The organism is Rivihabitans pingtungensis (assembly GCF_003201855.1).
Classification (GTDB): Bacteria; Pseudomonadota; Gammaproteobacteria; order Burkholderiales; family Aquaspirillaceae; genus Rivihabitans; species Rivihabitans pingtungensis.
Genome location: NZ_QJKI01000001.1, coordinates 112,449 through 227,791 on the forward strand (window position 1 = coordinate 112,449; position 115,343 = coordinate 227,791).

General features: G+C 62.9%; 97 protein-coding genes, 3 tRNA genes and 1 CRISPR repeat array (2 of these 101 cut by a window edge). Of the genes, 68 read left to right on the top strand and 32 right to left on the bottom strand.

The window, feature by feature from the left end; translation table 11 throughout:
• The 8 genes from cas3 to cas2e form a co-directional block, all read left to right on the top strand.
• Window positions 1-1,483, top strand: partial view of a CRISPR-associated helicase Cas3' gene (cas3, locus tag DFR34_RS17290; RefSeq protein WP_211309246.1) — the 3' portion only. It extends 5 nt beyond the left edge of the window; the window shows 1,483 of its 1,488 coding nt (coding positions 6-1,488); its start codon lies off the left edge, out of view; the stop codon is at window positions 1,481-1,483.
• A 251-nt stretch (window positions 1,484-1,734) separates the two neighbouring features.
• Window positions 1,735-3,279, top strand: coding sequence for a type I-E CRISPR-associated protein Cse1/CasA (gene casA / locus DFR34_RS00520; protein ID WP_110389201.1), 1,545 nt, complete (start codon window positions 1,735-1,737; stop codon window positions 3,277-3,279).
• Window positions 3,272-3,784, top strand: a complete 513-nt coding sequence (gene casB, locus DFR34_RS00525; protein ID WP_110389202.1) for a type I-E CRISPR-associated protein Cse2/CasB — start codon at window positions 3,272-3,274, stop codon at window positions 3,782-3,784. Before casA ends, casB begins: the two co-directional genes overlap by 8 nt.
• 34 nt (window positions 3,785-3,818) lie before the next feature.
• On the top strand, window positions 3,819-4,955 hold the full coding sequence (gene cas7e / locus DFR34_RS00530) for a type I-E CRISPR-associated protein Cas7/Cse4/CasC (protein WP_110389203.1): 1,137 nt from the start codon (window positions 3,819-3,821) through the stop codon (window positions 4,953-4,955).
• A gap of 1 nt (window position 4,956) precedes the next feature.
• Window positions 4,957-5,625 (top strand): type I-E CRISPR-associated protein Cas5/CasD, encoded by a 669-nt coding sequence (gene cas5e / locus DFR34_RS00535; RefSeq protein ID WP_110389204.1) that lies wholly within the window; start codon window positions 4,957-4,959, stop codon window positions 5,623-5,625.
• The gene (gene cas6e, locus DFR34_RS00540) at window positions 5,600-6,217 is read left to right on the top strand and encodes a type I-E CRISPR-associated protein Cas6/Cse3/CasE (RefSeq protein WP_110389205.1); all 618 of its coding nucleotides are present in this window, start codon (window positions 5,600-5,602) and stop codon (window positions 6,215-6,217) included. The genes cas5e and cas6e overlap by 26 nt, the downstream gene beginning before the upstream one ends.
• The gene (gene cas1e / locus DFR34_RS00545; protein WP_110389206.1) at window positions 6,217-7,140 is read left to right on the top strand and encodes a type I-E CRISPR-associated endonuclease Cas1e; all 924 of its coding nucleotides are present in this window, start codon (window positions 6,217-6,219) and stop codon (window positions 7,138-7,140) included. Before cas6e ends, cas1e begins: the two co-directional genes overlap by 1 nt.
• Window positions 7,121-7,417, top strand: a complete 297-nt coding sequence (gene cas2e, locus DFR34_RS00550) for a type I-E CRISPR-associated endoribonuclease Cas2e (RefSeq protein WP_110389207.1) — start codon at window positions 7,121-7,123, stop codon at window positions 7,415-7,417. Before cas1e ends, cas2e begins: the two co-directional genes overlap by 20 nt.
• A gap of 118 nt (window positions 7,418-7,535) precedes the next feature.
• Window positions 7,536-14,769: direct repeats of the CRISPR family, unit length 29 nt; unit sequence CTGTTCCCCGCGCCAGCGGGGATGAACCG.
• Window positions 14,770-14,960: 191 nt separating this feature from the next.
• Here the strand turns inward: cas2e and DFR34_RS00555 are convergent.
• Window positions 14,961-16,136, bottom strand: coding sequence for an O-succinylhomoserine sulfhydrylase (locus tag DFR34_RS00555; protein WP_110389455.1), 1,176 nt, complete (start codon window positions 16,134-16,136; stop codon window positions 14,961-14,963).
• Window positions 16,137-16,214: 78 nt separating this feature from the next.
• On the bottom strand, window positions 16,215-16,688 hold the full coding sequence (locus DFR34_RS00560) for a DUF4442 domain-containing protein (protein WP_110389456.1): 474 nt from the start codon (window positions 16,686-16,688) through the stop codon (window positions 16,215-16,217).
• Between the two features lie 337 nt (window positions 16,689-17,025).
• Between DFR34_RS00560 and yajC the strand changes: the two genes are divergently transcribed.
• The 11 genes from yajC (at window position 17,026) to DFR34_RS00620 (ending at window position 32,759) form a co-directional block, all read left to right on the top strand.
• Entirely contained in the window at window positions 17,026-17,292 is a 267-nt protein-coding gene (gene yajC / locus DFR34_RS00565; RefSeq protein ID WP_245906771.1) for a preprotein translocase subunit YajC, read from the top strand.
• 58 nt (window positions 17,293-17,350) lie between these two features.
• Window positions 17,351-19,171 (top strand): protein translocase subunit SecD, encoded by a 1,821-nt coding sequence (gene secD / locus DFR34_RS00570; protein WP_110389209.1) that lies wholly within the window; start codon window positions 17,351-17,353, stop codon window positions 19,169-19,171.
• Between the two features lie 16 nt (window positions 19,172-19,187).
• Complete coding sequence (gene secF / locus DFR34_RS00575) at window positions 19,188-20,123, top strand: protein translocase subunit SecF (protein WP_110389210.1); 936 nt, start codon at window positions 19,188-19,190, stop codon at window positions 20,121-20,123.
• A gap of 528 nt (window positions 20,124-20,651) precedes the next feature.
• Window positions 20,652-21,293 carry a DedA family protein gene (locus DFR34_RS00580; RefSeq protein WP_110389211.1) on the top strand — a complete coding sequence of 214 codons (642 nt, stop codon included), beginning with the start codon at window positions 20,652-20,654 and terminating at the stop codon, window positions 21,291-21,293.
• Entirely contained in the window at window positions 21,290-23,200 is a 1,911-nt protein-coding gene (gene mutL / locus DFR34_RS00585; protein ID WP_110389212.1) for a DNA mismatch repair endonuclease MutL, read from the top strand. Before DFR34_RS00580 ends, mutL begins: the two co-directional genes overlap by 4 nt.
• Before the next feature lie 13 nt (window positions 23,201-23,213).
• Entirely contained in the window at window positions 23,214-24,179 is a 966-nt protein-coding gene (gene miaA / locus DFR34_RS00590) for a tRNA (adenosine(37)-N6)-dimethylallyltransferase MiaA (RefSeq protein ID WP_110389213.1), read from the top strand.
• Between the two features lie 206 nt (window positions 24,180-24,385).
• A complete protein-coding gene (locus tag DFR34_RS00595) occupies window positions 24,386-27,889 on the top strand; it encodes a DEAD/DEAH box helicase family protein (RefSeq protein WP_211309247.1) in 3,504 nt (1,167 codons plus the stop codon).
• A gap of 8 nt (window positions 27,890-27,897) precedes the next feature.
• Entirely contained in the window at window positions 27,898-29,448 is a 1,551-nt protein-coding gene (locus DFR34_RS00600) for a type I restriction-modification system subunit M (RefSeq protein WP_110389214.1), read from the top strand.
• Complete coding sequence (locus DFR34_RS00605; RefSeq protein WP_110389215.1) at window positions 29,445-30,605, top strand: restriction endonuclease subunit S; 1,161 nt, start codon at window positions 29,445-29,447, stop codon at window positions 30,603-30,605. Before DFR34_RS00600 ends, DFR34_RS00605 begins: the two co-directional genes overlap by 4 nt.
• Before the next feature lie 482 nt (window positions 30,606-31,087).
• Window positions 31,088-32,149, top strand: a complete 1,062-nt coding sequence (locus DFR34_RS00615; RefSeq protein ID WP_245906772.1) for an NAD(P)H-quinone oxidoreductase — start codon at window positions 31,088-31,090, stop codon at window positions 32,147-32,149.
• Between the two features lie 193 nt (window positions 32,150-32,342).
• A complete protein-coding gene (locus tag DFR34_RS00620; protein ID WP_110389216.1) occupies window positions 32,343-32,759 on the top strand; it encodes a VOC family protein in 417 nt (138 codons plus the stop codon).
• Between the two features lie 63 nt (window positions 32,760-32,822).
• Here DFR34_RS00620 and DFR34_RS00625 read toward each other — a convergent pair whose 3' ends face one another.
• Window positions 32,823-34,043 (bottom strand): vWA domain-containing protein, encoded by a 1,221-nt coding sequence (locus DFR34_RS00625; RefSeq protein ID WP_110389217.1) that lies wholly within the window; start codon window positions 34,041-34,043, stop codon window positions 32,823-32,825.
• Window positions 34,044-34,160: 117 nt separating this feature from the next.
• Here DFR34_RS00625 and DFR34_RS00630 point away from each other — a divergent pair, with 117 nt between their 5' ends.
• The 4 genes from DFR34_RS00630 to DFR34_RS00645 all read left to right on the top strand — a co-directional run bounded on the left by DFR34_RS00630 (window position 34,161) and on the right by DFR34_RS00645 (window position 38,817).
• Window positions 34,161-35,591, top strand: coding sequence for a coniferyl aldehyde dehydrogenase (locus tag DFR34_RS00630; protein WP_110389218.1), 1,431 nt, complete (start codon window positions 34,161-34,163; stop codon window positions 35,589-35,591).
• A 33-nt stretch (window positions 35,592-35,624) separates the two neighbouring features.
• Complete coding sequence (locus tag DFR34_RS00635) at window positions 35,625-36,215, top strand: hypothetical protein (protein WP_146215015.1); 591 nt, start codon at window positions 35,625-35,627, stop codon at window positions 36,213-36,215.
• Window positions 36,212-37,807: a GMC family oxidoreductase gene (locus DFR34_RS00640; protein WP_110389220.1), complete on the top strand. Its 1,596-nt coding sequence runs from the start codon at window positions 36,212-36,214 to the stop codon at window positions 37,805-37,807. Before DFR34_RS00635 ends, DFR34_RS00640 begins: the two co-directional genes overlap by 4 nt.
• An 80-nt stretch (window positions 37,808-37,887) precedes the next feature.
• Window positions 37,888-38,817, top strand: a complete 930-nt coding sequence (locus DFR34_RS00645) for a DUF808 domain-containing protein (RefSeq protein WP_110389221.1) — start codon at window positions 37,888-37,890, stop codon at window positions 38,815-38,817.
• A gap of 203 nt (window positions 38,818-39,020) precedes the next feature.
• On the opposite strand, the gene DFR34_RS00650 is transcribed toward DFR34_RS00645, so the two are convergent.
• The 7 genes from DFR34_RS00650 to DFR34_RS00680 all read right to left on the bottom strand — a co-directional run bounded on the left by DFR34_RS00650 (window position 39,021) and on the right by DFR34_RS00680 (window position 46,389).
• Window positions 39,021-39,590 carry a HupE/UreJ family protein gene (locus DFR34_RS00650; protein WP_110389222.1) on the bottom strand — a complete coding sequence of 190 codons (570 nt, stop codon included), beginning with the start codon at window positions 39,588-39,590 and terminating at the stop codon, window positions 39,021-39,023.
• A gap of 261 nt (window positions 39,591-39,851) precedes the next feature.
• A complete protein-coding gene (locus DFR34_RS00655; RefSeq protein ID WP_110389223.1) occupies window positions 39,852-40,784 on the bottom strand; it encodes an SPFH domain-containing protein in 933 nt (310 codons plus the stop codon).
• A gap of 3 nt (window positions 40,785-40,787) precedes the next feature.
• Window positions 40,788-41,237 (bottom strand): NfeD family protein, encoded by a 450-nt coding sequence (locus DFR34_RS00660; RefSeq protein ID WP_146215016.1) that lies wholly within the window; start codon window positions 41,235-41,237, stop codon window positions 40,788-40,790.
• Window positions 41,238-41,292: 55 nt separating this feature from the next.
• Complete coding sequence (locus tag DFR34_RS00665; protein WP_146215017.1) at window positions 41,293-43,224, bottom strand: SIR2 family protein; 1,932 nt, start codon at window positions 43,222-43,224, stop codon at window positions 41,293-41,295.
• 241 nt (window positions 43,225-43,465) lie between these two features.
• On the bottom strand, window positions 43,466-43,780 hold the full coding sequence (locus tag DFR34_RS00670) for a metal-sensitive transcriptional regulator (protein ID WP_110389226.1): 315 nt from the start codon (window positions 43,778-43,780) through the stop codon (window positions 43,466-43,468).
• Window positions 43,773-43,982, bottom strand: a complete 210-nt coding sequence (locus DFR34_RS00675; protein ID WP_110389227.1) for a heavy-metal-associated domain-containing protein — start codon at window positions 43,980-43,982, stop codon at window positions 43,773-43,775. The genes DFR34_RS00670 and DFR34_RS00675 overlap by 8 nt, the downstream gene beginning before the upstream one ends.
• 49 nt (window positions 43,983-44,031) lie before the next feature.
• Complete coding sequence (locus DFR34_RS00680) at window positions 44,032-46,389, bottom strand: heavy metal translocating P-type ATPase (RefSeq protein WP_110389228.1); 2,358 nt, start codon at window positions 46,387-46,389, stop codon at window positions 44,032-44,034.
• A 372-nt stretch (window positions 46,390-46,761) separates the two neighbouring features.
• Between DFR34_RS00680 and DFR34_RS00685 the strand changes: the two genes are divergently transcribed.
• Window positions 46,762-49,092, top strand: coding sequence for a calcium-binding protein (locus DFR34_RS00685; protein WP_110389229.1), 2,331 nt, complete (start codon window positions 46,762-46,764; stop codon window positions 49,090-49,092).
• A 138-nt stretch (window positions 49,093-49,230) separates the two neighbouring features.
• On the top strand, window positions 49,231-50,334 hold the full coding sequence (locus DFR34_RS00690; RefSeq protein ID WP_110389230.1) for an alpha-hydroxy acid oxidase: 1,104 nt from the start codon (window positions 49,231-49,233) through the stop codon (window positions 50,332-50,334).
• Between the two features lie 181 nt (window positions 50,335-50,515).
• On the opposite strand, the gene dxs is transcribed toward DFR34_RS00690, so the two are convergent.
• Genes dxs through DFR34_RS00705 form a run of 3 tightly spaced genes read right to left on the bottom strand, consistent with a single transcriptional unit; the run spans window position 50,516 to window position 53,529 of the window.
• Entirely contained in the window at window positions 50,516-52,390 is a 1,875-nt protein-coding gene (gene dxs, locus DFR34_RS00695) for a 1-deoxy-D-xylulose-5-phosphate synthase (RefSeq protein ID WP_110389231.1), read from the bottom strand.
• Between the two features lie 13 nt (window positions 52,391-52,403).
• Entirely contained in the window at window positions 52,404-53,300 is an 897-nt protein-coding gene (locus DFR34_RS00700; RefSeq protein ID WP_110389232.1) for a polyprenyl synthetase family protein, read from the bottom strand.
• Entirely contained in the window at window positions 53,293-53,529 is a 237-nt protein-coding gene (locus tag DFR34_RS00705) for an exodeoxyribonuclease VII small subunit (protein ID WP_110389233.1), read from the bottom strand. Before DFR34_RS00705 ends, DFR34_RS00700 begins: the two co-directional genes overlap by 8 nt.
• A gap of 225 nt (window positions 53,530-53,754) precedes the next feature.
• On the opposite strand from DFR34_RS00705, the gene dnaX reads away from it, so the two are divergent.
• The 3 genes from dnaX to recR all read left to right on the top strand — a co-directional run bounded on the left by dnaX (window position 53,755) and on the right by recR (window position 56,913).
• Window positions 53,755-55,890 (top strand): DNA polymerase III subunit gamma/tau, encoded by a 2,136-nt coding sequence (gene dnaX / locus DFR34_RS00710; RefSeq protein WP_110389459.1) that lies wholly within the window; start codon window positions 53,755-53,757, stop codon window positions 55,888-55,890.
• A gap of 6 nt (window positions 55,891-55,896) precedes the next feature.
• Window positions 55,897-56,223, top strand: coding sequence for a YbaB/EbfC family nucleoid-associated protein (locus DFR34_RS00715; RefSeq protein ID WP_110389234.1), 327 nt, complete (start codon window positions 55,897-55,899; stop codon window positions 56,221-56,223).
• A gap of 84 nt (window positions 56,224-56,307) precedes the next feature.
• Window positions 56,308-56,913, top strand: coding sequence for a recombination mediator RecR (gene recR, locus DFR34_RS00720; RefSeq protein WP_110389235.1), 606 nt, complete (start codon window positions 56,308-56,310; stop codon window positions 56,911-56,913).
• A gap of 63 nt (window positions 56,914-56,976) precedes the next feature.
• On the opposite strand, the gene DFR34_RS00725 is transcribed toward recR, so the two are convergent.
• The 8 genes from DFR34_RS00725 to grpE all read right to left on the bottom strand — a co-directional run bounded on the left by DFR34_RS00725 (window position 56,977) and on the right by grpE (window position 67,446).
• A complete protein-coding gene (locus DFR34_RS00725; protein ID WP_110389236.1) occupies window positions 56,977-57,681 on the bottom strand; it encodes a TIGR01621 family pseudouridine synthase in 705 nt (234 codons plus the stop codon).
• The gene (locus DFR34_RS00730; protein ID WP_110389460.1) at window positions 57,674-58,051 is read right to left on the bottom strand and encodes a cupin domain-containing protein; all 378 of its coding nucleotides are present in this window, start codon (window positions 58,049-58,051) and stop codon (window positions 57,674-57,676) included. Before DFR34_RS00730 ends, DFR34_RS00725 begins: the two co-directional genes overlap by 8 nt.
• Entirely contained in the window at window positions 58,051-60,036 is a 1,986-nt protein-coding gene (gene mnmC / locus DFR34_RS00735) for a bifunctional tRNA (5-methylaminomethyl-2-thiouridine)(34)-methyltransferase MnmC2/FAD-dependent 5-carboxymethylaminomethyl-2-thiouridine(34) oxidoreductase MnmC1 (RefSeq protein WP_110389237.1), read from the bottom strand. Before mnmC ends, DFR34_RS00730 begins: the two co-directional genes overlap by 1 nt.
• Window positions 60,037-60,213: 177 nt before the next feature.
• On the bottom strand, window positions 60,214-60,540 hold the full coding sequence (locus DFR34_RS00740) for a DUF2834 domain-containing protein (RefSeq protein WP_245906787.1): 327 nt from the start codon (window positions 60,538-60,540) through the stop codon (window positions 60,214-60,216).
• Between the two features lie 14 nt (window positions 60,541-60,554).
• Window positions 60,555-63,389: a COR domain-containing protein gene (locus DFR34_RS00745; protein ID WP_158281705.1), complete on the bottom strand. Its 2,835-nt coding sequence runs from the start codon at window positions 63,387-63,389 to the stop codon at window positions 60,555-60,557.
• Between the two features lie 136 nt (window positions 63,390-63,525).
• Window positions 63,526-64,674 (bottom strand): molecular chaperone DnaJ, encoded by a 1,149-nt coding sequence (gene dnaJ / locus DFR34_RS00750; RefSeq protein WP_110389240.1) that lies wholly within the window; start codon window positions 64,672-64,674, stop codon window positions 63,526-63,528.
• A 122-nt stretch (window positions 64,675-64,796) separates the two neighbouring features.
• The gene (gene dnaK / locus DFR34_RS00755) at window positions 64,797-66,734 is read right to left on the bottom strand and encodes a molecular chaperone DnaK (protein ID WP_110389241.1); all 1,938 of its coding nucleotides are present in this window, start codon (window positions 66,732-66,734) and stop codon (window positions 64,797-64,799) included.
• Window positions 66,735-66,921: 187 nt separating this feature from the next.
• A complete protein-coding gene (gene grpE / locus DFR34_RS00760; protein ID WP_110389242.1) occupies window positions 66,922-67,446 on the bottom strand; it encodes a nucleotide exchange factor GrpE in 525 nt (174 codons plus the stop codon).
• A gap of 158 nt (window positions 67,447-67,604) precedes the next feature.
• Between grpE and DFR34_RS00765 the strand changes: the two genes are divergently transcribed.
• The 4 genes from DFR34_RS00765 to DFR34_RS00780 all read left to right on the top strand — a co-directional run bounded on the left by DFR34_RS00765 (window position 67,605) and on the right by DFR34_RS00780 (window position 70,887).
• Entirely contained in the window at window positions 67,605-67,928 is a 324-nt protein-coding gene (locus DFR34_RS00765; RefSeq protein ID WP_146215019.1) for a hypothetical protein, read from the top strand.
• Window positions 67,929-67,935: 7 nt separating this feature from the next.
• Entirely contained in the window at window positions 67,936-69,234 is a 1,299-nt protein-coding gene (gene aceA / locus DFR34_RS00770) for an isocitrate lyase (RefSeq protein WP_110389244.1), read from the top strand.
• Between the two features lie 441 nt (window positions 69,235-69,675).
• Window positions 69,676-70,242: a GGDEF domain-containing protein gene (locus DFR34_RS00775; protein WP_110389245.1), complete on the top strand. Its 567-nt coding sequence runs from the start codon at window positions 69,676-69,678 to the stop codon at window positions 70,240-70,242.
• A 135-nt stretch (window positions 70,243-70,377) separates the two neighbouring features.
• The gene (locus DFR34_RS00780) at window positions 70,378-70,887 is read left to right on the top strand and encodes a GNAT family N-acetyltransferase (protein WP_146215020.1); all 510 of its coding nucleotides are present in this window, start codon (window positions 70,378-70,380) and stop codon (window positions 70,885-70,887) included.
• A gap of 124 nt (window positions 70,888-71,011) precedes the next feature.
• On the opposite strand, the gene DFR34_RS00785 is transcribed toward DFR34_RS00780, so the two are convergent.
• Window positions 71,012-71,353 (bottom strand): YkgJ family cysteine cluster protein, encoded by a 342-nt coding sequence (locus DFR34_RS00785; protein ID WP_245906773.1) that lies wholly within the window; start codon window positions 71,351-71,353, stop codon window positions 71,012-71,014.
• A 120-nt stretch (window positions 71,354-71,473) separates the two neighbouring features.
• On the opposite strand from DFR34_RS00785, the gene DFR34_RS17465 reads away from it, so the two are divergent.
• The 3 genes from DFR34_RS17465 to trhP all read left to right on the top strand — a co-directional run bounded on the left by DFR34_RS17465 (window position 71,474) and on the right by trhP (window position 74,542).
• The gene (locus DFR34_RS17465; protein WP_245906774.1) at window positions 71,474-72,325 is read left to right on the top strand and encodes a LexA family protein; all 852 of its coding nucleotides are present in this window, start codon (window positions 71,474-71,476) and stop codon (window positions 72,323-72,325) included.
• A gap of 95 nt (window positions 72,326-72,420) precedes the next feature.
• Complete coding sequence (locus DFR34_RS00795; protein WP_110389462.1) at window positions 72,421-73,053, top strand: LysE family translocator; 633 nt, start codon at window positions 72,421-72,423, stop codon at window positions 73,051-73,053.
• Window positions 73,054-73,186: 133 nt separating this feature from the next.
• Complete coding sequence (gene trhP, locus DFR34_RS00800) at window positions 73,187-74,542, top strand: prephenate-dependent tRNA uridine(34) hydroxylase TrhP (RefSeq protein ID WP_110389248.1); 1,356 nt, start codon at window positions 73,187-73,189, stop codon at window positions 74,540-74,542.
• A gap of 57 nt (window positions 74,543-74,599) precedes the next feature.
• Here the strand turns inward: trhP and DFR34_RS16695 are convergent, their stop codons facing one another.
• On the bottom strand, window positions 74,600-74,860 hold the full coding sequence (locus DFR34_RS16695; protein ID WP_146215021.1) for a hypothetical protein: 261 nt from the start codon (window positions 74,858-74,860) through the stop codon (window positions 74,600-74,602).
• Between the two features lie 251 nt (window positions 74,861-75,111).
• Here DFR34_RS16695 and DFR34_RS00805 point away from each other — a divergent pair, with 251 nt between their 5' ends.
• Window positions 75,112-76,920: a methyl-accepting chemotaxis protein gene (locus DFR34_RS00805; protein WP_110389249.1), complete on the top strand. Its 1,809-nt coding sequence runs from the start codon at window positions 75,112-75,114 to the stop codon at window positions 76,918-76,920.
• 100 nt (window positions 76,921-77,020) lie between these two features.
• Here the strand turns inward: DFR34_RS00805 and DFR34_RS00810 are convergent, their stop codons facing one another.
• The 9 genes from DFR34_RS00810 to DFR34_RS00850 form a co-directional block, all read right to left on the bottom strand.
• The gene (locus DFR34_RS00810; protein WP_110389250.1) at window positions 77,021-78,865 is read right to left on the bottom strand and encodes a SurA N-terminal domain-containing protein; all 1,845 of its coding nucleotides are present in this window, start codon (window positions 78,863-78,865) and stop codon (window positions 77,021-77,023) included.
• A 71-nt stretch (window positions 78,866-78,936) separates the two neighbouring features.
• Window positions 78,937-79,013, bottom strand: a tRNA-Asp gene (locus DFR34_RS00815).
• 5 nt (window positions 79,014-79,018) lie between these two features.
• Window positions 79,019-79,095: transfer RNA gene (locus DFR34_RS00820), tRNA-Val, on the bottom strand.
• Between the two features lie 41 nt (window positions 79,096-79,136).
• The gene (locus DFR34_RS00825; protein WP_273479695.1) at window positions 79,137-79,427 is read right to left on the bottom strand and encodes an HU family DNA-binding protein; all 291 of its coding nucleotides are present in this window, start codon (window positions 79,425-79,427) and stop codon (window positions 79,137-79,139) included.
• Window positions 79,428-79,614: 187 nt separating this feature from the next.
• Window positions 79,615-82,035 carry an endopeptidase La gene (gene lon / locus DFR34_RS00830; protein ID WP_110389252.1) on the bottom strand — a complete coding sequence of 807 codons (2,421 nt, stop codon included), beginning with the start codon at window positions 82,033-82,035 and terminating at the stop codon, window positions 79,615-79,617.
• A 166-nt stretch (window positions 82,036-82,201) separates the two neighbouring features.
• Window positions 82,202-83,479, bottom strand: coding sequence for an ATP-dependent Clp protease ATP-binding subunit ClpX (clpX, locus tag DFR34_RS00835; protein WP_110389253.1), 1,278 nt, complete (start codon window positions 83,477-83,479; stop codon window positions 82,202-82,204).
• An 11-nt stretch (window positions 83,480-83,490) separates the two neighbouring features.
• Window positions 83,491-84,132, bottom strand: a complete 642-nt coding sequence (clpP, locus tag DFR34_RS00840) for an ATP-dependent Clp endopeptidase proteolytic subunit ClpP (RefSeq protein WP_110389254.1) — start codon at window positions 84,130-84,132, stop codon at window positions 83,491-83,493.
• On the bottom strand, window positions 84,132-85,445 hold the full coding sequence (tig, locus tag DFR34_RS00845) for a trigger factor (protein WP_110389255.1): 1,314 nt from the start codon (window positions 85,443-85,445) through the stop codon (window positions 84,132-84,134). Before tig ends, clpP begins: the two co-directional genes overlap by 1 nt.
• An 88-nt stretch (window positions 85,446-85,533) precedes the next feature.
• Window positions 85,534-85,618 (bottom strand) — tRNA-Leu (locus tag DFR34_RS00850).
• A 326-nt stretch (window positions 85,619-85,944) separates the two neighbouring features.
• Between DFR34_RS00850 and DFR34_RS00855 the strand changes: the two genes are divergently transcribed.
• The 32 genes from DFR34_RS00855 to lpxB all read left to right on the top strand — a co-directional run.
• Window positions 85,945-86,571: a Bax inhibitor-1 family protein gene (locus DFR34_RS00855; protein WP_245906775.1), complete on the top strand. Its 627-nt coding sequence runs from the start codon at window positions 85,945-85,947 to the stop codon at window positions 86,569-86,571.
• Window positions 86,572-86,877: 306 nt separating this feature from the next.
• Window positions 86,878-87,333, top strand: coding sequence for a GlcG/HbpS family heme-binding protein (locus DFR34_RS00860; protein WP_110389257.1), 456 nt, complete (start codon window positions 86,878-86,880; stop codon window positions 87,331-87,333).
• A 360-nt stretch (window positions 87,334-87,693) separates the two neighbouring features.
• On the top strand, window positions 87,694-88,293 hold the full coding sequence (gene rpoE / locus DFR34_RS00865) for an RNA polymerase sigma factor RpoE (RefSeq protein ID WP_110389258.1): 600 nt from the start codon (window positions 87,694-87,696) through the stop codon (window positions 88,291-88,293).
• Window positions 88,294-88,296: 3 nt separating this feature from the next.
• Entirely contained in the window at window positions 88,297-88,815 is a 519-nt protein-coding gene (locus tag DFR34_RS00870; RefSeq protein WP_110389259.1) for a sigma-E factor negative regulatory protein, read from the top strand.
• Window positions 88,815-89,780, top strand: coding sequence for a MucB/RseB C-terminal domain-containing protein (locus DFR34_RS00875; protein ID WP_110389260.1), 966 nt, complete (start codon window positions 88,815-88,817; stop codon window positions 89,778-89,780). The genes DFR34_RS00870 and DFR34_RS00875 overlap by 1 nt, the downstream gene beginning before the upstream one ends.
• On the top strand, window positions 89,777-90,271 hold the full coding sequence (locus DFR34_RS00880) for a SoxR reducing system RseC family protein (RefSeq protein WP_110389261.1): 495 nt from the start codon (window positions 89,777-89,779) through the stop codon (window positions 90,269-90,271). Before DFR34_RS00875 ends, DFR34_RS00880 begins: the two co-directional genes overlap by 4 nt.
• Window positions 90,232-91,647, top strand: coding sequence for a DegQ family serine endoprotease (locus tag DFR34_RS00885; protein WP_110389262.1), 1,416 nt, complete (start codon window positions 90,232-90,234; stop codon window positions 91,645-91,647). The genes DFR34_RS00880 and DFR34_RS00885 overlap by 40 nt, the downstream gene beginning before the upstream one ends.
• Window positions 91,648-91,714: 67 nt before the next feature.
• Window positions 91,715-91,954, top strand: a complete 240-nt coding sequence (locus DFR34_RS00890; protein ID WP_110389263.1) for a glutaredoxin family protein — start codon at window positions 91,715-91,717, stop codon at window positions 91,952-91,954.
• 90 nt (window positions 91,955-92,044) lie between these two features.
• Window positions 92,045-93,838 carry a translation elongation factor 4 gene (gene lepA / locus DFR34_RS00895; RefSeq protein ID WP_110389264.1) on the top strand — a complete coding sequence of 598 codons (1,794 nt, stop codon included), beginning with the start codon at window positions 92,045-92,047 and terminating at the stop codon, window positions 93,836-93,838.
• Between the two features lie 45 nt (window positions 93,839-93,883).
• Complete coding sequence (lepB, locus tag DFR34_RS00900; RefSeq protein ID WP_110389265.1) at window positions 93,884-94,855, top strand: signal peptidase I; 972 nt, start codon at window positions 93,884-93,886, stop codon at window positions 94,853-94,855.
• 263 nt (window positions 94,856-95,118) lie between these two features.
• The gene (gene rnc, locus DFR34_RS00905) at window positions 95,119-95,829 is read left to right on the top strand and encodes a ribonuclease III (RefSeq protein WP_110389266.1); all 711 of its coding nucleotides are present in this window, start codon (window positions 95,119-95,121) and stop codon (window positions 95,827-95,829) included.
• 4 nt (window positions 95,830-95,833) lie between these two features.
• Complete coding sequence (gene era, locus DFR34_RS00910; protein ID WP_110389267.1) at window positions 95,834-96,811, top strand: GTPase Era; 978 nt, start codon at window positions 95,834-95,836, stop codon at window positions 96,809-96,811.
• 13 nt (window positions 96,812-96,824) lie between these two features.
• Window positions 96,825-97,583 carry a DNA repair protein RecO gene (recO, locus tag DFR34_RS00915; protein WP_110389268.1) on the top strand — a complete coding sequence of 253 codons (759 nt, stop codon included), beginning with the start codon at window positions 96,825-96,827 and terminating at the stop codon, window positions 97,581-97,583.
• A 55-nt stretch (window positions 97,584-97,638) separates the two neighbouring features.
• The gene (gene pdxJ / locus DFR34_RS00920) at window positions 97,639-98,370 is read left to right on the top strand and encodes a pyridoxine 5'-phosphate synthase (protein WP_110389463.1); all 732 of its coding nucleotides are present in this window, start codon (window positions 97,639-97,641) and stop codon (window positions 98,368-98,370) included.
• On the top strand, window positions 98,367-98,756 hold the full coding sequence (acpS, locus tag DFR34_RS00925; protein ID WP_110389269.1) for a holo-ACP synthase: 390 nt from the start codon (window positions 98,367-98,369) through the stop codon (window positions 98,754-98,756). Before pdxJ ends, acpS begins: the two co-directional genes overlap by 4 nt.
• A 244-nt stretch (window positions 98,757-99,000) precedes the next feature.
• Entirely contained in the window at window positions 99,001-100,656 is a 1,656-nt protein-coding gene (pgi, locus tag DFR34_RS00930; protein WP_110389464.1) for a glucose-6-phosphate isomerase, read from the top strand.
• Window positions 100,653-101,150 carry a CinA family protein gene (locus DFR34_RS00935; RefSeq protein ID WP_110389270.1) on the top strand — a complete coding sequence of 166 codons (498 nt, stop codon included), beginning with the start codon at window positions 100,653-100,655 and terminating at the stop codon, window positions 101,148-101,150. The genes pgi and DFR34_RS00935 overlap by 4 nt, the downstream gene beginning before the upstream one ends.
• A gap of 58 nt (window positions 101,151-101,208) precedes the next feature.
• Window positions 101,209-101,424, top strand: coding sequence for a hypothetical protein (locus DFR34_RS00940; RefSeq protein WP_110389271.1), 216 nt, complete (start codon window positions 101,209-101,211; stop codon window positions 101,422-101,424).
• A gap of 180 nt (window positions 101,425-101,604) precedes the next feature.
• Entirely contained in the window at window positions 101,605-102,345 is a 741-nt protein-coding gene (gene rpsB, locus DFR34_RS00945; RefSeq protein WP_110389272.1) for a 30S ribosomal protein S2, read from the top strand.
• A 117-nt stretch (window positions 102,346-102,462) separates the two neighbouring features.
• A complete protein-coding gene (tsf, locus tag DFR34_RS00950; RefSeq protein ID WP_110389273.1) occupies window positions 102,463-103,350 on the top strand; it encodes a translation elongation factor Ts in 888 nt (295 codons plus the stop codon).
• Between the two features lie 212 nt (window positions 103,351-103,562).
• Window positions 103,563-104,288 carry a UMP kinase gene (gene pyrH / locus DFR34_RS00955; protein ID WP_110389274.1) on the top strand — a complete coding sequence of 242 codons (726 nt, stop codon included), beginning with the start codon at window positions 103,563-103,565 and terminating at the stop codon, window positions 104,286-104,288.
• 102 nt (window positions 104,289-104,390) lie between these two features.
• The gene (gene frr, locus DFR34_RS00960) at window positions 104,391-104,948 is read left to right on the top strand and encodes a ribosome recycling factor (protein ID WP_110389275.1); all 558 of its coding nucleotides are present in this window, start codon (window positions 104,391-104,393) and stop codon (window positions 104,946-104,948) included.
• A gap of 74 nt (window positions 104,949-105,022) precedes the next feature.
• Window positions 105,023-105,784, top strand: a complete 762-nt coding sequence (gene uppS, locus DFR34_RS00965) for an undecaprenyl pyrophosphate synthase (protein WP_211309248.1) — start codon at window positions 105,023-105,025, stop codon at window positions 105,782-105,784.
• A gap of 46 nt (window positions 105,785-105,830) precedes the next feature.
• Window positions 105,831-106,637, top strand: coding sequence for a phosphatidate cytidylyltransferase (locus tag DFR34_RS00970; RefSeq protein WP_110389276.1), 807 nt, complete (start codon window positions 105,831-105,833; stop codon window positions 106,635-106,637).
• A 10-nt stretch (window positions 106,638-106,647) separates the two neighbouring features.
• Window positions 106,648-107,826 carry a 1-deoxy-D-xylulose-5-phosphate reductoisomerase gene (ispC, locus tag DFR34_RS00975; RefSeq protein ID WP_110389277.1) on the top strand — a complete coding sequence of 393 codons (1,179 nt, stop codon included), beginning with the start codon at window positions 106,648-106,650 and terminating at the stop codon, window positions 107,824-107,826.
• Between the two features lie 3 nt (window positions 107,827-107,829).
• On the top strand, window positions 107,830-109,170 hold the full coding sequence (rseP, locus tag DFR34_RS00980) for an RIP metalloprotease RseP (protein ID WP_245906776.1): 1,341 nt from the start codon (window positions 107,830-107,832) through the stop codon (window positions 109,168-109,170).
• Between the two features lie 42 nt (window positions 109,171-109,212).
• On the top strand, window positions 109,213-111,471 hold the full coding sequence (gene bamA / locus DFR34_RS00985; RefSeq protein ID WP_245906777.1) for an outer membrane protein assembly factor BamA: 2,259 nt from the start codon (window positions 109,213-109,215) through the stop codon (window positions 111,469-111,471).
• Window positions 111,472-111,475: 4 nt separating this feature from the next.
• The gene (locus DFR34_RS00990) at window positions 111,476-111,988 is read left to right on the top strand and encodes an OmpH/Skp family outer membrane protein (RefSeq protein ID WP_245906778.1); all 513 of its coding nucleotides are present in this window, start codon (window positions 111,476-111,478) and stop codon (window positions 111,986-111,988) included.
• Window positions 111,989-112,076: 88 nt separating this feature from the next.
• Window positions 112,077-113,132, top strand: coding sequence for a UDP-3-O-(3-hydroxymyristoyl)glucosamine N-acyltransferase (gene lpxD, locus DFR34_RS00995; RefSeq protein ID WP_110389279.1), 1,056 nt, complete (start codon window positions 112,077-112,079; stop codon window positions 113,130-113,132).
• Complete coding sequence (fabZ, locus tag DFR34_RS01000) at window positions 113,129-113,587, top strand: 3-hydroxyacyl-ACP dehydratase FabZ (RefSeq protein WP_110389280.1); 459 nt, start codon at window positions 113,129-113,131, stop codon at window positions 113,585-113,587. Before lpxD ends, fabZ begins: the two co-directional genes overlap by 4 nt.
• 3 nt (window positions 113,588-113,590) lie before the next feature.
• Window positions 113,591-114,364 carry an acyl-ACP--UDP-N-acetylglucosamine O-acyltransferase gene (gene lpxA, locus DFR34_RS01005; protein ID WP_110389281.1) on the top strand — a complete coding sequence of 258 codons (774 nt, stop codon included), beginning with the start codon at window positions 113,591-113,593 and terminating at the stop codon, window positions 114,362-114,364.
• Window positions 114,364-115,343 carry the 5' portion of a lipid-A-disaccharide synthase gene (lpxB, locus tag DFR34_RS01010; protein ID WP_110389282.1) on the top strand. 190 nt of this gene lie beyond the right edge of the window, so the window shows 980 of its 1,170 coding nt (coding positions 1-980); the start codon lies at window positions 114,364-114,366; its stop codon lies off the right edge, out of view. The genes lpxA and lpxB overlap by 1 nt, the downstream gene beginning before the upstream one ends.

Below are 115,343 nucleotides of genomic sequence, written 5' to 3' on the forward strand. Positions count from 1 at the left end.
GTCGCCTTATGGCGTAGGCACGGTAGACCAGGCGCTGTTTGGCGTGATGAACGTCAAGCACCATTTTGTCCGCCTGTGGGGACTGGCCAATAAAGTGGTGGTGCTGGACGAAGTACACGCCTACGACGCGTATACCGGCTCGCTGATTGAGTATTTATTGAAATGGCTGAAGGGCTTGGGCTGTTCGGTGGTGCTGATGAGCGCCACCTTGCCCACTGCCACCCGTCAGGCCTTGCTCAAAGCCTGGGGCGTGCGCTCGGCGCTGCCGGAGTGCGCCTATCCGCGCGTGCTGGTGGCCGATCAGGCTGGCGTGCGGGTGGATACGTTCACCGCCCGCGAGCAAGCTCCCATCCAACTGCTGGGGCTGGAAGAATCGCTGGATAGCCTGGCCGCCCAGGCGTTGGACTGCCTGGCGGATGGCGGCTGCGGCGCGGTGATTGTCAACACCGTGGACCGTGCTCAGGCTTTGTTCCAGCTGCTGCGTGAGCGAGTGCCGGACGACACCGTGTTGCAGCTGTTTCATGCCCGTTATCCAGCAGAACAGCGTCGGGAAAAAGAACAAGCCACCCTGACCACGTTTGGCCCGCCCGACGCCAGTCGCCAGCGTCCGCAGCGCGCCCTGCTGATTGCCACCCAAGTGGCCGAACAAAGTCTGGATCTGGACTTTGACTTCTTGTTGTCTGACCTGGCGCCAGTGGACTTGCTGCTGCAACGCGCAGGCCGCCTGCATCGCCATCGCCGGGCCTGGCGTCCGGTCGCTCACCAGCAACCGCGCTTATGGGTGGCTGGCTTGTGCGCCGACCGTCTGCCCGACCTGAAAACCACCCACTGGGGCCATGTGTATGGCGACTATCTGTGCCTGGTGACCTGGGCCATCTTGCTGCGCGAGCCGGTATGGCGCCTGCCCGCGGATATTGATCGTCTGGTGCAGGCGGTTTATGCCCCCTGGCCTGAACTGGACCATGTGCCAGACGAGGTGCGCACCCGCATTGAAGATGTCTGCCGGGTCGAGCACAAAGCCGAGGCCCAGTTTCAGCAAAATCTTGCCAAACAACTGGCCATCGACCCCCGCGCCGAGCCCGATGCGGCTTATATCGACAAACCACACGGCGGCGACGAAGACGACACGCTGGCGCTGCGCAACCGCACCCGGCTGGGCGACGACAGCGTGACAGTGATTCCGCTGTGGGTGGATGCCGATGGCCTGTGGCGCATTCATCCTGACGACGCCCCTTTTGATCCACAACAGGTGGTCAGCCATGCCCTGGCCCGGCAACTGCTGGCGCGCCAACTCACCCTGTCGCGCAAGGCGCTAACCGTTCATCTGAAAGCCCAGCCGACCTACCCTGCCCTGGCGGAACATCCACTGCTGACCCAAAGCCAGCCCTTGCTGCTGGTGGATGGCGTGTGCCGGGTAGGCAAGCTGGAAGTCAGTCTGGATGCCGAATTGGGGGTGTGTTATCGGCGGGTGGGCGAGTTGTGAAGGGGTGGCTCGGGGGAAAAGGGGAAAAGCGCCAGGCTGGGCCGCTTCGTAGCAATTAATGTGGTTCATCCCCTTGCCGAGCCACCGGCGGCACTCTACACGACCCGTCTGGCGGATGTGGTATATTTTTCGGTACGTGATTTCTACGAAGCAAATAATGCTTTGCTTGTTATTATTTATAAGATATTCTAAGTGAATCATCGTTGTTCAACCTGAATCTGTTTCAACCTCAATCCACGGAGGGATCACATGTGCTGAAAGCCTTCAACCTGCTGGATGAACCCTGGCTGCCGGTGCGTTATGCCGACGGTCGTATAGCCGAGGTGGGCCTGTTGCAACTGTTTGCCGATGCCGGGCAAATTGTTGCGCTGGCCGAAACCTCACCACCTGGCCTGATTGCCCTGTACCGCGTGCTATTGGCCATCACCCATCGCGCACTGGCGCGTGAGCATGGAGAATGGGGCAAAAGCGATTTGGCGCGCTGGCATGCCAAAGGGCTGCCAGTGGAAGCTCTGCATGCGTACCTGGAACACTGGCGCGAGCGTTTTTACCTGTTTCATCCGGACTGGCCATTCATGCAAGTGGCCGCCTTGGCCGAGGCCGAGGAAACCCGCCACAAAAGCAAACCCTGGACGCAGATTTCGCTGGCCAGCAGCAGCGGCAATGCGCCCGTGCTATTTGATCACTCGGTGGACACCCACCCTTCGCAGATTACCGCTACCCAGGCCGTGCGCCACCTGTTGGGTTTTTTGCAATTCACCCCCGGTGGCTTGGTGAAAACCGTGAGGGATTCTGACAAGGCCGGTCCACTGGCCAACACCGCAGCCGCCCTACCGATGGGCGACACCCTGGCGCGCACCCTGTGCCTGGCGCTGCATCCCTGCTCCATTGAGCCCGACACGGATCTTCCTGCCTGGGAACAACCTACTCCGCCAAGCCTGGCTAACTTGCGCGCCGAGCCCACTCTGGCGACGGGCGCCAACGACCGCTACACCCGGCTGAGCCGCGCCGTGCTGCTGTTGCCCGAAGACGATGGCCAGCATATCAGCCAACTGCGTTTTGCTGCCGGCTGTGCGCTGGCCGAAGACGACCATGCCCCTGATCCGATGGCCAACTACCGCATGGGCAGCAATGGGCTGGTGCGGTTGAACTTCAGCGAGGGCCGCGCCATTTGGCGTGATTTGTCGGCCCTGCTGCCCGACCCGAGCGGCAAGCACGCCAAACCTGCCGGCGTGCTGGGTTACGCGCATCGCTTGCTGGGCGCCTTGGGGCAGGCTGACAGCTGGCTGCCAGTGATGGTGCTGGGCTTGACCAGCGATCAGGCCAAGCTGGTGCGCTGGCGGGTAGACAACGTAGCCCTGCCCACCTGCCTGCTGGAGCAGGAAGACGTGGTCGAGCTGCTGCGCGCCGCCTTGCGCGACAGTGAGGCACTGTTTGTTGGCCTGCGCCAGATTGCCACGTCCATGCTGGCTGAATCCATGCCCGACCCCAAACACAAAGACACCCGCGCCCGTGCCCGCGCCATGTTTGACAACGGCGCCTCGGCGGCCACCTATTTTGCCCATCTGGAACGGCGCTTGCCGGCGCTGCTGGCCTGCCTGGCGCAAACGGGTGATCACCATACGCTGTGGCAGGCTGCCCAACTGCACGCCATTGCGCCCGCCTGGCAAGCCGCCTGCCGACAACTGGGCGAGGGCGCGCGCGCCATTCGCGCCTGCGCCCAGCACGAGCCCCGTTACCTGGGGTTGATCAAACCCCTGCTGCCCCCTGTCACCAAAGAGGCCACGCATGTCTGAGCCATCATTTATCACCGATTTCATCGAAAAACTGCAAAAGCTGGATCGTCGCGCACTAGCCATCTTGCGGCGCAGCGCCAGCTTTGCCCCCGGTGCCTATCCCGCAGCCTACCCGTATGTCGAACACCATGTCGGCGCGGACTGGCACCCTCAGGACAGCCGAAGGCAGGCGCTGTATATCACAGCCATGCTGTACGCCCTGCATCCGCGTCAGGCCGATGTCAGCCTGGCCACCGCGCTGGGCCGGCTGATGAAAGCCCGCGACAGCGGCAGCATCGAACTGCGCTTTATTGCTCTGCTGGCTGCCGATGGCGACGAACTGCCGTATTACCTGCGCCAGATCGTCTCGCTGCTGGCAGCAGACGAACACGGCATTGATTACGCCGAGCTGCTGCAAGACTTGATCTGGTGGCTGAAAAGTCATTCTCCCGAATCACGCGACCGCATCCGGCAAAAGTGGGCGCGCGATTTTTACCGTCAGCTTGCCCAAACCCCTGCTGCTTGAACCCCATCCCATCCCTATATTGTGAGACGCTGCCATGAGCCTGTTTATTGAATTTCACCTGATCCAGAACTTTGCCCCCAGCAACCTCAACCGCGACGACACCGGCGCCCCTAAAGACGCCATATTTGGCGGCTACCGCCGCGCCCGCATCAGCAGCCAGTGCCTGAAGCGCGCCGTGCGCCAGACTGCTGAATTTCCTGCCGGCCACCAAGGCGTGCGCACCAAAAAACTGCTGGAACTGCTGAGCGAACAACTGCGCACCCAATTTGGTCGGGAAGCCGAAGACATGTCCGCTCGCATCCAGCTGGCGCTGGCCGCTGCCGGCCTGGCGGTGAAAGAAGACGGCAAAACCGAATATCTGCTGTTTCTCGGACAACAGGAAATCAACGGCTTTGCCCAACTGATTGACCAGCATTGGGACAGCCTGGCCGTGCCGGCCAGCAGCGAAAAGAAAAGTAAAAAAGACGCCAAGGCCAGCGCTCCGGCTGAGGTGGTCAAGCAGGCCAAAACCATCATGAATGGCGGCAAGGCGCTGGATGTGGCGCTGTTTGGCCGCATGCTGGCCGACCTGCCGGAAGTCAACCAGGACGCCGCCTGCCAGATGGCCCACGCCATCAGCACCCACCGCGTTGAGCGCGAATTTGATTATTTCACCGCCGTGGACGACAAAGGCGGCCCAGAAGAAACCGGCGCCGGCATGATTGGCCAAGTGGAATTCAATTCCGCCACGTTCTACCGTTACACCAATATCAACCCGGCCAAGCTGCTGGAGAACCTGCAAGGCGACCGCGACCTGCTGCTGAACGGTTTGCGCGCCTTCACTCTGGCGCTGGCGCGCGCCATTCCTACCGGCAAGCAAAATACCTTTGCCGCGCACAACCCGCCCAGCTTTATTGGCGTGGTCATCCGCCACGCCAGCCCGATCAACCTGGCCAATGCCTTTGAAGCCCCAGTGTATGCCGAGCGTGGCCAAGCGCTGACCAAGCCCTCAGTGGTCAAATTGGCCGAATACGACAACATGCTCTCCGCCGTGTATGGCGACCCCCGCGACTGCTGGGCTTATCTCGATCTGTCGCAAGCCTGGCCGCAAGAGAAGGGCAGCAAGCTGAATAGCCTTACCGAACTGGCCGATTGGGTGGCGCAGCAAATCGCCAATGCACAGGAGGCCTGACATGGCCACCTTGCTGCTGCAACTGGTGGGCCCCATGCAGGCATGGGGCGTCACCAGTCGCTTTGACGAACGCGACAGTGGGCTGGAACCGTCCAAATCTGGGGTGATTGGCCTGCTGTGTGCCGCCCTGGGCCGTGACCGCGCCGAGCCGGTGGATGACTTGGCCGCCCTGCGCATGGGCGTGCGCGTGGACCGTGAAGGCCTGCTGATGCGCGATTACCAAACCGCCACCGGTCTGTTGCTGGCCTCGGGCAAGCCCGACCACAAGCGCACCGCGATCAGCCCACGGTTTTATCTGGCCGACGCCGCTTTTTTAGTCGGGCTGGAAGGCTCGCGCACTCTGCTGGACACCCTGCAAAACGCGCTCAAGCAACCCGTCTGGCCGCTGAGCCTGGGGCGTAAATCCATGCCGCCCGGCAAACCGGTTTGGCTGGCCGATGGCGTGCGTGACACAGACTTGCTCACCACCCTGGAGCAAGCCGACTACCTCACCGAGCCACTCCAGCCACACGACACCCAGCCGCTGCGCCTGATGCTGGAACACCCCACAGAGGGCGCCGTGCGGCTGGATCAACCCGTGGCCCCCTTTGCCCAGCGGCGCTTTGGCCCGCGCTTTGTCCAATCGGCCACCCTGGAGAGGCGTCATGCACCTGACCCAACTCACGCTTGATTCGCGCCACACCGCCATCCGCCGCGATCTGGGCAACGCCTACGACATGCATCGCACCCTGGCCCGCGCCTTTGCCACCCAGCCAGATGCGCCTCCCGAACGCTTTTTGTGGCGGCTGGATGCGCTGGACGCCCTGACCGGCCGCGCCGTGGTGTTGATTCAATCCAATGGCCCTGGCGTGTGGAATCACCTGCCCACCTCCAGCGTGCAAGTGCGCGAGAAGTCTTTCGACCCCGCTTCGCTCGCCCAGCCTGGCCAGCGCTGCCAGTTTCGCCTGCTGGCCAACCCCACTGTCTCCCGGCAGGGCAAGCGTTATGGGGTATGGGAAGAAACCGCCCAGCGCGATTGGCTAGTGCGCCAACTGAGCCAAGCCGGGGCAACGTTGCACGACGTGGAATGCACGCGCAACGAGCGCTGGGTGCTGCGCAAGCCTGGCCAAGCCGAGCCTATTGTGCTGTGCGCCATTGGCTTTGAAGGTGTCCTCACCGTAGACAAGCCCGATGCCCTGCAACATGCCCTGCGCAATGGCATTGGCCGGGGCAAATCCTTTGGCCTGGGCCTGCTGTCGCTGGCGCCGCTGCGAGACTGGTAATGGCTTCCCCCCTCCTCCCCAAACTCAAACCCCTGCCCATCAAAGAACGCCTGTCGGTGCTGTTTGTCGAGCGCTGTCAGCTGGACGTGCTGGATGGGGCGTTTGTGGCGGTGGACGTCACCGGCATCCGCACCCACATCCCGGTGGGCGGCGTGGCCTGTTTGCTGCTGGAGCCCGGCGTGCGCGTCTCGCACGCCGCCTGCAAGCTGGCCGCCGAAGTGGGCACGCTATTGGTGTGGGTGGGCGAGGCCGGGGTGCGGCTGTATTCCGCCGGCCAGCCCGGCGGCGCCCGCGCCGACCGCCTGCTGTATCAAGCCCGGCTGGCGCTGGACGACGAGGCCCGGCTGAACGTGGTGCGCGAGATGTATCGCCGCCGCTTTGGCGAAGAACCCCCGCAGCGGCGCAGCGTGGAGCAACTGCGCGGCATCGAAGGCAGCCGCGTGCGCGCCATGTACAAGCTGCTGGCCGGGCAATACGGCGTGAAATGGGAAGGCCGCAACTACGACTCCAAAGACTGGGACGCCGCCGACCCCATCAACCGCTGCCTGTCCGCCGCCAACCACTGCCTGTATGGCGTGGTGGAAGCCGCCGTGCTGGCCGCCGGCTACGCCCCCGCCATCGGCTTCATCCACAGCGGCAAGCCCCTGTCGTTTGTCTACGACATTGCCGACCTGTACAAATTTGACACCGTCGTCCCCGCCGCCTTTGCCGTGGCCGCCAAATCCAGCGGCGGCAACGACGAACGCACCGTGCGACAAGCCTGCCGCGACATGTTCCGCCGCAGCAAACTGCTGGAACGCATCATCCCCGACATCGAAGACATCCTCGCCGCCGGGGGCCTGGACGTGCCGCAGATCGAAGGCGTGGTGGACGCCGCCATACCGGAAGAAAAGGGGATAGGCGATGCTGGTCATCGTGCTTGAAAACGCCCCGCCCCGGCTGCGCGGGCGCATGGCCATCTGGCTGCTGGAAATCCGCGCCGGGGTGTACGTGGGCACCTACAACCGCAAAGTGCGCGAATACCTGTGGCATCAGGTGGAAGAAGGCCTGGAAGACGGCAACGCGGTGATGGCCTGGCAAGCCAGCACCGAAGCCGGCTTTGACTTTGTCACCCTGGGCAAAAACCGGCGTATGCCGGTAGAATTCGACGGCGCCCGGCTGGTGTCTTTTCACCCGCCAGACGCTGCGGATCAGGGGTAAAGACACGCTCTTTAACAGGCCGAACTCGGCTGCCTTACCCGCCTGAAAATCGACCGGAAAAGTTGGTAGATTTTGACGTGGGTGAAAAAGCCTTTTGGATCAATGGTGTATTTTTAGTCTGTTCCCCGCGCCAGCGGGGATGAACCGGCAGCATCATGATGGACGATCGTGATTTATTGCTGTTCCCCGCGCCAGCGGGGATGAACCGTGTGCGCTCGCTGAGCGGGCGGTAGGCCGTCGCTGTTCCCCGCGCCAGCGGGGATGAACCGGATTCAGTCAAGCTAGAGCGCATCACCAAGGCCTGTTCCCCGCGCCAGCGGGGATGAACCGCCATGCCCAAGATCGTGACCGGCGATAGCGCCCTGTTCCCCGCGCCAGCGGGGATGAACCGGGCAGCGTGTACACGCTTCCACTTTGCCCGCACTGTTCCCCGCGCCAGCGGGGATGAACCGTACAGGCTGACCGGCGATCAGGAAACACACATCTGTTCCCCGCGCCAGCGGGGATGAACCGTTGGTGTCGGAATTCGCCGCAACCATCACCGCCTGTTCCCCGCGCCAGCGGGGATGAACCGCTAGGCAGCGTGCTGTATCCGCATGTGCATTTCCTGTTCCCCGCGCCAGCGGGGATGAACCGCGATAGTGCTGGTGGAACGCGACGTCGCGCACCTGTTCCCCGCGCCAGCGGGGATGAACCGACCGGTTGTTGCCTTTGGCGTTTGGCCATGTGCTGTTCCCCGCGCCAGCGGGGATGAACCGATCGGGGTGGTGATCTTCTCCTGCTCGACGTTCTGTTCCCCGCGCCAGCGGGGATGAACCGCTCGCCATGGTGGCAGGCGCGAACACCTCGGACTGTTCCCCGCGCCAGCGGGGATGAACCGTGCCCCGGCTATCCCGGAAGGGACTGTTGGGGCTGTTCCCCGCGCCAGCGGGGATGAACCGAAATCCCCGACTTCTGGGAGCGCTACACCGCTCTGTTCCCCGCGCCAGCGGGGATGAACCGGCGACTGGGCCAGTTGCATGAAGGCGGACATCCTGTTCCCCGCGCCAGCGGGGATGAACCGCATTCCCGTGTGGCCTTGAAGGATTTTTTTTGCTGTTCCCCGCGCCAGCGGGGATGAACCGCCGCCGCCCAGGTCGCGATGGCGGCGGCAGTTCTGTTCCCCGCGCCAGCGGGGATGAACCGGCCAGATTGCGCGCGATTGTCTGGCGTCCAGCCTGTTCCCCGCGCCAGCGGGGATGAACCGTGTTGCATCCAGATACTCAAAAAGCGGCGCTGCTGTTCCCCGCGCCAGCGGGGATGAACCGGAATGGACATCAACGAAGCCATTGCCCACTGCCTGTTCCCCGCGCCAGCGGGGATGAACCGTCTTGTGCGCCTCCGGCACGCCGCCGGCCAGGCTGTTCCCCGCGCCAGCGGGGATGAACCGATGGGCCCGGACTACCACGAAAACGCCACCTCCTGTTCCCCGCGCCAGCGGGGATGAACCGTTCCAGGCGGAAGAGATTTGCCGCTGGTTTGGCTGTTCCCCGCGCCAGCGGGGATGAACCGGGCTTGTGCCGGTCAAGATGATTGAGGATTCCCTGTTCCCCGCGCCAGCGGGGATGAACCGAACGGCAGCAGCTAATACAAGCTCGCCCGGCCCTGTTCCCCGCGCCAGCGGGGATGAACCGCCTGATGGCGTTTGTGGCATGCACAACATGACCTGTTCCCCGCGCCAGCGGGGATGAACCGCGCTTTCCGCCGCCTACATCGCTGGTTCCAATCTGTTCCCCGCGCCAGCGGGGATGAACCGCCCGGCGCAAACTGGATGAGGTGATTGCCAGCCTGTTCCCCGCGCCAGCGGGGATGAACCGCCCGGCGCAAACTGGATGGGGTGATTGCCAGCCTGTTCCCCGCGCCAGCGGGGATGAACCGTTTCGTCGGGAACTGATCGGCCATTTGGTCCACTGTTCCCCGCGCCAGCGGGGATGAACCGCGCTGGCCATCGGCTCGGCCGAGTATTACACCCTGTTCCCCGCGCCAGCGGGGATGAACCGCCGGACGCCCACGGCAAAGTGCCGAAGGGCTTCTGTTCCCCGCGCCAGCGGGGATGAACCGCATCAATGCGCGCATTCTCGGCGGCCAGGTCACTGTTCCCCGCGCCAGCGGGGATGAACCGCGCCGCTGCGCGCTGGCGGCATAGTCCGGAGCCTGTTCCCCGCGCCAGCGGGGATGAACCGGCTGCCGAGCCACTCAAACCGTCCGCCCGGCACTGTTCCCCGCGCCAGCGGGGATGAACCGCAGCTGGCCAAGGCGGCCCGGGCGGCAGCAGACTGTTCCCCGCGCCAGCGGGGATGAACCGGCTAAGGGTGAAGACCTGATTGCCATGCTGATCTGTTCCCCGCGCCAGCGGGGATGAACCGCCTGTACGCCAATGTCTGGCAAGTGCGCAACGCTGTTCCCCGCGCCAGCGGGGATGAACCGTGACCGTGGCCAATCAGGCTGCCCGGCTGGCGCTGTTCCCCGCGCCAGCGGGGATGAACCGACGAAAACCTACGAGGAGCCAGATTACGAGAGCTGTTCCCCGCGCCAGCGGGGATGAACCGTTTTGGAGCGGTGGAGGTAAAGAAATGACGGACTGTTCCCCGCGCCAGCGGGGATGAACCGCGATGACCGACAAGCCCGGCAGCCTGGTGGCGCTGTTCCCCGCGCCAGCGGGGATGAACCGCGCAACCGTGAACTGCGCTGGATGCCACCTATCTGTTCCCCGCGCCAGCGGGGATGAACCGCAGCTACGCCGCTGGGCGCTGGGCGCAGATGACTGTTCCCCGCGCCAGCGGGGATGAACCGAAATTGCCAGCGCATTTGATGGCGTTGATCTGCTGTTCCCCGCGCCAGCGGGGATGAACCGAATTCTCAAAATCAGCTGCCCAGCGGGCGCTTCTGTTCCCCGCGCCAGCGGGGATGAACCGGGTGCGCCGGTGGTGGTCAGCAACTCGGCCACCTGTTCCCCGCGCCAGCGGGGATGAACCGTTGCGCGATGCACTGCAACGGTTGAATGCGCCCTGTTCCCCGCGCCAGCGGGGATGAACCGTCGCTCAGGGCATCGCCGCCACGGTGTCGGCACTGTTCCCCGCGCCAGCGGGGATGAACCGCCAGCGGCGCGGGCATACTTGTCGCTGCATTGCTGTTCCCCGCGCCAGCGGGGATGAACCGCGCCTCCTTATCCCCGCCCTGCGCCTTGCTCACTGTTCCCCGCGCCAGCGGGGATGAACCGCTCCAGCAGAAGGCGATGGAAACCAGCGCCAACTGTTCCCCGCGCCAGCGGGGATGAACCGTCGCACCCCTCTTTTTTGTCCTTTGCAATCAGCTGTTCCCCGCGCCAGCGGGGATGAACCGCCGCCGCTGCTTTGCGGCAGGCGCAGAAACTGCTGTTCCCCGCGCCAGCGGGGATGAACCGCAAGGAAAACCCATCGCGGGTTATTTCGTAAGCTGTTCCCCGCGCCAGCGGGGATGAACCGAGGCGTTTGACTCGGAAATGCAAAACAACCCGCTGTTCCCCGCGCCAGCGGGGATGAACCGCGCTGGGTTATTGGTCAACGCGATGTTGTAAACTGTTCCCCGCGCCAGCGGGGATGAACCGCTGCTTAAACACGTCGTTGATTGACGGTTCTGCTGTTCCCCGCGCCAGCGGGGATGAACCGGGCTGGCTTTGCTGGCCCTTGTGCTATTTGCGCTGTTCCCCGCGCCAGCGGGGATGAACCGGTTCACTTGTGCCTTGAATGTGACTTTTTTCACTGTTCCCCGCGCCAGCGGGGATGAACCGCATTGGTGTTTGCCTGGATGGGCGCCTTGAATCTGTTCCCCGCGCCAGCGGGGATGAACCGGCGTGGAACACTGGCCACGCTGGTGGCGTAGCCTGTTCCCCGCGCCAGCGGGGATGAACCGGCGAATATGCAATTCGCCTCTGCACCGGCTGCCTGTTCCCCGCGCCAGCGGGGATGAACCGCTCGGACGCCGAGTAAAGCGGCATCCGCGCGACTGTTCCCCGCGCCAGCGGGGATGAACCGCTCTGTCTCACGGCGCGCCCGGTGAGCCGCTGCTGTTCCCCGCGCCAGCGGGGATGAACCGCTCTGTCTCACGCCGCGCGCGGTGTGCCGCTGCCTGTTCCCCGCGCCAGCGGGGATGAACCGCAATGCAGGCGCTGGGCAGCCGCGCCCACCAACTGTTCCCCGCGCCAGCGGGGATGAACCGCCGTGCGGCCGCGCGTGATTTGTCTGGAAAACCTGTTCCCCGCGCCAGCGGGGATGAACCGCCTCTCAGAAGCCGATTATGGCCCACTAATCACTGTTCCCCGCGCCAGCGGGGATGAACCGAGCGTGTTTGCCGTCATCTGTAAATAGGCTTTTCTGTTCCCCGCGCCAGCGGGGATGAACCGCTGTCCATCAAGAAAAATAGCCGTCATATTCTCTGTTCCCCGCGCCAGCGGGGATGAACCGACGGTATTACTCATATGGACAAACACCAACAGCTGTTCCCCGCGCCAGCGGGGATGAACCGCGTTGGTGTGGTTCATCAGTTGCATTCCTTATCTGTTCCCCGCGCCAGCGGGGATGAACCGTCACAATGTCGTAATGGACTAGGCGCATAAAACTGTTCCCCGCGCCAGCGGGGATGAACCGCACACGGATACACCATTTACTATCGTCTACACCTGTTCCCCGCGCCAGCGGGGATGAACCGCTGTGCGCCTACGGCGGCATCCAGATCAAAACCTGTTCCCCGCGCCAGCGGGGATGAACCGCACGCCAGCGGGCCGGGGGATAATGTCCAGTCCTGTTCCCCGCGCCAGCGGGGATGAACCGGCAGCTTAGGCTCAGGAACCACCCGGCGCGCGCTGTTCCCCGCGCCAGCGGGGATGAACCGAGGGCTCCAACTGGGCAATGCTGACTGTCGTACTGTTCCCCGCGCCAGCGGGGATGAACCGGCCGGCAGCGAGGTTGTCCAGGTCTGCGCCGGCTGTTCCCCGCGCCAGCGGGGATGAACCGGCGATTGGCCTGGGCCTGCTCGAGGCCGATCCCTGTTCCCCGCGCCAGCGGGGATGAACCGGCGTCACGCCGGGAAACGCCAAAACCCTGGCCCTGTTCCCCGCGCCAGCGGGGATGAACCAGGGCTGGCAGAGCGGGGAGCCGGAATCAAGTCCTGTTCCCCGCGCCAGCGGGGATGAACCGCTCACCTTGCTTTTGCATTGCTACTCCTTTCTCTGTTCCCCGCGCCAGCGGGGATGAACCGCGCGCCTGCGCCAGGTCGAGGCGCATGCCGCGCTGTTCCCCGCGCCAGCGGGGATGAACCGAAAAGGTGGTTATCGCACGCAATCGACTGCGCCTGTTCCCCGCGCCAGCGGGGATGAACCGCAATTTCGGAAAAGCGGTTTGGCGCCGGCATGCTGTTCCCCGCGCCAGCGGGGATGAACCGGCAGCTCAGCCGGAAAACCCACGGCAAACCGACTGTTCCCCGCGCCAGCGGGGATGAACCGCGTTTTGGCCAAAAGCTGACCATCGGCGCGACCTGTTCCCCGCGCCAGCGGGGATGAACCGCAATGCAATCTCATTGCCGCCGCGCCGATCAACTGTTCCCCGCGCCAGCGGGGATGAACCGCTCCAGCTCATACCCGCGCCGCTGTTCCCGCTCCTGTTCCCCGCGCCAGCGGGGATGAACCGCAGGGCGACGCCTGCAAGGACCAGATGCCGGCCTGTTCCCCGCGCCAGCGGGGATGAACCGAAATCGGTATTCGGCGGCGTTTTCGCTGATCCCTGTTCCCCGCGCCAGCGGGGATGAACCGACAATGAAGACCCGGTGGACCCTGGCCGAGATCTGTTCCCCGCGCCAGCGGGGATGAACCGGCATTTGAGGGCAATGTGCAAGAAGCATTGCAAACTGTTCCCCGCGCCAGCGGGGATGAACCGTGCACTCAGTATAGGGTAGCCTGCGGAAAACCCTGTTCCCCGCGCCAGCGGGGATGAACCGACCGGCTTTTGCCCTTGGCGTTTGGCCATGTACTGTTCCCCGCGCCAGCGGGGATGAACCGCCGCTTTTTCATGCGGACGCGGGCAGGGTGAGCTGTTCCCCGCGCCAGCGGGGATGAACCGCGCCATGACAAGGCACTCTCCGAGGTGATCGACTGTTCCCCGCGCCAGCGGGGATGAACCGTCGTCGTAGAGCGCCAGCATTGCCAGGCCAGGCTGTTCCCCGCGCCAGCGGGGATGAACCGTAATCCTTGACAGCTCACCCGCCCGGAGCAGCCTGTTCCCCGCGCCAGCGGGGATGAACCGAAGACCAAAAACTCCACCGTCTGGCCGCGCTGCTGTTCCCCGCGCCAGCGGGGATGAACCGAACTACATGGGAAATGGTGCCGGGCTTCCACCGCTGTTCCCCGCGCCAGCGGGGATGAACCGAGGGGTGTTTGATTGATGGCGAATACATCATGCTGTTCCCCGCGCCAGCGGGGATGAACCGCAGTTTCTCGCGGCGGCGGCGCTCTTCGTGCCCTGTTCCCCGCGCCAGCGGGGATGAACCGCGATTTGTCCAGCTACGCTTCGATGATTGTTGCTGTTCCCCGCGCCAGCGGGGATGAACCGTTTTCTACGGCGGGCGCGGCGGGGCAAAATCCCTGTTCCCCGCGCCAGCGGGGATGAACCGCCCGAGGCTATTGGCCGCGCGCCGGACGCGCTCTGTTCCCCGCGCCAGCGGGGATGAACCGGCCCGCAAGGAGGCCGTCAAGCTGGAGCGCATCTGTTCCCCGCGCCAGCGGGGATGAACCGCCGGCGCCGGCTGGGGCGGATGTGTGCGCGGCCTGTTCCCCGCGCCAGCGGGGATGAACCGCCGCCCAACTGCTGGCTTCGCACGACGCCCACGTGTTCCCCGCGTCAGCGGGGATGAACCGAGCGCGGGCGTGCAAAACTGTACTGGCGCGTGGTGTTCCCCGCGTCAGCGGGGATGAACCGTCAGTTTTGCCGAATCCGCTGAGGCCATCTCGGTGTTCCCCGCGTCAGCGGGGATGAACCCCCAGCCGATGGGCATCGACTTCGACCTGGCCGGTGTTCCCCGCGTCAGCGGGGATGAACCGTGGAAGGAGGCCGCCCAGAATTTTGATGAGGCGTGTTCCCCGCGTCAGCGGGGATGAACCGCGCTGGAGCATCCGAGTTTTGCCGCTGCTGGAGTGTTCCCCGCGTCAGCGGGGATGAACCGTGGCCGGTGGTATGAGCTACGAGGCCCTTCGCGTGTTCCCCGCGCCAGCGGGGATGAACCGCACAACACCGGGCGCAAAATCGTCAAAACCATCTGTTCCCCGCGTCAGCGGGGATGAACCGGTAGTCAAAGCATAACAACATGATTGTTATCGGTATTAATATCAATTAACCCCGCGTCCGGTGCGCAGCCCACCAGTATTTACCCCCACCCCATCTCGCAGCGGCATAAAAAAAGCGGATTTGTCTCACTTACAAGACAAATCCGCTTCTGTCCCCACATTTCAGTATCCGGCCCATTCAAGGGCTTGGGTTCAGCCTTCCAGGCCGCGCGCCAGATCTGCTTGCACGTCGGCGGGGTGTTCCAGGCCAACGGCCACGCGCACCAGGCCTTCGACGATGCCGGCTTTTTCCCGCACTTCCGGCGCTACGCGACCGTGGGTGGTGGTGGCCGGGTGGGTGATGGTGGTTTTCACGTCGCCCAGGTTGGCGGTGATCGACACCAGTTGGGTGGAGTCAATCAGCTTCCAGGCGGCTTCGCGTCCGCCCTTGACGATAAAGCTCACCACCGCGCCGCCGGCGGTTTGCTGGCGCATGGCCAGTTCGTGCTGCGGGTGGCTGGGCAGGCCGGGGTAGTACACTTTTTCGATGGCCGGGTGGGTTTCCAGCCAGCGGGCCAGTTGCAGGGCGTTGGCGCATTGGCGCTCCATGCGCACAAACAGGGTTTCCAGGCCGGAGAGCAGCACCCAGGCGTTGAAGGCCGACAGGGTGGGGCCGGCGCTGCGCACAAATAAATACAGCTTTTCCAGCAGCTCGTGGCTGCCCACCACGGCGCCGCCCAGCACGCGGCCCTGGCCGTCGATGTATTTGGTGGCCGAGTGCACCACCAGGTCGGCGCCCAGGCTCAGCGGCTTTTGCAGCGCTGGCGAGCAGAAGCAGTTGTCCACCGCCAGCAGCGCGCCGCAAGCGTGGGCAATGTCGGCCACGGCGCGGATGTCGATGATTTCGGTCAGCGGGTTGGACGGGGTTTCCAGGTAAAACAGCTTGGTGTTGGGCTGCACGGCGGCGCGCCAGGCATCCAGGTCGGTGGCGGCAACAAAAGTCACTTCAATGCCAAAGCGCGGCAGGATATTGCCCAGCAGCTGCACGGTGGCGCCAAACAGGCTTTGCGAGGCCACAATATGGTCGCCGGCAGACAAAAACGCCTGCACCAGGCCGTGGATGGCGGCCATGCCGCTGGCGGTGGCCACGGCGCGCTCGCCGCCTTCCAGCGCCGCCAGCCGCGCCTGAAAGGCGCTGACGGTGGGGTTGGTGAAGCGCGAATAGGTATAGCCGGGGATTTCCCCGGAAAACAGCTTGGCGGCTTCGGCCGCCGAGGCGGATTTGAAGCTGGAGGTCAAAAACATCGCCTGGCTGTGTTCTTGGTAGTCCGAGGTTTCTTTGCCGGCGCGGATGGCCAGGGTTTCCGGGTGCAGCGGGGTGGTGCTCATGGTGGGGCCTTGTTCATTCCAGTGTTTGGCGAGCATACCCCGCTGCGGGGCAATTCCAAACATTTTTTGGGAATAAGTTCATGCGCTGGCTGGTTTGCCTGGCTTGCGCCGGACGTACAGTGTCTTGCGCACCTGCGCCACCACTTGACCGTGTTCGTCCACCACGTCCACCGTCAGTTCGGGCAAGTATTTGTCGCCGTGGGCGGTGGCGGCGCGGATGGTGGCCAGGGTGGTGTCGTCCAGGGTAAAGCGGGCGTATACCCGGCCACGGCCGGGCTGGAGGTAGTCGATATGGCCGGCTTTGTCCCACACCACATAATCCGGCCCCAGGCTGCGCATCAATAGCAGCATGTAAAATGGATCGGTCATGGCGTACAGGCTGCCGCCAAAGTGCACGCCCACATAGTTGCGGTTGCTCAGGCCCAGTTTGAGCATCACTTCGGCCTGACGAAAATCGTCGCTGATGTGCAGCACGCGGATGCCGGCGCCCAAAAACGGCGGCCACAGGTTGATCAGGCGCTTGAGGGTGCGGGCGGAGGGGGTAAATGCCATATCAGGAATCGCAAACAAACGTTTGAAACCGGCAGATTGCCGTTCGTGTGCCACGCCGTCAACCCGCTGGCCACGCAGGCGACAGAAAAACCACAGCCAGTTCGTTGTCTCTGCCGCCGGAATGGCGGTCTGACGTTGCCCCGGGAACCTCGGCCATGCTTTGTGGGTCGGTTACGGCTGCAACATGACGATGGCGGTGGATTTGCCCCCCGCATCACAGCTACAATGCCCGGTCGGACTGCCGACCCCGGCCCGATTTTCATAACCCGGCGGCCGCCTTAACCCTTTGTGCCGCCTTTATAAGGTCGAAACAGCAATCATGGATCAAGCCGCGCTCATGCAATTTCTGCCGATGATCGGCATTTTCATTCTGTTCTGGTTCCTGATGGTGCGCCCGCAACAGAAAAAGATGAAAGAACACAAGGCCATGCTCGATGCCCTGCAAAAGGGTGACGAAGTGTTGACCCAGGGTGGCATTGTTGGCCGCATCACCAAGGCTGGCGCCGAATATATTTCTCTGGAAATCGCCAACAACGTCGAGATCGTCGTCCAGCGTGCCGCCGTTGGCACCAAGCTGGAAAAAGGCACGCTGAAGTCGCTGTAATTTCCGTTCACCTCACGGCCGCCGCGCCCGCGCAGCGGCCGCTTCCCTGACGCGCCTCATGAACCGTTATCCGCTCTGGAAATACCTGATCATCGCCGTGGCGCTGATCGTTTCCACCCTGTATACCCTGCCCAATTTCTACGGCGAAAGCCCGGCGGTGCAGGTGTCCACCTCCCGCTCGGCCATCGCCATCGACACCGCGCTGATGGATCGGGTGGAAAAATCCCTGGCCGCCGCCAAGCTGCCGGCCGATGGCATTTATCTGGATGGCAATAGCCTGAAAGTGCGCTTTCACGATCCGGACACCCAGATCAAGGCCCGCGATCTGATCCAGCAAGAGCTGGGCGACAACTATATTATTGCGCTGAACCTGCTGTCCTCGTCGCCGGCCTGGTTCGCCAAGCTTAAAGCCCACCCGATGTTCCTCGGCCTGGATTTGCGCGGTGGCGTGCACTTCCTGCTGGAAGTGGACATGAAAGCCGCGGTGGATAAAACCATCGAGCGCTACAGCGGCGACATCCGTCGTGAGCTGCGCGCCAAGAAAATCCGCTACGGCACGCTCAAGCGCGTGGGCGACAGCCTGGAGCTGGGCATGCGCGACGCTGCCTCGCTGAAGGCCGCTGAAGACGTGCTGGCGCGCATGCTGCCCAACCTCACCCTGAAAACCGACGACACGCTGAACAAGCTGGTGATCAGCATCAAGCCGGAAGAGTTCGTCAAAATCCAGACCGACGCGGTCAAGCAGAACATCACCACCCTGCATAACCGGGTGAACGAGCTGGGCGTGGCCGAGCCGGTGATTCAGCAGCAAGGCGCCAACCGCATTGTGGTGCAGCTGCCGGGCGTGCAGGACACCGCCAAGGCCAAGGATATTCTGGGCCGCACCGCCACGCTGGAAGTGCGCATGGTGGAAGACGACCCGGCCAAGGTGGCCGAGGCGCAATCCGGCCTGGTGCCTTCTGGCTATGAGCTGCTGGACGAAGCCACCGGCCGTGGCGGCGTGCAGAAGATTTTGGTCAAGAAAGACGTCGAGCTGACTGGCGACAATATCAACGACGCCCAGCCCGGCTTTGACGAAAACGGCACCGCCGCCGTGCACATCAATCTGGACAGCGCCGGCGCCAGCATCTTCCGTCAGGTGACTGCCGACAATATCGGTCGCCGCATGGCGATGATTCTGGTGGAAAAAGGCAAGGCCGAAGTGGTCACCGCGCCGGTCATCCGCAGTGAAATCGGCGGCGGCCGCGTGCAGATCTCCGGCTCGATGAACCCGGCCGAAGCCAACGACGTGGCGCTGCTGCTGCGCGCCGGCTCACTGGCTGCGCCGATGAACATCATCGAAGAACGCACCGTCGGCCCGAGCCTGGGCAAGGACAATATCGAAAAGGGCTTTAACTCCACCCTGTACGGTTTTGTCGCCATCGCCATCTTCATGCTGATCTACTACCGCGTGTTCGGGATGATCTCGGCCGTGTCGCTGGCGGTGAACGTGCTGATGCTGGTGGCGCTGTTGTCCATGCTGCAAGCCACCCTCACCCTGCCCGGCATCGCCGCCATTGCCCTGACGCTGGGCATGGCGATTGACGCCAACGTGCTGATCAACGAGCGGGTGCGCGAAGAAGTGCGCAACGGCGTCACCCCGCAGGCGGCGATCAAGGCCGGCTACGACCACGCCTGGGCAACCATTCTGGATTCCAACATCACCACGCTGATTGCCGGCCTGGCCCTGCTGATTTTTGGCTCGGGCCCGGTGCGCGGCTTTGCCGTGGTGCACTGCCTGGGCATTCTCACCTCGATGTTCTCGGCGGTGATGGTGTCGCGCGGTTTGGTCAATCTGGTGTACGGCAGCCGCCGCCGCGTGGCCAAACTGTCGGTTTAACAAGGGAACAGCACGAATGGAATTGCTGCATTTCAAAAAAGACATCCCGTTCATGAGCTATGGCAAGCTCACCACGGCGATTTCCCTGCTGACCTTTTTGCTGTCGGTGTTCTTCCTGTTCAGCAAGGGCCTGCATTTCAGCGTGGAATTCACCGGCGGCACGGTGATGGAAGTCCAATACACTCAGCCGGTGGAGCTCAACAGCGTGCGCAGCAAGCTGGACGGCCTCAAGCTGGGCGAAGCCACCGTGCAAAGCCTGGGCACCAGCCGCGATGTGCTGATTCGCCTGCCCAATCTGAAAGACCGCACCAGCGCCCAGCTGTCCAATCAGGTGCTGGCCGCGCTGCAAGCCGACAACACCCAGGTCGAGCTGCGCAAGGTGGAGTTTGTCGGCCCGCAGGTGGGCGAAGAGCTGGTGACCAGCGGTCTGACCGCGCTGGTGCTGGTGTGCGCCGGCATCATGCTGTATCTGGCCATCCGCTTTGAATGGCGCTTTGCCGTCGCCGCCATTCTGGCCAATATGCACGATGTGGTGATTATTCTGGGCTGCTTTGCCCTGTTTCAGTGGGAATTCTCGCTGACCGTGCTGGCTGCGGTGCTGGCGGTGCTGGGCTATTCGGTGAACGAATCGGTGGTGGTGTTTGACCGGATTCGCGAGAATTTCCGCAAATCCGGCATGCGCGGCAAGACCACGGCGCAGGTGATCGACAACGCCATCACCGCCACCATGAGCCGCACCATCATCACCCACGGTTCGACCGAAGCCATGGTGTTGGCCATGCTGGTGTTTGGCGGCCCGGCGCTGCATGGTTTTGCCACTGCGCTGACCATCGGCATTGTGTTTGGCATTTATTCGTCGGTGCTGGTGGCCAGCCCGATTGCCCTGGCGCTGGGGGTGAAGCGCGAGCATATGATCAAGCCGGTGAAGCCGAAGGAAGAAGCGGTGGTGTGAGAGGGCGTTGGGGCGCATGAGGGCCGCGCTACGCGCGGGTGTGCTGGGGGTGAATTTTGGGCGGGGGTTCCCCCCGCACCCGACCCCTTTTCTTTGTCTCGCCAAAGAAAAGGGGGAAAAGAAAGGCGACCCGGGCGTCGCGGTCAGCCTTGCGGGCTGACTGCCCTGTGCTTCTCGAAAGTCAGGGCCGCCCCGGAATGGCGCGCCGCCTGCGGCGTCGCTTAGCCGGGCCGGACACCTCCCTGACTTCCTGCGATGCTCGGCGCGACACACGGGGGTGAACGGCGGCTAGGCGCGACGGCTTGTGGTCTGAATGTGTTGTGTGGGGTAAACATTCAAGATGGTGCGCTGCATATCACATCGCCGCATTTCCCTCTTTCCCTGCTGCTGTTTCCCTCTCCACCGCGTCGTCCCCGCGCAGGCGGGGACCCAGGCAAGTTTCCACAGCGCCCCATCGGCCAATCTGCGCCGGTCTGGCGCTGTGTATCGTTTTTCCGCCTCCATTGTTATCGAGATCTCGCCAAGCCTATGGAACTCGTCAGTTTTTTACTGGATTTCATTCTGCACATCGACCGCCATCTGGCGGAGTTGGTGGCTGTGTACGGGCCGTGGATTTATCTGATCCTGTTCCTGATTGTGTTTTGCGAAACCGGGCTGGTGGTCACGCCATTTTTGCCGGGGGATTCGCTGTTGTTTGTGGCTGGTACGCTGGCCGCGCTGGGCAGTATGAATATCCACCTGCTGGTGGCCTTGCTGATTGTCGCCGCCATTCTGGGCGATGCCTGCAATTACCAGATTGGCCGTCATGCCGGCGCGCGCTTGTTCGCCAAGCCGGATTCGCGGATTTTTCGGCGTGAATACCTGAACCGCACCGAGGCGTTTTATGCTCGCCATGGCGGCAAAACCATTGTGCTGGCGCGTTTTGTGCCGATTGTGCGCACCTTTGCTCCGTTTGTCGCCGGCATGGGCCATATGGCCTACCTGCAATTTGCCCGCTTTAATGTGCTGGGCGCGGTGTTGTGGGTGTGTGCGTTCGGCTACGCCGGCTATCTGTTTGGCAATATGCCGGTGGTGAAAAGCAATCTCAGCCTGTTGATCCTGGGCATTATCGTGGTGTCCATCCTGCCCGGCGTGATTGAAATCTGGCGGCAGCGGCGGGGGGCGGCATGAGTGCGCGCATCCAGCGCTTGCCGGATCATCTGGTCAACCAGATTGCCGCTGGCGAGGTGGTGGAGCGCCCGGCCGCTGCGCTGAAAGAGTTGCTGGAAAACAGCATCGACGCTGGCGCCAGCCGGGTGACGGTGGATTTGGCCGAGGGCGGCATCCGCTTGATTCGGGTGAACGACAACGGCGGCGGCATTGCCGCCGACGATCTGGCCCTGGCGCTGGACCGCCACGCCACCAGCAAGATTCGCTCGCTGGACGATCTGGAGCATGTCGGCACGCTGGGTTTTCGCGGCGAGGGGCTGGCCAGTATTGCCGCCATCTCGCGGCTGACCCTCACCAGCCGTCCGCCCGGCGCCGAGATGGCCTGGCAGGTGCTGGCGCAGGATGGCGCGCTGCACCCGCCCGAGCCGGCGGCGCACGCCGAAGGCACCACGGTGGAAGTGGCCGATGTGTACTTCAACACCCCGGCGCGCCGCAAGTTCCTGAAAAGCCCCAACACCGAATACGCCCACTGCGAAGCCGCGTTCGAGCGCATTGCCCTGGCCCACCCGGAAGTGGAGATGACCTTGCGCCACAATGGCAAGGTCAGCTGGCGGCTGGCGCGGCACACCCTGGCCGAGCGCGTCGGCCAGCTATTGGGCAATGACTTTGCCGCCAGCGCGCTGAGCGTGGACGCCCAGGCCGCCGGCCTGACGCTGAGCGGCTTTGCCGGCAGCCCGACGCTGGGCAAAAGCAGCCGCGATGCGCAGTATTTTTTTGTCAACGGCCGCTTTGTGCGCGACAAGCTGGTGAATCATGCCGTGCGCCAGGCCTACCACGACGTGCTGCACCACGACCGCCACCCCAGCTATGCGCTGTTTTTGACGCTGGACCCGGCCGCCGTGGACGTCAACGTCCACCCGACCAAGGTGGAAGTGCGCTTTCGCGAAGCGCAGGCGGTGCATCAGTTTATTTTTCATGCGGTGAACAAGGCGCTGGCCGCCAGCAAAGCCGGCGCCGACAGCCCGACGGAAGGCGCGGCCGACGCGCTGGACGCCCCTGCCGGCAGCGGCGCGCGGGCGCCCTTGCTCGGCAGCTTTGAGCCGCCGCCGCGCCGGCCGGCTGGCAGCAGCGCGGGCGGCGGCCTGCGCTACGACAGCGCGCCGCGCCAGTCGCGCCTGCCCTTGTCGGTGGCCGATCACGGCGGCGGCAGCGGCTTTTACGCCAGCCTGTTTGCCGGCGTGCGCGAAGCCGAACAGGCCGCCAGCACGCCCGAGCATCACACACCCAGCCAGCCCGACGCACCGCCATCCGCCGCCAGCCTGCCGACCCGCCGCGACGACGCCCTGCCGCCGCTGGGCTTTGCCCTGGCCCAACTGCTCGGCGTGTACATCCTGGCGCAAAACGCCGATGGCCTGGTGGTGGTGGACATGCACGCCGCCCACGAGCGCATTGTCTACGAGCGCCTGAAAACCCAGTTCGACGCCCAGGCCATTGTCCAGCAACCGCTGCTGCTGCCGGTGGCCTTTGCCGCCGACCGGTTGGAAACCGCCGCCGCCCACGACCACGCCGAGGCGCTGGCCGCCCTGGGGCTGGAGCTGGCCGTGCTCGGCCCCGGCCAGTTGGCGGTGCGCGCCGCCCCGGCCCTGCTGAAAGACGCCGACCCGGTGCCACTGGCGCGCGCCATGCTGCAAGAGTTGCGCGAACACGGCGGCAGCCAGGCGCTGACCGAACACCGCAACGCCCTGCTAGCCACCATGGCCTGCCACGGCGCGGTGCGCGCCAACCGCAGCCTGACCCTGCCGGAAATGAACGCGCTACTGCGCGATATGGAAGCCACCGAGCGCTCCGGCCAGTGCAACCACGGCCGCCCCACCTGGCGGGCCTTGTCGATGAAAGAACTCGACGGCCTGTTCATGCGCGGCCAGTAATCCTTTCCCCACCATGACCGACACCCTTGCCCCCCTGCCGCCTGCCATCCTGCTGATGGGCCCCACCGCCTCTGGCAAAACCGCCCTGGCCCTGGCCCTGGCCCGCCACATCCCGGTGGAAATCATCAGCGTGGATTCCGCCCTGGTCTATCGCGGCATGGACATCGGCGCCGCCAAACCCAGCGCCGCCGAACAAGTGCAAGTTCCGCACCACCTGATCGACATCATCGACCCGCCGCACGCCTATTCCGCCGCGCAATTCACCCAGGACGCCCGCCTGCTGATGGCCGAAATCACCGCGCGCGGGCGCGTGCCGCTGCTGGCCGGCGGCACCATGCTGTATTTCAAGGCGCTGCAAGACGGCCTGTCCGACCTGCCTGCCGCCAACCCCGCCGTGCGCGCCGAGCTGGATCAACTGGCCGCCGAACACGGCTGGCCGGCGCTGCACGCCGAACTGGCGCGCATCGACCCCGCCACCGCCGCCCGCCTGGCCCCCAACGACGCCCAGCGCATCCAGCGCGCGCTGGAAATCCACCGCCTGACCGGCCAGCCGATGAGCGCGCTGATCGCCGAACGCCCACACGACCCGCTGCCCTGGCGGCTGCTGAAAATCGCCCTGCTGCCCAGCGAGCGCAGCGTGCTGCACCAACGCATCGCCACCCGTTTCACCCAAATGCTCGACGCCGGCCTGCTGGACGAAGTGCGCGCCCTGCGCGCCGCCTGGCCGGAACTCCACCTCGGCCTGCCCTCGATGCGCTGCGTCGGCTACCGCCAGGCCTGGCATTATCTGGACGGCGACATCGACCGCCAGCAACTGATCGACCAAGGCATCGCCGCCACCCGCCAACTGGCCAAACGCCAGCTGACCTGGCTGCGCGGGATGGAAGGGCTGGTGGAGGTGGATTGCTTGCTGGAGGGGGAGGCGGTGCTGGAGCGGGTGTTGGGGGCGTGGAAAATGGCAGCAGAAAAAAATGTCTGAAAGCGCCATAAAAATTCTTTTGTCGTATGATTGGCCAGGTTATGCCTGACCGCGCTATCACACTTTGCCGCGTGCCAGCATCTGGGTGCGCCAAGGGAGTACAGGACATCGCATGGAGCGCAGCGGATAAAACGCGCCTGATGTTGTGTTGTGGTGGGCGGCTCTTGGCTTGCCAGACGAGCACAGACAATTAACGTTGGAGGCTGGTGCGCTTCTCGCAAATATTCGGCTACCCGATTGGCGAGATGCCAGATACGTGGATGCAAGAGTTACCCTCAATCAATTTTGAACCCCTGCGGGCCAGCCACCCCGATCTGGCCAATCTGGCGGCGTATGCCGAGCAGTATTTGCATCGCGACCCGGAAAGCGCGCTGGTCAAATTGCGCAACTTTGCCGAGCGCATCGTCGATCACCTCTATACCCACCTGCGTTTGCCGCAAGCGCCACAGTCCAAGTTCATCGACCTATTGAACAACGCCAGCTTTGCGATGCTGGCCGACAAACTGGTGCTTGATAAATTTCACCTGCTGCGCAAGCTGGGCAATAGCGCCGCCCATGGCGAAGAAATCCGCGCCATGGACGCCAACCGCGCCCTGCATGAAGCCTGGCAGATTGCGCGCTGGCTGCATGTCGCGATTATCGGCGGCAAGGCCGAGGATTTTCCGGCGTTTCGCGAGCCACCCCTAGAAAGCGCAGACACCAAGGCGGCCATCAAGCGCGAAAAAAAGCGCCTGGCCGAAGAAAACGCCGCCAAAGACGCAAAAATCCAGGCCATGCTAGCCGAGCTGGAATCGCTGCGGGCGGCCGAGAAGGCCATGCGCGACGCCATCAATGCGGCCAACCAGCCTGCGCCTGAGGCAGAAATCGCCGCCATGGCGCACCAGGCCGCCAATGTGGCCGAACAGCTGCACTTCTCCGAAGACAACACCCGCCAGTACCTGATCGACCGCGATCTGGCGCGGGCAGGCTGGAAGGCGCCGCAAGGCGGGCAAACCAGCGCCACGGTGGGCCTCGAAGTCAAAGTCCAGCATCAGTCCACCCCCTCCGGCATCGGCTATGCCGACTATGTGCTGTGGGACGATAACGGCAAGCCGCTGGCGGTGATTGAAGCCAAGCGCACCAACAAAGACGCGCGCGCCGGGCAGGCGCAGGCCAAGGACTACGCCGATGGCCTGGAAAAAATGCACGGCCAACGGCCCATGATCTTTTTCACCAATGGCCATGATATCTGGGTGTGGGACGATGCGATGGGCTACCCGCCGCGCAAGGTGTACGGCTTTTACAGCAAGGACACCCTGCAATACCGCATTGGCTTTCAGCGTCAGCACCGGCAGGACCTGCTACACGCGCAAGCTGACGGCAAGATTGCCGGCCGCCTGTACCAGATCGAAACGCTGACCCGCATCAAAGAACGCTTTGCCAGCAAGCATCGCAAGGCGCTGATCGTGCAAGCCACCGGCACCGGCAAAACCCGCGTCGCCATTGCGCTGTCCAAATTGATGATCGAAGCCAAGTGGGCCAAGCGCATTCTGTTTTTGTGCGACCGCAAAGAGCTGCGCAAACAGGCTAAAAAGGCGTTCAACGACTACCTGAAAGAGCCCATTTATGTCTTTGGCCAGAAAAACGAAGTCGCCAAGCAAGATGCCCGCATCTACATCGGCATTTACCAAGGGCTGATCAACCAGTACGAAAACTTTGACGTCGGTTTCTTTGATCTGATCATTGCCGACGAATCGCACCGCTCGATTTACAACCAGTACGGCGATATCTTCAGCTACTTTGACGCCTTGCAAGTTGGCCTCACCGCCACGCCGGTGGAGATGGTCAGCCGCAGCACCTGCCGCCTGTTTGGGTGCGACTACAAAACCCCCACCGCCAACTACACGCTGGAAGACGCCGTGCGCGATGGCAATCTGGCGCCGTTCCGTGTGGTCACCCACACCACCAAATTCATGCGCGAGGGCATCAAGGGCCATGACCTGAGCGACGAGCAGATTGCCCAGCTTGAAGACCAGGGCATCGACCCCAATACGCTGGAATTCGACGGCGAAGACATTAACCAGGCGGTGTACAACAAAGACACCAACCGCGTCATCCTGCGCAACCTGATGGACAAGGGCATTCGTGACGCCGATGGCCAACTGCCGGGCAAAAGCATCATCTTTGCCCGCAATATCCGCCATGCCCGCCTGCTGGCCGAGCTGTTCGACGAGCTGTATCCGCAATTGGCCGGCAAGTTCTGTGCGGTGATCCACTCTGACGAATCGCGCGCCGAGCAATTGATCGACGACTTCAAAGGCGCCGAAAACTGCAAAAACCACGCCCTGCGCATTGCCATCTCGGTAGACATGCTCGACACCGGCATCGACGTGCCCGAAGTGGTCAACCTGGTGTTTGCCAAGCCAGTGAAATCCAAGGTCAAGTTCTGGCAGATGATCGGCCGTGGCACACGCCTGTGTCCTGACCTGTTTGGCAAAGGCGAAGACAAAAAAGAATTTTTGATCTTCGACCACTGGAACAACTTTGCCTACCACGAAATGGAGCCACAAGAAGCCGAACCCAAAGCGCCCAAATCGCTGGCCCAGCGTCGTTACGAAGCCCGGCTGGCGCTGGCGCACGCCGCCCTGCGCGGCCACGAGCCAGCCGCCTTTGCCAGCGTGTGCGAGCTGCTGCTGGCGGATGCCCGCGCGCTGAACGACCAGACCATTGCCGTGCGAGACCACTGGCCCGCCGTGCAACTGGCGCGCGATGCGGCCAATGTCAACGCCTTTGCGCCGGCCACCGCCCAAATGCTGGCTGACACCATCGCCCCCTTGCTCAACGCGCTGGACCTGCGCGGCCAGGGCGATGCCCTGCGCTGGGACATCCTGCTGGCCAATGCCCAGCACGAAGCCATTGCCAAGCCAGACCAAGCCAACGCCTGCCGGGCCGACATCCTCGCCTGGCTGGCGCGCCTGCCGCCCAACCTCAACGCCGTACGGGCCAAAGCCGACGAACTCAAGGCCATTCAGAGCGACAGCTATTGGCATCACCCCGACTTTGCCCGGCTGGAAGCCAGCCGCCTGGCGCTGCGCGAGCTGATGCACCTGGCCGAGCGCCCGGCGCCGCAGCTCGGCCCCGGCCCGACCTTTGTCGATATTGCCGAAGACATCAGCGAATACCATGTCGAAGTGCGCAAAACCAATATCCGCTCGGTGGACGCCACCATCTACCGCCAAAGCGTCGAGGCCGCCTTGCGCCCCTTGTTTGACAGCAGCCCGGTGCTGCAAAAAATCCGTGATGGCCAGCGTGTCACCGATGCCGAGCTTGACCAGCTCAACAGCCTGATTCACACCCGCCATCCGGGGGTTGACCTGCAAGTGCTGCGCGAATTCTATGCCGACACCGCCGCGCCGCTGGCGGACATCCTGCGCAGCATCGTCGGCATGGACGCCAAAGCAGTAGAAGCCCGTTTTGCCGATTTTGCCCAGCGCCACCGGCTGGACAGCCAGCAACTGCGCTTTTTGGGCATGCTCAAAGACCAAATCTGCAAATCCGGCAGCATCCGCCTGGATGCGCTGTTCGAAGCGCCGTTCACCAGCATCCACGGGGAAGGCATCAGCGGGCTCTTCCCGCGCGATGAGCAACTGGGCGAACTCACTGGTATTATCCGCAGCTTTGGCGAACCGCCCGCATTGGCCGGGCCAACCCAAGGCGCGGCGCCTCATTAAGGAAAGCCATGATCACCGGCGAACTCAAAAACAAAATCGACAGCCTCTGGACCGACTTCTGGACCGGCGGCATCACCAACCCGCTGACCGTCATCGAGCAAATCACCTTTTTGATGTACTCGCGTCTGTTGGACATGCAAGAGCGCAAGGACGAGCGCCGCAGCACCCTTACCGGCAAAGCCTTCAACCGCCGTTTTAACGACGACGAACAAGACTGCCGCTGGGAAACCTGGCGCCACTACGGCGCCGAAGACATGCTGCCGCACGTGCGCGACCGGGTGTTCCGCCACTTTCGTGCGCTGGCCGAACGTTCCGGTAGCGAAGCGAGCTTGTTTGCCGACTTCATGAAAGACGCCCAACTGATGATCCAGAAGCCCAGCCTGCTGGCCAAGGCGGTTGAAGCAGTGCACAACCTGCCGCTGGAGCAAGGCGACACCAAGGGCGATCTATACGAATACCTGCTGGGCAAACTCACCACCGCCGGCATCAACGGCCAGTTTCGCACCCCGCGCCACATCATCCGCCTGATGGTCGAGCTGATGCAGCCGCAGCCCACCGACCGCATCTGCGACCCAGCCTGCGGCACCGGCGGCTTTTTGGTGGAAAGCTACGACTACCTGCTGCGCAGCCACAGCAGCGAGGCGGGTACGCACAGCGAAACCTTCGTCAACGACAAGGGCGAAACCGAAACCACCACGCTGTATTCCGGCGATCTGCTGGGCGAGCACCGCCAACACATCGACCACGACATGTTCCACGGCTTTGACTTTGACGCCACCATGCTGCGCATTGCCAGCATGAACCTGATCATGCACGGCGTGGCCGCGCCGGATATCCATTATCAGGACACCCTCAGCCAGGGCTTTGCCGAAAAACGCCCGCAGGCGGCCAAAAGCAGCTTTGACCTCATCCTGGCCAATCCGCCATTCAAGGGCAGCCTGGACGAACAAGACGTCGCCCCCGACATCCTGCGCGTGGTGAAAACCAAAAAAACCGAGCTGCTATTTATTGGGCTTATCCTGCGCATGCTGAAAACCGGCGGCCGCTCCGCCACCATCGTGCCGGATGGCGTGCTGTTCGGCTCGTCCAAAGCCCACCTGCAACTGCGCAAACACCTGATTGAAGACAACCAGCTGGAAGCAGTGATTTCGCTGCCCAGCGGCGTGTTCAAGCCCTACGCCGGCGTCTCTACCGCCATCATCATTTTCAGCAAGGGCGGCAGCACCGACGAGGTGTTTTTCTACGACATGAAGGCCGACGGCTACTCGCTGGACGACAAGCGCCAGCCGATCAAAGACAACGACATCCCCGACATCCTGGCGCAATACCAACGCTGGTGCGACCGTGACGGTGAATTCAGCGACCGCACCCAGCAGGCGTTTGGCGTGCCCAAGGCCGACCTGGTGGCGCAGAACTATGATCTGTCGATCAACCGCTACAAACAGCAGGTGTACGAAGCCGAACAGTTTGAGGACCCGCGCGAGATCCTGAAGCGGCTGATGGCGCTGGAGGCAGAGATCCAGCGTGAATTGTTGGAGTTGGAGGGGATGTTGGGATGAGTGAGAAAGTTAAGCTTGGCGCAATCTGCGATTTTGTAAATGGGAAAGCATTTAATGCGAATGACTGGGAAGAGTCTGGTGTTCCAATTATCCGAATCCAGAATTTGAATGATGAATCTAAGTCATTCAACTACTGCATTAAATCTATTGAGGAGAAATACAAAGTAAAAAATGGAGATTTACTTTTTTCTTGGTCGGGTACGCCAGGCACATCTTTTGGCGCTTTCATGTGGACACGTGGTGATGCCTATTTAAACCAGCATATCTTTAATGTTAAAATTGATTCTGAAGTTGTTGATAAGCGGTTTTTGTATCATTCATTGAATGCAAGTATTCACCTGATGATCGATCAGGCTCATGGCGGAGTTGGCCTGCAACATATTACAAAGAAAAAACTTGAAGGTATTGAAATCAATCTTCCTCCCCTCGAAGAACAAAAACGCATCGCCGCCATTCTCGACAAGGCCGACAGCCTGCGCCGCAAACGCGCCCAAGCCATCGCCCTCGCCGACGATTTCCTGCGCGCTACCTTCCTCGACATGTTCGGTGATCCCGTCACCAACCCGAAGGGGTGGCCAGTTAAGCCTCTTGGCACGCTAATTGAGAAAATCAAGTCAGGCTGGAGCGCTCCAAGCACAGATGCCGAATATATCGAGGGAACTTTGGGGGTACTTAAAGTAAGTGCGGTTTCTTCTGGTTACTTTAAGCGAGCAGAAGCAAAAGTTGTTGATCCTTCTATTGTGGATCGTGATCTGATATTTCCTGTTATGGGTGATTTGCTGTTTAGTCGGGCAAATACGAGAGAATTGGTGGCGGCGGCATGTCTTGTGGAAGAAGATTGTGAAAGCGCATTCTTGCCAGATAAATTATGGCAGATTACGTGTTTCCATGGTGTTGCAAGGAATGAATATTTGAAATTCTTGCTTGCCGACTTGAAGTTCAAGGATGAATTGACCAAGAAAGCAACTGGCACAAGCGGCTCGATGTTGAATATTTCTCAGGCCAAATTTGTCGAAACAAACGCGCCAATTCCACCTTATGAGTTGCAGTCGCGGTTTGCCGATGCTGTATGGCGAGTTTACTCGTTGAGAAAAAAATGGTTCGAGTCTGATTATTCAATTGGAAATTTATTTCGTGGCTTGTCGTCTGACTTGTAGTAGCAAGCACGGTAGCTTGGCCTAAATCTACGCAGCCCAACGTTTACCGCGCCAAGGTTGGCCGCAAAGTCTGTTCATTTGATAAATGGCTGCAGGGCGCTACCCCGATAGCCAATTTGGGCAGCAGCCTGCTGCCCAATTGCCGTGGTTCCTATCGTGACGCTGCTGACCAAGCTGGCCGACCCCGCCGAGCGCGCGTGGTACGCCACGTAAGCCGTGGCGCAAGGCTGGTCGCGCACCAAGCTGGAGCTGAATACCAAGGACCTGAGGCGGGTAAAGGTAGATCAGGAGCACCAGGATGTCATCGCGTGGGAGCCGGAGTAAGCCCCGGCGGCAGGGATTCAGTGGGCGGCTATCTGCTGGGGCGGACAGTTTGCTGTGCAGCGCTGCTGGCGAAAGCCGTATTCACGCCTCGGTCTGCGCTGGGGCGTGTGTTGTCGAGCTGACCGCTCCAGATTCTTACCATTGCCTACGCATAGCCCATGCCTGAGACGACGCTTGGCGCGCGCCAGTGGGCGGGGGTAGCATCTGGCATTGTCATTTTTTTGTCGGGCTATCCCATGCACACCCAGATGCACGCCATGCTGCAACACGCCCCCGGTGGGGCGGACACTTTGTATTGGGGCGAAACCGCGCGGCCAGTGCCCGGCCCCGGCCAGTTGCGCGTGCGCGTGCGCGCCGCCGGGGTGAACCGGGCGGATATTGTGCAGCGCGAAGGCCGCTATCCGCCGCCGCCGGGCGCGTCGCCGATTCTGGGCCTGGAAGTGGCCGGCGAGGTGGACGCAGTGGGCGAAGGCGTCAGTGGCTGGGCGCCGGGCGATGCGCTGCTGGCGCTGATTCCCGGCGGCGGCTATGCCGAGTATGCGCTGGTGAATGCCGACGAGGCGCTGGCCAAGCCGGCGGCGTGGTCGTGGGCCGAGGCTGCCAGCCTGCCGGAAGCCTGGCTGACCGCCTGGCTGAACCTGATGGACGTGGCCCATCTGCAAGCGGGAGAAACCGCGCTGATCCACGCCGGGGCCAGCGGCGTGGGCGCGGCGGCCATCCAGTTGGCACGCTGGCGTGGCGCGCGGGTGATCGCCACCTGCGGCAGCGCCGATAAAGCGGCGTTTTGTCAGGCGCTGGGGGCGGATGCCGTGGTGAATTACCGCGAAACCCCGGACCTGGCCGCCGCCATCCGCGCACTGGGCCGCGCCGATGTGGCGCTGGATTGCGTGGGCGGCCCCTATCTGGACGCCCATCTGCAATGCCTGAACCAGGATGGCCGGCTGGTGGTGATTGGGGTGATGGGCGGCGCGCAGGCCATGCTGAATCTGGGGCTGTTGCTGGTCAAGCGCATCCGGGTGATGGGCTCCACCTTGCGCAGCCAGCCGCTGGCACGCCGGGCGGCGCTGGCGCGCGCGCTGGCTGAACATATCCTGCCGGCGTTTGTGCGCGGTGAGCTGCGCTGGACGCTGGATCGGCAGTTCGCCCTGCCCGACGCCGCCCAGGCGCATGCCTGGGTGGAGGGCAATCACAATAAGGGCAAGGTGATGTTGCTGGCCTGATGGCGAGGGCAAACACACGCCGGCATGCGCTGCGCTGTCCTTTTAAGCGCTGTCCACAAAACCAGACGCAGCGATCCTGTAGGTGACAAACAAGTATGGCAAGGTCGCGTAACAACGCCAGGAGGTGAGCGGCCCTTAAGCCCGCAAGTTGTATCAGTCGCGCCCAGCCCGGTTGATCACTCAGGAGCCCACCATGCAACTGCTTGACCACGTCTCTCTCAGCGTGCCCGACCTAGCCCGCGCCCGGCCGTTTTACCACGCCATCTTCAACGCACTGGGCGCGGAGGTGGTGTACGACCACGCCGACGCCATCGGCTACGGCGAGCGCTGCGACCGCAGCCAGCCCGGCCACAGCTACCTCACCGTGCGCGCCAGCGCCGCCCCGCTCAGCGCCGACCCTGGCCGGCACTGGTGCTTCAAGGCCGCCAGCCACGCCCAGGTGCGCGCCTTTCATGCCGCCGCGCTGGCGCATGGCGGCGAAGACGACGGCCCGCCAGGGCTGCGCCCGCATTACCACGCCGATTACTACGCGGCATTTGTGCGCGACCCGTTTGGCAACCGGCTGGAGGCGGTGTGTCATGGTGACGCGCAGCAGGCGCTCAGCCGCTGAGCGTCGTTTACCAAACCCTTCTGGCGTCGTTGCGCGGCACCTGTACTGTCTGCGGCCGCACGCCTAGCCAGGACCGCTGCGCTGAGCTTCGGGCACTACGCCAAGGCGGCTTTGCTTCAACATCCGAATCCCCCGCTCCAGCCCTTCCACCGTCAGCGGGCACATGCGTCCGGCCATCAGTTGATGGATCAGTCGGGTGGATTCGCTGTAGTCCCAGTGCGCTTCCTGGCAGGGGTTGATCCACACGGCGTGCGGGTAGTGGGCCAGCAGGCGTTTGAGCCACACCTGGCCCGCTTCTTCGTTGTGGTGTTCCACGCTGCCGCCGGGGTAGACCAGTTCATAGGGGCTCATGCGTGCGTCGCCGACCAGAATCAGCTGATAGTCGCGGCCGTAGGTGTGCAGCATGTCCAGCGTGGGGGTGCGTTCGTTCCAGCGGCGGGCGTTGTGCTTCCACAGGCTTTCGTACACGCAGTTATGAAAGTAAAAGTGCTCCAGGTGTTTGAATTCGCTGCGCACCGCGCTGAACAGGGTTTCTACCGTGTGCACGTGGTCGTCCATTGAGCCGCCGATGTCGAGCAGCAGCAACACCTTGGTGCTGTCGTGCAGTCTGGGATGGTAGCGCAGGTCCAAAAGGCCGGCCTGGCGGGCGGTGGCGGCGATGGTGGCGTCGATGTCCAGTTCTTCGGTGGCGCCGTCGCGGGCAAACTGGCGCAGCCGGCGCAGGGCGATTTTCATGCCGCGCGCGCCCAGCTCGCTGTCGCCGTCCAGATCGCGAAATTCGCGCTGATCCCACACTTTCACCGCCCGGCGGTGGCGTGAGCCATCCTGGCCGATGCGCACCCCGGCCGGGTTGTAGCCATAGGCGCCAAACGGGCTGGTGCCGCCGGTGCCAATCCATTTATTGCCGCCCTGATGGCGCTCGCGCTGTTCGGCCAGTCGCTGCTTGAGGGTGTCCATCAGTTGCTTGAAGCCCATGGCTTCCAGCGCGGCTTTGTCTTCTTCGCTCAGGTGTTTTTCCACCAGCTTGCGCAGCCAGTCTTCCGGGATGTCGCGTTGCAGGTTTTCCAGGTCCCAGCTGGCGCCGTTGAAGTGGTTGGCGAACACCCGGTCGAAGCGGTCAAACCATTTTTCGTCTTTCACCAGCGCGGCGCGCGACAGATAGTAAAAGTCGTCCAGACTGGCAAACGCCAGCCGCGCTTGCAGCGCCTGCAAGAGCAGCAAAAATTCCTTAAGGCTGACCGGCACGCCAGCGGCGCGCAGGGCAAGAAAAAACTCGATGAACATGGCGCAGCCCTTGTCGGGGTTAAAACGATCGTTTATTCTCAATTTTAGAGCATGAACTCTAATTCTGTGTTGCAGGCAGATGCCCTGCATCTGCCACCCGCCAAAGGAGCATACCATATGCCCAGCGCCCCACTGCTCACCACCCCGGCCGAGCTGAACCACGCCCTGAGCACGGCCCGCGCCGCCTGGCAGGCCGCGCCTTATCCGTCCTGGGCCGAGCGCCGCGCCCGGCTGGCGGCCCTGCGCGCCGCCTTGCAAGGCCATGCCGGCGCGCTGGCGGCGGCGGTGTCGGCCGATTTTGGCCAGCGCAGCGCCGACGAAACGCGCATGGCCGAGCTGTTCCCTACCCTGCTGGCCATCGACCACGCCCGCCGGCATCTGCGCCGCTGGATGCGCCCGCAGCGGCGCGGCGTCAGCCCGTGGTTTTGGCCGGCGCGCGCTCAGGTGTTGCCGCAGCCCTTGGGAGTGGTCGGGGTGATCGTGCCGTGGAATTACCCGCTGTATCTGGCCTTGGGCCCGCTGGTGGATGCGCTGGCGGCGGGCAATCGAGTGTTGATCAAGATGAGCGAATACACCCCGCGCACCGCCGCCGCCGTGGCCACGCTGCTGGCCGAGGCCTTGCCGGGCGGCGAGGCGCAGGTGGCGTTGGGCGAGGTGGCGCTGGCGCAGGCTTTTGCCAGTCTGCCGTTTGACCACCTGCTGTTTACCGGCTCTACCGCCGTGGGGCGCGAGGTGATGCGTCTGGCCAGCGCCCAGCTCACCCCGGTGACGCTGGAGCTGGGCGGCAAGTCGCCGGTCTTGATTGCCCCCGGCCACGATGTGGCGCGCGCGGCGGCGTGCATTGCCCAGGGCAAGCTGCTGAACGCCGGGCAAACCTGCGTGGCGCCGGATTATGTGCTGCTGCCGCGCGGCGCGCGCGCCGAGTTTGTCCGCGCCTTTGCCCAGGCGGTGGCCGCCAGCTACCCGACGCTGGCCGACAACCCGGATTACACCAGCATCATTCATCCGCGCCACTGGCAGCGCCTGCACGACGGCCTGGCCGAGGCGCGCGCCGCTGGCGCGCAAACGCACGCCTGTGTCGGCCCGGACAGCGAGGCGGCGCTGGCCGCCGCGCGCAAGATGGCCCCGCATCTGCTGTGGGACGTCCCCGCCGACTGCCAACTGCTGCGCGAAGAAATTTTTGGCCCGATTTTGCCGCTGGTGGAATACGAGAACTGGCCAGCCGCGCTGGCCTATGTCAACGCCCGGCCGCGCCCGCTGGCCTTGTATCTGTTTGACCATGACCGCCAGCGGGTGCAGGCTGTTTTGCGCCAGACCATCGCTGGCGGCGTGGTGGTCAACGACACCTTATTGCATGTGGTGCAGGACGGGCTGCCGTTTGGCGGGGTGGGCGCATCTGGCATGGGGCAGTATCATGGCCATGACGGCTTTCTGACGTTCAGCAAGCTCAAGCCGGTGCTTTACCAATCGCGCTGGAACGCCATGCCCTGGCTGCGCCCGCCGTATGGCCGGCTGGCGCGCTGGCTGCAAGCGCTGATGCTGCGTTGAGCATCCCCGGTTTTTGATTCAGGCTCATCACCCATGCACACTGCAAAAAAATCTACTCCCTTGTTGACCCGCCGCCAGTTTCTGCGCGTCGGCCTGGCCGGCGGCGCCGTGCTGCTGACGGCGCGGCTGGTGTACGGCCCGTTTGCCCGCATGCGGCTGGCCGAGGTGCCCGAGGCCGAACAGCTGAAAACCCTGAACCCGCGCACCGCCACCGCGCTGGCGGCCATCGCCCCGGTGATGCTGGGCTCGGCGTTTCCGCCGGCCGAGCCGGAAGAAACGCGTCTGGGCGCGCAGCATGCGCTGGTGCGCGCCATCGACGCCGCGATTGCCGCCATGCCGGCGCCGGTGCAGGCAGAAATCAGCCAATTGCTGGATTTATTGATTTTTCCGCCCACCCGGCGTTTGCTGGTGGGCCTGCGTGAGGAGTGGGCGCGCGCTGAGCAGGACGATATTCGCGGCTTTTTGTATCGCTGGCGGGAGAGCCGCTTTCAGCTGCTGCGCGCCGGCTATCAGGGCCTGCATCAGTTGGTGTGCGCCGGCTGGTACGCCATGCCGGCCAGCCAGGCGGCGGTGGGCTACCCCGGCCCGCCAGTGCAATGGAAACTGGCGGAGGGCGCAGCATGAGCACCATTGCCGATCCGATTGCCGCCGGTCTGGCGCGTGGCTGGCAGGTGGTGGATGCGTCCACCCTGCGCGCTGACACCCACTATGAAGCCGATGTGGTGATTATTGGCACCGGTGCCGGCGGTGGGGTCAGCGCCGAGGTGTTGAGCCAGGCCGGGCTGAAAGTGCTGCTGATCGAAGAAGGCCCGCTGCCGCTGGGTCGGGATTTTCGTCTGCTGGAAAGCGACGCCTACCCGCAGCTGTATCAGGCGTGCGCGGCGCGGCAAACCCAGGATAAGGCCATCACCATCTTGCAGGGCCGCGCGGTGGGCGGCTCGACCACGGTAAACTGGACATCGTCATTCCGCACGCCGCCGGGCACGCTGGCGGTGTGGCACGAGCGTTACGACCTGCCGCTGACCGAGGCCGAGATGCGCCCGTGGTTTGAGCAGATCGAAACCCGCCTGTCGATTCACGACTGGCCAGAAGCGCCCAACGCCAATAACGCCGTGCTGGCGCGCGGCGCCCAGCAGCTGGGCATCAGCCACGGCCGCATCCGCCGCAATGTCAAAGGCTGCTGGAATCTGGGCTATTGCGGCATGGGCTGCCCCACCCACGCCAAGCAATCCATGCTGGTGACCACCATTCCCGCCGCGCTGGACGCTGGCGCGCGGCTGCTGACCCGCTGCCGCGCCTGGCGGCTGAACCTGACCGCTGGCGAGGTGAGCGGGCTGGAATGCCAGGCGCTGGACAGCGCCGGCCTGCGCGCCAATGGCGTGCGCATCACGGTGCGCGCCCGTCACTATGTGCTGGCTGGCGGCGCCATCAACACCCCGGCGCTTTTGCTGCGCAGCCGCCTGCCGGATGCCTCTGGCCGGCTGGGCAAGCGCACCTTTTTGCACCCCACCGTGCTGTCTGCCGCGCTGTTTGCCGAGCGCGTTGACGCCTGGCATGGCGCGCCGCAAACCGTGTACAGCGATCATTTTTTGCACACGCAAGAGATCGACGGCCCGCTGGGCTACAAGCTGGAAACCCCGCCCGTGCACCCGCTGCTGGCCTCGGTGACGCTGACCGGCCTGGGCGAAAGCCACGCCGCGCTGATGCGGCAAATGCCGCACTTGCATGTGATGCTGGCGCTATTGCGCGATGGTTTTCATGTGGATAGCCAGGGTGGCGAAGTCAGCCTGGACGACGACGGTCACGCCCGGCTGGCCTATTCGCTGAACGATCCGCTGTGGGAGGCGGCCCGGCGCGCCTGGCTGAGCATGGCCGAGCTGCAATTTGCCGCCGGCGCGCGCCAGGTGCTGCCGATTCACGAAGACGCTGTGCCCTACCGCAGTTGGCCCGACGCACGCGAGGCGATTCGCCAGCTGCCGCTGGAAATCCTGCGTGCGCGCTGGGTGAGCGCACATGTGATGGGCGGAGCGATGATGGGCAAGGACGCCAGCCGTGGCGTGGTCAACGCCGACGGCGCCTGCTGGGGCATGCGCAATCTGTCGGTGCTGGATGGCTCGGTGTTTCCCACCAGCATTGGCGCCAACCCGCAGTTGTCGGTGTATGCGCTGGCGCTGCGCAATGCGACAAAACTGGCGCAAACCCTGGGCCACGGATAATACCCACACGCGCCATCCCAACCCCAATCCGGCTCGCCTGCGCTATCATGCCATTCCATTTTTATTTTTGAGGAATACCCATGGCCGGGGCCAGTTTGCTTGCCTTGCTCGACGATATCGCCACCTTGCTGGACGACGTGGCAGTGATGACCAAAGTCGCCGCCAAGAAAACCGCCGGGGTGCTGGGCGACGATCTGGCGCTGAATGCCGAGCAGGTCAACGGGGTGCGCGCCGAGCGTGAGTTGCCGGTGGTGTGGGCGGTGGGGGTGGGGTCGCTGAAAAACAAGGCGATTCTGGTGCCGGCCGCACTGGCCATCAGCGCGTTGGCGCCGTGGCTGATTACCCCTTTGCTGATGCTGGGTGGGCTGTATCTGTGTTTTGAGGGTGTGGAAAAACTGGCGCACTCATGGCTGCACGGCGCCGAAGAAGACGCCAGCGAGCATGCCCGCCAGTTGGCGGCGGTGGCCGATGAGCAGGTGGACTTGGTGGCCATGGAAAAAGACAAAATCCAAGGAGCCATTCGCACGGATTTTGTGCTGTCGGCTGAAATCATCGTCATTGCCCTGGGTACGGTGGCCGACAAGAGTTTTACCATGCAATGCGCGGTGTTGGCCGGTGTGGCGGTGCTGTTGACCATCGGCGTGTATGGCTTGGTGGCAGCCATTGTCAAAATGGACGATGTCGGTTTGTACCTGCATCGCACGGGCGGCGCGGTGGCGCGCGCGCTGGGCAAGCTCTTGCTGCTGACCGCCCCGCGTTTGATGCAGCTGCTGACCGTGCTGGGCACGTTGGCGATGTTTTTGGTGGGCGGCGGCATTCTGGCACACGGCCTGCCGGGCATGCATGACGTGATACACCATCTGGTCGAAAGCGTCGCCAGCCTGCCCACGGTGGGCGCGGGCCTGGCCTGGGCGGCGCCGGCCGTGCTGGATGCGGTACTGGGCGTGCTGGCCGGGGCGTTGGCGCTGGCGGTGGTGACATTCGGCGGCAAGCTGTTCAAGCGCGGCTAAGCGCTGCTTGGCGTCTGCATAAAAAAACCCGCGCGGCCGGATTGCTCTGGCCGTGCGGGTTTTTTGTTGGGCGATGTGCTAGAGCGGCTAACAAAACCCTCCTGGCGTTGTTGCACGACCTTGCCGTACTACCCGGACTGTCTGCGGTCGTGCGCCTAGCCAGGATCGCTTTGCTGGGTTTTGTTAGCCGCTCTTAGCGTTGCTTACAGTACGCCGCTCAGCAGCAGGCCACCCGTGGCGGCCACGCCTGCGCCCAGCACGCGGCGGGCGGTGCTGGTCAGATGCTGATTCAGGGTAAAGCCGGCGGCGTGCAGTGCGGCGGTGGCCACGGCAAAGCCGGCGCCATACAGCCAGAAGCTGCCATCGGCCGGGGCTTCAACACCGTGAGCAAAGCCATGGAACACGGCAAAGCCGGCGGTCAGCGCCATGGCCAGCACGGTGGGCATGCGCACCGACAGCGACACCAGCAGGCCCAGCGCCAGCACCGACAAGGCAATGCCGGTTTCGATGGCCGGCAATGGCATGCCCAGATGGCCGGCAACGCCGCCCAGCAGCATGGCCAGCACAAAGCTGGCCGGCAGGGCCAGGCGAGCCGCGCCGCCCAGCATGGCGCCCCAGATGCCCACAGCCAGCATGGCCAGCAGATGGTCGGCGCCAGACAGCGGATGGCTCAGGCCGGCAAACAGATCAAAATGGCTATGTGCCCCAGTGTGGGCATGGGCCAGCGGTGCGGCCAGCACGGCGGCCAGGGCAAGGGCGTTGCGAAGCTTCACGGTGTCATCCTCTTATTGGATCAGGCGGTGTGATCGTTGATTTTTTCGGCGCGGAGCCGAAAGCCGTGCATCAGGCAAACACAAACCGTGCCAGCCCGGGCGCGGCGGCGGCGGCTGGCTGGCGGCAGACAAGCCACACGCAATCAGCGGCTTGTCGGCCGTCGGTGCGCATCATGGCGTCACAAGGCGGATAAATGGTGTGCGTTTTGCCAAAAAACAGAAAACCAACTTTGCACTTGCCTGAGTTCGCCAGCTGTTCCCTCAGCCCTGACTGGAATCTGCCGATTTTTTCGGCAACACCGACAACGCGCCTTGCACCAGCCCGGCCAGATCGGCCAGATTGCTGGGGATCACCACCGTGGTGCCCTGACGGGCAATCTGGCCAAATGCCGCCACGTATTGCTCGGCCACTTTCAGCGCAGCGGCACGGTCGCCGCCTTGTTGTTCCAGTGCGTGCGCCACGCTGGCAATCGCTTCGGCATTGGCCTGCGCCACCAGCCGGATGGCCTCGGCCTGGCCGCCGGCCTGGTTGATGGCGGCCTGACGTTCGCCCTCTGATTGCGCCACCATGGCGGCTTTTTGCCCCTCAGCCACATTCACCGCCTGGGCGCGTTCACCTTCGGACTGGGCAATCAGCGCGCGCTTGCGCCGCTCGGCGGTGATCTGCATTTCCATCGCCTGCAATACCGATTCTGGCGGCACGATGTCCTTGATTTCGTAGCGCAGCACCTTCACGCCCCAGCCCAGCGAGGCTTCGTCCAGCGCCGCCACCACGGCATTATTGATGGCCGAGCGTTCTTCCAGCAGTTTGTCCAGATCGCGCTGGCCCACTTCCGAGCGCAGCGTGGTTTTGGCCAATTGTTCGATGGCAATGGTGTAGCTGGAAGTGCCATAAGACGCCATGCGCGCGTCGGTCACCTGAAAATACAGAATCCCGTCGATTTTCACCTGGGAGTTATCGCGGGTGATGCACACCTGTGGGTCCACGTCGTAAGGCACTTCTTTCAGGGTGTGCTGATAGGCCAGGCGATCGACAAACGGAATGACAAAGTTCAGCCCGGCCACCAGCGTGGCGTGATACTTGCCCAGCCGTTCAATCACATAGGCATGCTGCTGGGGGATGACAATCACCGTTTTGCGGATCACCACCCCCACCAGCACAAACAGCACCAAAACCGGCAACAGACTTTCCATGGCTTATTTCTCCTGGTGTTCAGACGGCGGGGCAAAATGCACCCGCAAGAGGTTGGCATGCCGGCCGGTGATGCAGCCGTGCACACCGGGCAAGGGCGGGGCGCCGGTGTAGTCCAGCTCGGCGTCCCATTCACAGCCGCGATAACGCACCCGCCCCTGGTGCGGGTTGTCGGCGGCCAGCCAGGTCAGTTGCACCTCTTGCCCGGTGTCATCATCCACCATGCTGGGCAGGATGCGCCGCTGCCGCCAGCGCGCTACGGCCAGCACGGCCAGCGCCATGACCATACTGCCGGCAGACAGGGCCAGCGGCAAGCCCAGGCCCAGAAACAGTCCCAGTCCAACGCTGCCTAGCCCCAGCGCCACCGCCAACAGGTAAAACGAGCCACTGGAAACCTCCAACATGGCCACCAGCAGGGCAGCCAGCCACCAAAATATGCTTGAGCTGATCAGCATGTTCATGACTCCAGACAGGGCTTGCTGATATATCGAAAAGCAATATGTCAAAAAATCAACGCCAATGCAGCCAGATGGCGGCAGTGCGTATTTTGTGACGTATTCTGGCTGTCAGCGATACATTTAATTGATATTTATGCATAAAATCCTGCTCTTGTGCATATTGTGCGTATTCAACTTTTTGCGCCCACGCTTCCAGAGGCTCGGCATTTTCTGTGGTCAATTTGGCCAGAGCCCGGGCAGCTTTGCATTGCCCAGGCGAGTCGCCAATCTGTTGAGCCAGTTGCAAAGAGTCTTGCAAGAGACGCACGACCACGGACACGGGTGGGGTTATCGCTGAGTTGTGTGGATTAAAGCCTTGTGTTTGCCAGGCTGCCGTGATTTCCTGCGCAATATTCCGCAAATTGTTGACGGTTCCCAAAAAACTGTCCGTTTCCCGGTATGCGTGATCCCTGGCTTGCGCGGGCGGTGGCGGCCAAATGTCTTGCCAAGAGCGATTTCGTTCCAGCCAGGCCACCAAGCGAGGCATTGGTGTATGCATGAAGCAAATCAATCGCATCATGACTGCACGCATGTGAGCATCCTGAAGGGCTGGCGCTTCATGCCGCGCATCCACCCGCACCAAGCTATGGCGGATGGCCAGGCGGCACAGCCACACCTGAATGCAACTCCAGAGATCATATGGCGCCGGCTTCTGTAACAGATGAATGGCCGCACTCTGAAAAAAAATGCCTGCTTCCATCCAGCCCGCCTGTTGCTCGCGTTGTAAAGCCTTGGCATGTGCTGGTTGCACCGCAGGTTGCCATAGCATGCGGCAATATTGCCAGGCTGCCCGCCGCCATCTGCCAGACAAGCGCAGGCTCGCTGCATGCATGCGTTGCCATTGGCGACGGTCTGCTGCGGTATCGTCTGGAACAAGCTGCTGACGCAAACGGTATTCTGCTTCGTACCAGCCTTGATCGCGCAAGGCGTTCAGCGCCAGTCGGGCGTCTTTGCCTGCCAAGCTGCCCGGAGCCCATGCACTTGGCGCTAACCAGCGTAACGAGTGTGCGCCACACCCCATGCTGGCATACCATTTGGCCGCAAAACGTTGGCGTTGGGCCAGCGTGGGTGTGTAGCGTTCTTTCCAGCCTTTTTTCCAGTCGAAGGCGGCGGATGGCTGGTTGATTATAAATGGTGCGCGCTTCAGCGCCCTAGCCAGCGTGTATTCGGTGGGACCGCCTAGAATTTCGCGGTGTTCGGGCGCAAATGCAGCGCAGAACGTGCGTGCACCTTCTGGTAAATTCGCCAGCTGTTCTTCTTGTGTCCGGTTGTCCAGATCGTTTTGCCAGGCTAGCCAGCATAAATGCGCAGCAAAAAGTTTGCCTTGATGAATACGCTGTAAAAACAAAGGGGTAATGTCAAAATAGTCACTGCCGCTGTAGCCTAGAACAATCAGCGTCACATCAGGGTCGTCCAGCAGTGCCAGTAGCGCATCACGCAGGGAGGGAGGCAAGCCTGGCTCCAGATTACTGATGGAATGACCCAAGGTGGGCAGCGGCTCTTCGATACTGCCGTGTAGTTTCAGCAAGCCCCAGTTTGACAGGGGATGCTGACTGGGGGTGATGACAGGGATACGGTGGCCGGCCGCCGCTTCCACAGCCTGATCAAAATTGGTGGTGATTGCCCAGCTTTGAGTTCGTAAAATAATCTCGGCGATTTGGTGGTGAATCCAGTTTGGCGCACAGTGATGAAAAATCTCGAGATTGGCCAGGCAGTCTGGCCCCATGGCCCACAGACAGTCCTCAATCACCTTTTCCAGTCGAGGCATGGTTTTACCCAAGCTCTGGTGGGCTTCTCGATAAAGCTGATGCAGCAGCGCCATCTCGTGCGTGACAGGCAGGTGATGTTCCAACCAATGCCAAGTAAGCGCTTCTCCTCCTGGCATATGGCTGGGAATGGAAACGCCGGCGCCAAACCAGAACACGATTTTTTGCGTACTTTCCATGAAATAAAATACTTTCGTGACTGAGCTGTGGTGGCAGTTTGTGGGTGAATAGCCCCTAAAAAAACACAGTGTAGCAGTCCTGGCGAGTCGTCAGTCATGTTGAAATACCGGGGAGCGAGCTTGCTCTCGGGCTTCTGCGCCAATGATGAGTTCATATCATGATGACCGGCTATTCGGTGGCGCAACCGCAGACCGTACGCAAAATGCGGCACGGTCGTGCAACCGCGCCAGAAGGATTTTGTTACAGCAGTTTTTTGACCGTGGCCATCAGCTCGTCCAGCGCCGCCTCGCCTTCGCCGCTCTGGATGGCCTGTTGCACGCAGCCGTGGGCGTGGTGGGTGAGCAGCTGCATGGCCACGCCGTTCAGCGCGGCGCGGGCGGCGGCCAGCTGGGTGAGGATGTCCACACAGTAGCGGTCTTCTTCCACCATGCGCGCCACGCCGCGCACTTGGCCTTCAATGCGCGCCAGCCGCGCCAGCAGGGCGGATTTGTCTGGCTGCTCCACCCGCTTGTCGCTGCCTGGCGCGCTGTCTTCGCTGTGGCAGCACTCAGCCACGGACGTCAAACCCAGCGTCTTCGATGGCCTGGCTCAGCGTGGCGGCGCTTTGCTGGGCCGGGTTGAAGGTGATCACGGCGTTGGCGGCGTCTTTGTTGACCACCGCGCTGTCCACGCCGGGCAGGGCGGTCAGCACGCGGGTGATATTGGCCACGCAGCCCATGCAGGTCATGCCGTCGATATTGAGGGTGAGGGTTTCCATTGTGTTGCTCCTGTGGGTGAAAAAATCTGTGTGCTGTGCTCAGTGTTGCTCAGCGCCCTGGCCGCCAGCGGCGCAGCAGCAAGGCATTGCTTACCACCGACACTGAGCTCATCGCCATGGCCGCGCCGGCAATCACCGGGTTCAGCCCGCCCAGCGCCGCCAGCGGAATGCCCAGGATATTGTAAATAAAGGCAAAAAACAGGTTCTGGCGAATCTTGGCCAGGGTGCGGCGCGATAAATCAATGGCGTCGGCGGCGGCCAGCAGGTCGCCGTGCATCAGGGTGATGTCGGCGGTTTCAATCGCCACATGGCTGCCACCGCCCATGGCCAGGCTGACGTCGGCCTGCGCCAGCGCCGGGGCGTCGTTGACGCCGTCGCCGGCCATGCCCACCCGCTCGCCGCGCGCTTGCAATTCGGCAATCGCCCGCGCCTTGCCGTCCGGGCGCACGCCGGCCTGCCAGCAGCGAATGTCCAGCGCTTTGGCCACTCGCGCGGCGGCGGCCGGGTTATCGCCGGTCAGCATATGCACTTCCACGCCCATGGCGCGCAGCCGGGCGATGGTGGGCGCGGCGGACGGGCGGATGGCGTCGGATAGCGCCAGCAGCGCCAAGACTTGAGTTTCATCCGCCAGCGCCGCCACCGTGTGGCCGGCCTCGGTCAGTCGGGTGACCTGCGGGTGTTCGGCCAGCGTCGGGCTGACCCAGGCTGGCACGCCCAGTCGCAGCGCCCGACCGTGGATCACCCCGGATACACCCTGGCCGACGCTGACGCTGAATGCCTCGACGGGCTGCAAACCCAGCTGGGCATCTTGGGCGGCGCGCAGGATGGCGGCGGCCAGCGGGTGTTCGCTGCCGGCTTCCAGGCTGGCGGCCAGCGCCAGTGCTTGTTCGCGGTTGTCGGCGGCCAGGGCGATGACTTCGGTCAGCTGCGGACGGCCTTCGGTGAGCGTGCCGGTTTTGTCCACCGCCAGCACGGTCAGCCGGCCGGCGTGCTCCAGCGCGGTGGCGTGGCGAAACAGCACGCCATGGCGGGCGCCCAGGCCGACGCCCACCATCACCGCTGCCGGGGTGGCCAGGCCCAGCGCACACGGGCAGGCAATCACCAGCACTGCCACCGCCTGCATGATGGCGCGTTCCCAGTCGCCGCTGCTGGCCCCCACCGCCAGCAGGGTGGCCACGGCAATGGCCAGCACCGCCGGCACAAAATACCCGGAAATCACGTCCGCCAGCCGCTGGATCGGCGCTTTCGAGCCTTGCGCCTCGCCCACCTGGCGGATGATGGCGGCCAGCTGGGTGTCGGCGCCCACGCCGGTGGCGCGCAGGCGCAGCACGCCTTGCAGATTGCGGGTGGCGGCGTACACCGGGCTGTCCACGCCCTTGCTGACCGGGGCGCTTTCGCCGGTCAGCAGGCTTTCGTCCACGCTGCCCTGGCCGTCGATCACCACGCCGTCCACTGGCGCGCTTTCGCCTTCGCGCACCCACACCACCTCGCCTACGCGCACCTCGGCCACCGGCACATCCTGCACCGCGCCGTCGCGCTCCACCCGTGCCGTGGTCGGCGCCAGCTTGAGCAGGGCTTCGATGGCCCCGGCGGTTTGCCGGCGCGCGCGCTGTTCCAGCCACTTGCCCAGCAGCACCAGGGTGATCACCGACACGCTGGCTTCAAAGTACACATGGCCATGATGCGGCGCGGTCAGCGCCGTCCACACGCTCAGCAGATAGGCCATGCTGGTGCCCAGCGCCACCAGCACATCCATATTGGCGCCGCCGCCGCGCAGGCTGAGCCAGGCGCCGCGATAAAAGCGCCAGCCCACCAAAAACTGCACTGGCGTGGCCAGCGCCCACTGCCAGGCCACCGGCAACAGGCCATGGCGGCCGGCGAGCATGGCCAGCATTTCCGCCACAAACGGCAGCGCCAGCAGGGTTGACGCCAGCAGCCAGCGGCCGGTGTGGTCTTGCTCGCCGGCCGCTGTGATGGGGGCGTCGGCGCGCGGCAGCTGCGCCTGATAACCGGCGCGGCGCACTGCGTCCAGCAACTGCGCGCTGCTGACCACGCCGGCCGGGTAATCCACCTCGGCGCTGGCAGTGGCGAAGTTGACGCTGGCGTGCACGCCAGGCAGACGATTGAGCACTTTTTCGATGCGCTGGGCGCAGGCGGCGCAAGTCATGCCCTCCAGCGTCAGCCGCTGGCGGCTGAGCGGCACCTGAAAACCGGCGCGCGCCACCGCCGCCATGGCGGCGGCAAGGTCGGGCGGCTGGGCCGTGCGTGAGGTGAGCCGCGCGCTGGCGGTGGCAAAGTTGACCTCGGCGTCTACATCCGGCAGGCGCTTGAGCACTTTTTCCAGCCGAACCGCGCAGGCGGCGCAGGTCATGCCAGCGATTGGCAAGGTGAGGATGGGGGGCGTCATGGCGTGGCTTTCTTATACCCTATGGGGGTATGTTAGCAAAGCGAGGCGGGCGCAACAAGCGGGGGTTGGCGCTTTCGGTTTGGTGCGAACAAATTCTTTTGGATATTATTTTTGAATAAAAAAATGATTTTTGGCAATTCATCCGTAATCTGGCTCAAAAAAAGAAAAAATGTCATGTAATGCACATTTTTTAACAAGAATCAAAAAGACTGATGCCTTCTTTGATGATTAAGTATTTTTACTAATAGCGTCTTCTTGAAAAAGCATGCTCTACTCTGTGGCGGGAGTATTTTGTAGCCAGCAATGTGAACTTCATTGCCTAAAATCCATCCCGTTATCTTCAGCATATTTCTCAAGAAAGGCTTCTGAATCATGAACAGCACTGCCGGCACGACTTTTGTTCTCTCTCCGACCACAACTTCTTTCACCCTGGCTGTCAGCGATGACAGCACGGTGATTGGCAATGACCTGAACAATCGCATTACGGGCAATATCGGCAATGATCTGCTGCAAGGCAATCTGGGCAATGACACCCTGTACGGCGGCGTCGGCAATGACACCCTGTACGGCGGCGACGGCAATGACTATCTGGATGGCCAGGCTGGCGCCGACAGCATGGTGGGTGGCGCTGGCAATGACATTTACGTCATTGACGATGCCAGCGACAAAATCGTGGAACAACTTGATGGAGGGACAGACACGGTATATGCGTATATTGACTATGCCCTGGATGACAACATCGAAAATGCCTATGTAAAATCCACGTCTGGCCTGACACTCACTGGCAATGCCGCCAATAATGTGCTCAAGGGTGGCGTGGGCGATGATCATTTATACGGCGGTGCGGGTAACGATAATCTGAATGGCGGCGAAGGCACGGATTATCTGGAGGGTGGCGACGGCAACGATGTGCTCAATGGTGGCACAGGCGAAAATGTGTCTTGTGGCGGCGTGCTGGACGGCGGCGCCGGCAATGACACCCTGAACGGTGATCTGAATGGTTCTGAATACCTGATCGGCGGTGACGGCAATGATCGCCTGAATGGTTACAAAGACGATCACATGTCCGGCGGCGCGGGCAATGACACCTATCTGTTCACTGGTGTGCAGTACAATATCATTGAAGCCGCTGGCGAAGGCACTGACACCATTCTGTCCAGCGTCACCTTCGATATGATCAACACCACCAGTCTCTACGATGGTGGCCGCGTGGTGTCTGGCGAGGTGGAAAACCTCACGCTGACCGGCACGGAAGACAACAACGGCAGCGGCAACGAGCTGAACAACCTGATCACCGGCAACAGCGGCAAAAACGTGCTGGATGGCCGTGACGGCAACGATACGCTCAAGGCTGGCGATGACGCGGACTCCTTGATTGGCGGCAATGGCAACGACGTGCTGGATGGCGGCGCAGGCATCGACCACATGGAAGGCAACGCCGGCAATGACGTCTACTACGTTGACGTGCAGGAAGACGAAGTAGTGGAACTGGCCGACGAAGGCACCGACCAAGTGCGCGCCTCCATCACCTACACCCTGGCCAAGGGCAATAATGTCGAAAATCTGCAATTGCTGGGCGCCGACAACCTTAATGGCACGGGCAACGAGCTGAACAACCAGATCCTGGGCAATAGCGGGGCCAATGTGCTCAGCGGCTTGCTGGGCAATGACAGCATCTATGGCTACGCCGGCAATGACACCCTGAATGGCGACGAAGGCAACGACTACCTGGATGGCGGCGACGGCACCGACATGATTTATGGCGGCGACGGCAACGACGTGCTGCGCGGCGGCATTGGTGAAGGTCTGTCTCCTGGCGGCACGCTGGATGGCGGCGCTGGCAACGATACCCTGTATGGCGATGTGAACGGCTCGGAATACCTGATCGGTGGCGATGGCAACGACCGCTTGTATGGTCTGAAGGACGATCACATGGACGGCGGCGCTGGTGACGATGCCTTCTACTACACCGGCATTCAATACAATATTGTCGAAGCGGCAGGTGGCGGCAACGACACCATCTATTCCACCGTCACCATGCACATGCAAACCACCACTCAGATTTACGATGGCCGCGTTGTGGTGTCGGGCGAAGTGGAAAACCTCACCCTGACCGGCACTGACAATATCGACGGTAGCGCCAACGATCTGGCTAACCGCATCACCGGCAACACCGGCAATAATGCCCTGAACGGTCTGGGCGGCAATGACACCATTTCTGGCCTGGGCGGCAGCGATACCCTGAACGGCGGCGACGGCAACGATATTTTCTATGTGGGCACGGTGGCCGGCAACTGGAATGCCGTGACCGAAATCTCCACCGGCGCCGACAAGGATCTGATCCGCTTTGGCAAGTTCTTTACCGGCGACCACACTGCCGGCAGCAGCCAGCTGACCGTCACCGACTTTACCCAAGGCAGCGATCTGTTGCGCTTTGATATCGGCGCCGGCGCCACTCGCCCGACCACAGTGACCAAAATCACTGCGGGCGCCAGCGATACCCTGGCCACCCTGCTGGCCCAGGCCGCCAGCCTGGCCAGCAGCGATACGGCGCCCAAGGCCGCGTATTTCAACCTGGATGGTAATACCTACTTTGTGCTGGACAAGAGCGTCGATGCTGGCTTCAGCAGCAACGATGTGGCCATCAAGCTGACTGGCGAGATTGCCCTGAAGGCGGCCGACTTCCAGTTTGTTGCGGTGTAAAACCTGGCTGACGCGCGCCTGAACCACGCGCCTTGGTCAGCCTGATACCCCCGCCCTGTCATGCAGTGGCGGGGGTATATTTTTGTGCGGCCAAAACATAAAATCACTCATTCTCATCTAAATCCGACGGGCTTGGCCATGCTGCACACTCCCCGCGCGCCCTTGGCGCCACTCACCCATATTCCGCGCGAGATTGCCTGCGTGGCCGACTACGAACGCTACGCCCGCGAGCGGCTGGACGCCAATGCCTGGGCGTATTTAAGCGGCGGGGCCGGCGACGAGCTGACCGCCGCCGACAACCGCCGCGCCTTCGAGCGCTGGCAGCTGTGGCCGCGCGTGCTGAATGATGTCTCCGCCGGCCATACCGCGCTGACCGTGTGCGGCCAGCCATTGGCCCACCCCATTCTATTGGCCCCGGTGGCGTATCAGCGCCTGTTTCACCCGGATGGCGAGCTGGCCAGCATGCTGGGCGCGGCGGCGATGGATACCCCGATGGTGGTCAGCACCTTGTCGTCGATTCCGCTGGAAACCCTGGCCCAGCACGCGGAAACCCCGCTGTGGTTTCAGCTGTACGCCCAGGCCGAGCGTGCGCACACACTGGATTTGGTGCAGCGCGCCGAGGCGGCCGGTTATCGGGTGCTGGTGGTGACGGTGGATGCGCCGCTGGCCGGCATTCGCTGCCGCGAACACCGCGCCGGCTTTGCCCTGCCGGCGCAGGTGAGCGCCGCCAATCTGGCCGGCTATCCGTCAGCGCCGGTGGCCGACGGCGTGTTTGCCCAGTGTAGTGTGCAGGGGTTGAGCTGGGCCGATCTGGATTGGCTGCTGGCGCACACCCGCCTGCCGGTGCTGGTGAAGGGCGTGCTGCACCCGGACGATGCCCGTCGCGCGGTGCGCGCTGGCGCAGCGGGGGTGGTGGTGTCCAACCATGGTGGGCGCACGCTGGACACCCTGCCGGCCAGTCTGGATGTGCTGGCGGCAGTGGTGGAGGCATTGGCCGGCGAGGGCGAAGTCTTGCTGGATGGCGGTGTGCTGCGCGGCGGCGATGTGTTCAAGGCGCTGGCGCTGGGCGCGCGCGCGGTGTTGCTGGGGCGTGCTTATCTGCACGCGCTGGCCGCCGCTGGCGCGCTGGGCGTGGCACACGCGCTGCGCACGCTGCGCGAAGAGCTGGAGGTCACCATGGCGCTGTGCGGCTGCGCCACGCTGGCGGATATTGGCCCTTCGGCGCTGCGCCGCCCTGTCTGAGTGGCTGACAAAACCTTCCTGGCGTTGTTGCGCGGCCTTGCCATACGCCTTGTACTGTCTGTGGCTGCGCACCTGGCCAGGCGCGCGGCGCGGGGTTTTGTGAGTCGCTCTTAATGTCAAAACGGCGGCCGCTGCATGTTGGCAGCGGCCGCCGATGGGTGGCAGGTCTGTCAGAAAGAGATCAGGCTTCGCTGTCTGCCAGCCGCGCCCGCACGCTGGCCTCCAGCCCGGCGGCGTCCAGCCCGCACTCGGACAGCAACAAGGCGGGGTCGCCGTGTTCGACATAGCTGTCGGGCAGGCCCAGTTGCAGACAGGGTGTGTCCAGCCCAGCGGCGGCCAGCGCTTCCAGCACCGCGCTGCCGGCGCCGCCCTGGATGACGTTTTCTTCCACGGTGACCAGCAGGCGATGGCTGGCGGCCAGCTGGCGCACCAGCGCTTCGTCCAGCGGTTTGACAAAGCGCATATCAGCCACCGTAGCGTTCAGCGCCTCGGCGGCGGCCATCGCCGGGGAGAGCATGCTGCCAAAGGCCAGAAATGCCACGCCGCCATCGCCCTGACGGCGGATATGGCCCTGGCCGACCGGCAGCGCGGTCATGTCGCTCTGGATATGCGCGCCGGGCCCGGTGCCGCGCGGGTAGCGCACTGCCGTGGGCGCGTCCAGGGTGAAGGCGGTGTACAGCATCTGCCGACATTCGTTTTCGTCGGACGGCGCCATCACCACCATATTGGGGATGCAGCGCAAAAAGGACAAATCAAACGCGCCAGCGTGGGTGGGGCCGTCAGCGCCGACCAGGCCGGCGCGGTCGATGGCGAACACCACCGGCAGGTTTTGCAGCGCCACGTCGTGAATCAGCTGGTCGTAAGCGCGTTGCAAAAAGGTGGAGTAAATCGCCACCACCGGCTTGATGCCCTCACAGGCCAGCCCGGCGGCAAAGGTGACGGCGTGTTGCTCGGCGATGCCCACGTCAAAATAGCGGTCAGCGTATTCGCCGGCAAAGCGCACCATGCCCGAGCCTTCGCGCATGGCCGGGGTGATGCCCACCAGCCGGCGATCCTGCTTGGCCATATCGCACAGCCAGTCGCCAAACACCTGGGTGTAGCTGGGCTTGCCGCCGCCCTTGCCGCCAGCCAGGCCGTTTTCCGGGCTGAAGCGCGACACGCCGTGGTAGGCAATCGGGTCTTTTTCCGCCAGCTTGTAGCCCTGGCCTTTTTTGGTGACGACGTGCAGAAACTGCGGGCCCTTGAGCTTGCGCACATTGCCCAGGGTTTCCACCAGGGTGTCCAGGTCGTGGCCGTCGATCGGGCCAAGATAGTTAAAGCCAAATTCTTCAAACAACGCGCCGGGGGTGATCATGCCCTTGACGTGTTCTTCCGCGCGCTTGACCAGCGCATGCACCGGCGGGGCCATGCCCAGCACCTTGCTGGAGCCTTCTTTGACTGCGGCGTAAAAGCGCCCGGACATCAGCTTGGTCAGATAGTGGTTGAGCGCGCCAACATTGGGCGAAATCGACATATCGTTGTCGTTGAGGATCACCAGCAGGTCGGTGTCCATCGCCCCGGCGTTGTTCAGCGCCTCGAAGGCCATGCCGGCGGTCATCGCGCCATCGCCAATCACCGCCACCACCTTGCGTGCCTGGCCTTGTGTGCGGGCGGCGGCGGCCATGCCCAGCGCGGCGCCAATTGAGGTAGACGAATGGCCGACGCCAAAGGTGTCGTATTCAGACTCTTCCCGCTTGGGAAAGCCGGCCAGGCCGTCTTTCATGCGCATGGTGTCCATGCGCGCGCGCCGGCCGGTGAGAATTTTGTGCGGATAAGTCTGGTGGCCCACGTCCCACACCAGGCGGTCGTGCGGGGTGTCGAACACATAGTGCAGCGCCACGGTCAGCTCGATGCAGCCCAGGTTGGAGGCAAAGTGGCCGCCGGTCTGGCTGACCGACTCCACCAGAAACTCGCGCAGCTCGCGCGCCAGTTGCGGCAGCTGGCGGCGCTCCAGCCGGCGCAGGTCAGAAGGCAGGTCAATGGTGTCGAGCAGGGGATAGCGTGCGGCAGAGGTCATGCGGAAACCCAAATCAGAACGAACGGACAACGATATAGTCAGCCAGCGCGCGCAAGCGTTCCGCGCGGGCGCCAAATGGCTCCAGCGCGGCAAACGCCTGGTCGCGCAGCTCGCGCGCCATGCGCCGCGCCTCGGCCAGGCCCAGCAGGCTGACATAGGTGGGCTTGTCGTGGGCGGCGTCTTTGCCGGCGGTTTTGCCCAGCGTGGCGCTGTCGGCTTCGCAGTCCAGCACATCGTCCACCACCTGGAAGGCCAGGCCGATCACCCGAGAAAAATGATCCAGCCGGCCCATCTGCTCGGCTGGCAGCGCCTCGCCCGCCAGCGCGCCCAGCAGCACCGAGGCGCGGATCAGCGCGCCGGTTTTCAGCGCGTGCATGAATTCCAGCTGCGGCAGGTTCAGCGCCTGGCCCACCGAGGCCAGATCAATTGCCTGGCCGCCGGCCATGCCCAAGGGGCCCGAGGCGTGCGCCAGCAGGCGCAGCATGTCCAGCTGGCGGGCCGGCTCCACGCCCAGCTCGGGCGCGGCCAGCACGGCAAAGGCCTGGGTTTGCAGCGCGTCGCCGGCCAACAGCGCGGTGGCTTCGTCAAACGCCACATGGCAGGTGGCCTTGCCGCGACGCAGCACGTCGTCGTCCATGCACGGCAGGTCGTCGTGCACCAGCGAATAGGCATGAATCATCTCCACCGCCGCCGCCGCGCGCGCCAGCGCACCGGCCGGGGCCTGGCCCAGCTCGCCAGCGGCGTAGGTGAGCAGCGCGCGCACGCGCTTGCCGCCGCCCAGCGTGGCGTAGCGCATCGCCTGGTTCAGCGCGCGCGGCTCGTGGTCGGCAGACGGCAGCAGCGCGTCCAGTGTGGTTTCCATCTCTTGCTGGATGGCGGTCATCCAGCCCAAAAACGCCGCGTCAGACATCTGCGCCCTCCAGGGTCAGCGGTTTGAGTTCGCCGTTTTCCAGCACGCTGAGCTGTTGCTCGGCCTGCGCCAGCCGCGCCTGGCAAAAGCGGATCAGCTCGCTGCCTTGTTGATAGGCGGCCAGCGAGGCTTCCAGCGGCAGTTGGCCGCTTTCCATGTCGCGGATCAGGGTTTCCAGACGGGAGACGGCTTCTTCAAATGAAGCCGGGGCAGGCGCGGTGTGGGCCATGATGAACAGAAGAAATGCAAACCCCCGGATTGTAGCCGCTTAGAGGGGCTAACAAAACCCTTCTGGCGTGTGGCGTCTGTCCATGCGGTTGGTATTGATGTGGCCGCCTCGGGCCACCCGGCCGGGTTTTGTCGGTCATGCCAGGCCCTCGTGCCGGCCAGCGGCCCCTGCTGGCTGCGCGCGCCAACTGCCGGCCGGCCGGCAAATCGGGTAGAATCCGCGCCCATGACCTATCAAGTTCTTGCCCGCAAGTGGCGCCCCAAGCGTTTTGCCGATCTGGTCGGCCAGGAGCATGTGGTGCGCGCCCTGTCCAATGCGTTGATCGAACAGCGCCTGCATCACGCCTACCTGCTGACCGGCACGCGCGGCGTGGGCAAAACCACCATTGCCCGCATTCTGGCGAAAAGCCTGAACTGTGAAACCGGCGTGGGCGCCGAGCCGTGCGGCGTGTGCGCCGCCTGTCGGCAGATCGACGCCGGCCGGTTTGTGGACTTGCTGGAAATCGACGCCGCCAGCAACACCGGCATCGACAATATCCGCGAAGTGCTGGACAACGCCCAGTACGCGCCCAGCGTGGGCCGCTTCAAGGTGTACATCATCGACGAAGTGCACATGCTGTCCAAGTCGGCGTTCAACGCCATGCTGAAAACGCTGGAAGAACCGCCCGCCCACGTCAAATTCATTCTGGCCACCACCGACCCGCAAAAAGTGCCGGTCACCGTGCTGTCGCGCTGTTTGCAATTCTCGCTGCGCAATATGACCCCGCAGCAGGTGGCGGCGCATCTGGCGCATGTGCTGGATACCGAACAAGTCAGCTACGAGCCGGCCGCGCTCACCCTGCTGGGCCGCGCGGCGTCTGGCTCGATGCGCGATGCGCTGTCGCTGCTGGACCAGGCCATTGCCTACGGCATTGGCGAAGTGCGCGAAGAAGGCGTGCGCGCCATGCTGGGCGCGGTGGACCGCCGTTATCTGTTCACCCTGCTGGCGGCGCTGGCCGACGGCGACGGCGCGGCGCTGATGGCCGAGGCCGAGCAACTGGCCGCGCGCAGCATTGGTTTTGACTCAGCGCTGCACGAAATGGCCCAGCTGCTGTACCAGATCACCCTGGCGCAAACCGTGCCGGCGGCGCTGGCCGCCGACGAGCCGGAGCGCGACGCCATTCTGGCCCTGGCCGGCGTGCTGCCGCCCAGCGATGTGCAGCTGTATTACCAAATCGCCATCACCGGCCGCCGCGACCTGGCGCTGGCCCCGGACGAACACGCCGGCTTTAATATGGCGCTGCTGCGCATGCTGGCGTTTCACCCGGCCAATCTGCCCGCCAGCGCGCCGGCCCCGGTTTCTGCGGCGGCCGCGCCGCCCAGCCCCGCGCCCAGCAGCGCGCCGGCAGCACACCCCGCCGCCGCTGCGCCGCCCGCAAGCCCGGCCAGCCTGGCCGCATCCGCCCCGGCGGCCGCCAGTCAGGATGGCGCTGGCGCACGCGGGGTGCTGGCCAAGCTGCTGAGCAAGCGCAGCGGCCAGGGTGAGCGCGCCAGCGCGCCGCCGCCCGCCGCGCCGCGCCGTGCGGAAACGCCGCCGGCCCCGGCCGAACCAGAACCCGAGCCTGCCTATCTGCGCGAAGCGCCGCCGTGGGAAGACCTGCCGCCGCCAGAAGGCAGCCTGCCGCACCGCCCCGGCGCGGCGATGGCCAACGCCGCGCCAGAACCAGCGCCGACCCCAGCGCCGATGCCTGAGCCCCGCCCGGCCCCAACGCCGCCGCCGATGACGCCGCCGATGACGCCGCCGATGACGCCGCCGATGACGCCGCCAGCGGCGGACACCCCGCCGTGGGAAGAATCCGCCCCGGCGCCGCGCCAGCCAGAACCGCCCGCGCCGCTTGCCCAAGCCGCCGAGCCGGCAGCGCCACCGCCTGCCGCTGCGCCTGTCGCCCCGGCGTCGGTCAGCGCGCCTGCTGACGCCGACGCCGCGCCCTTGTTCTCGGGCAATTGGGGCGAGCTGATTGCCGGCCTGCGCGAGCGCCTGGGCGCCAAAGAAATCATGCTGGCGCAAAACGCCGAGCTGACCGGCGTGCGCGGCAATCTGTTCTGCCTGCGCGCGCCGCCGCAGTTCCGCTTTAGCGCCACGCCCGAGGTGCAAGCGCTCCTGGCGCAAGCGCTGAGCGAGGCGCTGGGCGCCCCCGTGCAGCTGGACGTGGCGCTGGGCGAGATCAGCGGCGAAACCCCGTTCATGCAACAGCAGCGTCTGCGCGGCGAAGCCCTGGAGGCGGCGCGCGAGCGGCTGCAACAAGACCCGGTCGTGATGGCCCTGGTGCGCGAATTTGACGCCACCCTGCGCCCCGACTCTATTCAACCCGTTCAGGAGTGACACACCATGTTCAATAAAGGCGGCATCGCCGGGCTGATGAAGCAAGCCCAACAAATGCAAGAAAACATGAAAAAAGCCCAGGAACAGCTGGCGACCATCGAGGTCGAGGGCCAGTCCGGGGCCGGCATGGTCAAAGTGGTGATGACCTGCCAGCACGACATCAAGCGCGTCAGCATCGACGACAGCGTGATGGACGACAAAGAAATGCTGGAAGACCTGGTCGCCGCCGCGGTGAATGACGCCGTGCGCAAAGTCGAAAGCACCACGCAAGAAAAAATGTCCGGCTTCACCGCCGGCCTGAACCTGCCGCCGGGCCTGAAACTGCCGTTCTGATCCCCGCCCTGGCCTGCCGCCCCCGCGTGCGCTCATCGTGCGCGGGGGCGGCTGCCTGTTTGCCGGAACCCCGCCGGATGCCCCATGAAAAACCCGCCCAGTCTTGACCAACTGATCAGCGCCTTGCGCGTGCTGCCCGGCGTTGGCCCCAAATCCGCCCAGCGCATGGCCTATCACCTATTGCAACGCGACAAGCCCGGCGCAGAAAAACTCGCCCGCGCGCTGGAACACGCGCTCAGCCACATCGGCCATTGCCAACGCTGCAACACCTTCAGCGAAACCCCGCTGTGCGCGCTGTGCGCCGACCCGGCGCGCCGTCAGGATCAACTCTGTGTGGTGGAAATGCCCGCCGACATGCTCACCCTGGAGCACACGCAAAGCTACGATGGCCTGTATTTTGTGCTGATGGGCCGGCTGTCGCCGCTGGATGGCATTGGCCCGCGCGATTTGCCGCTGGAAAAACTCGCCCATCGCGCGCTGGATGGCGCGGTGCGCGAGGTGATTCTGGCCACCAATTTCACCGCCGAGGGCGAAACCACCGCGCATGCCTTGTCCGAGCTGCTCAAGGGCCACGGCCTGACGCTGACGCGCATGGCGCGCGGCCTGCCGGTGGGCGGCGAGCTGGAGCACACCGACCCTGGCACGCTGGCACAGGCGCTGTTTGAGCGGCGCGGGGTGACGGGCGGCTAGGCGCACGACCGCAGACAACGGCAAGGTCGCGCGACAAGGCCAGGAGGGTTTTGTGAGCCGCTCTTAATCCAACGCTACCCCCGTCGGCATTTCTGCCTCCAGCCTTGCCCGACCCGCCGCCAGCAGCGCCGCCATCTGCGCCTGGCTGTCTGGCGCGGTAAACCACTGGCCGCGACTGGGCAGGCAGGTGTAGGTCCAGCGCTGGCCGTCCAGGGCAAAGCTCAGCAGCGCGGCGTGCAGATAGCCACGGTCGCTGTCGTGCTGGGCCGGGCCATACAGCGCATCGCCCAGAATCGGTGCGCCCAGGCTTTTCAGCGCCACCCGCAGCTGGTGGGTGCGGCCGGTGTAGGGGCGCAAAAGGTAAAGGCGCAGGCCGGGGGCCAGGCTGACGCTGTCAAACCAGGTGACGGCCGGGTTGGCGCGGCTGTGCAGCAGCTTCCAGCCGCCGCGGCGGGATTTTTCCATATCGCCCTTTACCCAGCCTTGCTTTTTACTCGGCTTGCCCGGCGCAATGGCCAGATACAGCTTGCCCACCTCGCCGGCCTGCCAGGCGCGGCCCAGCGCGGCGGCGGTGGCGGGGTCGCGGGCGAACAGCAGCAGGCCGGAGGTGATGGCGTCCAGCCGATGCACCGGGTACAGCGCCGGCAGGCCGGTGGCGGCGCGCAGGGCGTCCAGCAGACCGATGTCGGCGTCTTCGCGGTGAAACGACACATCCGGGTGTTTATCGATCAACACCCAGCGCTCGGTGACGGCCAGCACCTCAAACATCGCTGGCCTCGTCGATCAGTTCAGTGTCGGTGTGGGCGTAGGCCGGCGCGCAGCAGCACAGCACGGCCAGCTCGGCCGGGCCGGGGTTGTCCAGCCAGTGCACGCAGCCGGGGGCAATGCGCGCGGTGTCGCCGGCTTGCAGCCACACTTTTTGCCCATCGCGGTACAGCCAGGCGGCGCCGGCAGTGACGTGGTAGAGCTCTTCGCTGCGCGCGTGGCGGTGCGCCAGCGTGCGCCCGCCGGCTGGCACGCGCGCCTCGGCCAGGCTTTGTCCATGGTTGCCGTGCACGTCCGGGTGCATCAGCTCGCGGATCTCCGAGCCATCCTTGGTGCGATAGGGCGGGCAGTCGGCGTAGTGAGAGACAGTCATCAGGCGCGCCCCGGGGCGTGGCGGCGCTTTTGCGCGCGCCATAAAAAACGGTTGGGGTGCAGGGCGTCCAGCAGCGGCTGCGGCAGCGGCGCCGGTTCGTGGTTGAGCATGGCCGCCAGCAGCTCGCCGGCCAGCGGCGCAGTCACCAAGCCGCGCGAGCCATGCGCCAGCGAGACATACAGCCCCGGCAGCCACGGCGCGTCTGGCCCCGGCTGACGTGGGCCGCAGCGCTCGGGGGCCGGGTAGACGTCGGCAAAGGCGGCAGCGTCGGCCACCGGGCCGACCAAGGGCAGATAGTCCGGCGTGGTGGCGCGCCAGCCAGAACGGCCGTCCAGCGCCTGCGCGCTGAGCGCCTCGCCCCCCAATCGCCGCCAGACGTCCGGGCTGAGCGCGGCCAGTTTATCCAGGTTTTCTTGATGCTCTTCGGTGGTGACGGCCAGTTGCTCGGCCTGAAAACGGAAAGTCGCGCCAAAGCAGTGGCGGCCATGGCGGGCCGGCGAGATATACGACTCGCCGCACACCACCGCGCGCAGCGCCAGGCTGGCCTCGGTGGCCGGCGCATGGCTGACTTGGCCGCGAATCGGCTTGATCGGCAAATGCGCCAGCTGGCTGAACTGGCCGGCCTGATGGGCGTTGGCTGCCACCACCACCGGCGCCTGCCACTGGCGGCCGTCCGCCGCGCGCGCCTGCCATTGTTCGCCGTCGTGCTCCAGCGCGACGATGTCCGCCCCGCAACACACCGTCACCCCCGGCGTGGCCGCCAGTTGGCGCACCCAGGCCGGCGGGTGCACCCAGCCGCCCTGGGCAAACCACAGCCCGCCATGCGGCAAGGCCACCCCGGCCAGCGCGCTGGCCTGCGCCGCATCCACCGGGCGCAGCAGCGCCTCGGGCAGGCCCAGCGCCGCCAGGCCGGCGTGCCGCTGGGCTTCGTCTGCGTCAAAACTCTGCTGAACAATGCCGCAGGCGTCCCAATCCTCGCCAGCGCGCAGCTGCCGGGGCAGCTGGCGCAGGCTGTAGGCGTAGCCGGACAATAACAAACGGGTGAGCGGGGTGAGGTGCGGCGACAATTTGGTGTGCAGCACGCCCTGGGCATTGCCAGAAGCGCCGTCGGCCAGCGCCGCTTTTTGCTCCAGTAGGGTTACCGCCCAGCCGCGCCGCGCCAGCGCCGCCGCCGCCGCCGCGCCGGCAATGCCGCCGCCCAGCACCAGCGCGCGTCGCTGGCCGGTGTGGCGCGGCCAGGCAAACCACGGCGCGCGCCAGGCCGGCGCGGGCGGCGCGGCCAGCTCGCCGCACAGCATATGCCGCTTGCTGCCAAAGCCAGCCACCCGCCGCACGCTAAAGCCCGCCTCGGCCAGGCCGCGCTTGACCACGCCGGCAGAAGTAAACGTGGCGTAACTGGCCCCCGGCGCCGACAGCCGCGCCAGCTGGGCAAACAGCGCGGGCGACCAAAGCTCCGGGTTGCGCGCCGGGGCAAAGCCATCCAGAAACCAAGCGTCCACCGCGCTGCTGGCGGCGTCCAGCTGCGGCAGGGTGTCCAGCGCGTCGCCCACCAGCAAGGTGAGCGTGACTGCGCCCTCATCAAAACTGAAGCGATGCCAGCCCGGCCCCAGCGCGGCATATTGCGCCAGCAGCGCCTGGCTGAACTCGGCCAGCTCGGGCCACAAGGCCAGCGCGCGCGCCAGCTGCTCGGGGGGGATGGGGTATTTTTCCGTGCTGATCACATGCAGCCGGGCGCCCGCTGGCGCACAGCGCCGCCACAGCTGCCAGGCGCACAAGACATTCAGCCCGGTGCCAAAGCCGGTCTCGCCCAGCACAAAGCGGCCATCCGCAGGCAAGGCCGCCCAGCGCTCGGCCAGGCGGTTATGCGCCAGAAACACATGGTGGGTTTCATCCAGGCCGCTATCGCGGGAGAAATACACATCGCCAAACCGGGTGGACACCGGCTGGCCATCCTGCCAATCCAGCAGGGGGCTTGAAGCAGTCATGCGCGGTCAAACATCAGCAAATATAAAGCCGGATGATAGCCCACAGGGTGGGTGTGGTGCGACCTGGCTTCATATGGTTTAAGCGTCGCGCGCACAACCCCGTGCAGCGGTCCTGATGAGGTGTGCGGCCGCAGACACCGGCCAGGCCGCGCAACAACGTCAGGAGGGTTGGCGGCGCTAAGCAAATATTGCACGAGCCGTGCGCGCCCGCTCGCGCAGCGCCAAAAACAAAGGCAAAGCCAGCGACACTCCCACGGTGAACAAGGCCAGCACCGCCAGCCACGCCCACGGCGTGCGCGCCCGGCGCTGCTCGTGGGCGATGAACACCAGCAAGGCCACCCCCGAAAACACCACATCCGCCCAGGCAAACGCACTGACCGGCGTCGCCCACGCCGTATGCAGCAACAGCGGCAAAGCCAGGCCATGCGCGCCCAGCCAGGGCAAAAAACACCCCAGGGGAATCACCGCCCCCGCCACGCTGAGCGCCAGATAGACATGAAACATCGACACCCCGCGCATCATTGGCCTGGCCCCGTGGCAGCGGGCAGCGGGAAACCCTGGTTTTGTAGAGCGGTGAAAATGGCGGCGAAGTTGTCGGCGGAGAGGGCTTGGGCGCCGCGCGGCATCAGGGTGTCGGCGATCCAGGCGAGCATTTCATCGGTGCGATGGCAAAAATCCTTGACCAACAACACTTCATCGCGCGTTTCGGGTGAAAGCTCCGCCAAACTAAACTCATCAAGCAAGTCCTGGTGCGATTCAGCTTCTTCCTTCCAGTGACGCAAATATGGTAAGCGATGCTTGACTGGGCTGAGCGGCAATGACTCTGGCAAGCATGGCACAATGCGTCGGCAAAATTCAGCTTTATCACCCAAGCTGGACTGATACAAATAGAGTAATTCACGCATGCAGTACGGTGAGCGCAAATATTTATCATCCAGCAATACCAACACATGCCGGCTTTGGCCAATTTCGCGCATAAATGCAGAAATCCAGTCCCCCGTGCGCATTTTTCTCTTGTCGTAAATCAGCTGGCAACCATGCTGGGTAAAAGCTGTCTCCAATTGTGCTAATAATTCAGTGTTGGCCTCACCCCAGCCATACGATACATACACGGTGGGCTTGGCGTCTGGCGGGCTGCCCGGTTGCAAACGTTGTACCGGGTCATCGTGATGCGATGCCTTACGGTCTTGCGCTGGAGTGTGCGCCCGCGAGCGTTGCCAGCTCACCTCTGGCCGCTGCCCCTGTGTGTTGCGCTCGACAGTGCTTAACAAATCCTCCAGCCAGCCTTGCACCTCGGCCATTTTATTTTCCTGTGCCACATGGGCCTGCCACACTAGCCGGCCAGCACCTGGCTGCTGCGGGTCGATATCCGGCTGCGCCTCCAGCAAAAAAGTCGCCTGCATCCTTTGATCAAAAAAACACACGCCATAGCGCCAGTACACGGCATGCACACCAGCACGGCGGCCGATGGCGCACAACAGTGCTTTCATCACGCCATCGTGCAAAAAGCGGTAGTTTAGCCAGACTTCCAAATGGGCTTCCACTCTGCGCCATTTATCATCAATTTTCTCTTGTGTCTCACTGCGTTCAGGCAATAAATCTGGGGCAAGGTAATGTGTTTTCTTGGGGTGATCCCAATCCTGGTTCACAGGAAAGCATGCGCCACACTGTTCCATCAGGGAAATGAACAAGGCCTGCTCGTTTGACGAATATTTACCCCGCCACACCAGTTCATCCAAGATTTCTTGATCAAACACCCTGCCTTGCCGACGCAGCAGCGGCAGACTGCGCTGCCGATTCAGCACGGCATATACGCCATCCAGTGCCCATTGCTGATCGAGAATCAGCTGATCCCCAAACAAACCTGGCCGGTAAAACACCTCACCGCTGCCGTGCAAATAATGCAGCACCACCTCGGGCGGCGCACTGGCGTGGTGGACGCGGCATAATGTCTCAAACTCAGCACGGGGCAAGGTGCGCGCCCCCTTGCTACAGCGCGCGCGCAGGGTGTCACCGACGGCCACCCAACTGGCTGGCAACAACACCTGGCCATAACGCTCCAGTAACAGCTGCGCTTGATCCTGAATGCTTGTCAACAAACTGCTCATGCCCGATTGGTTTTTTGCGCTGCAAGCGGTGTAGCGCAAATAGCGCAAGCCATGCTCTGCCGGTAAAGGAGGCAGCACGCTGTCTTGCTGTCGATCGCACTTGGACTGCACCACCACCACGGCGGCACTCTCCCCCGCCACATCGCGCACCATGGCCAGCCAATACGCCAGCGGCCGGTGGCGCATAGCCACGCCATGCTCGGCATATGGCTGCGCGGTTTCCAATTCTGGGTTCCACACAATCACAAACAGTGCGCGCTCGTCCATGAATAGTGCATGGGTGCCATGATAAATATCCTGGCCGCCAAAATCCCAGACATGAGCGACGATCTCCGGCTTATCTTCATTAGCTGAGATTAGAGTGATTTTGCCTAAGTCAATGCCGTGGGTGGAGGGGATGTTGGGATCAAATGCTTGATCATTCAATCGCCGACAGATTTGGGTTTTGCCGGCTGAGCCATTACCCAGTACAAATAGCTTGATACGGTGATTGTCTGCCTGGCCTTGGTCAAGATCGGCACGCCAGGCTTTTAGGCGGGGGAGGCAGTTGTCTGGATTAAAAAATTCAGGCTGTGAGGCTAATTCATTTGGTGCAATAAGTAAACTATTACAGCTCAGCATTTCTAGTTCTTTAGCGCCCTCCAAGATGCTGCTTCCTGGTTGGCAAGAAAGTGGGATTGCGTCAATTAAATACAGGGCTTTTAATTTAGGTAGTTTCAATATGGGCGCTAAATCGCTTAAATTATTGCATCCGTCTAGCACTAGTTGCCGCAGGTTGGCCTGCGAAGCCAGCGGCGAGAGATCAGTCAGCTTGTAGTTCCAACTCAAATCCAAGAGCTTCAAGTTTTTGAACGAAGTCAGTAGCGATATATTAGTTAACGAATGGCATCTGAACAGCTTCAAATGCTGTAGGGTAGCCAGTGAAGCCAGTGGCGATAAGTTTGCTTGGCAGTCGTACAAGCCCAAGTGCTGTAAGTTAGCTAGCGTAGTTAGCGGTGATAAATCACACAGTTCGTTGCATAGCCATAAATTTACCTTCTGTAAAGCCGGTAACTGCTTTAATGCGGTTACATCTACCACACGACGATGAGGTAGAAACTGAAACCAGTTTACCTGCTCCAGCCCCGCCACCGACGCCGGCACCATCTCAATATCCAGCCCGGACAAGTCCAGCTTCTCCACCCCACTCGCCCGCACTTCCTCAATCCGCCGTTCCGCTTCCAGTTCCAGCCAATCCTTGCTCACGTCACTCATTCCACCACCCCATCCCCTTCCACACATCCCCACATCATACCAAACACATACCCCACCCCCACCCACAAAAAAGGACGCCCACAAGCGTCCTTTTCTGCCTTACTCCACACCCTGACTCACTGAACAATCAGTTAAAAAAGTCCTTCAGCTTGTCCATGAACGATTTGGCGCGGGGGTTTTGTGCGTCGTTGCTGTCGGCGCCTTCAGCTTCAAACTGGCGCAGCAGTTCTTTTTGCCGTTCGGTGAGTTTCACCGGGGTTTCCAGCACCACGTGGCAGAGCAGGTCGCCGAAGCTGGCGCCGCGCACGGATTTGATGCCTTTGCCGCGCAGGCGGAACACTTGGCCGGATTGGGTTTCGGCCGGGATTTTCAGCCGCGCCACGCCGTCGAGGGTGGGGATTTCGATTTCCCCGCCCAGGGCGGCGGTGCAGAAGCTGATGGGCATTTCGCAGTGCAGATCCTGGCCGTTGCGCTGGAACACGCTGTGTTCGCGGATGTGGGTGACCACGTACAGGTCGCCGGCCGGGCCGCCGTTGACGCCGGGTTCGCCTTCGCCGGCCAGGCGGATGCGGTCGCCTTCGTCCACGCCAGCGGGGATTTTGACGTTGAGGGTTTTGTTCTTTTTCACCCGGCCGCTGCCGTTGCACACATGGCAGGGTTCGGGGATGACTTTGCCGGTGCCGTGGCAGGTGGGGCAGGTTTGCTGGATGCTGAAAAAGCCTTGCTGCATGCGCACTTGGCCGTGGCCGCCGCAGGTTTGGCAGGTTTTCGGTTCGGTGCCGGGCTTGGCGCCGCTGCCGTGGCAGGTGTCGCAGGTTTCCACCGCCGGGATGCGCACTTGCTTTTCGCAGCCGCGCGCGGCTTCTTCCAGGGTGATTTCCATGTTGTAGCGCAAATCGGCGCCGCGATAGACATTGCTGCGCTGGCCGCCGCCTTGGCCGGCGCCGGCGCGGCCGCCAAAGATGTCGCCAAAGATGTCGGCAAAGGCGTCGCCAAAGCCGCCAAAACCAGCGCCGCCGGCGCCAAAGCCCGCGCCGCCGGCGTTGGGGTCTACGCCAGCGTGGCCGTATTGGTCGTAGGCGGCGCGCTTTTGGCTATCAGAGAGGATTTCGTAGGCTTCTTTGATTTCCTTGAATTTCTCTTCGGCTTCTTTGCTGTCCGGGTTGCGGTCCGGGTGGTATTTCATTGCCAGCTTGCGGTAGGCCTTTTTGATGTCGTCTTCCGACGCATCGCGGTTCAGGCCCAAGAGCTCGTAAAAATCTTTTTTCGTGGCCATGGCTGTTCATTCCTGCCGGCGCGCGCGGCGTCGGCGTGTGTGTAGGGCCGGCGTGCAAAGGGCACAGCCCAGAGAAGGGGGTCTCTGATGGCTGTGCCCACAGGCCGGTTGGCGAGGCGAAGTTACTTTTTGTCTTTCACTTCTTCGAATTCGGCGTCCACCACGTTGCCGTCTTCTTTCTTGCCGGCGCTGCCGCCGGCGGCCTGGGCGCCGTCTGATGCCGGCTGGCCTTCGGCCTGGGCTTGGGCGTACATGATTTCGCCCAGTTTCTGGCTGGCTTTGCCCAGGGCTTCCATCTTGGCTTCGATGTCGGCCTTGTCGTCGGTCTTGATCGCGGCTTCGGCGTCTTTCACGGCTTCTTCGATCTTGGCTTTTTCGTCAGCGCCGATCTTGTCGCCGTATTCTTCCAGCGATTTTTTCACCGAGTGAATCAGGGTGTCAGCCTGGTTGCGGGCTTGCACCAGTTCGTGCAGCTTTTTGTCTTCTTCGGCGTTCAGCTCGGCGTCTTGCACCATGCGCTGGATTTCGGCTTCAGACAGACCGGAGCTGGCCTGGATGGTGATCTTGTTTTCTTTGCCGGTGGCCTTGTCCTTGGCGGAGACGTGCAGGATGCCGTTGGCGTCGATGTCAAAGGTGACTTCGATCTGCGGCATGCCGCGCGGGGCCGGCGGAATGTCCGACAGGTTGAACTGGCCCAGGCTCTTGTTGGCGCTGGCTTTTTCGCGTTCGCCTTGCAGCACGTGGATGGTCACCGCGTTCTGGTTGTCGTCGGCGGTGGAGAACACCTGGCTGGCCTTGGTCGGGATGGTGGTGTTCTTCTGGATCAGCTTGGTCATGATGCCGCCCAGGGTTTCGATGCCCAGCGACAGCGGGGTGACGTCCAGCAGCAGCACATCCTTGCGGTCGCCGCCCAGCACGGCGCCCTGGATGGCGGCGCCCACGGCCACGGCTTCGTCCGGGTTCACGTCACGGCGCGGTTCTTTGCCAAAGAATTCTTTGACGCGGTCTTGCACCTTGGGCATGCGGCTTTGGCCGCCCACCAGGATCACGTCGTCGATGTCGGCAGGCTTCAGGCCGGCGTCTTTCAGCGCCATGCGGCACGGCTCGATGGAGCGCTCGATCAGTTCTTCCACCAGCGATTCGAACTTGGCGCGGGTGATTTTCAGCACCAGGTGTTTCGGGCCGGTGGCGTCCATGGTGATGTAGGGCAGGTTGACTTCGGTCTGCGCCGACGAGGACAGCTCAATCTTGGCTTTTTCAGCGGCTTCTTTCAGGCGTTGCAGGGCCATCACGTCTTGCTTGAGGTCGATGCCTTGCTCTTTTTTGAATTCGCCGATGATGTAGTCGATGATGCGTTGGTCGAAGTCTTCGCCGCCCAGGAAGGTGTCGCCGTTGGTGGCCAGCACTTCAAATTGCTTGTCGCCATCGACATCGGCGATTTCGATGATGGAGATGTCAAAGGTGCCGCCACCCAGGTCATACACGGCGATTTTGCGGTCGCCTTTTTCCATCTTGTCCATGCCGAAGGCCAGCGCGGCGGCGGTCGGCTCGTTGATGATGCGCTTGACTTCCAGGCCGGCGATGCGGCCGGCGTCCTTGGTGGCCTGGCGCTGGCTGTCGTTGAAGTAAGCCGGCACGGTGATCACGGCTTCGGTGACTTCTTCGCCGAGGTAGTCTTCGGCGGTTTTTTTCATTTTGCGCAGCACTTCGGCGCTGATTTGCGGCGGGGCCAGTTTTTTGTCGCGCACGCCCACCCAGGCGTCGCCATTGTCAGCCTTGACGATGGAGAACGGCATCAGGTCGATGTCTTTTTGCACTTCTTTGTCTTCGAAGCGGCGGCCGATCAGGCGCTTGACGGCGTACAGGGTGTTTTTCGGGTTGGTGACGGCCTGGCGCTTGGCCGGCGCGCCCACCAGGATTTCGCCGTCTTCTTGATAGGCGATGATGGACGGGGTGGTGCGTGCGCCTTCGGCGTTTTCAATCACTTTCGGCTGGTTGTTTTCCAGCACGGCCACACAGCTGTTGGTGGTGCCCAGGTCGATGCCAATGATCTTGCCCATGATTCAATTCCTTTCGCGTATCTTTTACTGATGGGATGACGGCACCGTGTATGGATTCAAGCGCTTAGTTGCGCCTGGCGGCAGTGTCATCCGTTGTGTGTCTTGTTTTGCCAGATAAGTGCGCTTGCCGGCTTTTCAAGTGGTTTTGCTGAACTTTTCTTGAGCTGGCCGGTCGCGCGCGGCGGGGTCAGCCCTTGGCCACCACCACCATGGCCGGGCGCAGCACGCGCTCGGCAATCTGATAGCCCTTTTGCATCACATGCACCACGGTGTTGGCTTCGGCGCCGGCGGCGTCCACCATGCTGATGGCCTGATGTTTGTGCGGATCGAGCTTTTCGCCTTGCGGGTTGATTTCCAGCAGCTGGAATTTTTCAAACGCCGAGGCCAGTTGCTTCAGGGTGAGATCCACGCCGTTTTTCAGCGCGTCAAACTGGCCGCTCTGGTCGGCCAGCGCCAGCTCCAGGCTGTCTTTCACCGGCAAGAGTTCGGCGGCGAACTTTTGCACGGCAAATTTATGCGCGGCTTGCAGATCTTCGGCGGCGCGGCGGCGCTGGTTTTCTTGCTCGGCGCGGGTGCGCAGGTATTGATCCTTGAGTTCGGCAACCTGGGCTTCCAGCTCGGCCACGCGCGCGCTAGCGTCAGCCGGGGCTTGCGCCTGCTGTGCGTTCAGTTCGTCGGCGGCGGGTTGTTGAGGGTTGTCTTGGGATTGCATGGCGACCTCCGTGAATAATGCTGCGAGAAGTAGGGGCATTGTGGCGAGTTTCAACCCCCTGTCGTGGCGCGATGGTGGTTTTCTCTGGGCCTGACGACAGGCAAACGCTGATGGAGCAAGGCGTGCCGCGGGTGAGCGTGTTCGCTTGCGACAAGTAAATGACCGTGTTTTTACTATCTTGCAGTGCAAAATTTTCGGCTGCCGAACACCGGTTTTCATTTACGAAAATGCGACATTTTTTTATTGCTGCGGCGCACACAGGACTGATTTTTTATGGTTTAATTCCCTACACAAAGTTGTACGAAAGCCTGCAAAACCGAGGTGAAAACACCCGGTTTGGCTGGTATCCGGTTGTGGCCATCCACCACAACCGTGCGCAAGCCGACACCGCCGCGCTCGCCATTTTTGCCTTGTTGCAGGGCAAAACAGGAATCACGGGCATGTCGCCCGTTTTAGGCCAATTTGAATACATTCTGGGGTAACAGAAACATGACGACTCGCGAACAACGCATCGCTGCCATCGAAAAAGACTGGGCTGAAAATCCGCGCTGGGCTGGCATCAAGCGCGGCTACACCGCCGCTGACGTGGAGCGCCTGCGTGGCTCTTTCCCGGTCGAGTACACCCTGGCCCGCCGTGGCGCCGAGAAGCTGTGGAATCTGGTCAACAACGAACCGTACATCAACTGCCTGGGCGCCCTGACCGGCGGCCAAGCCATGCAACAGGTCAAGGCCGGCATCAAGGCCATCTACCTGTCCGGCTGGCAGGTTGCAGCTGACAACAACGAATACTCCGCCATGTACCCGGATCAATCCCTGTACCCGGTGGACTCCGTGCCCAAGGTGGTTGAACGCATCAACAACGCCTTCACCCGCGCTGACGAAATCCAGCACTCCAAGGGCATCGAAGCCGGCGACAAGGGCTACATCGACTACCATGCTCCGATCGTGGCCGATGCTGAAGCCGGTTTCGGCGGCGTGCTGAACGCCTTCGAACTGATGAAGTCCATGATCCGCGCCGGCGCCGCTGGCGTGCACTGGGAAGATCAGCTGGCTTCCGTGAAGAAGTGTGGCCACATGGGCGGCAAAGTGCTGGTGCCGACTCAAGAAGCCGTGCAAAAGCTGATCGCTGCCCGTATGGCTGCCGACGTGTACGGCGTGCCGACCCTGGTGATCGCCCGTACCGATGCCGAAGCCGCTGACCTGCTGACTTCCGACTACGACGAAAACGACAAGCCGTTCCTGACCGGCGAGCGCACCTCCGAAGGCTTCTACAAGACCCGCAAGGGCCTGGACCAAGCCATCTCCCGCGCCATCGCCTACGCTCACTACGCCGACCTGGTGTGGTGCGAAACCGGCACCCCGGATCTGGAATTCGCTCGCAAGTTCGCCGAAGCCGTGCACAAGGTGCACCCGGGCAAGATGCTGGCTTACAACTGCTCGCCGTCGTTCAACTGGAAGAAAAACCTGGACGATGCCACCATCGCCAAATTCCAGCGCGAACTGGGCGCCATGGGCTACAAGTACCAGTTCATCACTTTGGCCGGTATCCACAACATGTGGTACAACATGTTCGACCTGGCCCAAGACTACGTCGCCCGCGGCATGTCGGCCTACGTTGAAAAGGTGCAAGAGCCGGAATTCGCCGCTCGCGAACGTGGCTACACCTTCGTGTCGCACCAGCAGGAAGTGGGCACTGGCTACTTCGACGATGTGACCACCGTGATTCAAGGCGGCAAGTCCTCGGTGACCGCCCTGACCGGCTCCACCGAAGAAGAACAGTTCCACTAAGATTTACCTCGCCGCCGGCCAGCCCGGCGGTCTGGGTCTACGATTTCGCATCACTCCAGGCGTTCTGCGCCTGGCATCGACCCTCTGGCCCCATCAGCTCACCCTGGTGGGGTTTTTTCATGGGCGTTCACTTTTGGCCCAGATCAAGTTTCCGTCATGTTGTCGCCATTTTTTGTCTGGCCCGCTGTGGGTGACGGAATCCCCGTGCTATAAATAAACCAAGGAGATAAAACGTCGCCTATCGAACATCGGCATGTCGATGGGCTTCATAAGAGTCGCTAACAAAACCCAGCGAAGCGGCCCTGGCTAGGCGTGTGACCGTAGACAGTACAAGCAGTACGGCAAGGTCACACAACAACGCCAGGGGGTTTTGTTAGCGGCTCTAAATACGGGGCGCCGCCAGCATCACAGGACAGCAGCCCAAGACAAGGAGGACGCATCATGCCGCTCAATCTGGAAACCCTCAGGCTGGTTGCCCAACTGCACCATGCGTACCAAAACCGCCAACGCGACCCGCTCACCCAGGCGTTTGCCCGCAGCAGCGGCGAAGAAGTGCTGGCGCTGCAATTTGAAGTGGCCGAGCGCAGCAACACGCCGCTGACCGTGGCGGTGCTGGACATTGACCGGCTGAGCGAAGTCAACGAACGCCACAGCCACCCGCATGGCGACCAATTGCTGGCGGATTTGCCCAAGCACATCGCCAAAACCCAGCGCCAGGGCGATATGCTGGTGCGCTGGAGCGGCAAGCGCTTTTTGCTGATGCTGCCCAACACCAGCCTGGAACACGCCCGGATTGCGCTGGAGCGTTTTCGCAAACATGGCTTTGGCCTGCGCCCGGATGGCCAGCCGGTGACCTTGAGCATCGGCGTGGCCGAGCGGCAGGCGGATGCGCTGGCCAGCTGGACGGTACTGGTGGAAAAAGCCGAAGCGCGCGCGCTTCGCGTCAAACAGGAAGGCCGCGACGGTGTGCGCGGAGATGACGAAGTGCAACACGCCCACGCTGCCTGATTGACCAAGCGCGGTTAACAAAACGCCGGCCGGATGGGGGGGTCCCCTCCGGCCGGCGCTGCGTTCGCCGGCTCAGGGCAAATCTGCTAGACTGCGCAGCCCGCCGCCCGAGCGCGGTATTTTGATGTTGTTCACGTGTTGTCGTCCCGTTCTGCCCTGCTGGCCGTGCAGCCCATGCAAGCCAGCGATCTGCCGGCCATTCTGGCCATTCAGCGTCTGTGTTATCCCGCACATCTGATCGAACCCGCCGCCGCGCTGCAATCGCGCCGGCAACGCGCGCCTGGCCATTGTTGGGTGGCGCGCCGGGGTGGCCAGGTGCTGGGCTATCTGTTTTCTCACCCCTGGCAACGCGCCAGCCTGCCCAAGCTGGGGCAAGACCTGCCCGCCCTGCCGCCTGCGCCGGACTGCCTGTTTTTGCACGATCTGGCGGTGCACCCGGATGGGCGCGGCCAGAAAGTGGCCGAGCAGCTGTTGCACGCCAGCTACCGGCCGGCGCGCGCCGCCGGGCTGCGTCATGGCCGGCTGGTGGCGGTGGAAGGCGCTGACGCCTTTTGGGCCCGCCATGGCTATCGCCGGCAAAGCGAGGCCGCCAGCGGGCTCTGCGGCTATGGCGAGCAGGCGGTGTTGATGGATTGCCTGCTGTAGGCCAATCGTGAGCCCTCACCAGGCAAACGCGGGTGGGGGCTCACGAGCCACGCGTGTAGACAGGATAAAGGCAGCCAGGCTGGCTTTTGCGCCGTCCTGGCTTTTTGCGGTTGACGGCCGGGAATCACTCCAGCGCCGGCAAACCATGCAGTGCCCGCGCCCGGTGACAGGCGTCTTCAAACACGCCGATCTCGGCACGCGCGCCAAACTCGCGACAGGGCGACGGCCGCTCGTGATAAATCCCGCAGTGCACCGCCTCGCCAATCTTGCCCACCAAGGCCAAACACCGTGGCCGCGCATAATCCGTGCCGCGCAGGCGGTACAAGGTGTCGGTTTCGGCGTCGGCCAGCCCAGCCGGCACCCGCCCCCCTTCGCTATCCAGCTCCGAGACATGAAACGTCACCCGGAATGCCGCGCAACACGCGCCGCATTGCATGCAGATCGATTGGGGAGAGCAAGAAGCCATGGCGAAATCCTGTGTGTGCAGCCAGAAAACCCGCAAGCTTAGCGCGATTTGCCAACATGGGTTTAATTACCGTGTAATTACGCATATAATTCGTCACAGTCACGCAATCAGAGGCCGATCATGGCAGGCAGAAAACGCAAAACCCCGAAATGGGTAGATGGCAAACCCAGTTTCGACGACATGCCTGTGCATTATCAGGTGGAGCAGGCCATGCTGGCCGAGCGGCTGCTGGCCGGACTGGAAGAAGGCCGGCTGACGCTGAACGAGCCACGCCAGCATACCGCCGCGCGTACTGCCTTGCGCGCGCTGCTGGCCGCTGAGCATGCCGAACACGAGCGGCCGGTAGCCGAGTGGGTGGATGCGCAGTTGAATGCCGCCAGCCGCACCAAATTACTGGGCGCCTTGCGGCAAGAGCGTTTTCGCGCCAGTCGGGGCATCCGCCAGGTGGCGCTCAAGCCCAGCGAGTTTCAGCAGCTGCAAATTCTGCGCGAGCGCGCCGAGCAGCGCCGCCGCGCGCCCTTGTCAGCGCCAGACCGCGCCATGCTGCGCGAGCTGGGCGCCATCCTGCCGCCACACCTGACCGAAGTGGTCAGCGTGCCGCTATACAGCCACACCGTGCCTGCCGGGCAACCCGCGCCAGCTGACGATGACATCGAAGACCTGATCGACCTCAACGATTATCTGATGCCGCGCCGTGACGCCAGTTTTTTGGTGCGGGTTAAGGGCGAATCGATGGTGGATGCCGGCATCCGTGATGGTGATTTGCTGGTGGTGGATCGTTCACGCCCGCCGGTAGATGGCAAGATCGTGGTGGCGGCGCTGGATGGCGAACTGACCGTCAAGCGCCTGTCCACCCGCCATGGCCGCGTGCAGCTGTTGCCAGCCAACCCGGCATTTGCCCCGATCGACATCGACGAAGGCTGCGAGTTGATGATCTGGGGCGTGGTCCGCAATGTGATTCACTCGCTGTAATGCCCCAGATGTGTCTGAATCTGTCGCCAGGATGACTTGACGACGCACGTGCTTTGGCGCTCAATCGGCACTTTGCTGAAATTGCCGGTTTTGTCATGCACACTTCCACTTTATTGCTCTATTTGATCGCAGTCAGCGCGGTGATGATCACGCCTGGCCCTTCCATGCTTTTGGCGCTGAACAATGGCGCTTGCTACGGCATGCGCGTGGCGCTGTGGGGCATGGCCGGCGCGGTGCTGTCTGATTTGCTGCTGATTGCTGCGGTGGGCTGCGGCCTGGGCGCGCTGTTGCAAACCTCCGAGCAGCTGTTCAGCGTGGTGAAATGGCTGGGCGCGGCGTATTTGCTGTATCTGGCCTGGGGCATGTGGCGCGCGCCGGCGCAGCCCTTGCGCGCCGAGGCGCTGGCCGGCGGCGGGCAGGGCGGTGCGGCGGCGTTCTGGCGGGCAGTGTTGGTTGGCTTGTCCAACCCCAAGGGCGTGCTGTTTTTCTCGGCTTTTTTGCCGCAATTCATCCGCCCGGATGCACCGATGGCCGAGCAATACCTGGTGCTGGCGCTGATCAGCGCGCTGGTGGATTGCCTGATGATGAGCTTGTACGCCTTTGGCGGCCGCCACGCCATGCGCACGTTTTCGGCCAGGGTGATGCGCGGGGTGAACCGTGGCTGCGCCGGCCTGCTGGCCGCCATGGCGGTGGGGCTGACTCTGTATCGGCGCAGCGATGCCGTTTAGGCCGATAAAACCATGTAATTCATAGGGTTAAATTCCACTCATCAAGCCCGGCCGGCTTGACGCCGGCCAGAGGGCTGCGGATAATCGCGGGTTTATTTCCTAGGGCGCTCCCACCGCCCGACGCAGCCCGACCATGTCTTTTTCCCCCGAGTTACTGTTGCCCGCCGGCACGCTGGACAAGATGCGCGCCGCCTACGATTTTGGCGCCGATGCGGTGTACGCCGGCCAGCCGCGCTACAGCCTGCGCGCGCGCAATAATGAGTTCAAGCTGGAGCAACTGGCCAGCGGCATTGCCGAGGCGCATGCGCGCGGCAAGAAATTTTACGTGGCTTCCAATCTGCTGCCGCACAACACCAAGGTGAAAACCTATCTGGCCGATATGGCGCCAGTCATCGCCATGCAGCCGGATGCGCTGATCATGGCCGACCCCGGCCTGATCATGATGGTGCGGGAAACCTGGCCCGACATCCCGGTGCACCTGAGCGTGCAGGCCAACACCGTCAACTATATGGGGGTGAAGTTCTGGCAGAAGCTGGGCGTGTCGCGCATTATCCTGTCGCGCGAGCTGAGCCTGGACGAGGTGGAAGAAATCCGCCAGCAGTGCCCGGATATCGAGCTGGAAGTGTTTGTGCACGGCGCGCTGTGCATTGCCTACTCGGGCCGCTGTTTGCTGTCGGGCTACTTTAACCACCGCGACCCCAACCAGGGCACCTGCACCAACGCCTGTCGCTGGGATTACCAGGTGCACGAGGCCAGCGAAGGCAGCGACAGCGGCGACGCGCAGCGCATTGACCTGGACTTCCAGCAGGCGCTGGACAGCGCCAACCAGCAGTTTGCCGCCTGTGGCGGCGCCGAGCGTCACCCGCTGGCCAATAAGGTGTATCTGATCGAAGAGCGCAGCCGGCCGGGCGAAACCATGCCGATCATGGAAGACGAGCATGGCACCTACATCATGAACAGCAAAGACTTGCGCGCGGTGGAGCATGTCGAGCGGCTGGTGAAGATGGGCATTGATTCGCTGAAGATCGAAGGCCGCACCAAGAGCTTGTATTACGTGGCGCGCACCGCCCAGGTGTATCGCCAGGCGATTGACGACGCCGTGGCCGGCCGGCCGTTTGATCTGGGCCTGCTGGCCGAGCTGGAAGGCCTGGCCAATCGCGGCTACACCGATGGCTTTTACGAGCGCCACCACACCCACGAATACCAGAATTACATGACCGGCCATTCGCAAGCCAAGCGCAGCCAGTATGTCGGCGATGTGCTGACCGTCGGCGCCGACGGCCGCGCGCGGGTGGAGGTGAAAAACCGCTTCGAGCGCGGCGACCGCCTGGAAGTGATTCAGCCTGGCGGCAACCATGAGATCATCGTCGGCGATATGCTGCGCGACGGCCATGGCCCGGTGGACGTGGCGGGCGGCAGCGGGGTGTATGTGGAAATGGACTTGGGACAGGTTCAACCAGGCGCGTTGCTGGCGAAAATTCTGCAATAGGTATTTCTACATAAAAAACGTGGTCAATGGCCACGTTTTTTATTTTTTGTGAAATCGTCACAGTAATCCGTGACCAGCGTGTGCAGTGGCATGGCTGCTGGCAAGCGGATTTGCAAGGGCAATCATGTTGCGGGGCAACGTAGTAAATTCTGGATTTTTTTTCAGCTTCATACCAGAATACGCCACAAGAACAGTCCCCGGCCGGCGCCATGCCGGACCGGGGATATCTCCGTCTTTCTCCGGCGCCGACTGGGGAACCGCCTGAATTGGGCGGGGGTCTGTCGTGGGAAGACGAATCCGTTTGATGTCAATTTGCATATGGCATCAAACAGGGCACAAAGAGGGAGTGCCCTGTTGCAGCGCACCATCAGGTGCATCAACAATAAAAACAGCAGGTTGGCCGAAACCGGGGCCGTCCCGGGTCTGGTGCGCGCATGCGCCGGGCTCGTGTCCGGTGGCGCAACGGCAATGCAGCACGCTTCTTTGGCGAGCCCGTGTGGCCCGCATGGTGAAGTCAGTGGCCATCGCATGCCGTGGCCAACCCTGCATGACCAGGACGGAGGAAAATAATGAATTGGTTCTGGCAAACCTATACATTGGTCGAGAAAACCTTCTGGAACTCGCTCAGCCGCAAGCTGTGCAGCTTTTTCTTCATCAGCTTGTTCCAACTGGGCTTTGTAGCCCTGTTATGGTTTTACTTCGGCGAAGTCCACCGCGTGCTGGAAGCCGCCCAGCTCAAACCTGACATCCTGCAAAGCCTGGAAACCACCATGAACCGCGCCCTGCAGGCCGTGGTGGCGCTGTGGTTTGTCTCGCTGGCCTTCATTGCCTTCATGGTCTGGTATCTGCGTTTTTTGATTGTCCGCCCCTTGCGCATGATCATTGGCATCTTCAATGAAATCGGTCAGGGTGAGGGCGATCTGTCGCGCGACATCCCGGCGATGACCTTTGACGAAATCCGCGAGCTGTCCGAATCCTACAACCGCTTTTTGCGCAAGATGCGCGAGATCATCAGCAATGTGCGGTTGATGACGGTGCGCATTGCCATGGATTCGGCGCGTTCGGCGGTCAATATCAATGATTCACTCGGCAGCGCGCGCAAGCAGGGCGAATTTGCTCGTGAGGTGCGCCAGTCCAGCGATGCCACCACGGCCGGCATCTCGCAGGTGTCCGAGCAAACCCAGGATATTTCTTACACCACCCAGGATAATCTGGCGGTGGCCAAATCTTCCTGCGCTGAGCTGCTGGATGTCACTGCGCGTATTGAGGCCGTCAGCCAGAAGGTCAACCGCTTTAACCAGACGGTGGAAGGCCTGAATCTGCGTTCAGCCAGCATCAAGCAGATTGTTGACCTGATCAAGGATATTTCCGACCAAACCAATCTGCTGGCGCTGAACGCGGCGATTGAGGCCGCCCGCGCGGGCGAGGCCGGGCGCGGCTTTGCCGTGGTGGCGGATGAAGTGCGTAAATTGGCCGAGCGGGTGAAAGTGGCCACGGATGAGATTTCGGAGAATATCGACGGCATGCTGCGCCTGGTGGGCAATACCCTGGACGAAACCGGGCAAATCACCAGCGATACCCGGCTGGCAAGCGAAACAGTCAGCAAAGCCACCCAGCATTTTGAAAAAATGGTGGTGGATTACGACAACACCGCGCGCAGCCTCACCGATATCGCCCGCACCATGGAGCAGTTCGCCGCCACCAACAAGCAGGTGAACCGCCATGTGTCGGACATCGACGAACTGAGCCAGCAAGTCACCGACAAGCTGCAACAAAGCCACAAGGTCTCCCAGGAGCTGTCGCATGCTTCCGAGCAGGTGCAAGAGCTGGTGTCGCGTTTCAGCGTTGGCGAGGGGGATTTTGATCACGCCATCAATCGCGCGCGCAGCTATCGGGAGATGCTGGAAAAACGCCTGCAAGAGATGGCTGACCGTGGAGTCAACCTGTTTGACCGCAATTACCGGCCGATTCCTGGCACCCAGCCAACCAAATACCACACCTGCTACGACGAAGAGTTCGAACGGGTGATGCAGCCGGATTACGACCGTCTGGTGGACGAAACCCCCGGCGGGCGCTTTGCCCTGTTGGTGGATGAAGGCGGCTATGCCCCCACGCACAATTCGTTCTACTCGAAAAAACCCACTGGCGACGCGCGCGTAGACCTGCTGCACAGCCGCGACAAGCGCATTTTCAACGACCCGGCCGGGCTGAAATCCGCCAGCAACACCTTGCCGTTCTTGCTGCAAACCTATGTGCGCGACACTGGCGAGGTGCTGTCGGAAATCTCGCTGCCGGTATTCATCAATAATCGCCACTGGGGTGCGCTACGGCTGGGTTTTGACACCACCCGCATGCTCACCCTCAGCGGACACCTGTAAACCTTGCCAAGGCGCGGTTCAGGCCGCCGTAAAAAGCCCATCGCCCGCCGTGGCTGACACCAGGCGGGCGATGGGCTTTTTCATGGCCAGGGCGACAGGCTTACTGCTGGCTGTCTTCACCGCCAGTGATCGGGCGCTGCACCACCTTGAAGCGCTGGCGCAGGCTTTCTACATAGGCCATGGCTTCAGCGTTGGACATTGCCTGACTCAGCATCTGGCGCAGGCGCGCCTGATCTTCCGGCTTGGCGGCCGGCGCCGGGGTCACCTTGCTGATGCGGTAGATCACATAGTCGCCAGTGTCGGTGGCGGCGCCAGCATAGGCCGGCAGTTTGGCCACCGGGGCAGAGAACACCACGCGTGCAGCGTCACGCGACAGGCTGACCGGCGCCTGACGTGACACCGTTTGCATCGGGCCCCAGCTTTCGCCAGCAGCCGCTTTACCGGCTTTCAGCGTGGCCAACAGGGTTTTGCCCTTCTCGCTGGCCAGTTCGGCGGCCTTGCTATCGGTCAGCGTCTGGCGAATGCTGGCGGCGACTTCTTCCAGCGGTTTTTGTGCTGCCGGCTTGTGCTCGGCCACGCGCACCACCACCAGCGTGCCCGGCGCCACTTCGATGGCTTCGCTATTGTGCTTGCCCTTCAGCACGTCGTCGCTGAACAAGGCGTCCAGCACTTTAGGATGGGCCAGCAGCGGGTTGGTCGGCTTGCTGTCACGCGCCAGCCAGTCGCTGGTTTCCAGCGGCAGCTTGAGCGTGTCGCTGGCGGCTTTCAGGCTGTCGGCTTGCTGATAGGCCAGCTCATTGAGTTTTTCCGCCTGCTCGCGCAGTGCGCCGGTGGCTTTTTGCTTTTGCAGGCGGGCGGTGACTTGCTCCTTGACGGCGGCAAAGTCCGGCTGCTTGATATCATCCAGACGCAGGATGTGATAACCAAAGTCGGTTTCCACCACGCCGCTCATCTCGCCCTTGGCCAGTTTGAACGCGGTGTCTTCAAACGGCTTGACCATCATACCCTTGGCAAAATAGCCCAGATCGCCGCCCTGGGCGGCCGAGCCAGGGTCTTGCGAGCGCGCGCGCGCCAGTTCGGCAAAACGGCCAGGATTGGTTTTCAGCTCTTTCAGCAGCGCTTCGGCCTGCTCGCGTGCCTTGGTGCGCGCAGCGGCGTCAGCATCCTTGCCGGCGGCAATCAGGATATGCGCCACCCGACGTTGTTCCGGCGCCAATTCGGCGCGGTGCTGTTCGAAATACTGGCGGATTTCTTCATCGCTGACCTTGATGCTGGCGGCCAGCTTGTCCTGGCTGAGCGTCACATACTGGGCGCGCACCATGTCCGGCGTCTGGAAACGCTTGTTCTGTGCGGTGTAATAGGCTTTCACCGCTTCGTCGTCAATCTTGACCTCAGTGGCAAACTGCTGCGGGCGCAGCACCCAGGCGCTGATCTCGCGCGACTGGCCAATCAGCTGGTGGACGCGCTCAATGCCGGCGTTGGATACCAGCGAAGAGCCGGCGATGCTGTCCAGCTGTTTTTGAATCAGCAAATCGTCGCCAATCATTTTCTCAAAGAGCGGCGCCGACAGGCCCTGGCTCTTCAAGAACAGCTCATATTGGGTTTTGCTGAACTTGCCGTTTTCTTGCAGGCCGGGGATGTCCAGAATCGCCCGCCGCAGTTCATCGGCGCTGACCACCAGGCCAGACGACCGGGCGTCCGCCAGCAGCAACTCTTTACGCACCAGGTTTTCCAGCACGCCTTGACGGGTAGCGGCGTCGGCCGGGCGGCCGTTGAGCGCGCGCTCGATATCCTGCTTGTAGATCTTGACACCATCCACCTTGGCCAGATAGGGGTCATCGGTAGCGGCGGTATAACTGCCCACACCAAAACCGACAAAGGTCAGCGCCACGCCGCCGAGCACAACTTTGATGAACAGGGAGTTTTTCTGGACAAAATCGAACATGGAACACAGCCCTCGAATGAGGCGACAATAAAAAAAAGGTGAACGCGCACGCGTTCACCTTTTGTATTCTCTGGCGGAGTGGACGGGACTCGAACCCGCGACCCCCGGCGTGACAGGCCGGTATTCTAACCAACTGAACTACCACTCCGCGCTTGGTGGGCGGTACTGGACTCGAACCAGTGACCCCTGCCGTGTGAAGGCAGTGCTCTACCAACTGAGACTAACCGCCCAGATCGGCTAACTGGATTGCTTCAACCAACCGAGAAAAAGATTATAGCGCATCTTTCAGCGTTTTACCAGCGCGAAATTTAGGAGATTTCGCTGCCGGGATGGTGATGGTTTCACCGGTTTTCGGATTGCGGCCGGTGCGCTCAGCGCGTTCGCCCACGTAGAAGCTGCCAAAGCCCACCAGCGTGACCGTATCGCCATTCTTCAGCGCTTGCGTCAGCGCTTCGACCATGCCGTCCAGGGCTTTGCCAGCGGCAGCCTTGGGAATGTCAGCCGACGCGGCCATGGCATCGATCAGTTCGGATTTGTTCACTGTTGTCCCCTTTACGAGAATTGTGAGCTTGCGCACACAGCATTCATTAAAATCTTCCGGCTTTATAGCAAGCGGCAAATCCTTGTGTCAAGCGGCTTTGCCGGCTTATTCCAGACGGATGGAAGCATTTTTATGCGACTGCCTGCCCGGGTGTGCTCATGCTGCAACGCAAGAAACACACCGGGCAGGGTAGCAACAAATTAGCCAATCAGTGCGTGACCGGACGAGCGGCGGGCAGTTCGTCGGCTTTGGCAGGAATCGTGCCAACGTCATCCTCATCCACCAGCGGGGTCGGGCTGTGCTCCAGCGCCAGGGCAAACACCTCTTCAATCCACTTCACCGGGTGAATTTCCAGCTTTTTCTTGATGGAATCAGGGATTTCCGCCAAATCCTTGATATTGCCCTTGGGAATCAGCACATGCTTGATGCCGCCACGCTGGGCCGCCAGCAGTTTTTCCTTCAGGCCACCAATCGGCAACACCTCGCCGCGCAGGGTGATTTCGCCGGTCATCGCCACATCGGCACGCACCGGAATGCCGGTCAGCGACGAGGTGATGGCGGTGACAATGCCAATACCGGCCGACGGACCATCCTTGGGCGTGGCGCCTTCGGGCAGGTGAATGTGGATATCGTTCTTTTCGTAAAAATCTTTGGCAATGCCCAGGCTGCGTGCCCGACGGCGCACCACGCTCATGGCGGCGGTGATGGATTCCTGCATCACTTCACCCAACTGGCCGGTACGGATGATGGTGCCCTTGCCCGGCAAACCCACCGCCTCGATGGTCAGCAATTCGCCGCCCACTTCGGTCCACGCCAGGCCAGTGACCTGGCCGACCTGATTGGCTTCTTCCGCCAGACCGTAATCGTAGCGGCGCACACCCAGGTATTTGTCCAGATTCTTGGCGTTGACGGTAACGCGGGTCGGCTTGGCTGCGGCTTTTTTGCCTTGTTGCGCCTTCACCACCTTGCGGCAGATCTTGTTCAGCTCGCGGTCCAGGCTGCGCACGCCGGCTTCGCGGGTGTAATAGCGCACGATGTCGCGCACGGCGGACTCTTGCACCGCCAGCTCGGCTTCGCTCAGGCCGGTGTTCTTCATCTGCTTGGGCAAGAGATAGCGCTCGGCGATGGCGATTTTTTCGTCTTCGGTATAGCCGGACAGCCGGATGATTTCCATGCGATCCAGCAGCGCCGGCGGGATATTCATCGAGTTGGCGGTGGCGACAAACATCACGTCGGACAGGTCGTATTCTACCTCGGCGTAATGGTCCACAAAGGTGGCGTTTTGTTCTGGATCAAGCACCTCCAGCAGCGCCGACGACGGATCACCACGGAAATCCGCGCCCATTTTGTCCACTTCGTCGAGCAGGAACAGCGGGTTTTTCACCCCGACCTTGGTCATGTTTTGCAGCACCTTGCCCGGCATCGAGCCGATATAGGTGCGGCGGTGGCCGCGAATCTCGGCCTCGTCGCGCACGCCGCCCAGCGCCATGCGCACAAACTGACGGTTGACCGCGCGGGCAATCGACTGCCCCAGCGAGGTCTTGCCCACGCCGGGCGGGCCGACCAGGCACAGAATCGGCGCCTTGAGCTTGTCCACGCGCTGCTGCACGGCGAGATACTCGACAATGCGCTCTTTGACCTTGTCCAGGCCAAAGTGGTCTTCGTCGAGCACGGTTTCAGCGTGTTCCAGGTCTTTGCTGATCTTGGTTTTTTTCTTCCACGGCAGCTCGATCAGCGTTTCGATGTAGTTGCGCACCACGGTAGCTTCGGCCGACATCGGCGACATCATGCGCAGCTTGCGCAGTTCGCTATTGGCCTTGTCGCGGGCTTCTTTGCTCATGCCCGCCGTTTTGATTTTTTTCTCCAGCTCGTCCAGGTCAGAGCTTTCATCCTCTTCGCCCAGTTCGCGCTGAATGGCTTTCACCTGCTCATTCAGGTAGTAATCGCGCTGGCTTTTTTCCATTTGCCGTTTGACCCGGCCACGGATGCGCTTTTCTACCTGCAGGATGTCGATTTCTGATTCCAGCTGGGCCAGCAGGTGCTCCAGCCGGGTTTTGATGTCGGCCATTTCCAGCACATCCTGCTTTTGCTCCAGTTTCAGCGGCAGTTGTGCGGCGATGGTATCGGCCAGACGGCCAGCCTTGTCGATGGCGGACAGCGAGGACAGGATTTCAGGCGGGATTTTCTTGTTGAGTTTGACGAACTGCTCAAACTGACCGATCAGCGCGCGGCGCATGGCCTCGGTTTCGGTGTTTTCCTTGCCTTCGGCCGGCAGCGGGGTGATTTCGCCGACAAAATAGCCGGCGTCTTCATTGATGTGATTCACACTGGCGCGCTGGCGGCCTTCCACCAGCACTTTCACCGTGCCATCAGGCAGCTTGAGCAGTTGCAGCACGGTGGCCACCGTGCCCAGCGCGTACAGATCGTCTGCGGAGGGCTCGTCCTTGGAGGCGGATTTTTGCGCCAGCAGCAGGATCTGCTTGTCGGATTCCATGGCCTTTTCCAGCGCCTTGATGGACTTGGGGCGCCCGACGAACAGGGGGATGACCATATGCGGAAACACCACCACGTCGCGCAATGGCAGAAGCGGCAGGCTGGTGTCCTCGGTCAGCAATTCGGTAGTAGACATGGTATCGACCTGTAAAAATAGCGGGGCAATGCAAGGCTAGATGGGGCAAGCATGCGTGAAATCAAGCCCGCCGGCAAGATTCGCCGTTGTCATGCACCGAGGGCTGGCATAAAAAAACCGCTCGCCGGCCTGGCGAGCGGTTGCGTGCGCGGGCATCTGCCTGAAATCAGGCCGATTGCGCCACCGGCTCGGCGTCGGCGTGAATCAGCAGAGGAGCAGAGCCCTTGTCGATCACGGTTTCGTCCACCACCACCTGCACGACATTCTGCAAGGAAGGCAGATCGTACATGGTATCCAGCAGCGCGCGCTCCAGAATCGAGCGCAGACCGCGGGCGCCAGTCTTGCGGGCCAATGCCTGTTTGGCGATGGCGCGCAGGGCCGATGGTCGGATTTCCAACTCGGTTTGTTCCATTTCAAACAACTTCTGGAACTGTCGCACCAAAGCGTTCTTCGGCTCGGTCAGGATGGTGACCAGCGCTTCCTCGTCCAGCTCGTCCAGCATGGCGATGACCGGCAGGCGACCAATGAACTCGGGGATCAGGCCAAATTTGATCAGATCTTCCGGTTCGGTTTCCTGCAAGACCTTGCCCACCGCGCGCCCGTCATCCTTGGAGTACACATCGGCGCCAAAGCCGATGCCACCCTTTTGCGAACGGTTGCGGATGATCTTTTCCAGACCATCAAATGCGCCGCCGCAGATGAACAGGATATTGGTGGTGTCCACCTGGATGAATTCCTGGTTGGGATGCTTGCGCCCGCCTTGCGGCGGAATCGACGCCACCGTGCCTTCCACCAGCTTGAGCAGGGCTTGCTGCACGCCTTCGCCCGAGACATCGCGGGTGATGGACGGGTTGTCCGACTTGCGCGAAATCTTGTCGATTTCGTCAATATAGATGATGCCGCGCTGGGCGCGGTCCACATCGTAGTCGCACTTTTGCAGCAGCTTGGCGATGATGTTTTCCACATCTTCGCCCACATAGCCGGCTTCGGTCAGCGTGGTGGCGTCGGCCATCACAAAAGGCACATCCAGCAGGCGGGCCAGGGTTTGTGCCAGCAAGGTTTTGCCGGAGCCGGTCGGGCCAATCAGCAAAATATTGCTCTTGGCCAGCTCGACATCGCCCGGCGCCAGCTTGGTTTCCAGGCGCTTGTAGTGGTTGTACACCGCCACTGCCAGCGCTTTTTTGGCGCCATCCTGGCCAATCACGTACTGGTCGAGCGTGCCGCGCAGCTGATGCGGCGTGGGCAGCGGCGCGCGCTTGCCCTCACCCGGCTCGCCAGGGGCGGGCGAGGTGATCTGCTCTTCATGCAGGATATCGTTGCACAGCTCGACGCATTCGTCGCAGATATACACCTGCGGGCCCTGAATCAGCTTTTTGACTTCATGCTGACTCTTGCCGCAGAACGAGCAGTACAGCAGCTTGTCGCTGGATTTGTTGTCAGACATCACTTGATCCGTTAGGCGGCGGCTTGCCGGTTGGGGAGCACTTTGTCCACCAGGCCATAGGCCAGGGCGGCGTCAGCGCTCATGAAATTGTCGCGGTCGGTGTCGCGCTCGATCACCTCCAGCGGCTGGCCAGTGTGATCGGCCAGCATCTTGTTCAGGCGTTCCTTCAGGTACAGGATTTCCTTGGCGTGGATTTCAATATCCGAGGCCTGGCCCTGATAGCCGCCCAGCGGCTGATGGATCATCACCCGCGAATTGGGCAGCGAGAAGCGCTTGCCCTTGGCGCCGGCCGACAGCAGGAAGGCGCCCATGCTGCACGCCTGGCCGATGCACAAGGTGGAGACATCCGGCTTGATGAAGTTCATCGTGTCGTAGATCGACATGCCGGCGGTCACCGAGCCGCCCGGCGAATTGATGTACAGCGAGATGTCCTTGTCCGGGTTTTCCGATTCAAGAAACAGCAGCTGCGCCACCACCAGATTGGCCGATTCATCGGTTACCGGCCCGACCAGGAACACAATGCGTTCCTTGAGCAGGCGCGAGTAAATGTCAAAGGCGCGTTCGCCACGACCACTTTGCTCGACAACCATCGGAACGAGGCCCAGATTCTGCGGCCCCGACATATTGTTCAGCCAACCTGGCAGTGTATGCATCAGTTATTCCCCATCAATTCTTCAAACGGAACGGCTTGTTCGTTGACTTTAGCCTGCGACAGCACAAAAGCCACCACATTGTCTTCCAGCACCACCGAGGCCGGGCCGTCCAGGCGTTCCGGGCTGGCGTAGTACCAGTCGATCACTTCCTGCGGGTTTTCGTAGCTTTCAGCCTGCTCGGTGATGAAAGCCTTGACTTGTTCCGGGGTGGCGCTCAGCGAGTGCTTCTCCACCACCTCAGCAAGAATCAGGCCCAGCGACACGCGACGCTTGGCTTGCTCTTCAAACAGTTCGCGCGGCAGCGGCATGTCCTTCATTTGGGCGCCATAGCCGCGCTGCATCATGTCTTCACGAGCCTGTTGCATCAGACGGCCGATTTCCATGTCGATCAGCGACTTGGGCAGTTCGATCGGGGTGACGTCCAGCAGGGCCTGCATCACGCCTTCCTTGACGCGGGCTTGCAGGCGGCGCTTGGCTTCGCGGGTGACGTTCTTGCTGATTTCGTCACGCATCTTGGCCACGTCGCCGTCGGCCACGCCCAGGTTCTTGGCAAAATCGGCGTCCACTTCCGGAAGTTGCGGCTCGGCGACATTTTTCAAGGTGATGGCGAACACGGCTTGTTTGCCGGCCACATCTTTACCGTGGTAGTCCTCCGGGAAGTTCAGCGGCACATCCTTGGTTTCGCCTTCGCTCATGCCGGTCACGCCGGTTTCGAATTCCGGCAGCATCTGGCCTTCGCCCAGCACAAAGGAGTAGTTGTCGGCGCTGCCGCCGGCAAAGGCCTCACCGTCGATGGTGCCCTTGAAGTCGATGGTCACGCGGTCGCCAGCCTGGGCGGCGCGTTCAGCGTGGTTGAAGCGGGTGCGCTGCTTGCGCAGGATGTCGATGGTCTTGTCGATTTCGGCTTCGGTCACATCGCAGGTGGCCTTGGCGATTTCCTGGCCAGACAAATCACCCACGGTGACTTCCGGGTAGACTTCGAACACGGCGGAGAAGGTGAACGACTCGCCGGTGGCGGTTTGGTTGTCAAACGGCTCGAAGCGCGGGTAGCCGGCGATGTCGATTTTTTGTTCCTGGATGGCCTTGGCGAAGCTCTTTTGCACTTCTTCGCCCAGCACGTCTTCACGCACTTGTGCGCCATAGTTCTGCTCGACGATCTTCAGCGGGGCCTTGCCCGGACGGAAGCCCTGCACCTTGGCGGTGCGCGCCACGCGTTGCAGGCGTTGGGCCACCTGGGCGTCGATGTCGGCCATCGGCAGGGTGATATTCAGGCGGCGTTCCAGTGCGCCAAGCGTTTCGAGCTGAACTTGCATTGTTTGGGTCCTTCGAGGAAAGTGATAAGCGCGCTGCCACGCCAAGACGCCGTCCGGTCTGGACGGCGTCTTGGCGCATGCGTTGTTCTGGTGCGAGAGAAGGGACTCGAACCCTTACACCTTTCGGCGCTGGAACCTAAATCCAGTGCGTCTACCAATTCCGCCACCCTCGCTAAAGGAAGACCGTATACTTCGGCCCGAACGAGCCGGAAACACACGGTTAGCCGTCAAGGATACATGAACCGGCTTTTTGCTGACAAGCCAGCTGTGACAAGGCCGGAACTTGTCGCCCGCGCCACGGTCTGTTGAACACCGCAGCCAACGCGGGATCGTCAGCATGCCAATTGCTTGACGCATCGCGGGTTTTTCAGGCTACACTGCAAGACAAGCGCATTGCGCGCCCTTGCTTACACACAAATACACGGAGAATGTCACCATGTACACCCAGTTGTCTTCAGCCTCTGCCAGTTCGACACTGGCTGCAAGCCGCAACAAGGTCATGCGCAATACCTACTGGCTCTTGGCGCTCAGTCTGCTGCCCACGCTGGTCGGGGCACTGATCGGCGTGCAGATGAATTTCGGCTTCATGCGCGCCAGCCCGATTGTCTCCAGCCTGCTGATGATGGTGGTGCTGTACGGCATGATGTTCGCCATCGAGAAAAACCGCTACAGCAGTCTGGGTGTCGGCCTGATGCTGGGCTTCACCTTCCTGATGGGCCTGTTGCTTGGCCCCTTGCTGCAAGTGGCCTTGTCGTTGCGCAACGGCGGTCAGCTGATTGCCATGGCGGCAGGCACCACCTCGTTGGCCTTTTTTGTGCTGGCCGGCATTGCCAGCACCACCAAGCATGATCTGAGCTTTTTGTCCAAGTTCATCACCGTTGGCGCTGTGGTGCTACTGGCGGCGATGGTTGCCAACATCTTCCTGAAGCTGCCGGCGCTGTATCTGGCCTTGAACGTGGGTTTCATCCTGTTCTCGTCAGCGGTGATCCTGTATCAGATCAAGGAAGTGGTGGACGGTGGTGAAGACAGCTACATCTCGGCCACGCTGACCCTGTATGTCAGTTTGTACAATATCTTCTCCAGCCTGCTGCAACTGCTGATGGCCTTTGGCGGCGACCGCGACTGATCCCACTCGCTGATTCATCGCACCAAGCCCTGAACACGCCCGCCCCGCTTTGCCGGGGCGGGCGTGTTTTCGTCGTGTGCAATCCGGGGTACGCTAAGCGCTGCTCACCAGACTCAGCGAAGCGGATCTTAAAGAGCGGCTAACAAAACTCAGCGAAGCGATCCTGGCTAGGCGCACGACCGCAGACAGTACGGGTAGGCAACAACGCCAGGAGGGTTTTGTTAGCCGCTCTACACCCGTCGCACGCGTGCATCACCACTCGGGCCGGTTTGGTGAGCGGCTCTCGACAAATTGAATTGCTAAGTTATGACCCCCATCACCTTTGCTTCCTTGCCCTTATCCGCTGCCAGCCTGCTGCTGGACACCGCCATCGCCCACGCCGAGTCGCTGCAACTGCGTGTTTCTGTTGCCGTGGTGGATCACGCCGGCCACCTGTTGGGCTTCAAGCGCATGCCTGGCGCCGCGCTGCACACCATCAACATCGCCCAGGACAAAGCCTATAGCGCCGTCAGCTTTGGCCGTCCCACCGGCGATTGGGCGGCGCGGCTGGCCGGACAATCCGACATGCTGCGCCACGGGCTGATGCTGCGCGAGCGCTTTGTCGGCTTTGCCGGCGGCCTGCCAGTGCTGCTGGATGACGCCCGGCTCGGAGCGATAGGCGTGTCTGGCGGCAGCGAGACACAAGACCTTGCCTGTGCCGAGGCCGCACTGGCCGTGCTGGCCACGGCCTGGCGCCGCAACGCTGCTGCATTGCCTGGCTGAATCCAGTACCATGCCGCCAGGCATCGCCAGGCTTAATTGGCGCTGCACCGGAACAGGTCTGCGCTGGATCAACTTTTCCGCAGACCCTGGCGAACTTGCGTGCACTCAGTAAGTCTACTGAGCAGATCATCCACCTATCTGGCAGGATGGCAGGCGCCGCCCGCCCGTGGCTACACGGCGAGGACGGCCGCCAAGGCTGGCCTTTGCCGACGCGCGCGCCATCGGTGCGCGACGGTCTGCTGCTGGCGTTGCGCGCAGTCAACTGAATAATAAAATCAAGCAGATGCGCCTATGTGCATCTGGCAAGATCTGGGGCCATGCCAAGGCATGGCTGGCGCCACGACGGGAGCCACTTATCGCATGAGCGAACGGGATATTGACCAGCAATTGGTCAGCCGGGCGCAGCGGGGAGACAAGCGGGCTTTTGATTTTCTGGTAAACAAATACCAGCGCCGGCTGGCGCGTCTGTTGTCGCGGTTCATCCGCGACCCGGCGGAAATCGAAGATGTCACCCAGGAAGCCTTCATCAAGGCGTATCGCGCCTTGCCAAGCTTTCGCGGAGACAGCGCGTTTTATACCTGGCTGTACCGTATCGGCATCAATACGGCAAAAAACTATCTCTCGGCATCGGGCAAGCGCCCGCTGCTGAGTGGGGATTACGAGGATGAAGACGGCGACACGGTGGATCTTTCCGCCCAGGTGCCCGATCTGAACACCCCGGAAACCGAATACATGAACCGGCAAATCGTCGAGACGGTCAATCGTGCTGTCGAGGCACTGCCGGAAGAGCTGCGCATGGCGATCACCCTGCGCGAAATGGAAGGCATGAGCTACGAAGACATCGCCCTGGCCATGGATTGCCCGATCGGCACCGTGCGCTCGCGGATTTTCCGCGCCCGCGAGGCGATTTCTGCCCAGCTCAAACCGTTGTTGGACACGGCCAAGAACAAAAGGTGGTGAAGCATGAACGAACAATTCTCTGCGCTGGTGGATGGTGAGTTGGACGGCAAAGAGGGTGACGCCCTGCTGGCGCGGCTGAAAGCCGATACCGAGCTGCAGGATGGCTGGGACCACTATCACCTGATTGGCGATGCCATGCGCCAGAACCGTCAACTGGACATCAACATCACCGCCGCCGTGCATGCACGTCTGGCCGACGAGCCCACCGTGCTGGCTCCAGCCGCCCTGCCGCAACCGGCCAGCCGCAACCGCCGCGCTTCACGCTGGGTCAGTCTGGCCCTGGCAGCCAGTGCTGCGCTGGTGGCGGTGATTGTCGGCGTGCAGTCGGACAACCTCAGCGAAGACGCACAACTGGCCAGTGCCGTGCTCAGCACGCCGGCGCCCGAGGCCGTGCAAACGCTGGCCATGGCGCCGGCCGCCCCGGAAGCGCCGGCCAATAACCCGTATATGCAGGCGCATCAAGAGTCGGTGTCTAATCCGTATCTGATGACGGCTTCGTACAGCAGTGAGGGCCGTCGTTGATGCACAGACAGGTTTTGGCATGGACGGCCTGGCTGGCGATGGCGCCGGCCTGGGCGGCTTCGGTATTGCCCGACGGCGAGGCTCAGCAACTGCTCAAGCGCTATGTCGGCGCAGTGCGCCAGCAAAGCTATGCGGGCGTATATCTGCATCAAGTGGGCGGCTCGGTGGAGTCCTACCGGCTGGCGCACAGCCACGAAGGCGGTATCTGGCGGGAAAAGCGCGAATCACTGGACGGTGTGCGCTGGGAGTTGATCCGCCAGGGCAATGAGCTGACTGCCTACGGTGCCGATACCCATGCGCTGGCCGAGGCCAAGCTCTCCACCCAGCGCATGTTTCCGGAACTGCTGCCGGATAATCCTGCCGAGCTGACCACGGTGTACAGCGTACGCCAACTGGAACACGATCGCGTGGCCGGCTACGACTGCAACTGGACAGTCCTGGAGCCGCGTGACAATGCTCGCTATGCGTATCACTTTTGCATCGAAGACAAAACCAGCCTGCCGCTACGCATCAGCGTAATCAACGGCCGGCGCGAAGTGATCGAGCAATTCACCTTCAGCCAGCTCAGCATCGGCCCTGTGCGCGATAAAAACGCGTTTCGCCCCACCTTCGACCAGCAGCATCCGATCATGCCGGCCGGCGGCAATCTGGAGGACGGCCGCGCCGACCGCCCGGAGATCAAAGTCACACCAGCGGGCTTTCGTCTGTTGCGCGATGTGCGCCGCACCATGAGCGGACGCAGCCAACCGGTGCGCCACTTGGTGTATAGCGACGGCCTGGCCAGTTTCTCGGTGTTCATCGAGCCGGGGGTGGCCGCCAACCGTTCACGCCTGGCCGGGTATTTTGCTCGTGGCGCGCTGCGCGCCTACAGCCGGCCGGTGGGCGACACCCTGGTAACGGTGGTGGGCGATCTGCCTGACGCCACCATTCAGTCGATTGCCAACTCGGTGCAACTCAAGCCATGATCGAAGCTGAAGCCCGCGTGCTACGCTGCGACGGTGAGCAAGCCTGGGTGGAGCTGCGCCCGCACACCCCGTGCGGGCACTGCGACCCACAGCGCGGCTGCCGCTCGCTGAGCCTGGCGCGCGCGTTTCACACCGGCCAATCGGCGTTTGCCGTGGCCAACCCTTTGTCCGCGCAAGCGGGCGACTGGGTGGTGGTGGCCGCCCGCGCCGACAGCGTGCGCCACAGCGCGCTGTTGCTGTATGGCGCGCCGCTGGCCGCCCTGCTGGCCGGCGCCTTGCTGGGCGCGCCGCTGGGCGAGGGCTGGTCGATGGCGCTGTCGGGCCTGGGCCTGGCCGCCAGCCTGCTGGCGCTGGCCTGGCACGCCCGCCGCGCCGCCGGCCTGGACGCCCATCGGCCGGTGATTACCCGTTTGCTTTCTCAACCTTCCTCAACTGCTCGGAACGTCTCCTCATGTCAACACGCACGCTCTCCCGGCGACTGGTCAGCCTGACGCTGACTGTGGGCATGTTGCTCAGCGCCGTGGCCCACGCCGCCCGCGATTTACCCGACTTTACCCGCCTGGTGGAAAGCCAGGGCCGCACCGTGGTCAATATCAGCACCACGCAAACGGTCAAGACCGTGGCCGGCCCATTTGGCGATGACGCCGCCAATGATTTGTTTTCGGAATTCTTCCGCCGCTTTGGCGTGCCCGGCGGCGGCCAGCCGCGCGAGCAACAGCAAAGCTCGCTGGGCTCGGGCTTTTTGATTTCTGCCGACGGCTACATCATGACCAACGCCCATGTGGTGGCCAAGGCCGATGAAATCACCGTCAGCACCACTGACAAGCGCGAATACAAGGCCAAATTGGTCGGCGCCGACACCCGCACCGATGTGGCCGTGCTGAAAATCGACGGCCACAGCCTGCCCACCGTCAGCCTGGGCAACCCCTCCCTGCTCAAGCCGGGCGAATGGGTAGTGGCGATTGGCTCGCCGTTTGGTTTTGACAATTCAGTGACTGCCGGCATTGTCTCGGCCAAGGGCCGCCAGCTGCCGGGCGACGCCTATGTGCCGTTTATCCAGACCGATGTGGCGGTGAATCCGGGGAATTCCGGCGGGCCGCTGTTCAATCTGGATGGCCAGGTGGTGGGCATCAACTCGCAGATTTACAGCCGTTCCGGCGGCTTTATGGGCATTTCTTTCGCCATCCCGATTGATGTCGCCATGCAGGTGGCCGACCAGCTCAAGGCGCATGGCCGGGTCAGCCGCGCGGTGATTGGCGTCTCGGTGCAAGAGCTCAGCCGCGATCTGGCCGCCTCATTTGGCCTGAGCCGCCCCAGCGGCGCGCTGATCAACAGCGTGCAGCCCGGCAGCCCGGCCGACAAAGCGGGCCTGAAATCTGGTGATATTATGCTGCAAGTGGGCGGCAAACCAGTAGAAAACGCCAGCGATATGGCGCGGCTGATCAGCAGCGCACGCCCTGGCCAGCCGCTGGCGCTGGAAATCTGGCGCAACAAGGCCAGCCGTACGCTGACGGTCACCCCGAATGAAATGAGCGAGCAAGCCAGCGAGCGCCAAGGGCGCAACCGCCAACCCAACGCCGCACCCGCGCTGACCGGGCTGAACATGAGCTTGAGCGAGCTGAGCCCGGCGCAACTGCGCGCCCTGCGCATCTCTTACGGCCTGATGGTGCAGCGCGTGCAAGGCCTGGCCGCCCGCGCGGGTGTGCAACCTGGCGATGTGATTGTCGGCGTCAACAACAGCACGCTGACCAGCGCCGAGCAGTTCCGCGAGCAGGTGGCCGCCGCCAAAGCCGGCGACACCCTGGCGCTGCGTCTGATTCGTGACGGCAACACGCTGTTTGTTGCCGTGCCGGTGGCCGAAAAATAAACCCGCCCCGCCGCCCGCCATGGCCCGCCCATGGCGGGCCTGTTTTTCCCTGATTGCCGAGCCCGCCATGCACCTGACTTTGTACTTTCGTGAATATTGCAGCCTGTGCCACGCCATGCGCGACGCCCTGCGCCCGTATCAGCAGCAACACGGCTTCACCCTGGAGGTGATCGACGTGGACAACGACCCGGCGCTGGTCGAACGCTTTGACGAACTGGTGCCGGTATTGATGCATGGCGACACAGAAATCTGCCATTACCATCTGGATGCCGCGCGACTGGATGCAGTGCTGGCCGAAATCGGCTAGAATCGCCGCCATTCAACCATCCATGGCGCCCAGCGCGCCGGGGACGCGTCCAGCCCACGGGCCGGCGCGGCCTTTCTATCCCGACCCGCCATGAAGCATATCCGCAACTTCTCCATTATTGCCCACATTGACCACGGTAAATCGACCCTGGCCGACCGATTCATCCAGTATTGCGGCGGCTTGTCCGACCGCGAGATGGATGCCCAGGTGCTTGACTCGATGGACATCGAGCGCGAGCGCGGCATCACCATCAAGGCGCAGACTGCTGCGCTGCGCTACAAGGCGCGCGATGGCCAGGTGTACAACCTCAACCTGATCGACACCCCCGGCCACGTGGACTTCAGCTACGAAGTCAGCCGCTCGCTGTCCGCCTGCGAAGGCGCGCTGCTGGTGGTGGACGCCTCGCAAGGCGTCGAAGCGCAAACCGTGGCCAACTGCTACACCGCGCTGGATCTGGGCGTGGAAGTGGTGCCGGTGCTGAACAAGATCGACCTGCCAGCCGCCGAACCCGAGCGCGTGTGCGAAGAAATCGAAGACATCATCGGCATCGAAGCCACCGACGCGGTGCGCGCCTCGGCCAAGAGCGGCATCGGCATCGAAGACATTCTGGAAACCGTGGTGCAGAAAATCCCGGCGCCAGAAGGCAATCCGGATGGCCCGCTGAAGGCGCTGATTGTGGACTCGTGGTTCGACAACTACGTCGGCGTGGTGATGCTGGTGCGCGTGGTGGATGGCGTGCTGCGCCCCAAGGACAAGATTTTGTTCATGTCCACCCAGGCTCAGCATCTGTGCGAGCAAGTGGGCGTGTTCACCCCGAAATCCGAATCGCGCACCGAGCTGCGCGCCGGTGAGGTGGGCTTTATCATCGCCGGCATCAAAGAGCTGAAATCCGCCAAGGTGGGCGATACGCTCACCCTGGTGAACAACCCGGCCAGCGAGGCGCTGCCCGGCTTCAAGGAAGCCAAGTCGCAGGTGTTTGCCGGCCTCTACCCGGTGGAAAGCCACGACTACGACGCGCTGCGCGACGCGCTGGAAAAACTCCAGCTGAACGACGCCGCGCTGAACTTTGAGCCGGAAGTCTCGCAAGCGCTGGGCTTTGGCTTCCGCTGCGGCTTTTTGGGCCTGTTGCACCTGGAAATCGTCCAGGAGCGGCTGGAGCGCGAATATGACATGGACCTCATCACCACCGCGCCGACCGTGGTCTACGAAGTGGTGATGAAGGACGGCGAGCAGATCGAGGTGGAAAACCCGTCCAAGCTGCCGGACCTGGGCAAGATTCAGGAAATCCGCGAACCCATCATCACCTCCACCATCCTGGTGCCGCAGGACTATGTGGGTGCGGTGATGACGCTGTGCAACCAAAAGCGCGGCGTGCAGCGCAATATGCAATACATGGGCCGTCAGGTGATGCTGACCTACGACATGCCGATGAACGAAGTGGTGATGGACTTCTTTGACAAGCTCAAGTCCACCAGCCGTGGCTACGCCTCGCTGGATTACGAGTTCAAGGAATTCCAGCCGTCTGATCTGGTCAAACTCGACATCATGGTCAATGGCGAGAAAGTGGACGCCCTGAGCCTGATCGTGCACCGCTCCACCAGCGTGTACCGTGGCCGTGAACTGGCGTCGAAAATGCGCGAGCTGATTCCGCGCCAGATGTTCGACATCGCCGTGCAAGCCACCATCGGCAGCCACATCATTGCCCGGGAAACCATCAAGGCCCTGCGCAAGAACGTGCTGGCCAAGTGCTACGGCGGCGACATCACCCGTAAGAAAAAGCTGCTGGAAAAACAAAAAGCCGGCAAGAAGCGCATGAAGCAGGTGGGCAATGTGGAAATCCCGCAGGCCGCCTTCCTGGCCATCTTGCAGGTCAGCGACAAATAACCGCGCGGGCTCACGCCCGCCCGCGCCGCAACCGTAAGGACACTGATGAACTGGACCGTGATTTTTGCCGTGCTCACCGTGCTCGGCCCGATCCTGATCGCCACCTCGGCGAAAAAACAAGCCGGCGACAAAGACCAGCCCATGGGCGTGCAAGCCGGCTACCTGGCCCTGGTGCTGGGCGGCTTTGGCCTGTTGGCCCAGTGGCTGAGCTTCTCGGCGGTGATGCTGGTGTTCGTGCTGGTGACCGGCGTGATCACCGCCGCCAACCGCTGGCTGCTGGCCCCGCGCCGCGATGGCGGCGCGCTGGAGCCGCATTATGTGGAATACGCCAAGAGCTTTTTCCCCATCATGCTGGCCGTGTTCATGCTGCGCGCCTTTCTGGTCGAGCCGTTTCAAATCCCGTCCTCGTCCATGCGCCCCGGCCTGGTGGTGGGGGATTTCATCCTGGTCAACAAATTCGCCTACGGCGTGCGCACCCCGATCATCAACAATGTGCTGATCCCGGTCGGCCAAGTGCAGCACGGCGACGTGGTGGTGTTCAATTTTCCGCCTGACCCGAAAGTGAACTTCATCAAGCGCGTCATCGGCCTGCCTGGCGACACGGTGAGCTATCGCGACAAACAGCTGAGCATCAACGGCAAAGCCCTGCCGCTGCAAGAAGACGGCGCCTACAGCTATGTGGAAACCGGCAAAGGCGCCAGCATGGTGCAAACCCGCCGGCTGAAAGAGCAAACCCCGGACGGCCAGGGCTACCATGTGCTGCACGAAGACGGCAAACCCAGCGTGTTCACCCCCGCCGTGGCCGACTTCCCCGGCCGCGAGCACTGCCAGTACGACGAACGCGGCTTTACTTGCAAAGTCCCCGCTGGCCAGTACCTGATGCTGGGCGACAACCGCGACAACAGCCACGACGGCCGCTACTGGGGCTTTGTGGAAGACAAACTGCTGGTGGGCAAGGCGTTTATGGTGTGGATGAATCTGGGCGAATTCGGCCGCATTGGCCACCGGATTCAGTAAGCGCCGCGCAATCAGGCTAAGGCGCCGTCCCCTGTAGCGCGCCAAGCATCACAGAAACACGCATTGCAGAAAACCGGGGCCCGCTCTCCGCCCTGTATGCGCGCAGTTGGCGCAAGTGCGGGGCGAACCCGGTTTTCGCGCAAACGCGGACAAACCGCGCCAACACGCCCATGTCCAGCTACAATACCCATTCTTGCCGCCGGCGGCGCAGCCCCCGGCGTTTTCCATTTTTTTGACTCGCACCGCTAAGGCAGACTCAGGCAGTGACTCATCCCCTCAACCTTGACCGGCTGTCGCGCCGGCTGGGCCATGCGTTTCGCCAACCGCAACTGCTGCGCCAGGCGCTGACCCACCGCAGCTACAGCGCCACCAATAACGAACGCTTTGAATTCATTGGCGACAGCATCCTGAACTACACCGTGGCGCGCATGCTCTACGACCGCTTCACCCAGCTCAGCGAAGGCGAACTGTCGCGGCTGCGCGCCAATCTGGTCAACCAGAGCACGCTGGCCGATATCGCCCGCGAGCTGAGCATTGGCGACTGCCTGTTTCTGGGCGAAGGCGAGCTGAAAAGCGGCGGCCACGACCGCGCCTCGATTCTGGCCGATGCGCTGGAAGCGCTGTTCGCCGCCGTCAGCTTTGACGCCGACTTCAACCAGGCCGAAGCCGTGGTGCGCCAGCTCTACCATTCGCGGATCACCGCCATCGACCCGAACAAGCACGCCAAAGACGCCAAAACCCGCCTGCAGGAAGCCCTGCAAGCCAAGCGTTACAGCCTGCCGCGCTACACCATCCTCGACCAGACCGGCGAGGCCCACGAACAATCCTTCCGCGTCTGTTGCGACCTGGCCGAAATCGGCATTTGCACCCAGGGCCAGGGCGGCAGCCGCCGCGCCGCCGAGCAACAAGCCGCAGAACGCGCGCTGGAGGCGCTGGACGCCCAGGCCCGCCACAACGCCCCGCGAAAGAACTGACACCATGCAAGACCACGACCAAGACCAAGAAGCTGGCGATGCCGGCCTGAGCCCCGAACAAATCGACGCCGCGCTGGCCGGCCTGGCGCCCAATGTGCCAGAAGACTACCGCTGCGGCTTTGTCGCCATTGTCGGCCGGCCGAATGTCGGCAAATCCACGCTGATGAACCACCTGATCGGCCAGAAGATCAGCATCACCTCGAAAAAAGCCCAGACCACCCGCCACCGCGTCACCGGCATTCAGACCACCGACAAGGCGCAGTATATTTTTGTCGATACCCCGGGCTTTCAAACCCGCCATCGCAATGCGCTGAACGAGGCGCTGAACCGCAGCGTCAAGGATTCGCTGTCCGATGTGGACTGCGTGCTGTTTGTGCTGGAAGCCGGCCGCCTGTCTGACGCCGACCGCGAGGTGATTGCCCTCTTGCCGGCGCACCGCCCGGTGATTCTGGTGGTGAACAAGGCCGACCGGCTGAAAGACAAAGCCGACATGGCCAATTTTCTGCTCAAGGCCAGCGCCGAATTCAACTTTACCGAAATCGTCTCGGTCAGCGCCAAGCACGGCCACCGGCTGGACACCCTGCTGAAAGTGGTGGAGCCGCACCTGCCGCAAAGCGTGCCGCTCTACCCGGAAGACATGGTCACCGACAAGAACGAGCGCTTTCTGGCCGCCGAGCTGGTGCGGGAAAAACTGTTCCGCTACCTGGGCGAAGAACTGCCCTATTCGATGAACGTGGAAATCGAAAAATTCGAGATCGAAGGCAATCTGCGCCGCATCTACGCCGCCGTACTGGTGGACAAGCCCGGCCAGAAAGCCATCCTGATTGGCCGCGACGGCGAGCGCATGAAAAAAATCGCCACCGAAGCGCGCACCGATATGGAAAAACTGTTCGACAGCAAGGTGTTTCTGGAAGTCTGGGTCAAGGTCAAGAGCGGCTGGGCCGACGACGTGCGCTTCCTGAAGCAATTTAACCTGGACTGAGCGCCAAACCGCCATGTCCCAGCCTGGCAAGGTGGACCACCAGCCGGCCTTTGTGCTGCACAGCGTGCCGTACAAAGAAACCAGCCTGATTGTCGAACTGTTCACCCGCGACCACGGCCGGGTGTCGGTGGTGGCGCGCGGCGCCCGGCGCCCGCGCGCCGCGCTGCGCGGCCTGCTGCTGCCGTTTCAGCCCTTAAAAGTAGGCTGGTTTGGCAAAACCGAGCTCAAAACCCTGGCCCACGCCGACTGGCAAGGCGCCCTGCCGCAGCTGGGCGGCGTGCCCCTGCTGGCCGGGCTATATCTGAATGAGCTGCTGCTGCGGCTGACCGCCCGCGAAGACCCGCACAGCGAACTGTTTGCCGACTACGCCCGCGCCATCCGCGCGCTGGGCCCGCGCGACGGCCAGGGCGAGCCGCTCAGCGCCCAGCTGCGCCGCTTTGAGCTGCGCCTGCTGGCCGAGCTGGGCTACGCGCCCGACCTGCGCTGCACCCAGGACGGCGCGCCGCTGGACGCCGAATGTCGCTATCATTGCCAGTTGCCGGCCGGCGTCAGCGCCCACGCGGACGGCGAGTATTCCGGCGCGGCGCTGCTGGCCTTGGCCGAGGGGGATTTTTCCACCCCGGCCGCCTTGCGCGCCGCGCGCACGCTCACCCGCCAGTGGCTGGACCACTGCCTGGGCGAGCCGCCGCTGGCCACCCGCGCGCTGATGGCGCAACTGGCCGAGCTGGGCGCGCGCGCCAACCCGCCGCCAGGCGAGGGCGAACAGCGCTAAATCAGCCATATTACGGGCGGCCCACCACCGCCCACACCCCACCGTGGAGGACATCATGATTCTGTTGGGCGTCAATATCGACCACGTCGCCACCCTGCGCAATGCCCGTGGCGTCAACTACCCCAGCCCGCTGGAAGCCGCCCTGGTGGCGGAAACCGCCGGCGCCGACCTGATCACCCTGCATCTGCGCGAAGACCGCCGCCACATCAAGGACGAAGACGTGCGCCTGATGCGCCGCGCGCTGAAAACCCGCATGAACCTGGAAATGGCGCTCACCCCGGAAATGCTCGACCACGCCCTGGCCATCCGCCCGGACGACGTCTGCCTGGTGCCAGAAAAGCGCGAAGAGCTGACCACCGAAGGCGGCCTGGACGTCGAGCGCTATTTTGACCAGGTGCGCGACTACACCCGCCAGCTCAGCGCCGCCGGCATTCGCGTGTCGCTGTTTATCGACCCGACGGAAACCTCGCTCAGCGCCGCCGTGGAAGCCGGCGCCCCCGTGGTGGAGCTGCACACCGGCCGTTACGCCGACGCCATCGGCCAGGCCGCCCGGCAAAGCGAGCTGGCGCGCATCCGCGACGCGGCGGAAATCGGCGTGTACAAGGGCCTGGTGGTCAACGCCGGCCACGGCCTGAACTACCACAATGTGCAGCCGGTGGCGGCCATTGCCGAAATCCGCGAGCTGAACATCGGCCACGCCATCGTCGCCCAGGCGCTGTTCACCGGCTTTGACCGCGCTGTGCGCGATATGAAGGCGCTGATGGTCGAAGCGCGCCGCGCGGCATGATTCTGGGCATCGGCACCGACCTGGTGGACATCGCCCGCATGCGCGCGGCGCTGGACCGCCACGGCGAGCGCTTTGCCCGCCGCATCCTGTCGCCGGCCGAATGGCCGGACTGGGAATCCAGCAAGGAGCCCGCCCGGCTGCTGGCCAAGCGCTTTGCCGCCAAAGAAGCCTTCGCCAAAGCCAGCGGCCAGGGCCTGCGCGCGCCGGTAACGCTGGGCGCGCTGGCGGTCACCCACGATGCGCTGGGCCGGCCGGGCTGGGCGTTTGCCGATGAGCTGGCCCAATGGCTGACGGCGCGCGGCGTGCAGCGCTGCCACCTGAGCATCAGCGACGAGCGCGCGCAATGCCTGGCCTTTGTGGTGCTGGAGGGCGGACAGATCGACTGAGCCTTGCTGCTCAGACGGCGCGCAGCACCGTCAAGCAGCGGGAACGAGGGCACAAGCTCGCCACGGCCCACCAAACAGCAAGGTGGGCCATGCCCGGAATTTGCCGGTATACCCTCATTCAGGCCATGGCTTAAGCCGGCAAAAAATGCTAGGGTAATGTGCTGCTGCGCCTGTTGTTCCGGCGACCGGCAGACCGATCCGCATCCTGATGCACCCGAAGCAACCCAAAGCCTTGACCACACCCATGACCCAGCCCCGGCACTACGACCTGAACCATACTTCCATCTGGGCCAAACTGCACCAACACCAGCGCGCCACCCGGCATATGCATATGCGCGAGCTGTTTGCCGCCGACCCGCAGCGTTTTCAGCGCTTTTCGCTCAGCCTGGGCCCGCTGCTGATGGATTACTCCAAACACCGCATCACCGAGCGCACGCTGGAGCTGCTGTTCGAGCTGGCCGACGCCGCCCACCTGAAAGACTGGCGTCAGCGCATGCGCGCGGGCGAGGCGATCAATGTCAGCGAAAAACGCGCGGTGCTGCACATGGCCTTGCGCGGCCAGGCTGGCGATGATTTTCAGGTGGACGGCCAGCCGGTGATGGCGCAGGTGCTGGCGGTGCGCGCGCGCATGGCGGCGTTTGCCGAGCAGGTGCGCTCGGGCGCCTGGCTGGGCTTTGACGGCCGGCCGATTCGCGCCGTGGTCAATCTGGGCATTGGCGGCTCGGACCTGGGGCCCTTGCTGGCCTGCCGCGCGCTGCGCCCCTATGCGGCGGCGCAGCTGGACATGCGCTTTGTCGCCAATCTGGACGGCCAACACCTGGCGCAGGCGCTGGAAGGGCTGGAGCCGGCGACAACCTTGTTTATTGTCGCCTCCAAATCGTTCACCACGCCAGAAACGCTGATGAACGCCGAAGCGGCGCGCGCCTGGCTGCTGGCCGCCGCGCCGGCCGAGGCAGTGGCGCGGCACTTTGTGGCGATTTCCAGCCAGACCGAGCGTGTGCGCGCCTTTGGCATCGACCCGGCCAATATGTTTGAATTTTGGGATTGGGTGGGCGGCCGTTATTCGGTGTGGTCGGCGATTGGCCTGTCGGTGATGCTGTCCATCGGCCCGGCGGCGTTTGAAGATTTTCTGGCTGGCGCGCGGCGCATGGATGCGCATTTTCTCGAAGCGCCATTCGCGCAGAACATCCCGGTGATTCTTGCCCTGCTGGGCGTGTGGTACAACACCTTTTACCGCGCCCACACCCACGCCATCATGCCCTACGACCAAGGCCTGGCGCGGCTGCCGGCGTATTTGCAGCAACTGGACATGGAGTCCAACGGCAAGCGGGTGGGGCGCTATGGCGAAACGCTGGACTTTGACACCGGCCCGGTGATCTGGGGCGAGGTGGGCGTGAACAGCCAGCATGCGTTTTTTCAGCTGCTGCATCAGGGCACCCGGCTGGTGCCATGTGATTTTATTGTGCCGATGCGCAGCCATTATCCGCTGGACCGCCACCACGAAGCGCTGGTGGCCAACTGCTTTGCCCAGACCGAGGCGCTGATGCGCGGCAAAACCGAAGCCGAGGTGCTGGGCGAGTTGGCCGGGCTGGACGGCGACACACTGGACATGCTGCTGCCGCAAAAGCTGTTCCCCGGCAACCAGCCGTCCACCACGCTGGCGCTGGACGCCATCACCCCGCACACCCTGGGCATGCTGCTGGCCATGTACGAACACAAGGTGTTTGTGCAAGGGGTGATCTGGGGGATTAATTCGTTTGACCAATGGGGCGTGGAATACGGCAAGCAACTGGCCCGGCAAATCCAGCCCGAGCTGGCCGACGCCAGCGCCGCGCTGGCGCACGACGCCTCGACCAACGCCCTGATTGCCCACTATCGCGCCAGAAAGGCCCAGTCATGACCGACACCCACACCCTGGCCGCCCAATTGGGCGAAGCGCTGCGCCAGCGCGGCCAGCGCATCGCCACCGCCGAATCCTGCACTGGCGGGCTGATTGCCGGCGCGCTCACCGCCATTGCCGGCAGCTCGGACTGGTTTGGCTTTGGCTGGGTCAGCTACGCCAACGAAGCCAAGCAGCAAATGCTGGACGTGCGCGCCGAAACGCTGATGGCGCATGGCGCGGTCAGCGGGCAAACCGTGCGGGAAATGGCCGAGGGCGCGCGCCGGCACAGCGGCGCCGACTGGGCCATCGCCGTCAGCGGCATTGCCGGCCCGGGCGGCGGCAGCCGCGACAAGCCAGTGGGCCTGGTGTGGTTTGGTCTGGCCGGCCCGGATGGGGTGAAGGCTTTTTCCGAGGTGTTTGCCGGCGACCGCGACGCCGTGCGCCAGCACACGGTGAACACCGCACTGACGCAACTGCTAGCGCGGGTCAACGCCAGCACCTTGATCGCCTGACCTGCCCTGCTACAATGCCGGCCTGATTGGACTGCTGCCCAATGGGCCGGTGTTAACAATGTATATCATCTGGATTGGCTGGTTGTATGTGGTGCTGATGTTTGCGCTGGGCCAGCGCACACTGCCGATGACGATATTCGTCCTGATTCTGTTCGGCGCACTTCCAACGTGGCTGCTGCTGTTTGTCGTGCGTCGTCGGCAGGCGATGAAGGCCAATGGCGACATTGCCCCGCGCAAGCCGCGCCGCCCGCGCGGCGGCCAGTCCGAGGACTGAGCGCTTGCCCACACAGGCTATTGAGCAATTTTGCCATTCCGTGCTAAACTTATAAGTTATCTGACCCACCAAAATTGGTAGGCGGGTAAACATTTAAAATCCTCACATTCGCGCCAAAGGGTGTCCCGCTTCGACCGGGATTCTGTGCGTGAATGGCGGTCTAACCCTTTAGGAGTTTTCATGACCACTGCAGTCACCATGCGTCAAATGCTGGAAGCCGGCGTTCACTTCGGCCACCAAACCCGTTTCTGGAACCCGAAGATGAATCAATACATCTTCGGCAGCCGCAACAAGATCCACATCATCAACCTGGAAAAGACCCTGCCGCTGTTCCTGGAAGCCCAGACCTACATCCGTCGTCTGGCCGCCAACAAGGGCACCGTGCTGTTCGTCGGCACCAAGCGTCAGGCTCGTGAAATCGTGCGCGAAGAAGCTTCCCGCGCTGGCGTGCCGTTTGTTGACCACCGCTGGCTGGGTGGCATGCTGACCAACTACAAGACGGTCAAGCAATCCATCAAGCGCCTGGAAGACAAAATGGCTCTGCTGGCCAGCGGCGAAGAAAGCGGCTACTCCAAGAAAGAACTGCTGGACCTGCAACGCGAAGTGGAAAAGCTCGAGCGTTCGCTGGGCGGCATCAAGGACATGAAGGGTCTGCCGGACGCCATCTTCGTGATCGACACCGGCTACCAAAAGGGCGCCGTGGTGGAAGCCAAGAAGCTGGGCATCCCGGTCATCGGCGTGGTGGACACCAACAACTCGCCGGAAGGCATCGACTACGTCATCCCGGGTAACGATGACTCCAGCCGCGCGATCCGTCTGTACGCCCGTGGCATCGCCGACGCCGTGCTGGAAGGCCGTGCTCAGGCTATCCAGGAAATCGTCGCTGCCGCCGCAGCTGCCGAGCCGGTTGCCGCTGAGTAATTCTCGACGGCCTGACCGAAAAGGGGGCGCAAGCCCCCTTTTTCAAATCCATGCTATAGATTGTCATCGGGTCGCCTCATACTCGGCGCGTCCCGTTCAAGCACTTAGGAGCGAAACATGGCGGAAATTACCGCAAAGATGGTGGCTGACCTGCGCGCGGCCACTGGCCTGGGCATGATGGAATGCAAAAAAGCCCTGGTGGAAACCGAAGGCGACGTGAAGGCTGCTGAAGAGCTGCTGCGCATCAAGTCCGGCGCCAAGGCCTCCAAGCTGGCTGGCCGCACCGCCGCTGAAGGCGTGGTGGCTCAGTTCATCTCCGCCGACGGCAAAGTGGGCGCCCTGGTTGAAGTCAACTGCGAAACCGACTTCGTAGGCAAGGACGAAGGCTTTGTGGCCTTCGCCAAGGCTGTTGCTCAAGCCGTGGTGACCGGCAACCCGGCCGACGTCGAAGCCCTGGCCGCCGTGGCCACCGCTGAAGGTCCGACCGTGGAAGAAACCCGCAAGGCGCTGATCGCCAAGCTGGGCGAAAACATGTCCGTGCGTCGTTTCGTGCGTTACGAAACCGCTGGCAAAGTGGCCGCTTACCTGCACGGCGCCAAGATCGGCGTGCTGGTTGACCTGGCTGGCGGCGAAGAGCAAGTGGGCAAGGACGTGGCCATGCACATCGCCGCTTCCAAGCCGATCTGCGTTTCCAAAGAGCAAGTGCCGGCCGAAAACCTGGAAACCGAACGCCGCATCTACACCGAGCAAGCTGCCCAGTCCGGCAAGCCGGCTGACATCGTCGCCAAGATGGTGGAAGGCCGCATCAACAAATACCTGGCTGAAGTCACCCTGCTGGGTCAGCAGTTCGTCAAGAACCCGGACATCACCGTGGAAAAGCTGCTGAAAGACAACCAAGCCGCTGTCAACGCTTTCACCATGTTCGTGGTGGGCGAAGGCATCGAGAAGAAAGTGGAAGACTACGCCGCTGAAGTGGCTGCCGCTGCTGCCGCCATCAAGGGCTGAGCGGAGTTCTTCTCCTGAACAGGAAAGCACCCTGGCGCAGGGTTGCCGGCATCCGCCGGCCGCCCCAAGCGGGTGCTTTTTTGCAACTGTGCCCCGCGCACAGTGGGTTTGGCCGGCGAGATTGCCGGAATTTTTTGCCATGGGCGCAGTCTCCCCGGCCAAGCCAGATTGAATACAGATTGAATCACCCAGAATATCCAGAAGGAAGCGCCATGAGCCAGACCCCGACCCCGATGTATCGACGCATTCTTGTCAAACTGTCCGGTGAGGCCCTGATGGGCGAAGACAGCTACGGCATCAACCGTAAAGTGATCGAACAAATCGTCGGCGAAATCAAGCAAGTGGCCGAGCTGGGCGTGCAAATCGGCGTGGTGATTGGCGGCGGCAATATCTTCCGCGGCATCGCCCCGGCCGCCTCCGGCATGGACCGCGCCACCGCCGACTATATGGGCATGCTGGCCACGGTGATGAACGCCCTGGCGCTGAAAGACGCCATGAGCAAGGCCGGCCTGGTGGCGCGCGTGCAATCGGCGCTGGCCATGCAGCAGGTGGCCGAGCCCTATGTGCGCGGCAAGGCCATGCAATACCTGGAAGAAGGTAAAATCGTGATTTTTGGCGCAGGCACCGGCAACCCCTTCTTCACCACCGACACCGCCGCTGCGCTGCGCGGCATCGAAATGGGCGCCGACGTGATGCTCAAGGCCACCAAGGTGGACGGCGTGTACACCGACGATCCCAAGAAAAACCCGGACGCCGTGCGCTACCAGAGCCTGACCTTTGACGAGGCGATTGCCCGCAATCTGAAGGTGATGGACGCCACCGCCTTTGCCCTGTGCCGTGACCAGCAGTTTGACCTGAAAGTGTTCAGCATCTTCAAACAAGGCGCGCTCAAGCGCGTGGTGCTTGGCGAAGACGAGGGCACTCTCGTACACTGCTGAGTTTATCGCCCGACGGCGCGTATGCCGTCAGCTTGAATCGGCGCGGCGGCGCATGCTGTCCGCCCGCGCCATGCGAACCGAGACAGACCGGAGTTGACAACCATGATCCAAGACGTGAAAAAACAAGCCGAAAGCAAGATGCAAAAAACCCTGGACGCCTTCAAGGCCGACCTGACCAAGGTGCGCACCGGCCGCGCCCACACCGGCCTGCTCGATCACGTGATGGTGGACTACTACGGCAACCCCACCCCGGTGAATCAGGTGGGCAACGTCACCCTGATCGACGCGCGCACCATCGGCGTGCAAGTCTGGGAAAAAAACATGGTCGCCAAGGTGGAAAAAGCCATCCGTGACTCTGACCTGGGCCTGAACCCGGCCGCCAATGGCGACGTGATCCGCGTGCCGATGCCGGCGCTGACCGAAGAACGCCGCCGCGACCTGACCAAGGTGGTCAAGGGTGAGGCCGAAAACGCCCGCGTGGCGGTGCGCAATATCCGCCGCGACGCCAACAACGACTGCAAAAACCTGCTGAAAGACAAGTCCATCACCGAGGACGAAGAACGCCGCGCCCAGGACGACATCCAGAAGCTGACCGACAAATACATCGTCGAAGTGGACAAGGCCCTGGCCGAAAAAGAAAAGGAACTGATGGCCGTCTGACCCTTCGGCCCAGTGCGGCGGCGCGCTCTCATCGCGCTGCCGCTTTCCGTCTTTTTTACCCGCAGGATGCCGCCTTGTTTCTCAGCTCCACGCAGACCATTCCCGACGTCGCCTCCGTGCCGCGCCACATCGCCATCATCATGGACGGCAATGGCCGTTGGGCGAAAAAACGCTTTTTGCCGCGTGTGGCTGGCCACAAGCGCGGCGTGGAAGCCGTGCGCAACACGGTGAAATCCTGCGCCGAAATGGGCGTGGAATACCTCACCCTGTTTGCTTTTTCCAGCGAGAACTGGCGTCGGCCGCAAGACGAAGTGTCGTTCTTGATGGAGCTGTTCCTGCAAGTACTGGAGCGCGAGGTCGAGCGCCTGCACCGCAACAATATCCGCCTGAAAATCATCGGCGCCAGCGAGCGCTTCAACCCTGCCCTGCTGGAGCGCATTGCCCGCGCGGAAGAAAAAACCGCCGCCAACAGCGGCCTGACACTGACCGTCGCCGCCGATTACGGCGGGCGCTGGGACGTGCTGCAAGCCGTCAAGCGTCTGGCTGTTGAACGCCATGGCGATTTGTCTGGCGTCAGCGAGGCGGATTTGGCCGGGCAACTGTCCATGGCCTACGCCCCCGAGCCGGATTTGTTTATCCGCACGGGCGGCGAGCAACGCATCAGCAACTTCCTGCTCTGGCAACTGGCCTACACTGAACTGCACTTCACTCAAACGCTGTGGCCGGATTTCGACCGCGCCGCGCTGGATCTGGCAATTGACTCCTATCGCCAGCGCGAACGCCGCTTTGGCCGCACCACCGAACAACTCGACCCGGCCTTGCGCCGGGCGGAATGACCCATTCGCCGGCGCCTGTGCCGGTGTCGCTCTGCAAGGCCCGACCATGCTGATTCCCCGCATCATCACTGCCGTATTTCTGGTGGCTTTCATGCTCGGCGGGCTGTTTTACCTGCCCGCCCCCTACTGGCCGGCGTTTGCCGCCGTGATCATCCTGCCCGCGCTGTGGGAATGGACCCGCTTGTTTCATATTACTGGCCTGGCGCAAATCGGCTACCTGGGTTTTTCTGCCCTGATGATGTACGCCGTGGCCTGCACCGGCCAGATGCCCGGTGCAGGCATGCAAGTGCTGTCACTGCTGATGTGGCTGGTGGTCGCCCCGCTGTGGCTGTGGCGGCGCTGGAAGCTGGTGGATCGCAACCAGGCCGCCATGCTGGGCTGGCTGCTGCTGATGCCGGCCTGGTTTGCCCTGCTGGCCTGGCGGCCCGGCCCGGAACAAGGCCCGGCCCTGCTGGCGGTGATGGCGCTGGTGTGGATTGCCGACACCGCCGCCTATTTTGCCGGCCGCGCCTTTGGCAAACACAAACTCGCCCCGGCCATCAGTCCCGGCAAAAGCTGGGAAGGTGTGGCCGGCGGCATGCTGGCCACCGGAATTTATACGCTGTGGGTGGGTCACAGCGGCGTATTTGATTTTTCTCTGCCGTGGTGGGGCTGGCTGGCCGCTGGCTGGGCGCTCACTGCGGTCAGCGTAGTGGGCGACCTGCTGGAATCCTGGTTCAAGCGCGCCGCTGGCGTCAAAGACAGTAGCCAGCTCTTGCCCGGCCACGGCGGCGTGCTCGACCGCATCGACAGCCTGATCGCCGTGCTGGCGGTCAGCCAGGCTGCCCGTTACCTTGCCACCCAATGGATGTAAGCTGCTGAACATGACCCCGCAAGGCCTGACTATTCTGGGCGCCACCGGCACCATCGGCGTCAACACCCTCGACGTGGTAAGCCGCCACCCACAGCAATTTCGCGTGGTGGCGCTCACCGGCCAATCGCAACTGGACAAGCTGGCCGAGCAATGCCGCCGCTTTGCCCCCCGCTACGCCGTGGTGCTGGACGCCGCCTCGGCCAGCACGCTGTCCGGCCTGCTGGCCGCCGCCGGCTGCGACACCGAAGTGCTGTACGGCGCCGAGGCGCTGGCGCAGGTGGCCACCCTGCCGGAAGTAGACGCCGTGATGGCCGCCATTGTCGGTGCCGCCGGCCTGCCGCCCACCCTGGCGGCGGTGCGCGCCGGCAAGCGCGTGCTGCTGGCCAATAAAGAATCGCTGGTGATGGCCGGCGAGCTGTTTATGGGCGAGGTGCGCGCCAGTGGCAGCGTGCTGCTGCCGATTGACAGCGAGCACAATGCGATTTTCCAGTCGCTGCCGGACGACTATCGCGGCGATCTGGCCGCTGCCGGCGTCGAGCGCATCGTGCTGACCGCCAGCGGCGGGCCATTTCGTGGCTGGCGCGCCGAGCAACTGGCCGATGTCACCCCGGCCATGGCGGTGAAACACCCCAATTGGGTGATGGGCCGCAAGATTTCGGTGGACTCCGCCACCCTGATGAACAAGGGCCTGGAAGTGATCGAAGCGCGCTGGTTGTTCAATGCCGCGCCAGACGCCATCGAAGTGGTGGTGCATCCGCAAAGCGTGATTCACTCGATGGTGCGCTACCGCGATGGCTCGGTGGTGGCGCAGTTGGGCACGCCGGACATGCGCACGCCGATTGCCCATGCCCTGGCCTGGCCGCAGCGCATCGACGCCGGCGTCGCCCCGCTGGATTTCTCCACCCTGTCCGGGCTGACCTTCGAGGCGCCGGACACGCTGAACTTCCCCTGCCTGCGCCTGGCGTTTGACGCGCTGCACGCCGGCGGCAACGCCCCGGCGGTGCTCAACGCCGCCAATGAAATCGCCGTCGCCGCCTTCCTGGGTGGCGCGCTGCCGTTCACCGGCATCCCCGGCCTGGTGGACGCCGCGCTGGCGCGCTTTGCCGGCCAGCCCTGCGCCAGTGTCGAGGCGCTGCTGAGCTGCGATGGCGAAGTGCGCGCCTTCTGTCGCGCCCGACTGGCGGTCTGAGGCATGCTGAGCACAATTCTCGCCTTTGCCGTGGCCATCGGCGTGCTGGTGACCTTTCATGAATTTGGCCACTATTGGGTGGCGCGCCGTTGCGGCGTGAAAGTGCTGCGTTTTTCCATTGGTTTTGGCCGGCCGCTGTTCAGCGCGCGCTGGCGCGGCACCGAATGGAGCATCTCGCCGATTCCGCTGGGTGGTTACGTCAAGATGCTGGACGAGAGGGAAATGGACGTGCCGGCGCACGAGCGCCATCTTGCTTTTAATGCCCAGCCGGTCAGCCGGCGCATGGCGATTGTCGCCGCCGGCCCGCTGGCCAATCTGCTGCTGGCGGTGCTGCTGTATATGGCGCTGTTCATGTCTGGCGTCAACTGGATCAAGCCGGGAGTGGGTTCGGTACAACCGGGCTCGCCAGCGGCGCAGGCGGGCCTGCGTGGCGGCGAGGTGATTGCCGCAGTGAATGGTGAAGCCGTGGAAAGCTGGCAGGACTTGCGCCTGGCGCTGATGGAAGGCCTGGCGGATAGAGCCATCACCCTGACGTTAAGCCAACCCACCACGCAACAACTGACCGTGCCGCCGGCGGCGCTGGCTGAACTGGAAGCCGACAACCACGGCCTGGCCCGGCTCGGCCTGTCGCCTGCGCGGCCGCTGGCGGAAATCGCCATGGTGGACGCCAATGGCGCTGGCGCGCGCGGCGGCCTGCAAGTGGGCGACCGCCTGTTGGCGCTGGATGGCCAGCCGCTGCGCGGCTGGGAGGATTTTTCCCGGCAGGTGCGCCAGCACCCTGGCCAGCCCTTGATGCTGACCGTGTCGCGTCATGGCCGTGAATTGACGCTGCGTTTGACGCCCGACAGCCTGGCCGGGCCGGATGGCCAGCGCCTTGGCCGGCTGAATGTGGCGCCGCGCCAGGACGAAGCCTGGATGAATAGCCTGCGCATGAGCCGCCAGGACGACCCGATCAGCGCACTGGCGCACGCGGTGGAAAAAACCTGGGACACTGCCTGGAGCAGCTTTTCCATGATCGGCCGCATGGTCTTGGGACAGTTGTCGATGGACAATCTGTCCGGCCCGCTGATGATTGCCGACTACGCCGGCCAGAGCGCGCGCCAGGGCACACAATCGTATCTGGAATTCATGGCGCTGATCAGCATCAGCCTGGCTGTGCTCAATCTGCTGCCGATTCCGGTGCTCGACGGGGGGCACTTGATGTATTATACCGTCGAGCTATTGCGCGGGCGTCCGGTTTCCGAACGCACCATGGCCCTGGGTCAGCGCATCGGGCTGGCCGCGCTGCTTGGCCTGATGACGTTTGCGCTTTTCAACGACATTCAACGTCTCGTGACGGGTTAACCGCCAATCTCTATGAAAATCAAGACACTAGTTCTCTCCATCATGGGTCTGTCCCTGGCGCCACTGGCCTGGGCGGCGGAACCGTTCGTGATCAAGGATATCCGGGTGGAGGGCCTGCAACGCACCGAACCCGGCACCGTATTCAACTATCTGCCGGTCAAGGTCGGCGATACCTTCTCTGACGACAAGGCCGAATCCGCCATCAAGGCGCTATTCGCCACTGGTTTTTTTGCCGATGTGCGCATCGAAACCGAAAACAATGTGGTGATTGTCGCCATCGCCGAGCGACCGGTGATTGCCGAGCTGAACATCAACGGCTCGAAAGAATTCGACAGCAAGCAGCTGAAAAAGGCCCTGAAAGACAACGGCCTGGCTGAGTCGCGCGTGTTCGATAAATCGGTGCTGGAACAAGCCGAACAAGAGCTCAAGCGCCAGTATTACAGCAAGGGCAAATACTCGGTACAGATCAACACCAAGGTGACCAAGCTGGAACGCAACCGCGTGGCGGTCACCATGGACATCGACGAAGGCGTGGCTGCGCGCATCAAGCAGATCAAGATCGTCGGCACCAAGGCCTTCAAAGAAGGCGATCTCTTGGACGAATTCGCCCTGACCGACTCGGGCTGGCTGACCTGGCTGACCCGCGACGACCAGTATTCCAAGCAAAAACTGCAAGGTGACCTGGAGCGTCTGCGCTCTTACTACCTGAACCGTGGTTACTTCGAGTTCAATATCGACTCCACCCAGGTGTCGATCAGCCCGGACAAGCGGGATGTGTATATCACCGTCAACGTCAGCGAAGGCGAAAAATACGCTGTCTCGGACGTGCGCTTTGCCGGCGATTTGACCGTGCCGGAAGCCACCCTCAAGCCGCTGGTGCAGATCAAGCCGGGTGAAACCTTCACCCGCGACAAGGTCAACGACACCGTCAGCGCCATCACCGACCTGCTGGGCAACAGCGGCTATGCGTTTGCCAACGTCAATGCCGTGCCGGAAGTGGACAAGGACAAACATCAGGTGGCGTTCACCTTCTTTGTCGATCCGGGCCGCCGTGTGTACGTGCGCCGCATCAATGTGGCCGGCAACACCCGCACCCGCGACGAAGTGATCCGCCGCGAAATGCGCCAGATGGAAAGTGGCTGGTACGACAACCAGAAAATCAAGCGCAGTAAAGAGCGTCTGGACCTGCTGGGCTACTTCACCGACGTCAACGTGGAAACCCCGGCCGTCACCGACACGCCTGACCAGGTGGACGTGAATGTCAGCGTCACCGAAAAACCCACCGGCAGCGTGCAGTTGGGCGCCGGTTTCTCGCAGGACAACGGCTTTGCCCTGTCCGCGTCGATCTCGCAGACCAACTTCTTTGGTTCGGGCAAGGCCGTGTCGGCAGGCTTTAACACCGACAAGGTGAACGAGTTCTACAACCTGTCGTTCACCGACCCGTACTTTACCGTCGATGGCACCAGCCTGGGTTATGACGTCTACCGCAAGACTTACGACCCCAGCCAGAAGGATCGCGGTCAGTACAAGACCAAAACCGACGGCATCATGGTGCGTGCCGGTGTGCCGATCACCGAATTCGATCGCATTAATTTCAGTGCCGGCGTCGAGCGCACCAAGATTGGCCTGTTCTCCGACAGCCCCAAGCGCTATGTTGACTTCGTCAACGAGTACAGCAGCAGCAACTTCAGCCTGCTGGCTTCGGCCAGCTGGGCGCGCGACACCCGCGACTCGGCGCTGTGGCCGACCAAGGGCTCGGTAAGCAAAGCTGCCGCTGAGTTTGCCCTGCCGGGTGGCGATGTGCAGTACTACCGCTTTAGCGTAGGCAATCAGTGGTACTACCCGCTGAGCAAAAACCTGACGCTGATGCTGAATGGCGAGCTGGGCATGGTCAACAGCTGGTCCAGCAAGAAGCTGCCGTTCTACGAAAACTTCTACCTGGGCGGCATCAGCTCGGTGCGGGGTTTTGAATCCGGCACCATTGGCGCCCAGGATGAAAACAACAACGCCTATGGCGGCACCCGCCGCGCGGTGTTCAATGCCGAAGTGCTGTTCCCCTTCCCGGGGCTGCGCGACGACAAAACCCTGCGCCTGTCCACCTTCTTTGACGTGGGCACGGTGTTTGGCGGCCAGTTCAACAGCGGCCTGACCTGGCGCGATAACCTGCGCTACTCGGCCGGTCTGGGCTTGTCCTGGGTGTCGCCGCTGGGCCCGATGCGCTTCAGCTTCTCGCAGCCGCTGCACAAGAAGTCCAACGACCATCTTGAGCGCTTCCAGTTCACGCTGGGCACCTCGTTCTAAGCCCATGATGAGCAAGCTTGCCTTATTGTGGCGTGCGCTGATGGCCAGTCTGGTGCTGGCCATGCTCTGGCTGGCCGTACCGGCCATGGCCGACGAGCTGCGCCTGGGCTACGTCGATACCGAGCGGGTCTATCGCGAGGCAACGGCGGCGGTGAAAGCGCAGCAGCGCCTGAAAGCCGAATTCGCCCCGCGCGAAGCTGAGCTGGCCGACATGGCGCGCCGCGCGCGAGAGCTCAAGCAAACGCTGGACGCCGGCAAACTCTCCGACGCCGAGCGGCGCACGCGCGAGCGCGAGCTGCAAGCACTGGACCGCGACTTTCAGGCCAAGCAGCTGGAATTCCGCCAGGAATTCGGCCAGCGCCGCACCGAAGAATTTGCCGCCATCCAGCAGCGCGCCAACCAGGTGATCCGTGACTTGGCGCGCAGCGAACGCTTTGACCTGATTTTGCAGGATGTGGTGTACGTCAGCCCCCGTTTCGACATCACCGAGCGAGTGCTGAAAGCACTGGACGACTGACGCGCGTCAGCCCGTCTGACCTGGCCGCCCGCGGGCGGCCGGGCGGCGTGGCTGGCGCGTGTGTTTTTTTGCCCGCCAAGGACCATACATGGCCTGGACCCTTTCTGAGATTGTCGCCCGCCTGGGCGGCGAATTGCACGGCGAAGATCGCCTTATCGCCCGCCTGGCGCCGCTGGACGAAGCCGGCGCCGACGAGATTGCCTTTGTCACCGGCACCAAGCACGCCGACGCGCTGCGCGCCTCGGCCGCTGGCGCGGTGATTGTCAAAGCCGACTTGCTGGACATTGCCGCCCGCCCAGCGATTGTCTGCGCCGACCCCTATGTGTATTTTGCCCGGCTGGCCGGGCTGATGTGCCCGCCGCCGGCGGCGCGCGCCGCTGGCGCGCATCCCAGCGCGGCGGTGGCCGCTGACGCGCAGGTGGCCGCCAGCGCGGAAATCCGCGAGTTTGTCAGCATTGGCGCCGGCGCGGTGATCGGCGAGCGGGTGTTGTTGATGGCAGGCGCGGTAGTCGAGGCGGGCGCGGTAATCGGCGACGATTGCGTGTTGCACCCGCGCGTGGTGGTGCACCACGGCTGCGTGGTCGGCGCCCGCTGCATTCTGCATGCTGGCGCGGTGATTGGCGCCGATGGCTTTGGCAACGCCTGGGCCGGCGACCACTGGGAAAAAATCCCGCAAATCGGCCGCGCGGTGCTGGGCGACGACGTAGAAATCGGCGCCAACACCACCATCGACCGTGGCGCGCTGGCCGACACGGTGATTGAGCGCGGCGTGCGCCTGGATAATCTGATCCACATCGCCCACAACTGCCGGGTGGGCGCGCACACCGCCATGGCCGCCTGCGTCGGCGTGGCCGGCAGCACCAGCATTGGCGCCAATTGCATGATCGGCGGCGCGGCGATGATCTCTGGCCATCTGAAAATCGGCGACCGTGTGCACATCTCCGGCGGCACGCTGGTGGCCAAAAATCTGGACAAACCTGGCCAGTACACCGCCGTGTACCCGCTGGCCACCCATAAAGAGTGGCTGGGCAACGCCGCGCATGTGCGTCAGCTGGGCAAGCTGGCGGCGCGCGTCAAGCAGCTGGAAGCCCGTCTGGCTGCCGCCAACGCCACCGACCCCCACTCCACCAAGGAACCCCAATGAGCGAATTCGCCACCCTGATCGACCTACGCGCCATTCTCAAGCTGCTGCCGCACCGTTACCCGTTTTTGCTGGTGGATCGTGTCACCGAACTGGAAGTCGGCAAGCGCATCGTCGCCCTGAAAAACGTCACCATCAACGAGCCGTTTTTTGTCGGCCACTTTGACGGCTACCCGGTGATGCCGGGCGTGCTGATTGTCGAAGCGCTGGCCCAGGCCGCCGGCATCCTGGCGGTGAAAACCCACGATGGCGATGTGCGTCAGGAAAACGCCCTGTATTTCTTTGTCGGCATCGACAACTGCCGCTTCAAGCGCCAGGTGATCCCCGGCGACCAGCTGACCCTGGAAGTGGAAATGCTGCGCGTGGCGCGCGGCATCGGCAAATTCCGCGCCGTGGCCAAGGTGGATGGCGAAATCGCCGCCGAAGCGGATCTGATGTGCGCCCGTCGGGAGGTGTGATCCATGGCGATTCATCCCACCGCCATCATTGCGCCGGGCGCACAGATTGACGCCAGCGTGGAGATTGGCCCTTACGCGGTGATTGGCGAGCATGTCAGCATCGGCGCCGGCACCCGCGTGGGCCCGCACACGGTGATTGAAGGCCACACCAGCATTGGCCGCCAGAACCAGATTTTTCAGTTCGCCTCGCTGGGCGCCGCGCCGCAAGACAAAAAATACGCCGGCGAACCCACCCGGCTGGAAATTGGCGACAACAACACCATCCGCGAGTTTTGCACCTTTAACGTCGGCACCGTGCAAGACGGCGGCCTGACCCGGCTGGGCAATGACAACTGGGTGATGGCTTATGTGCATATCGCCCATGATTGCATTGTGGGCGACCACTGCATCCTGGCCAATAACGCCACCCTGGCCGGCCACATCAGCATCGGCGACCATGTGTTTCTCGGCGGGCTGACCGCCGTGCATCAGTTTTGCACCATCGGCGCCCATGCCATGACCGCTGGCGGTTCGATTGTCGTGCAAGACATCCCGCCCTATGTCACCGCCGCCGGCAACCACGCTCATCCGGTGGGCATCAATAGCGAAGGCCTGCGCCGCCGTGGCTTTGACGCCGAGCAAATCAGCCGCATCAAACGCGCCTACAAGCAGATTTACCGCCAGGGCCTGAGCCTGGAAGACGCCAAGGCCGCCATCACCGAGGCTGCCGCCGACGCCCCGGAGCTGGCGCTGTTTGTGGACTTTTTTGCCCGCGCCAAGCGCGGCATCATCCGCTGATGGGCCTGTTTCCACCCGACGCCGGCCTGCGCATCGCCATGGTGGCCGGCGAGGCCTCGGGCGATATGCTGGGCGCGCGGCTGATCGACGCCATCCGTGCCCGCCGCCCGGATGCGCGCTTTGTCGGCATCGGTGGCCCCAAAATGCAAGCCGCCGGGCTGGAAAGCCTGTTTCCGCAAGAAACCCTGGCCGTGCGCGGCTATGTGGAAGTGCTGCGCAATCTGCGCGCCATCCTCGCCATCCGCCGCGAGCTCAAGGCCAAGCTGCTGGCCGAGCGCCCGGACGTGTTCATCGGCGTCGATGCGCCGGATTTCAATCTGGCGGTTGAACACAGCCTGAAAGCCGCCGGCATTCGCACCATTCACTACGTCAGCCCGTCGATCTGGGCCTGGCGCGGCGAGCGCGTGCACAAAATCAAACAAGCGGTAAACCGCGTGCTGGCGCTGTTTCCGATGGAGCCGCCGATTTACCAGGCGGCCGGCGTGCCGGTCAGCTATGTGGGCCACCCGCTGGCGGAAAGCATGCCCATCGTCCCCGACCGCCAGGGCGCGCGTGAGGTGCTGAACATCCTGCCGCGCCAGGCGCCAGTGTTCACCCTGATGCCCGGCAGCCGCCAGGGCGAAGTGGACGTGATGGCCCCGCTGTTCATCGCCGCCGCCCGCTTGATCGCCAAAGAAGTGCCCGACGCGCAATTTTTGGTGCCGTTGGCCACCCGCCCGACCTTTGACCGCTTTGAACAACTGCTGTGGCGGCTGAAAGCCCACCAACTGCCCATCCGCCGCCTGTTCGGCCACGCCCAACACGCCATGGCTGCCGCCGACGCCGTGCTGGTGGCCAGCGGCACCGCCACGCTGGAAGTGGCCCTGGCCAAACGGCCGATGGTGATCAGCTACAAAATCTCGCCGATCACCTACCGCATCGTCAAACGCAAACTGCAACTGCCCTATGTTGGCCTGCCCAATATCCTGTGCGGCGAATT

Coding starts and splice junctions, on each gene's coding strand:
- DFR34_RS00555 (WP_110389455.1), bottom strand. CDS start 16,136: ATGAGCACCACCCCGCTGCACCCGGAAACCCTGGCCATCCGCGCCGGC.
- lpxA (WP_110389281.1), top strand. CDS start 113,591: ATGGCGATTCATCCCACCGCCATCATTGCGCCGGGCGCACAGATTGAC.
- rseP (WP_245906776.1), top strand. CDS start 107,830: ATGCTGAGCACAATTCTCGCCTTTGCCGTGGCCATCGGCGTGCTGGTG.
- clpX (WP_110389253.1), bottom strand. CDS start 83,479: ATGTCTGACAACAAATCCAGCGACAAGCTGCTGTACTGCTCGTTCTGC.
- cas2e (WP_110389207.1), top strand. CDS start 7,121: ATGCTGGTCATCGTGCTTGAAAACGCCCCGCCCCGGCTGCGCGGGCGC.
- DFR34_RS00700 (WP_110389232.1), bottom strand. CDS start 53,300: ATGTCTGACGCGGCGTTTTTGGGCTGGATGACCGCCATCCAGCAAGAG.
- bamA (WP_245906777.1), top strand. CDS start 109,213: ATGGGTCTGTCCCTGGCGCCACTGGCCTGGGCGGCGGAACCGTTCGTG.
- DFR34_RS00795 (WP_110389462.1), top strand. CDS start 72,421: ATGCACACTTCCACTTTATTGCTCTATTTGATCGCAGTCAGCGCGGTG.
- cas6e (WP_110389205.1), top strand. CDS start 5,600: ATGCACCTGACCCAACTCACGCTTGATTCGCGCCACACCGCCATCCGC.
- DFR34_RS00620 (WP_110389216.1), top strand. CDS start 32,343: ATGCAACTGCTTGACCACGTCTCTCTCAGCGTGCCCGACCTAGCCCGC.
- DFR34_RS00645 (WP_110389221.1), top strand. CDS start 37,888: ATGGCCGGGGCCAGTTTGCTTGCCTTGCTCGACGATATCGCCACCTTG.
- DFR34_RS00660 (WP_146215016.1), bottom strand. CDS start 41,237: ATGCTGATCAGCTCAAGCATATTTTGGTGGCTGGCTGCCCTGCTGGTG.
- tig (WP_110389255.1), bottom strand. CDS start 85,445: ATGCAAGTTCAGCTCGAAACGCTTGGCGCACTGGAACGCCGCCTGAAT.
- secD (WP_110389209.1), top strand. CDS start 17,351: ATGAACCGTTATCCGCTCTGGAAATACCTGATCATCGCCGTGGCGCTG.
- DFR34_RS00855 (WP_245906775.1), top strand. CDS start 85,945: ATGCGCAATACCTACTGGCTCTTGGCGCTCAGTCTGCTGCCCACGCTG.
- clpP (WP_110389254.1), bottom strand. CDS start 84,132: ATGCATACACTGCCAGGTTGGCTGAACAATATGTCGGGGCCGCAGAAT.
- DFR34_RS00690 (WP_110389230.1), top strand. CDS start 49,231: ATGCTGCACACTCCCCGCGCGCCCTTGGCGCCACTCACCCATATTCCG.
- DFR34_RS00885 (WP_110389262.1), top strand. CDS start 90,232: ATGTCAACACGCACGCTCTCCCGGCGACTGGTCAGCCTGACGCTGACT.
- DFR34_RS00725 (WP_110389236.1), bottom strand. CDS start 57,681: ATGTTTGAGGTGCTGGCCGTCACCGAGCGCTGGGTGTTGATCGATAAA.
- pyrH (WP_110389274.1), top strand. CDS start 103,563: ATGAGCCAGACCCCGACCCCGATGTATCGACGCATTCTTGTCAAACTG.
- DFR34_RS00615 (WP_245906772.1), top strand. CDS start 31,088: ATGCCTGAGACGACGCTTGGCGCGCGCCAGTGGGCGGGGGTAGCATCT.
- DFR34_RS00600 (WP_110389214.1), top strand. CDS start 27,898: ATGATCACCGGCGAACTCAAAAACAAAATCGACAGCCTCTGGACCGAC.
- DFR34_RS00970 (WP_110389276.1), top strand. CDS start 105,831: ATGCTGATTCCCCGCATCATCACTGCCGTATTTCTGGTGGCTTTCATG.
- mnmC (WP_110389237.1), bottom strand. CDS start 60,036: ATGACTGCTTCAAGCCCCCTGCTGGATTGGCAGGATGGCCAGCCGGTG.
- cas1e (WP_110389206.1), top strand. CDS start 6,217: ATGGCTTCCCCCCTCCTCCCCAAACTCAAACCCCTGCCCATCAAAGAA.
- yajC (WP_245906771.1), top strand. CDS start 17,026: ATGCAATTTCTGCCGATGATCGGCATTTTCATTCTGTTCTGGTTCCTG.
- DFR34_RS00705 (WP_110389233.1), bottom strand. CDS start 53,529: ATGGCCCACACCGCGCCTGCCCCGGCTTCATTTGAAGAAGCCGTCTCC.
- DFR34_RS00715 (WP_110389234.1), top strand. CDS start 55,897: ATGTTCAATAAAGGCGGCATCGCCGGGCTGATGAAGCAAGCCCAACAA.
- ispC (WP_110389277.1), top strand. CDS start 106,648: ATGACCCCGCAAGGCCTGACTATTCTGGGCGCCACCGGCACCATCGGC.
- dnaJ (WP_110389240.1), bottom strand. CDS start 64,674: ATGGCCACGAAAAAAGATTTTTACGAGCTCTTGGGCCTGAACCGCGAT.
- DFR34_RS00730 (WP_110389460.1), bottom strand. CDS start 58,051: ATGACTGTCTCTCACTACGCCGACTGCCCGCCCTATCGCACCAAGGAT.
- lepB (WP_110389265.1), top strand. CDS start 93,884: ATGAACTGGACCGTGATTTTTGCCGTGCTCACCGTGCTCGGCCCGATC.
- lpxD (WP_110389279.1), top strand. CDS start 112,077: ATGGCCTGGACCCTTTCTGAGATTGTCGCCCGCCTGGGCGGCGAATTG.
- DFR34_RS00890 (WP_110389263.1), top strand. CDS start 91,715: ATGCACCTGACTTTGTACTTTCGTGAATATTGCAGCCTGTGCCACGCC.
- cas5e (WP_110389204.1), top strand. CDS start 4,957: ATGGCCACCTTGCTGCTGCAACTGGTGGGCCCCATGCAGGCATGGGGC.
- secF (WP_110389210.1), top strand. CDS start 19,188: ATGGAATTGCTGCATTTCAAAAAAGACATCCCGTTCATGAGCTATGGC.
- mutL (WP_110389212.1), top strand. CDS start 21,290: ATGAGTGCGCGCATCCAGCGCTTGCCGGATCATCTGGTCAACCAGATT.
- DFR34_RS00560 (WP_110389456.1), bottom strand. CDS start 16,688: ATGGCATTTACCCCCTCCGCCCGCACCCTCAAGCGCCTGATCAACCTG.
- DFR34_RS00870 (WP_110389259.1), top strand. CDS start 88,297: ATGAACGAACAATTCTCTGCGCTGGTGGATGGTGAGTTGGACGGCAAA.
- DFR34_RS00880 (WP_110389261.1), top strand. CDS start 89,777: ATGATCGAAGCTGAAGCCCGCGTGCTACGCTGCGACGGTGAGCAAGCC.
- DFR34_RS00635 (WP_146215015.1), top strand. CDS start 35,625: ATGCACACTGCAAAAAAATCTACTCCCTTGTTGACCCGCCGCCAGTTT.
- DFR34_RS00875 (WP_110389260.1), top strand. CDS start 88,815: ATGCACAGACAGGTTTTGGCATGGACGGCCTGGCTGGCGATGGCGCCG.
- recR (WP_110389235.1), top strand. CDS start 56,308: ATGAAAAACCCGCCCAGTCTTGACCAACTGATCAGCGCCTTGCGCGTG.
- grpE (WP_110389242.1), bottom strand. CDS start 67,446: ATGCAATCCCAAGACAACCCTCAACAACCCGCCGCCGACGAACTGAAC.
- DFR34_RS00665 (WP_146215017.1), bottom strand. CDS start 43,224: ATGGAAAGTACGCAAAAAATCGTGTTCTGGTTTGGCGCCGGCGTTTCC.
- fabZ (WP_110389280.1), top strand. CDS start 113,129: ATGAGCGAATTCGCCACCCTGATCGACCTACGCGCCATTCTCAAGCTG.
- tsf (WP_110389273.1), top strand. CDS start 102,463: ATGGCGGAAATTACCGCAAAGATGGTGGCTGACCTGCGCGCGGCCACT.
- lon (WP_110389252.1), bottom strand. CDS start 82,035: ATGTCTACTACCGAATTGCTGACCGAGGACACCAGCCTGCCGCTTCTG.
- pdxJ (WP_110389463.1), top strand. CDS start 97,639: ATGATTCTGTTGGGCGTCAATATCGACCACGTCGCCACCCTGCGCAAT.
- DFR34_RS00940 (WP_110389271.1), top strand. CDS start 101,209: ATGTATATCATCTGGATTGGCTGGTTGTATGTGGTGCTGATGTTTGCG.
- DFR34_RS00775 (WP_110389245.1), top strand. CDS start 69,676: ATGCCGCTCAATCTGGAAACCCTCAGGCTGGTTGCCCAACTGCACCAT.
- DFR34_RS00675 (WP_110389227.1), bottom strand. CDS start 43,982: ATGGAAACCCTCACCCTCAATATCGACGGCATGACCTGCATGGGCTGC.
- DFR34_RS00680 (WP_110389228.1), bottom strand. CDS start 46,389: ATGACGCCCCCCATCCTCACCTTGCCAATCGCTGGCATGACCTGCGCC.
- DFR34_RS00630 (WP_110389218.1), top strand. CDS start 34,161: ATGCCCAGCGCCCCACTGCTCACCACCCCGGCCGAGCTGAACCACGCC.
- DFR34_RS00765 (WP_146215019.1), top strand. CDS start 67,605: ATGACCGTGTTTTTACTATCTTGCAGTGCAAAATTTTCGGCTGCCGAA.
- era (WP_110389267.1), top strand. CDS start 95,834: ATGCAAGACCACGACCAAGACCAAGAAGCTGGCGATGCCGGCCTGAGC.
- frr (WP_110389275.1), top strand. CDS start 104,391: ATGATCCAAGACGTGAAAAAACAAGCCGAAAGCAAGATGCAAAAAACC.
- DFR34_RS00685 (WP_110389229.1), top strand. CDS start 46,762: ATGAACAGCACTGCCGGCACGACTTTTGTTCTCTCTCCGACCACAACT.
- trhP (WP_110389248.1), top strand. CDS start 73,187: ATGTCTTTTTCCCCCGAGTTACTGTTGCCCGCCGGCACGCTGGACAAG.
- DFR34_RS17465 (WP_245906774.1), top strand. CDS start 71,474: ATGGCAGGCAGAAAACGCAAAACCCCGAAATGGGTAGATGGCAAACCC.
- DFR34_RS00805 (WP_110389249.1), top strand. CDS start 75,112: ATGAATTGGTTCTGGCAAACCTATACATTGGTCGAGAAAACCTTCTGG.
- DFR34_RS00580 (WP_110389211.1), top strand. CDS start 20,652: ATGGAACTCGTCAGTTTTTTACTGGATTTCATTCTGCACATCGACCGC.
- lepA (WP_110389264.1), top strand. CDS start 92,045: ATGAAGCATATCCGCAACTTCTCCATTATTGCCCACATTGACCACGGT.
- rpsB (WP_110389272.1), top strand. CDS start 101,605: ATGACCACTGCAGTCACCATGCGTCAAATGCTGGAAGCCGGCGTTCAC.
- DFR34_RS00990 (WP_245906778.1), top strand. CDS start 111,476: ATGATGAGCAAGCTTGCCTTATTGTGGCGTGCGCTGATGGCCAGTCTG.
- DFR34_RS00810 (WP_110389250.1), bottom strand. CDS start 78,865: ATGTTCGATTTTGTCCAGAAAAACTCCCTGTTCATCAAAGTTGTGCTC.
- casB (WP_110389202.1), top strand. CDS start 3,272: ATGTCTGAGCCATCATTTATCACCGATTTCATCGAAAAACTGCAAAAG.
- rpoE (WP_110389258.1), top strand. CDS start 87,694: ATGAGCGAACGGGATATTGACCAGCAATTGGTCAGCCGGGCGCAGCGG.
- DFR34_RS00655 (WP_110389223.1), bottom strand. CDS start 40,784: ATGGAAAGTCTGTTGCCGGTTTTGGTGCTGTTTGTGCTGGTGGGGGTG.
- acpS (WP_110389269.1), top strand. CDS start 98,367: ATGATTCTGGGCATCGGCACCGACCTGGTGGACATCGCCCGCATGCGC.
- cas7e (WP_110389203.1), top strand. CDS start 3,819: ATGAGCCTGTTTATTGAATTTCACCTGATCCAGAACTTTGCCCCCAGC.
- dxs (WP_110389231.1), bottom strand. CDS start 52,390: ATGACCTCTGCCGCACGCTATCCCCTGCTCGACACCATTGACCTGCCT.
- DFR34_RS00935 (WP_110389270.1), top strand. CDS start 100,653: ATGACCGACACCCACACCCTGGCCGCCCAATTGGGCGAAGCGCTGCGC.
- DFR34_RS00785 (WP_245906773.1), bottom strand. CDS start 71,353: ATGGCTTCTTGCTCTCCCCAATCGATCTGCATGCAATGCGGCGCGTGT.
- DFR34_RS00860 (WP_110389257.1), top strand. CDS start 86,878: ATGACCCCCATCACCTTTGCTTCCTTGCCCTTATCCGCTGCCAGCCTG.
- dnaX (WP_110389459.1), top strand. CDS start 53,755: ATGACCTATCAAGTTCTTGCCCGCAAGTGGCGCCCCAAGCGTTTTGCC.
- dnaK (WP_110389241.1), bottom strand. CDS start 66,734: ATGGGCAAGATCATTGGCATCGACCTGGGCACCACCAACAGCTGTGTG.
- DFR34_RS00640 (WP_110389220.1), top strand. CDS start 36,212: ATGAGCACCATTGCCGATCCGATTGCCGCCGGTCTGGCGCGTGGCTGG.
- DFR34_RS16695 (WP_146215021.1), bottom strand. CDS start 74,860: ATGCAAATTGACATCAAACGGATTCGTCTTCCCACGACAGACCCCCGC.
- DFR34_RS00625 (WP_110389217.1), bottom strand. CDS start 34,043: ATGTTCATCGAGTTTTTTCTTGCCCTGCGCGCCGCTGGCGTGCCGGTC.
- pgi (WP_110389464.1), top strand. CDS start 99,001: ATGACCCAGCCCCGGCACTACGACCTGAACCATACTTCCATCTGGGCC.
- aceA (WP_110389244.1), top strand. CDS start 67,936: ATGACGACTCGCGAACAACGCATCGCTGCCATCGAAAAAGACTGGGCT.
- miaA (WP_110389213.1), top strand. CDS start 23,214: ATGACCGACACCCTTGCCCCCCTGCCGCCTGCCATCCTGCTGATGGGC.
- recO (WP_110389268.1), top strand. CDS start 96,825: ATGTCCCAGCCTGGCAAGGTGGACCACCAGCCGGCCTTTGTGCTGCAC.
- DFR34_RS00605 (WP_110389215.1), top strand. CDS start 29,445: ATGAGTGAGAAAGTTAAGCTTGGCGCAATCTGCGATTTTGTAAATGGG.
- DFR34_RS00740 (WP_245906787.1), bottom strand. CDS start 60,540: ATGTTTCATGTCTATCTGGCGCTCAGCGTGGCGGGGGCGGTGATTCCC.